83 protein-coding genes and 2 pseudogenes (1 of these 85 running past the window's edge) are annotated in these 115,343 nt (G+C 44.2%); 31 read left to right on the top strand and 54 right to left on the bottom strand.

The genetic code is table 11. The features are described 5' to 3' along the window. Both ACVBDY_RS08275 and ACVBDY_RS08270 read left to right on the top strand, forming a co-directional pair. A protein-coding gene (locus tag ACVBDY_RS08275; protein WP_447174999.1) for a cytochrome P460 family protein crosses the window boundary here: on the top strand, nt 1–513 show its 3' portion. Its footprint begins 459 nt before the window's first position; 513 of the gene's 972 nt are visible here — the last part of the coding sequence; the start codon falls outside the window, past its left edge; the stop codon is at nt 511–513. An 8-nt stretch (nt 514–521) separates the two neighbouring features. Continuing rightward, the gene (locus ACVBDY_RS08270) at nt 522–995 is read left to right on the top strand and encodes a hypothetical protein (RefSeq protein ID WP_447174998.1); all 474 of its coding nucleotides are present in this window, start codon (nt 522–524) and stop codon (nt 993–995) included. A 287-nt stretch (nt 996–1,282) separates the two neighbouring features. Here the strand turns inward: ACVBDY_RS08270 and ACVBDY_RS08265 are convergent, their stop codons facing one another. Further along, nucleotides 1,283–2,194 (bottom strand): NAD(P)/FAD-dependent oxidoreductase, encoded by a 912-nt coding sequence (locus tag ACVBDY_RS08265; protein ID WP_447174997.1) that lies wholly within the window; start codon nt 2,192–2,194, stop codon nt 1,283–1,285. Between the two features lie 400 nt (nt 2,195–2,594). Between ACVBDY_RS08265 and ACVBDY_RS08260 the strand changes: the two genes are divergently transcribed. The 3 genes from ACVBDY_RS08260 (at nt 2,595) to ACVBDY_RS08250 (ending at nt 8,679) form a co-directional block, all read left to right on the top strand. Further along, complete coding sequence (locus ACVBDY_RS08260; protein ID WP_447174996.1) at nt 2,595–3,569, top strand: ribonucleotide-diphosphate reductase subunit beta; 975 nt, start codon at nt 2,595–2,597, stop codon at nt 3,567–3,569. A 19-nt stretch (nt 3,570–3,588) separates the two neighbouring features. Next, nucleotides 3,589–5,283, top strand: coding sequence for a ribonucleoside-diphosphate reductase subunit alpha (locus ACVBDY_RS08255; protein WP_447174995.1), 1,695 nt, complete (start codon nt 3,589–3,591; stop codon nt 5,281–5,283). Nucleotides 5,284–5,604: 321 nt separating this feature from the next. Next, on the top strand, nt 5,605–8,679 hold the full coding sequence (locus tag ACVBDY_RS08250; RefSeq protein ID WP_447174994.1) for a glycoside hydrolase family 92 protein: 3,075 nt from the start codon (nt 5,605–5,607) through the stop codon (nt 8,677–8,679). Nucleotides 8,680–8,682: 3 nt separating this feature from the next. On the opposite strand, the gene ACVBDY_RS08245 is transcribed toward ACVBDY_RS08250, so the two are convergent. From ACVBDY_RS08245 to ACVBDY_RS08155, 19 genes are all read right to left on the bottom strand, one after another. Continuing rightward, nucleotides 8,683–9,813: an MBL fold metallo-hydrolase gene (locus ACVBDY_RS08245; protein WP_447174993.1), complete on the bottom strand. Its 1,131-nt coding sequence runs from the start codon at nt 9,811–9,813 to the stop codon at nt 8,683–8,685. A 31-nt stretch (nt 9,814–9,844) separates the two neighbouring features. Further along, a complete protein-coding gene (locus ACVBDY_RS08240; protein WP_447174992.1) occupies nt 9,845–10,504 on the bottom strand; it encodes an NAD-dependent epimerase/dehydratase family protein in 660 nt (219 codons plus the stop codon). Nucleotides 10,505–10,655: 151 nt separating this feature from the next. Continuing rightward, nucleotides 10,656–11,201, bottom strand: coding sequence for a hypothetical protein (locus ACVBDY_RS08235; protein ID WP_447174991.1), 546 nt, complete (start codon nt 11,199–11,201; stop codon nt 10,656–10,658). Beyond that, nucleotides 11,185–11,877 carry a peptide chain release factor H gene (gene prfH / locus ACVBDY_RS08230; RefSeq protein ID WP_447174990.1) on the bottom strand — a complete coding sequence of 231 codons (693 nt, stop codon included), beginning with the start codon at nt 11,875–11,877 and terminating at the stop codon, nt 11,185–11,187. The genes ACVBDY_RS08235 and prfH overlap by 17 nt, the downstream gene beginning before the upstream one ends. A 539-nt stretch (nt 11,878–12,416) precedes the next feature. Next, on the bottom strand, nt 12,417–13,307 hold the full coding sequence (locus tag ACVBDY_RS08225; RefSeq protein WP_447174989.1) for an endonuclease/exonuclease/phosphatase family protein: 891 nt from the start codon (nt 13,305–13,307) through the stop codon (nt 12,417–12,419). A 277-nt stretch (nt 13,308–13,584) separates the two neighbouring features. Beyond that, nucleotides 13,585–14,457, bottom strand: a complete 873-nt coding sequence (locus ACVBDY_RS08220) for a prolyl oligopeptidase family serine peptidase (RefSeq protein ID WP_447174988.1) — start codon at nt 14,455–14,457, stop codon at nt 13,585–13,587. Nucleotides 14,458–14,479: 22 nt separating this feature from the next. Next, nucleotides 14,480–15,418, bottom strand: a complete 939-nt coding sequence (locus tag ACVBDY_RS08215) for a polysaccharide lyase family 7 protein (RefSeq protein ID WP_447174987.1) — start codon at nt 15,416–15,418, stop codon at nt 14,480–14,482. Nucleotides 15,419–15,652: 234 nt separating this feature from the next. Continuing rightward, nucleotides 15,653–16,318 (bottom strand): beta/alpha barrel domain-containing protein, encoded by a 666-nt coding sequence (locus ACVBDY_RS08210; protein ID WP_447174986.1) that lies wholly within the window; start codon nt 16,316–16,318, stop codon nt 15,653–15,655. Beyond that, entirely contained in the window at nt 16,315–17,328 is a 1,014-nt protein-coding gene (locus tag ACVBDY_RS08205) for a PfkB family carbohydrate kinase (protein ID WP_447174985.1), read from the bottom strand. The genes ACVBDY_RS08210 and ACVBDY_RS08205 overlap by 4 nt, the downstream gene beginning before the upstream one ends. A gap of 7 nt (nt 17,329–17,335) precedes the next feature. After that, entirely contained in the window at nt 17,336–18,088 is a 753-nt protein-coding gene (locus tag ACVBDY_RS08200) for an SDR family NAD(P)-dependent oxidoreductase (RefSeq protein ID WP_447174984.1), read from the bottom strand. A gap of 21 nt (nt 18,089–18,109) precedes the next feature. Further along, a complete protein-coding gene (locus tag ACVBDY_RS08195; RefSeq protein WP_447174983.1) occupies nt 18,110–19,381 on the bottom strand; it encodes an MFS transporter in 1,272 nt (423 codons plus the stop codon). 3 nt (nt 19,382–19,384) lie between these two features. After that, nucleotides 19,385–19,753: a cupin domain-containing protein gene (locus ACVBDY_RS08190; RefSeq protein WP_447174982.1), complete on the bottom strand. Its 369-nt coding sequence runs from the start codon at nt 19,751–19,753 to the stop codon at nt 19,385–19,387. Nucleotides 19,754–19,987: 234 nt separating this feature from the next. Further along, nucleotides 19,988–22,195 (bottom strand): heparinase II/III domain-containing protein, encoded by a 2,208-nt coding sequence (locus ACVBDY_RS08185; protein WP_447174981.1) that lies wholly within the window; start codon nt 22,193–22,195, stop codon nt 19,988–19,990. Nucleotides 22,196–22,223: 28 nt separating this feature from the next. After that, nucleotides 22,224–23,672, bottom strand: coding sequence for an IPT/TIG domain-containing protein (locus ACVBDY_RS08180; protein ID WP_447174980.1), 1,449 nt, complete (start codon nt 23,670–23,672; stop codon nt 22,224–22,226). A 32-nt stretch (nt 23,673–23,704) separates the two neighbouring features. Next, nucleotides 23,705–26,101: a chondroitinase-B domain-containing protein gene (locus ACVBDY_RS08175; RefSeq protein ID WP_447174979.1), complete on the bottom strand. Its 2,397-nt coding sequence runs from the start codon at nt 26,099–26,101 to the stop codon at nt 23,705–23,707. Between the two features lies 1 nt (nt 26,102). Beyond that, the gene (locus tag ACVBDY_RS08170) at nt 26,103–27,599 is read right to left on the bottom strand and encodes a RagB/SusD family nutrient uptake outer membrane protein (RefSeq protein ID WP_447174978.1); all 1,497 of its coding nucleotides are present in this window, start codon (nt 27,597–27,599) and stop codon (nt 26,103–26,105) included. A gap of 11 nt (nt 27,600–27,610) precedes the next feature. Then, entirely contained in the window at nt 27,611–30,745 is a 3,135-nt protein-coding gene (locus ACVBDY_RS08165; RefSeq protein WP_447174977.1) for a SusC/RagA family TonB-linked outer membrane protein, read from the bottom strand. Nucleotides 30,746–30,974: 229 nt separating this feature from the next. Next, a complete protein-coding gene (locus ACVBDY_RS08160; protein WP_447174976.1) occupies nt 30,975–31,688 on the bottom strand; it encodes a FadR/GntR family transcriptional regulator in 714 nt (237 codons plus the stop codon). A gap of 425 nt (nt 31,689–32,113) precedes the next feature. Next, nucleotides 32,114–33,922, bottom strand: a complete 1,809-nt coding sequence (locus ACVBDY_RS08155; RefSeq protein ID WP_447174975.1) for a glycoside hydrolase family 2 protein — start codon at nt 33,920–33,922, stop codon at nt 32,114–32,116. 342 nt (nt 33,923–34,264) lie between these two features. On the opposite strand from ACVBDY_RS08155, the gene ACVBDY_RS08150 reads away from it, so the two are divergent. Next, a complete protein-coding gene (locus ACVBDY_RS08150) occupies nt 34,265–38,200 on the top strand; it encodes a two-component regulator propeller domain-containing protein (protein ID WP_447174974.1) in 3,936 nt (1,311 codons plus the stop codon). A gap of 504 nt (nt 38,201–38,704) precedes the next feature. Further along, nucleotides 38,705–40,177 (top strand): Gfo/Idh/MocA family protein, encoded by a 1,473-nt coding sequence (locus ACVBDY_RS08145; RefSeq protein ID WP_447174973.1) that lies wholly within the window; start codon nt 38,705–38,707, stop codon nt 40,175–40,177. 180 nt (nt 40,178–40,357) lie between these two features. On the opposite strand, the gene ACVBDY_RS08140 is transcribed toward ACVBDY_RS08145, so the two are convergent. The 3 genes from ACVBDY_RS08140 to ACVBDY_RS08130 all read right to left on the bottom strand — a co-directional run bounded on the left by ACVBDY_RS08140 (nt 40,358) and on the right by ACVBDY_RS08130 (nt 44,693). Further along, nucleotides 40,358–41,350: a patatin-like phospholipase family protein gene (locus ACVBDY_RS08140; RefSeq protein WP_447174972.1), complete on the bottom strand. Its 993-nt coding sequence runs from the start codon at nt 41,348–41,350 to the stop codon at nt 40,358–40,360. 228 nt (nt 41,351–41,578) lie between these two features. Next, complete coding sequence (locus tag ACVBDY_RS08135; protein ID WP_447174971.1) at nt 41,579–42,475, bottom strand: patatin-like phospholipase family protein; 897 nt, start codon at nt 42,473–42,475, stop codon at nt 41,579–41,581. A gap of 121 nt (nt 42,476–42,596) precedes the next feature. After that, on the bottom strand, nt 42,597–44,693 hold the full coding sequence (locus ACVBDY_RS08130; RefSeq protein WP_447174970.1) for a M1 family metallopeptidase: 2,097 nt from the start codon (nt 44,691–44,693) through the stop codon (nt 42,597–42,599). A 435-nt stretch (nt 44,694–45,128) separates the two neighbouring features. Between ACVBDY_RS08130 and recG the strand changes: the two genes are divergently transcribed. Then, the gene (gene recG, locus ACVBDY_RS08125) at nt 45,129–47,234 is read left to right on the top strand and encodes an ATP-dependent DNA helicase RecG (protein ID WP_447174969.1); all 2,106 of its coding nucleotides are present in this window, start codon (nt 45,129–45,131) and stop codon (nt 47,232–47,234) included. A gap of 115 nt (nt 47,235–47,349) precedes the next feature. On the opposite strand, the gene ACVBDY_RS08120 is transcribed toward recG, so the two are convergent. Together ACVBDY_RS08120 and ACVBDY_RS08115 are read right to left on the bottom strand one after the other, a co-directional pair. Next, nucleotides 47,350–47,631 (bottom strand): chaperone modulator CbpM, encoded by a 282-nt coding sequence (locus ACVBDY_RS08120; RefSeq protein ID WP_447174968.1) that lies wholly within the window; start codon nt 47,629–47,631, stop codon nt 47,350–47,352. Next, nucleotides 47,628–48,545, bottom strand: a complete 918-nt coding sequence (locus ACVBDY_RS08115) for a DnaJ C-terminal domain-containing protein (protein WP_447174967.1) — start codon at nt 48,543–48,545, stop codon at nt 47,628–47,630. The genes ACVBDY_RS08120 and ACVBDY_RS08115 overlap by 4 nt, the downstream gene beginning before the upstream one ends. A 235-nt stretch (nt 48,546–48,780) precedes the next feature. On the opposite strand from ACVBDY_RS08115, the gene ACVBDY_RS08110 reads away from it, so the two are divergent. Together ACVBDY_RS08110 and ACVBDY_RS08105 are read left to right on the top strand one after the other, a co-directional pair. Next, entirely contained in the window at nt 48,781–50,799 is a 2,019-nt protein-coding gene (locus tag ACVBDY_RS08110) for a S9 family peptidase (RefSeq protein ID WP_447174966.1), read from the top strand. Between the two features lie 329 nt (nt 50,800–51,128). Then, on the top strand, nt 51,129–51,824 hold the full coding sequence (locus ACVBDY_RS08105; protein ID WP_447174965.1) for a DUF4412 domain-containing protein: 696 nt from the start codon (nt 51,129–51,131) through the stop codon (nt 51,822–51,824). Between the two features lie 68 nt (nt 51,825–51,892). On the opposite strand, the gene ACVBDY_RS08100 is transcribed toward ACVBDY_RS08105, so the two are convergent. The 3 genes from ACVBDY_RS08100 to ACVBDY_RS08090 all read right to left on the bottom strand — a co-directional run bounded on the left by ACVBDY_RS08100 (nt 51,893) and on the right by ACVBDY_RS08090 (nt 54,853). After that, the gene (locus ACVBDY_RS08100; protein WP_447174964.1) at nt 51,893–53,668 is read right to left on the bottom strand and encodes a MutS-related protein; all 1,776 of its coding nucleotides are present in this window, start codon (nt 53,666–53,668) and stop codon (nt 51,893–51,895) included. Between the two features lie 234 nt (nt 53,669–53,902). Then, nucleotides 53,903–54,325: a type II toxin-antitoxin system VapC family toxin gene (locus ACVBDY_RS08095; RefSeq protein ID WP_447174963.1), complete on the bottom strand. Its 423-nt coding sequence runs from the start codon at nt 54,323–54,325 to the stop codon at nt 53,903–53,905. 279 nt (nt 54,326–54,604) lie between these two features. Then, nucleotides 54,605–54,853 carry a DUF6364 family protein gene (locus tag ACVBDY_RS08090; protein ID WP_447174962.1) on the bottom strand — a complete coding sequence of 83 codons (249 nt, stop codon included), beginning with the start codon at nt 54,851–54,853 and terminating at the stop codon, nt 54,605–54,607. A gap of 320 nt (nt 54,854–55,173) precedes the next feature. Here ACVBDY_RS08090 and ACVBDY_RS08085 point away from each other — a divergent pair, with 320 nt between their 5' ends. The 3 genes from ACVBDY_RS08085 to katG all read left to right on the top strand — a co-directional run bounded on the left by ACVBDY_RS08085 (nt 55,174) and on the right by katG (nt 61,330). Next, nucleotides 55,174–56,079, top strand: a complete 906-nt coding sequence (locus ACVBDY_RS08085) for an AEC family transporter (RefSeq protein ID WP_447174961.1) — start codon at nt 55,174–55,176, stop codon at nt 56,077–56,079. Between the two features lie 316 nt (nt 56,080–56,395). Next, nucleotides 56,396–58,822 carry a phenylalanine--tRNA ligase subunit beta gene (pheT, locus tag ACVBDY_RS08080; RefSeq protein WP_447174960.1) on the top strand — a complete coding sequence of 809 codons (2,427 nt, stop codon included), beginning with the start codon at nt 56,396–56,398 and terminating at the stop codon, nt 58,820–58,822. A gap of 300 nt (nt 58,823–59,122) precedes the next feature. After that, on the top strand, nt 59,123–61,330 hold the full coding sequence (katG, locus tag ACVBDY_RS08075; protein ID WP_447174959.1) for a catalase/peroxidase HPI: 2,208 nt from the start codon (nt 59,123–59,125) through the stop codon (nt 61,328–61,330). Nucleotides 61,331–61,494: 164 nt separating this feature from the next. Here the strand turns inward: katG and ACVBDY_RS08070 are convergent, their stop codons facing one another. Then, the gene (locus tag ACVBDY_RS08070; RefSeq protein ID WP_447174958.1) at nt 61,495–62,463 is read right to left on the bottom strand and encodes an SRPBCC domain-containing protein; all 969 of its coding nucleotides are present in this window, start codon (nt 62,461–62,463) and stop codon (nt 61,495–61,497) included. Continuing rightward, nucleotides 62,460–62,786 (bottom strand): ArsR/SmtB family transcription factor, encoded by a 327-nt coding sequence (locus ACVBDY_RS08065; RefSeq protein WP_447174957.1) that lies wholly within the window; start codon nt 62,784–62,786, stop codon nt 62,460–62,462. The genes ACVBDY_RS08070 and ACVBDY_RS08065 overlap by 4 nt, the downstream gene beginning before the upstream one ends. Before the next feature lie 296 nt (nt 62,787–63,082). On the opposite strand from ACVBDY_RS08065, the gene ACVBDY_RS08060 reads away from it, so the two are divergent. Continuing rightward, the gene (locus ACVBDY_RS08060) at nt 63,083–63,796 is read left to right on the top strand and encodes a hypothetical protein (protein ID WP_447174956.1); all 714 of its coding nucleotides are present in this window, start codon (nt 63,083–63,085) and stop codon (nt 63,794–63,796) included. A gap of 306 nt (nt 63,797–64,102) precedes the next feature. On the opposite strand, the gene ACVBDY_RS08055 is transcribed toward ACVBDY_RS08060, so the two are convergent. Continuing rightward, nucleotides 64,103–64,927, bottom strand: a complete 825-nt coding sequence (locus tag ACVBDY_RS08055; RefSeq protein ID WP_447174955.1) for an N-acetylmuramic acid 6-phosphate etherase — start codon at nt 64,925–64,927, stop codon at nt 64,103–64,105. Between the two features lie 284 nt (nt 64,928–65,211). Beyond that, nucleotides 65,212–65,961 carry a DeoR/GlpR family DNA-binding transcription regulator gene (locus ACVBDY_RS08050; protein ID WP_447174954.1) on the bottom strand — a complete coding sequence of 250 codons (750 nt, stop codon included), beginning with the start codon at nt 65,959–65,961 and terminating at the stop codon, nt 65,212–65,214. 315 nt (nt 65,962–66,276) lie between these two features. On the opposite strand from ACVBDY_RS08050, the gene ACVBDY_RS08045 reads away from it, so the two are divergent. The 8 genes from ACVBDY_RS08045 to ACVBDY_RS08010 all read left to right on the top strand — a co-directional run bounded on the left by ACVBDY_RS08045 (nt 66,277) and on the right by ACVBDY_RS08010 (nt 79,882). After that, a complete protein-coding gene (locus ACVBDY_RS08045) occupies nt 66,277–69,501 on the top strand; it encodes a SusC/RagA family TonB-linked outer membrane protein (protein WP_447174953.1) in 3,225 nt (1,074 codons plus the stop codon). A gap of 17 nt (nt 69,502–69,518) precedes the next feature. After that, a complete protein-coding gene (locus ACVBDY_RS08040) occupies nt 69,519–71,231 on the top strand; it encodes a RagB/SusD family nutrient uptake outer membrane protein (RefSeq protein WP_447174952.1) in 1,713 nt (570 codons plus the stop codon). 77 nt (nt 71,232–71,308) lie between these two features. Then, complete coding sequence (locus ACVBDY_RS08035; protein WP_447174951.1) at nt 71,309–71,530, top strand: hypothetical protein; 222 nt, start codon at nt 71,309–71,311, stop codon at nt 71,528–71,530. Nucleotides 71,531–71,552: 22 nt separating this feature from the next. After that, nucleotides 71,553–73,091, top strand: coding sequence for a glycoside hydrolase family 10-like protein (locus tag ACVBDY_RS08030; RefSeq protein ID WP_447174950.1), 1,539 nt, complete (start codon nt 71,553–71,555; stop codon nt 73,089–73,091). 1 nt (nt 73,092) lies between these two features. Then, a complete protein-coding gene (locus tag ACVBDY_RS08025; protein ID WP_447174949.1) occupies nt 73,093–74,541 on the top strand; it encodes a sodium:solute symporter in 1,449 nt (482 codons plus the stop codon). Beyond that, complete coding sequence (locus ACVBDY_RS08020) at nt 74,538–75,728, top strand: C40 family peptidase (RefSeq protein ID WP_447174948.1); 1,191 nt, start codon at nt 74,538–74,540, stop codon at nt 75,726–75,728. Before ACVBDY_RS08025 ends, ACVBDY_RS08020 begins: the two co-directional genes overlap by 4 nt. 240 nt (nt 75,729–75,968) lie before the next feature. After that, on the top strand, nt 75,969–76,886 hold the full coding sequence (locus ACVBDY_RS08015) for an N-acetylmuramoyl-L-alanine amidase (RefSeq protein ID WP_447174947.1): 918 nt from the start codon (nt 75,969–75,971) through the stop codon (nt 76,884–76,886). Beyond that, nucleotides 76,883–79,882 (top strand): serine hydrolase domain-containing protein, encoded by a 3,000-nt coding sequence (locus tag ACVBDY_RS08010; protein WP_447174946.1) that lies wholly within the window; start codon nt 76,883–76,885, stop codon nt 79,880–79,882. The genes ACVBDY_RS08015 and ACVBDY_RS08010 overlap by 4 nt, the downstream gene beginning before the upstream one ends. A gap of 1,133 nt (nt 79,883–81,015) precedes the next feature. On the opposite strand, the gene ACVBDY_RS08005 is transcribed toward ACVBDY_RS08010, so the two are convergent. Together ACVBDY_RS08005 and ACVBDY_RS08000 are read right to left on the bottom strand one after the other, a co-directional pair. Further along, nucleotides 81,016–81,525 carry a DinB family protein gene (locus ACVBDY_RS08005; protein ID WP_447174945.1) on the bottom strand — a complete coding sequence of 170 codons (510 nt, stop codon included), beginning with the start codon at nt 81,523–81,525 and terminating at the stop codon, nt 81,016–81,018. A gap of 588 nt (nt 81,526–82,113) precedes the next feature. Continuing rightward, a complete protein-coding gene (locus ACVBDY_RS08000) occupies nt 82,114–82,977 on the bottom strand; it encodes a helix-turn-helix domain-containing protein (RefSeq protein WP_447174944.1) in 864 nt (287 codons plus the stop codon). Nucleotides 82,978–83,089: 112 nt separating this feature from the next. Here ACVBDY_RS08000 and ACVBDY_RS07995 point away from each other — a divergent pair, with 112 nt between their 5' ends. Continuing rightward, a complete protein-coding gene (locus ACVBDY_RS07995) occupies nt 83,090–84,493 on the top strand; it encodes an alpha-L-fucosidase (RefSeq protein WP_447174943.1) in 1,404 nt (467 codons plus the stop codon). Between the two features lie 589 nt (nt 84,494–85,082). On the opposite strand, the gene ACVBDY_RS07990 is transcribed toward ACVBDY_RS07995, so the two are convergent. Both ACVBDY_RS07990 and ACVBDY_RS07985 read right to left on the bottom strand, forming a co-directional pair. Beyond that, nucleotides 85,083–86,180, bottom strand: coding sequence for a hypothetical protein (locus ACVBDY_RS07990; RefSeq protein WP_447174942.1), 1,098 nt, complete (start codon nt 86,178–86,180; stop codon nt 85,083–85,085). Between the two features lies 1 nt (nt 86,181). Further along, nucleotides 86,182–86,967 (bottom strand): RNA polymerase sigma factor, encoded by a 786-nt coding sequence (locus ACVBDY_RS07985; RefSeq protein WP_447174941.1) that lies wholly within the window; start codon nt 86,965–86,967, stop codon nt 86,182–86,184. Nucleotides 86,968–87,348: 381 nt separating this feature from the next. Here ACVBDY_RS07985 and ACVBDY_RS07980 point away from each other — a divergent pair, with 381 nt between their 5' ends. Next, nucleotides 87,349–87,594 (top strand): helix-turn-helix domain-containing protein, encoded by a 246-nt coding sequence (locus ACVBDY_RS07980; RefSeq protein ID WP_447174940.1) that lies wholly within the window; start codon nt 87,349–87,351, stop codon nt 87,592–87,594. Between the two features lie 195 nt (nt 87,595–87,789). Here the strand turns inward: ACVBDY_RS07980 and ACVBDY_RS07975 are convergent, their stop codons facing one another. The 4 genes and pseudogenes from ACVBDY_RS07975 to ACVBDY_RS07960 all read right to left on the bottom strand — a co-directional run bounded on the left by ACVBDY_RS07975 (nt 87,790) and on the right by ACVBDY_RS07960 (nt 91,674). Then, nucleotides 87,790–89,319 (bottom strand): dienelactone hydrolase family protein, encoded by a 1,530-nt coding sequence (locus tag ACVBDY_RS07975; RefSeq protein WP_447174939.1) that lies wholly within the window; start codon nt 89,317–89,319, stop codon nt 87,790–87,792. Between the two features lie 175 nt (nt 89,320–89,494). Then, nucleotides 89,495–90,421, bottom strand: coding sequence for an alpha/beta hydrolase family protein (locus ACVBDY_RS07970; RefSeq protein ID WP_447174938.1), 927 nt, complete (start codon nt 90,419–90,421; stop codon nt 89,495–89,497). A gap of 299 nt (nt 90,422–90,720) precedes the next feature. Continuing rightward, a pseudogene (locus ACVBDY_RS07965) lies at nt 90,721–90,852 on the bottom strand (type II toxin-antitoxin system HigB family toxin); the annotation flags it as partial. Nucleotides 90,853–90,894: 42 nt separating this feature from the next. Continuing rightward, nucleotides 90,895–91,674 (bottom strand): alpha/beta hydrolase, encoded by a 780-nt coding sequence (locus tag ACVBDY_RS07960; protein ID WP_447174937.1) that lies wholly within the window; start codon nt 91,672–91,674, stop codon nt 90,895–90,897. A 93-nt stretch (nt 91,675–91,767) separates the two neighbouring features. Between ACVBDY_RS07960 and ACVBDY_RS07955 the strand changes: the two genes are divergently transcribed. Then, entirely contained in the window at nt 91,768–92,124 is a 357-nt protein-coding gene (locus tag ACVBDY_RS07955) for a winged helix-turn-helix transcriptional regulator (RefSeq protein WP_447174936.1), read from the top strand. 673 nt (nt 92,125–92,797) lie between these two features. Here ACVBDY_RS07955 and ACVBDY_RS07950 read toward each other — a convergent pair. The 3 genes from ACVBDY_RS07950 to ACVBDY_RS07940 form a co-directional block, all read right to left on the bottom strand. Then, nucleotides 92,798–93,706 (bottom strand): helix-turn-helix domain-containing protein, encoded by a 909-nt coding sequence (locus ACVBDY_RS07950; protein WP_447174935.1) that lies wholly within the window; start codon nt 93,704–93,706, stop codon nt 92,798–92,800. A gap of 9 nt (nt 93,707–93,715) precedes the next feature. After that, the gene (locus tag ACVBDY_RS07945; protein WP_447174934.1) at nt 93,716–94,069 is read right to left on the bottom strand and encodes a hypothetical protein; all 354 of its coding nucleotides are present in this window, start codon (nt 94,067–94,069) and stop codon (nt 93,716–93,718) included. A 173-nt stretch (nt 94,070–94,242) separates the two neighbouring features. Beyond that, nucleotides 94,243–95,169, bottom strand: coding sequence for an SDR family oxidoreductase (locus ACVBDY_RS07940; protein ID WP_447174933.1), 927 nt, complete (start codon nt 95,167–95,169; stop codon nt 94,243–94,245). 667 nt (nt 95,170–95,836) lie between these two features. Between ACVBDY_RS07940 and ACVBDY_RS07935 the strand changes: the two genes are divergently transcribed. Further along, nucleotides 95,837–97,816: a glycoside hydrolase family 97 protein gene (locus ACVBDY_RS07935; RefSeq protein WP_447174932.1), complete on the top strand. Its 1,980-nt coding sequence runs from the start codon at nt 95,837–95,839 to the stop codon at nt 97,814–97,816. Between the two features lie 410 nt (nt 97,817–98,226). Here ACVBDY_RS07935 and glyA read toward each other — a convergent pair whose 3' ends face one another. Further along, nucleotides 98,227–99,501, bottom strand: a complete 1,275-nt coding sequence (gene glyA / locus ACVBDY_RS07930; RefSeq protein WP_447174931.1) for a serine hydroxymethyltransferase — start codon at nt 99,499–99,501, stop codon at nt 98,227–98,229. Between the two features lie 179 nt (nt 99,502–99,680). Between glyA and fahA the strand changes: the two genes are divergently transcribed. The 3 genes from fahA (at nt 99,681) to ACVBDY_RS07915 (ending at nt 103,390) form a co-directional block, all read left to right on the top strand. Continuing rightward, complete coding sequence (gene fahA, locus ACVBDY_RS07925) at nt 99,681–100,970, top strand: fumarylacetoacetase (RefSeq protein ID WP_447174930.1); 1,290 nt, start codon at nt 99,681–99,683, stop codon at nt 100,968–100,970. A 96-nt stretch (nt 100,971–101,066) separates the two neighbouring features. Further along, nucleotides 101,067–101,540, top strand: a complete 474-nt coding sequence (locus ACVBDY_RS07920; RefSeq protein ID WP_447174929.1) for a GNAT family N-acetyltransferase — start codon at nt 101,067–101,069, stop codon at nt 101,538–101,540. A 509-nt stretch (nt 101,541–102,049) separates the two neighbouring features. Then, entirely contained in the window at nt 102,050–103,390 is a 1,341-nt protein-coding gene (locus ACVBDY_RS07915; protein WP_447174928.1) for a M28 family peptidase, read from the top strand. Here ACVBDY_RS07915 and ACVBDY_RS07910 read toward each other — a convergent pair. Further along, nucleotides 103,387–105,795: a zinc-dependent metalloprotease gene (locus tag ACVBDY_RS07910; protein ID WP_447174927.1), complete on the bottom strand. Its 2,409-nt coding sequence runs from the start codon at nt 105,793–105,795 to the stop codon at nt 103,387–103,389. The genes ACVBDY_RS07915 and ACVBDY_RS07910 overlap by 4 nt on opposite strands. A 136-nt stretch (nt 105,796–105,931) precedes the next feature. Here ACVBDY_RS07910 and prfB point away from each other — a divergent pair. Together prfB and arsC are read left to right on the top strand one after the other, a co-directional pair. Further along, nucleotides 105,932–107,027 (top strand): peptide chain release factor 2 gene (gene prfB / locus ACVBDY_RS07905; protein WP_447174926.1). Its coding sequence is split into 2 segments (ribosomal slippage): nt 105,932–105,994 and nt 105,996–107,027, totalling 1,095 coding nucleotides; the frame shifts between segments, so codons are not numbered across the junction. A 235-nt stretch (nt 107,028–107,262) separates the two neighbouring features. Continuing rightward, nucleotides 107,263–107,604 carry an arsenate reductase (glutaredoxin) gene (gene arsC / locus ACVBDY_RS07900; protein WP_447174925.1) on the top strand — a complete coding sequence of 114 codons (342 nt, stop codon included), beginning with the start codon at nt 107,263–107,265 and terminating at the stop codon, nt 107,602–107,604. 215 nt (nt 107,605–107,819) lie between these two features. On the opposite strand, the gene ACVBDY_RS07895 is transcribed toward arsC, so the two are convergent. The 9 genes and pseudogenes from ACVBDY_RS07895 to ACVBDY_RS07855 all read right to left on the bottom strand — a co-directional run. Then, entirely contained in the window at nt 107,820–109,142 is a 1,323-nt protein-coding gene (locus tag ACVBDY_RS07895; protein WP_447174924.1) for an acetylxylan esterase, read from the bottom strand. A 270-nt stretch (nt 109,143–109,412) separates the two neighbouring features. After that, on the bottom strand, nt 109,413–109,988 hold the full coding sequence (locus ACVBDY_RS07890; RefSeq protein WP_447174923.1) for a DJ-1/PfpI family protein: 576 nt from the start codon (nt 109,986–109,988) through the stop codon (nt 109,413–109,415). Nucleotides 109,989–110,246: 258 nt separating this feature from the next. Then, nucleotides 110,247–110,786 carry a YceI family protein gene (locus ACVBDY_RS07885; RefSeq protein ID WP_447174922.1) on the bottom strand — a complete coding sequence of 180 codons (540 nt, stop codon included), beginning with the start codon at nt 110,784–110,786 and terminating at the stop codon, nt 110,247–110,249. A gap of 191 nt (nt 110,787–110,977) precedes the next feature. Continuing rightward, nucleotides 110,978–111,850, bottom strand: a complete 873-nt coding sequence (locus ACVBDY_RS07880) for a pirin family protein (protein ID WP_447174921.1) — start codon at nt 111,848–111,850, stop codon at nt 110,978–110,980. A gap of 17 nt (nt 111,851–111,867) precedes the next feature. Next, a complete protein-coding gene (locus ACVBDY_RS07875; protein ID WP_447174920.1) occupies nt 111,868–112,152 on the bottom strand; it encodes a GNAT family N-acetyltransferase in 285 nt (94 codons plus the stop codon). A 281-nt stretch (nt 112,153–112,433) separates the two neighbouring features. Then, nucleotides 112,434–113,147 (bottom strand): pirin family protein, encoded by a 714-nt coding sequence (locus ACVBDY_RS07870; RefSeq protein WP_447174919.1) that lies wholly within the window; start codon nt 113,145–113,147, stop codon nt 112,434–112,436. Between the two features lie 98 nt (nt 113,148–113,245). Further along, nucleotides 113,246–114,106 carry a helix-turn-helix domain-containing protein gene (locus tag ACVBDY_RS07865; protein WP_447174918.1) on the bottom strand — a complete coding sequence of 287 codons (861 nt, stop codon included), beginning with the start codon at nt 114,104–114,106 and terminating at the stop codon, nt 113,246–113,248. A 173-nt stretch (nt 114,107–114,279) separates the two neighbouring features. Next, a pseudogene (locus ACVBDY_RS07860) lies at nt 114,280–115,131 on the bottom strand (IS3 family transposase); the annotation flags it as partial. 29 nt (nt 115,132–115,160) lie between these two features. Then, nucleotides 115,161–115,343, bottom strand: a 183-nt coding sequence (locus ACVBDY_RS07855) for a transposase (protein ID WP_447174366.1), incomplete at its 5' end; no start/stop codon positions are given.

Genomic DNA, 115,343 nt, shown 5'->3' with positions numbered 1-115,343 from the left:
GAAAGGGAAACTAAAACAATGGAAAACAAACCCTCGGAAATGCTTCATCCGGGGAAAAAAGATACGGGTATAGCCCCGTCACCGAATGGTATAAACTATGTTCCGGGGTACAGGGACTGGAAAGTAATCAGTACAACCGATCGTTTTGATAACGGCAGTATGCGCATCATTTACGCTAATGACATAGCTGTAGAAGCCATTCGTTCCGGGCATACCAACCCCTGGCCCGACGGGAGCATTTTTGCCAAAACCGCCTGGAAACAACAACCGGTAAAAGACGGTGTTGTGCACACCGGGGACTTCATCCAGGTGGAGTTTATGATTAAAGACTCCCGGAAATACAAGGATACGAAAGGCTGGGGCTGGGCAAGATGGCGTGGCGATAACCTGGTTCCTTATGGTGAGGACAAAAATCTCGCAGAGGAATGCATTACCTGCCACAGACCGGTAAAAAACAACGACTACGTATTTACCACCCCGCTAAACCCGGCAATCTTCACAAAACCCGAATAAATTTTAGAATGATGAAAACATTAAAATTGATATTCCTGCTAAGCATAACCTGGCTGACCGGGTGCAGCTCCCCACCTTCCAATATCAATCCCCACGCCTCTGTAAGCACAGAAGACCGGCTACCCGAAAATCCGCTGGCGGAAAAAGCCATTACCTCATCCATCAACCCGGCTAAAGGTACCATGTCTACTTTATACGGTAACCAAACCGCATATGTTTACGCCGGGGCAAACAGGGATAAACAATACCCGAAAGGCAGTATTCTTTTCGAAGTCACCTGGAAACAGAAAGCGGACTCACTGTGGTTCGGAGCCAATATTCCCCGGGAAATATTCTCCGTAGAAAGGGTCTTTTTCCCTGAAAAAGGAAAGCCTGTCTACGAGTTGTATATTGGTAATCCCCTGAGAAAAAAGGCAGAACCGGTACAATCCGTAAAAAGACTTGCATTTATACTTTCCGAAAACATGGCCCCATCGCCCTAGTAGCGGTATCCGGAAAGTAAGGCAGCGTCGGGAGCATATTTCTGGCCTGTTTATTGGTCTCTGTTTTAGGTTTAAAACCCTGCCTGCCTTCGGCAGGCCTGCAATTTATTGCAGAGACTTTAGTTTCTATAAAATTTTGGCGGTATCCTGTGGTTATTAGGTTACTGAGTGACTCAGTTATTGCGTATTGACTAAATAACCCAGTAACCTAATAACTATGGCAATTTCCCCGCCGGACGGGCAGGATTGCCGCTTCCTAGCCTCCGGACTTGTAGTCCAGGAATAGTTTATTTATATGCCTCGTCTATAAGTTCCTTATTTATAAAGGCGCCTGCCTTTGTCCCGGCTGCCACAGCCACGGAAACCGCCCGCATGGGAGTGGTGTTATCTCCTGCAGCAAAAACACCGTCTATCGTAGTCTTTCCGAAGAAATCCACTTCGATGTGACCCTGTTCGGTTAATTGGCATCCCAACTGTTCCGGGGCTTTGCAATGCTGTTCGTAATCCGCATGGTGATATAAGGCATCCAACGCAAAATCAGATCCGTCTGTAAAATCAATATGTTTTAACGTACCGTTGTCATGTGTCAACCCGGAGATTTTCTTTTCCACGACCTCGACATCCAGTTTTTTCAACAGTTCTCTTTGTTCCTGTGTCAACCCGGCCTCACCATTGGTAAACAGGGTAAGGTCATCCGTCCAGTGCCGGATCATTTTACTAAAATCAAAAGCCTTTTCTCCATGAGCCAGTATTCCTGTTCTGGCATTCCGTACTTCATAACCGTGACAATAAGGGCAATGGATCACAGTAATGCCCCAGCACTCCTTAAACCCCGGAATGGGAGGCATAATATCGCGGATACCAGTGCTAAAAAGTACTTTTTGGGCAGTGCGGAACTCCCCGTTGTCCAGTTTCACTGTAAATCCGGTGCCCTCCTTTTCTACCTGTGTTACCAGCCCCTTCTCATAAGTAACCGTATCGTATTGCAGAACCTGTTCTTTGGCCTTTTCCGCAATAACCGCAGGAGGCGTTCCGTCCAGGGTTATAAAATTATGTGAATAAGGTGTCTGCCTGTTACACGGTTTACCGCTGTCTATAATAAGGGTTTTGCGCAGTGATCTCCCCAGGGCCATCGCTGCCGACAGACCGGCGTAACTTCCCCCGATAACAATAACTTCAAACTGATTCCTGTTTTTCATAAATTAATTTTTTACTGGAAATGGGATTACCGTTCATTCACCTCGGTATTTATAGCAAAGATAAACGTTTTTTATTAAATGCAACATTATTGCATTTAATAAAAAAAGGGAATAAGTGCCCTCGGATTGTCTGTTGAAAACATGGGATATACGGCTGTTATTCCGCGATTTAAATAAAGAAAAGGGTAAAACAGATAAAGGTATAAAAACTTAAATAACAGAACATTAACTAAGTGTTAATAACCTTTTCAAATCTTTTTCGTACTTTAAGAAAAACCAGCCTGATCTTGACTTAATTTAGTTCTCTCATAGAAAAAGATAAAGGAATTCTCCTTTGTTTTTCCAGGAATCTGATTTCAAACTTATTACTTAAATCTAAGAAATACTAAACACGAGTATTATGGGAATTTTTGACAGAAGAGTGAACTATAAACCGTTTGAATACCCCGATGTGTTAAAATTTACCGAGGCTATTAACAAGTCTTTCTGGGTACATAGTGAAGTAGATTTTACTGCGGACACGCAGGACTTTCATTCGTACCTGAACCAGGCGGAAAGAACCGCAATAAAAAACAGTTTACTGGCCATTGCCCAGATAGAAGTTGCCGTAAAAACGTTTTGGGGAAATATCTACCTGCACTTCCCGAAACCCGAGTTCAACGGACTGGGAAGTACCTTTGCCGAATGCGAATTCCGGCACTCCGAAGCCTATTCCCGCTTGCTGGAAGTACTGGGATATAACAACGAATTCCGGAACCTGCTGGAAGTCCCGGTGATCCGCGACCGTGTGGGATATCTTTCCGGGGCGCTTAAAAATGCCAATTCGCAGGACGATAAACAATATGTAGTATCACTGATCCTGTTTTCTATCCTTATAGAAAACGTATCGCTCTTCAGTCAGTTTGCCATAATCCTCTCCTTTCCCCGTTTTAAGGGACTGATGAAAAACGTCAGCAATATTATTGCCTGGACATCTGTTGACGAGCAGATACATGCTAATGCAGGGATCTATATCGTAAACAAGATCCGGGAAGAATACCCGGATTTCTTTGATGAGGAAACCGTTTCGCATATCAGGGCTACCGTAAAACACTCCCTGGATGTCGAAGGAAAAATACTCGACTGGATCTTTGAGGACGGCGAGTTGGAAACCATCCGTAAAGAAGACCTGATCAACTTTATGAAATTCCGTATCGACGACAGTATGGAAAAGATAGGGTTGGGCAGGATATACAATATCACGGCTGCAGAATATGCTCCCATGCGCTGGTTCGAAGAAGAAGTTTTTGCGAACAGCCTGGACGACTTCTTTGCCAAGAGACCGGTAGATTATACCAAACACGACAAAAGCATTACTGCAGACGATTTATTTTAAACACTAAACGAATGTACGCATGATCACAAAAGAATTACCGCTGACCAGCGAGAACGATATTACGCTGAGAGAAAAGCTTTGGTGGAAAAACGAAGAAAGTGAACAAATACTCAACCGGGGATATTTACTGAAAGGAGAAACGGTTGAAGGCGCTATTGACCGGATCACCACTGCCGCGGCCAAAAGACTGTACAAACCGGAATTAAAGGAATCTTTCCAGGAAATGATAGAACGTGGCTGGATGAGCCTCAGCTCTCCCATATGGGCCAACATGGGTACGGAAAGAGGATTGCCCATTTCATGTTTTAACGTACATATACCCGACCATATAGAAGGAATAACCCATAAACTCGGCGAGGTTATCATGCAAACCAAGATCGGGGGAGGTACTTCCGGTTATTTCGGTTCGCTCCGTGCCCGGGGAAGTGCGGTTACCGACAACGGAAAAAGCAGTGGTGCCGTTAGCTTTATGAAGCTGTTCGATACCGCAATGGATACCATCTCCCAGGGAGGTGTACGCCGCGGTGCCTTTGCCACTTACCTGGATATAGATCATCCGGATGTAGAAGAATTCCTGAAGATCAAAGATATAGGAAACCCCATCCAGAATCTGTTCTTCGGCGTTTGTGTGCCCGATTACTGGATGCAGGAAATGATAGACGGGGACATGGACAAGAGAAAAACCTGGGCCAAAGTACTGGAAAGCAGACAGCAAAAAGGTTTGCCGTATATCTTTTTCAGCGATAACGTAAACCGTAACAAGCCACAGGTATACAAAGACCACGATATGCGGATCAACGCCAGCAACCTCTGCTCGGAGATCATGCTGCCTTCCTCCCAGGACGAATCCTTTATCTGCTGCCTGTCTTCCATGAACCTGGAACTATATGACGAGTGGAAAAATACCGAAGCGGTAAAACTGGCTATATTCTTCCTCGATGCCGTCCTTCAGGAATTCATAGTAAAGACGGAAGGAAATTATTACCTGGCTTCGGCAAACCGTTTTGCAAAACGTCACAGGGCCCTTGGGCTCGGAGTACTCGGCTGGCATTCCTACCTGCAAAAAAGTATGATCCCGTTTGAAGGCATGGAAGCTAAAATGAAGACCACCGAGATCTTTAAACATATCAGGGACAAAGCGGACAAGGCCACCGAAGAATTGGCGAGGATATACGGCGAACCCGAAGTACTGAAAGGATACGGACGAAGGAATACCACAACCCTGGCCATTGCGCCTACAACCTCTTCTTCCGCCATTCTCGGGCAGATTTCACCCGGAATAGAGCCTTTTAGCAGTAACTATTATAAAGCGGGTCTTTCCAAAGGAAATTTTATCCGTAAAAACAAGTACCTGAAAAAACTGTTGCAGGAAAAAGGTCTCGACAACGAGGATACCTGGAGGAACATTATGCTCGACAGCGGAAGCGTTCAGAAATTGGAAGGCCTGGACGAAAGGGAAAAAGCAGTCTTTAAGACATTTAAGGAAATCAGCCAGCTGGAGATCATCCAACAGGCATCTATCCGGCAAAAATATGTAGACCAGTCCCAGAGCCTGAACATAAATATCCCTTCTGCCGTGCCTATCAAGGAAGTTAACAAACTCCTTATCGAAGCGTGGAAACTGGGAGTGAAAACACTGTATTACCAGAGAAGCCAGAGTGTTTCCAAAGAAATGGTAAACAACCTGGTGAATTGCAGTAGCTGCGAATCCTGATCGTTTTTCCAGATATCATCAAAACGCATCCGAATGTTTATAGAAAAACATTCGGATGCGTTTTTTTCATAAAAAACCTATACACAACACATTACATCCCGGCAATGAAAAAAAGAAAAAAACTATTCCGGAAGCAACATTTTTTCTAACTTGCAACATGTTCAAACATATGAACTTTTAAACAAAAAATAGTTCAACAGCAATAACACTTTTAAAATGATAATCCCCGGCCCTGTACCCGCTTTCTCAGTATCTTCATTAAAAAAAATAATTCTTCCTTTTTTAATTCTGAACTCTTTATTGTTATTTGCGCAGCAAAATGTGGTATGGGAAATAGGGCAACCGGACAATTCCGCCCGGGGCTTTGCGCTGTACCCGGACCAGTACCGTAAGTTTGTGGAGCAGGATTTTGGCTTTGAAGACCGTTTTTTTGTCATTGGTCACCATAAACCGGAAGAAGACTGGCCGTTTGTGATCCCCGGACCGGAAAACTCCTGGGGAGGCACGAGTAACACCGCGGGGATACGTTCTCATGTATTGAATGCCGAATTTGAGTTGCAGAAACCAAAAGGCGATACCAACTTTACCTTACATATAGACCTGCTGGATACAGATTCTCTACGAGCTCCCAGGTTGCGAATTATTATCAATGGTAATCCACGATCATATGCCCTTAAAAAAGGAAAGGGAATGGCCCTGACAAAGGAAGAAATGCCCCCTTCCTCCGAACAATCCCTGGATATAGATATTCCCGAAAATATACTACGGGAAGGAAATAATGAAATATCCTTCTCCGTAACCGAAGGTGGCTGGATAGCTTTTGACCAGGTGAAACTCATTGCAACAAAACCCGTGGAATTACAAAAGTCCGGCGCCTTAATAATCAAAAGTGTAAAACCCGCCGCTTATGAACGTTTGAAAAACAGTAAGTCGTATCAACCATTACTGGTCCGCCTCCTCCGCCTGGAAGGAGAACCGGAACTGGAGTTTAAACTGGATGGAAAAACTATTTTTTCCAAGACGATCACCAAAGACACTTACGAACTGGAAATCCCCATGCCTTCCGTGAAAAATACGGTACAAAGCGATTACGAAATATGGTCAGGGAACCGGCTGTTGCAAAAAGGTATTGTTAACCGTAGTCCACAGAAACAGGCCACTCCTGCCGATGCCGTCAATACACTTTTAGGTACGGGGCACTCCCGTTGGATGATCGCTCCCGGCCCTTGGATGCCATTCGGAATGGTAAAGCTAAGCCCGGATAATCAGAATTCCGGTTGGCAGGCAGGATACAATCCCACTTTCGAATCCATCGGCACATTCAGTCATATTCATGAATGGACCATGGCGGGGCTGGGTACCTTCCCTACTACCGGTAGATTACAGACCACCGTCGGGGATGAAAGTAACCCGGAAAGCGGTTACCGCTCCAGGTTTGACCTTACCAGCGAAGAAGCTCCTCTCGGGTACTACAAAGTACATCTCACGGATACCGATATTACAGCAGCCATAACGGCAACCACCAGGGGCAGTTTTCAGCAATACACCTATAACAACAGCCCGGAAGGCAGGATTATGATAGACCTTACTATTCCAGCCGAATACGGTTATGAAGTAGTTAAGGCCGAAATCAAAAAAGTGGATGATTTCAAACTGGAAGGCTACAGCCACCAGGTCTCCCGTGACGTTTGGTCCGGCGGTGTAAACCAGGAATATATTGTTCATTTTGTTATGGAGTTCGACCGGCCAATAGCCAATTACGGTTCCTGGATTAACGATACTACAGCGAAGGATACGGACCTGAAAACGGAAAATCCGCAACAGGCCGGGATGTATGTCGAATTCGATACCCGGACAAAGAAACAGGTACAGTTACGTACCGGTATTTCCTATGTAAGTACAGACAATGCAATCCTGAACCTCCGGACCGAAATAACCACTCCTTTTGACTGGGATTTTAATGCGGTGGTAGAAGCCAACCGGGCCGCATGGAACGAATTGCTGTCGCGAATACAAATTCAAAGTGATGACAAAAGGGAATACGAAAGGTTTTATACCAATATGTACCGAAGCCTCGCCGGAAGGAATATTTACAGTGATGTGGACGGTCGCTGGCGAAATGCCGACGAGGAGATCATACAATTTGACGATCCCAGCCAACTTGCCCTGGGATGTGATGCTTTCTGGAATACCTTCTGGAACCTGAACCAGTTCTGGAACCTGGTGACCCCGGAATGGTCCTCGCAATGGGTAAAATCGCAACTGGCCATGTATGACAACAATGGCTGGCTAGCCAAAGGCCCCGCCGGGATGGAATATATTCCCGTAATGGTGGCGGAACACGAAATACCCCTGATCGTAGGTGCCTATCAAATGGGAATCCGTGATTTTGATTCGGACAAAGCGTTGGAAGCCATGCAAAAAATGCAAACCGCCATGCCAACAAGCGTAGGTGGCGGATATGCCGGTAACCGGGACCTGAAAACCTATCTGGAACATCACTATGTACCTTATGACCAGGGGCGTTTTTCCAATTCCCTGGAATACAGTTTTGATGACTGGACGGTAGGTCAGTTCGCCAAAGCCCTCGGAAAAAAGGATATATACCACACATTTAACGAGCGGGGTACATGGTGGCAAAACGTCATTGATCCGGAAACCGGTTTTGCAAGGCTGAAAGATGCAAAAGGGAACTGGATGCAGGATTTTGATCCTTTCAAAAGCGGGGCCAACAAACATTATGTGGAAGGCAATGCCTGGCAGCTTACCTTCTTTGTTCCCCAGGATATTCCCGGGCTCATCGGTAAGATCGGTAAAGAAAAATTCCTGGATCGACTAGAATGGGGCTTTGAGGAAAGTGATAAATGGAGGTTTAACGGGCCTAACGACCAGTACTGGGATTATCCTGTAGTGCAGGGCAACCAGCAATCCATGCACTTTGCCTTTCTGTTTAACCAGGCCGGAAAACCGTGGCTCACCCAGAAATGGAGCAGACGTATCCTGGAGCGCTATTACGGATATGGCAAGGAAAATGCCTACCTGGGAGACGAAGACCAGGGCCAGATGAGCGCCTGGTTCGTTATGAATGCCATAGGGCTTTTTCAGACGGATGGAGGAAGCAGGGTTGACCCTGTATACGAACTGGGAAGTCCCCTGTTTTCCGAAATCACCATCGATCTCGGTGAACGCTACGGCCGTGGAAAGACATTTGTCATCAGGGCGCAAAATGCCAGTCACAAGAACAAATATATTCAGAAAGCTACACTTAACGGTAAGCCCCTGAACCAGCACTGGTTCCCTGCAAAAGAACTTTTGAAGGGCGGAGAACTCCTCCTGGAAATGGGCCCCGAGCCCAATAGAACATGGGAAACAGAATCTCTGCGGAATAAACCGTAAAAGCTATTTGATCGCTTTCCACCATTCGCGGAATTCCTGGCTGTCGTCATCCAGGTTTACCGCCTCCCCTATCCATGGGGTGACCAGTGGAAAACCATAAGCTTTATTCCCGGCCGCGACCTCATTTAAGGGTTCGTCCCAACGATGCATTCCCAGGGCGAATTTGGAGGAATGCACGGGCATCAGCCTTTTCGCATTCAGGTCTTTTGCCGCCTTGAGAGTTTCCCCGGGAAGGCAGTGAATGGCATGCCAGGCCTCATTGTACTGTCCGTTTTCCAATATAGCAAGGTCTATGGTACCAAACCGCTCTCCTATTTCGGCAAAATGTCCGTCATAACCACTGTCTCCTCCCAGGAATATTTTTCTTTTCGGCGTTTCGAGCAGGTAGGAAAGCCATAATGTATTATTTCTTTTAAAAGTACGTCCCGAAAAATGCCTTGCAGTAAGTGTATGAAGTTTAGCTCCGGATGAAAGTTCCACCGTTTCGTCCCAATCCTTTTCCTCCAGCATTTCAGCCGTATAGCCCCAATGTTCCAGGTGAGAACCTACTCCGAGTCCGCAGACCACCTTTTTCACCTTGTCTTTCAAAGCACTCACCGTTTCGTAATCGAGATGATCGTAGTGATCGTGCGTTATTAAGAGATAGTCTATTTCCGGGAGATCGGAAACCGTATAAACATCAGTCCCCTTAAAGGCCTTGGTCGATCCCGGTACGGGAGAGGCATTCCCGCTGAATACCGGGTCTACCAGTATCTTCAATCCGTCCACCTGCATAAAATACGACGAATGCCCGAACCACACCAGCACATTGTCCTCAGCCGATAATGCTTTCAGATCAGTGCGTACGGAAGGTATCCTGACATCCGGTACCTGGCCCGGTTTTTTCCTGAACAGGAAGTCGAACAATATACCTGCAAACGAGTATCCCTCGGTTAATGAAGGGGTAAAGGTATGATTTACAAAAGATCCGTCCCTGTAATTCGATGATCGCTTTATTCGTTCCAGCCGTTCCCCCGAAGGAGCTTTGCCGAATTTAGGGTGCTGCATATATATAAAGACGGAGACTACAAACAGGACAACAATAGAAATTAATACGAGCATAATACGTCGGAATATCTTGAATAGTCGTTTCACTTTTTCTCAATTATGGATACAATATGTGGTGTTACCCGCGGTTTGCAAGAATTTTAATATCCTTTACCTCCAGGATATGCTTTTCATATCCCGCCTCTGCTGCCCGTATCATCGCTTTTCCTATTTCCTCAAGGCTGCAAGCCGGAAAAAACAGGCTGAGCACGGGATATACCATTTTTACATACCTGTTATATCCCCGGAAGTTTTTCTGCCCTTCCGAAGGTTTCATTAGAGACGGGCGAAAATTGTACTGTTTATCCGGAAATAATTGCTGCAACGCGTTTTCCGTTCTGCCTTTTACCCTGGCCCACATTACCTTTCCCTGTTCCGTACTGTCCGTATTTCCACCGGATACAAAGTTAAACACCATATCGGGATTTAATACTTTCAGTGTTTTTGCAAAATCCAGTGTCGTATGGTATGTAATCCTGGTATACGCTTCCTCCCCCATACCTACGGAACTTATCCCCGCACAATAAAAACAGGCATCATAACCGGAAAGCCGGTATTCCACGCCAGTGGTGTCGGTAAAATCAGGAAGGAGCAGTTCTTTGAGTTTAGGATGGCTCATAGGTATGTGTCTCCGGTTAACCATGAGTATTTCGGAAACATGGGGGTTTCGGAGACATTCCAGTAGCACTCCTTCTCCGACAAAACCTGTTGCACCGGTCAGTATAATTTTTATGGACATTGTTATTTTTTGGCCAAGCAAAGTTCGTTCATATTTAGCTTTTAAACTTTGTTAAAAAGTTCAAATTTACTTTGTTAAAAAGGCCAACATATAAAAACACCGGGAATACCCGAGTCCAGTAATTCCGGTGTTTTTTTAATACCGTATATCCTTATTTCTGCGATGATTTCTTTTTACCTTTTACCTTATCCGACTTTTCCGAATCCTCTTCCCCGTAAACAATCTTTATTTTCTGTTTCAATCTTTTTACAGTTTCACGGATAGTCCCGTTCCAGCCGGAATCAAATGTGTACAGTTTCAATTGTTTTGCCAGGTCAAATGCGGTTTCCAGTTCCATTTTCATTTCATAAAGCAATACTTCCCGCCATTTGATATCTATTTTGCGGATCCCTTTTACAGTAAGTGCAAAAGCTATAAGTCTTTCTGCTTCCTCAAAATCTTCGTTTGACAAAAGGGTTTCGATATAATACGGATAAATCTCCACGGCACTGACATTGATGCTCAACGCTTTCTGAAAACAGATTTTGGCTTCTTCGTACTGCTGCAGTTGTTCGGCATACATACGACCATACAGGCACAATACCATAGTGTTGTTTTCATCGTAAGACAACGCAAAGTCCAGGGACTCCAGGGTGTCTTCCAGATTGTACGGATAATTATCCATGGCCTGGAGCAGATATTTATGAATCGATGTCATTTCTCAGTTTATTTTTTAATTGTTGTCTTTGCTTTTTATAACTCTTATTGGTCTTCTGTTCTTTAAAATCGGAACCGGTAAATACCCGGACAGGAGAACCTCTTTCTATCCGGAACTCTTTGCTTCTTATTTGTGTAAACCGTTTCCGGTACTGTTCTTGTTTTTCTTCTTCCAGTTTGCGGAACAAACGCATACGGGCAAGTTCCTTATTGCGGTGTTGTGAACGGGAGTCCATGGCCTGAACGCTTATCCCGGTAGGAATATGTGTAGCCCTTACGGCAGAACTCACCTTGTTTACATGTTGTCCTCCGGCACCCGAACTCCTGCATGCCTGGTATTTTATATCCTTTTCGGACACTTCTTCAGCATCTGTTTTTTCGATTTCAAAGATACCAATATACCAGTTTTTTCGCTTATGGTGCATCCGGTACTTACTTTTTCCTGTCCACCGCACCGTACCAACCCAGCTTTTGCAAAAATGCCGTATATCTTTACCTTCCAAAAAAAGGAGTACTGAGGCTACAGTGCCATTCTCTTCCCCGTTTTCTTTTTCGATAACGGTTACTTCTATCCCCTCATTTCGCGCTTCGTCCAGGAACTTTTTCAGCACCTGGGCCACCACCTTCGTACATTCCGCCGGTCCGTCGCCGGCGGTGATCTGTATCATTGTTTTCATCACTTATCCATTCTTGCGATCCGGGGCTGAAAACTTCCCAATACCTGTACAAGTTCTCCCTGCTTTAATCATGTCTTTCCCGGATAATTTACTTCCTTATCTCTTCTTTAAAATATTCGATAACAAACCGGCTTTTTCCGTAAACCGGTATCTTGTTTTGCCCGAGGGCAAAACATAATTCTCAAATCGTCGGGAGTCTTAAAGGTTGCGGTAAAATACCGGGAACAAAAAACCCGAGGATTTCTCTTCGGGCTTTTCATATATCTGCTGTATTTCTATATCGGATTAAGACAGATAAAAACCACGAAGAAACACATCCGTGCGTACGGAAGGTTTTGCTGTGAAGTATTTTCGGATCATGAGCATTCTCTTCGTTTTTTATCGGGTTAATAATTCATTTGCGGGCACAAAATTGCATCATTTATTTGAATTGTGCAATACCCCGGTAGAAACAAGTCTGAAAATCAAGGTTTTCAGGGAGGCGGACAGCGTATTATTCCGTATAAAAATAAAATAACGCATTACCTGTTTAAATCCAATCAGTTCGCATTATAATGCAATACTACCAGTACCGGATAATGGTCGGAAGGCAACCTTGTCTGTGTTGCGTACAGGGATATTTCCTTCGGATAATTGCCGGTATTGACAAGTTCCTGTAATTCCTTTTCATCTGTTTTATACGAATCGGTCAGTACGCCATGCTTTTCAACCCGGAAATCATCGGTTATAAAAATGTGGTCTATCCTGCTATCGGAACGCGAATCCGGTTTAAAACCGTTGTAAGTACCTTGCGCACCATAATGTAAAGCAGCCTTTTCGAAGGCATCGGTCAATTTATCCGACTCGTTCAGTACCTTGTAGCTTTCACTGTTTTGGTCTACATTAAAATCGCCTGTAAGGATGGCAGGAACGGTATCGTCAAATTCTTTCATCTTTCGCATGATAAGTTTTGCGCTTTCTTTCCGTGCTTCTGTCCCTACGTGGTCAAAATGTACATTAAAAAAGTAGAATTCAAAACCGGTTTCCTTTACCTTAAATTTCCCCCACGAGCATATACGCGGCAATACGGCATCCCAGCCCTTATTTGGTCTGGTGGTATCTTCGGAAAGCCAGAAATTGCCTTTGTCTTCCAGTTCAAACTTTTCCGTGTTGTAAAATATGGCAGAATGTTCACCGGCTTCTTTTCCGTCATCACGCCCCACCCCGATAAAATCATATCCCGGCAGGTCCTCTTTTAACTGTTCCAGCTGATGCCGCAGGCCTTCCTGCGTTCCGAAAATATCAAAATCGTGAAATTTTATTAAGTTGGTTACGGTTTCTTCCCTGTATTTCCAGTTGTTCAGAGAATCACCCGGGTTATCGTACCTGAGATTATAACTGGCTACTCTTAAACTCTGGGCGGATAATCCCAGACCGGTTAGTAAGAACATAGTAAAAATCAAGCTTTTTCTAAATCCAATCATTTTATACTAAATTTTGTTTTCCCACAAAGATAGGCCTCTGCAGTATTAATATCCATTATCTAACTATAATTTAAGATTTCTTAATTCTCAATGAGATTATAACAACTTTGCTTTTCAGGTAACCCGCCCCAAAAATGGGAAACCCGGTCTATCTCATTCGCTTGAGATAGCCGGGATTTCCGCTATTGAAAAAAGTCCGGTTGGTGGTGATCTTTATTCCACTTTATCCGAAACAGGATATATTTTATTCCACAGGAATGACACTATGGAGGAATGCCCACATTTCATCACTGACCTTTTTCTTTTCTTCTTTGGTAAATTTGCCGTGTTGCCCTCCGGGTATGGTTATAAAACGGGTTTTTACCCTGTTCTCCGTCAGTTTTTTGTACAAAGCGACGGACTGAGCGTATGGCACGATGGGATCGGCATCTCCATGAACAATGAATACGGGCGGGCTGTTCCTGTCTACATAAAACAAAGGAGAAACTGATTTTACGAACTCTTCGTCGTTACGACCTTCTCCCAACCAGTTCCTGGCCGATTTCCACCCGGAAAGCGGCGTAAGGTCCGTGACGCCGTATTTGTCGATGATCGCGGCAACTTTCAGGGATTTATCGTAACTGCAATTCGTATCAAACTTTTTGTCATCTGCCAGCAATCCTGCCATAAGGGCCAGATGACCGCCGGCGGACCCGCCCATCAATACGATGTTGTCCGTGTCGATATGTATTTCTTCCGCATGTTTGTGCAGATATACCAGGGCACAGCGAATATCTTCTATGGCGCCGGGAGCAGTGGCTACGTCTACAAGACGATACTCCACATTGGCAACAGCATAACCATTCTTGAAAAACGAGCCGTAACCGCGTTGGGATTCCTTAACCCCGTGATTCCATCCGCCCCCGTGAATATTGACCACCAGCGGAACAGGGGTCTTAACATCGGTAGGGTAATAAATATCCATTCTGCCTTCCCAGCCGTCAACAACGGTATATACTACATCTATTTTTGCGGTGTAATTTTCCGGGTAATCTACCGGCAGATACTCCGCGTTCTGCCCGGACACATTATAAATCACGGATAGAATGATTGCTAAACAAACAACTAATTTTCTCATTTTCTGCTATTATTGATTTTTATCAGGGATGTGTGACCTCCAGATCGTAATATTTAACTTTTGCAAAACCGGATGTATCGGTAGTTACCAGGTAATTTCCGGCCTTGAAATAGTTTTCGAAAGGCCATTTTGCCATACTTACATCGTCAAAAACATAGGTTTCGTCATCTACGGTTACCGACAGTTCTCCGTATGAAGCTTCTATTTCCACGGTAAAAGTATCGTGCCCCACTTCTCCGAAATCGTGCTTAACGTCTGTCCAGGTCTGGCTGCTGTCGTCATACAGATCAATACCGGAAGTGGATTCGTCCACCAGGGTTTTCTTATAGGCGAACAGGTGCCCGTCTATCCAGGTCATTTTGAGTAAAGGTGGTGCGTGATTACTGCTGAAACCATAAGTGGCCATATCTTCCTGTGAAATGATACCGTGGATCTGCATGACGATAACCCGGTGATAATCGTACTTGGCATTCACAGTATCGGGAGAGATACTGTCTATTTTCAAAGTTCCCCTCATAGTCCCTCCTTCCGTCAGCGACCAGTTGTTATAATTATTTCCCGGGGTCATCTGTTCCCTCAGTTCGGTACGAGGATAGCTGCTGTTTGGCGTTGTGGCCCCCGCCGGATAGGTATAAAATACAATGGAAGTATCCGTAGTATCATCATACATAAAGGGCGCTAATTCCGCAATATCCTGGTAACCGTAGTCTATCAGGTCGGACGGCTGGTATTCATCGGGTTTGCCATTATTATCGAGGTCAACGGGTAAGGTTATTTTCCAGTGGCTGAAATCAATATCAGCATACAGGGCAGTATCTGTTTCTTCCGGAATATAAAGAATGTTCTCTCCGGCAAGTCCTTCCTCTATATCCCCGGAGCATGCCAGGCATAATGAAGCGGCCATCGCCAGAGTTCCTTTTAGCAGGACAGCCGTCTTTAACGTAGGTGTTTTAGTTCTCATAAATCTGCTTTTTAAAGTATTGGATTGGTTTATTGGTTATTTTAAGGTTGATACATATTTCTTTAGTCCATGACAAAATTCAGTTCCGCAAGATTTCCCTCAATTTTTGACCCCGCCCCTAAAGGGAGAAATCGAGGGAAATCGGGTTCCCTTTAGGGCTAGGGTAAAACTGATTTTCCGACAAATAGTGCCAAAATCTAATTTTGTCATGGACTAATATATATTTCTCATTTTTTAAATCTTCACATTCAGCATTTCTTGACATCTTTTGCGGATCACTTCCGACTTCAACACAACAGCTCCGTTACCGGAAAAAAGGGAAGATCCCACACCGACGCAAAAAGCGCCTGCAGCCCTGTATTTTTGATAGGTTCCGGGGTCTGCATCTATCCCGCCGCTGGGCATGACCTTCAGTTCCGGACACGGAGCCAGCACGGCTTTGATATAACCGGCCCCTCCCAGCGCCCGGGCCGGAAAAGCCTTCACGATATCGGCACCGTACTTGTGTGCGTTATACATTTCGGTGAGCGTTCCGCACCCGGGAATCCAGACCACCTCCTGTTGTATGCAATACGCCCCTACTTCCGTATCCAGAACGGGAGCTACCACAAAACCGGCCCCGGCGGCAATGAACTTTTCCGCAGTTTCCCTGTCTTTTATCGTTCCTATCCCCAGGACCAGTCCGGGGCACTCCTCCCAGGACCATGCTACCAACTCCGTAAACACAGCAAGGGCCCGTTCTCCCCTGTTGGTAAACTCTACTGCCCGGACACCCCCGTCATAACAGGCTTTGATCCATTGTTTACAAATCCGGATATCTTCTTCGTAAAAGAGTGGTACCAAAGGGTGTGCTCCGAATGTCTGTAATACCGTCTCCTTTTTAAATTTTGTTTTTGTCATCGTATGATCCTTCCGTTAAACCCGGAGCGGATTACACCTGTTATATCATCTGCCGAAAGCAGACAGGCATCCCCGGGAATAGTATGTTTTAATGCGGATGTAGCATTGGCAAATTGCAGTGCTTCGTCCCAATTATAGTGCAGCATGCCGTAAATAAGCCCGGCTGCAAAGGCATCCCCCGTCCCTATCCGGTCGATTACCGGGGTAATTTCAATGGAATCGGATACATACAACCTTTTTCCATCCCAGCACCTGGAAGCTATTTCGTGACGTGACGCGTTGACAGAACTCCTGGTCTTTTGCACCACATTTCGTATGGCAGGACATTCCGCCATCAAAAATTTTGCAGCATCTTCAAATTCCTTTTCTTCGAAATACGTACCGAACAGCATGTTAATCTCTTCGGGGCCACCCATAAAAACCGCAGACAGGGTAACCATTTCCCGTAACGTCGCGGACGGATCGGCATCGTACTGCCATAAATTACTCCGGTAAACCGGGTCGGTACTTACGGTTATTCCTTTGTTATGCGCTACCTGCAAAGCATCTTTCAAAGCGCGGGAAGCACCGGAAGATATGGCAGGAGTGATCCCCGTCCAGTGAAACCAGGAAGCATCGTCCAAAATCTTTTCCCAATCGAATTCATCCGGGTCCGTTTCGGCAAAAGAGGAATGACTACGGTTATATACAATCCTTCCCGGCCGGTGTACCACACCCTGTTCCAGGAAATATATACCCAGGGGAGCATTGTTGCAGGCTACAAAGGAAGTATCTACCCCGTACCTGTTCAGATGTCCTTTGGCCGAAGCTCCCGTAAAGTCATCGGGAAGGGTTGTCACGTGTGAGGTTTCGCACCCCATGCGGGCAAGGGCAACGGCAACATTGGCCTCTGTACCCCCATAGAAAATATCGGCTTGCTGCGCCTGTACAAAACAGTTGTAATCCTGTGGCGACAGGCGCATCAATATTTCCCCGAAGGTTACGATCTTATGTTTTTTCTCCGGTTTCATATCATCCCTAGCTAAAGGCAAGTCCTCCGTTTATATCTATATTATTCCCGGTCAGGAACGAAGATTCTTCAGACGCCAGGTAGGTAACCAGGTCGGCTACTTCCTCTGCTCTTCCTTCTCTCCGCAATGGTGTTCCCCCGGCAACTTTGGTCCTTACCTCAACATTGGTGAAATCATCGTGAAATTTGGTGGCGATCATTCCGGGGCATAAGGCATTTACCCGGATTCCCTCCGGTCCGAATTCTTTGGCCAGGGCACGGGTATAGGTCATTACCGCTCCTTTGGAAGTAGCGTACATACTGGCACCGGGGCCACCTCCGTCCCTGGCCGCCTGTGAAGAAAAGTTCACGATAGATGCCCCGGTCTCCATCAAGGGTTTGAATGCCTTGGTCACCAGGAATACGGTCTTCAGGTTGACATTCATCAATAAATCATAAAAAGCTTCGTCCATCTCCTCAATGGTCTTACGGGCAAAGAGTCCGCCTGCAACATTGACGAGAATATCCACCTTATTGCCAAAAGCTTCTTTGGTTTTGGCTACCATTTGGTCTACATCCTGTTGTTTGGTCATATCCCCGTATACGGCAATGGCCTCTCCACCAACTTTCCGGACTTCCTCCAGAGTAGCCTCGGCATGCGATTCACTCTCAAAATAATTCACCACTACTTTAGCCCCTTCTTTGGCCAGTTTTACCGAGACTGCTCTTCCTATGTCCCGCGCTCCTCCGGTGACTACCGCAACTTTTCCTTTTAATTTCATTTCGAATTTTGATTTTTTTAATTATTTAATGATGTTTACTGGTTTGATCTTTTTGCAAAAAACGTGTATTGCCAGGATTCCGAGAGGAACAAAAACGGCAATGATCACAAAGGCCGGGATGTAAGATTCCCTTGTAATTACCGGGATCAGAAAATTCATGACGATCACGGACAGCACACCGGACATCCCCCCGAAACCTGCCAGCGTGCCGACGGATTTTCCATCGAACAGGTCACTGGGCAGGGTTTGTATGTTACTGATCCCGAACTGGAACCCGAACAGTACAAAAGCTACTATGATGACGAACTTCATCGGAGTATCGGCCAGAAAAATAGTGGCCAGTAACCCGAGAAACATAATGATCCCGGCAATGTTTATCGTCCGTTTCCTGCCTATATCCACCGATTTTTTCCGGGTCATCAGCCTGCCTGCATACCATCCCCCGGCGATACTTCCTAAAGCTGCGCCTACGTATGGCACCCAGGCAAACAATCCGATCTGTTTGACGTCGAAACCATAGGTGTTTTGCAGGTATATAGGCATCCACCCTACGAACAGCCACCAGATGGGCTCCAGGAAAAAACGCGACACCACCACGCTCCAGGATTCTTTATGGGACAGAATTTCTTTGAGGGACAAAGGCCTGGAAGCCTGTTTATTGGTATCCTCCATATTTCTACCCTCTGTGATATAGGCGCGTTCTTCTTCGGTTATCCACGGGTGTTTTTCCGGCAGTTTTTTATTGACGATCAGCCAGGGAATTATCCATAACAATCCCATTGCTCCGATCAGGATAAAAGTAACTTTCCATCCGTACCCCACATAAAGCAGGGCAATAAGCGGTGGCGCCACGACTGATCCGAGAGAGGCCCCGGCATTGAAAATTCCCTGGGCAACGGCACGTTCCTTCACCGGGAACCATTCCGCATTGCTCTTCACAGCCCCGGGCCAGTTTCCCGCTTCGGAAATACCCAGCAGCATCCGGACAAAACCGAGGGAATAAATTCCTCTTACCGCGAAGTGAAACAGGGAAGACAACGACCACACGGCTATGACAATAACATAACTCATCCGGGTGCCCAGCTTGTCAAACATCTTTCCCGATACGGATTGTCCTATGGCGTAAGCTATCATAAAAAGGTTGAGTATGAGTGCGTAGTCCGCATCATCCATCCCCAGGTCTTTTCCCATAGCAGGCCACATAATGGACAGGGCGGAACGGTCTATATAATTGATAATGGTAGCCAGGCCGATAAGGGCAATGATCCACCATCGTAGTCCTTTGATCTTCAAAATCTATTTCTTTAAAAAGTTAATATCGAGGAAGTCCTCCCGTACGGGACTGAATACATCGATAAGCATCCCGGCTTCCAGGCATACGGCACCGTGCAGTGCATTAGGCGGAATATAAAAGCCATCTCCTTCGGATAATACCCTTTCTTCCCCGTCAATGGTCACCCGGAACCTTCCGGAAGCCACATAAGTGGTCTGGGCGTGAAAATGCTGATGCTCATAGCCTACGGCACCGGTTTCGAATTTTACTTTTACCATCATTATCTGCGTGTCGTATCCGACGAACTGGCGGGAGACCCCCTGGTCTACATTTTCCCATTCTTTACCGTCGGTCTGAAAAAAAACATCACTGATGATCTTTTGGTTTTTCATGAAGCTTGTTTTTATTATCAAATTAAAGGTTCAAACCCTGCTCCCGATCCTGATAATTATCGGGACTATCGGGACTATTGCAGCTATTTTAGTTTCTATAAACTTTTACTTTGTTCAGTTATTAAGTTAATAGGTTATTGAGTTATTTAGGCAACACTCAATAACTATGGCAATTTCCCCGCCGGACGGCAGGATTGCCGCTTTCTAACCTCCGGACTTGCAGTCCGGAGAGGTTTAGTTGGTTATGGTATATTTGCCTTTCCAGCGTATGGTTTTGTTGCCGATTGTCAATTGATGTTCCGAATTGTCCTCTGTTTTTTCCCGGCACAGGACCAGGGTATATTCCTCCTGCTTCTTAAACCGGAATGTTACGGCTAGATATTTTTTGTCCTTGTATGCCAGTTCCAGCTTTTCAATACCCGAATCGGGATTCTGTACGGTCTCCAGTTGCGGATCGAAATTTCCGTGGGGCTCTATGATACTTACAAATACGTGTTCCTCCGCACCAGGCTGACGAACGAGGTAACCTTTTTCACTTCTCAGGTTGAAATCGGGGTCGTCAGCCCCGGTCTGCGTGAAAAACACCTCTGTATCGGTATCTGTAAGGGTCGTGATGGAATAGAACTTTTTGTCCTTGAGCCAGGTAAATACGGCCCGGCCTTTTCCCGGTTTTCCCTGTCCCGTTTTGTACAGGTGTTGGTAACCGTTTTTGGCGCCTAAAGCAGTAAGGCTATTGTCCCTGGTATAATCAAAGCTTGTACGCATTAACTGCCCCGAATACTGAAAATTGAGATCGTACTGATGCGGGGTATCCGATATGGCCTGAAAAACATCTATGATAAAAGGGTGTTCCGGTGCTTCGTTTGTAGTAAGCATGGCAATGGTACGTACCAGTTTTATATCCTTATAGGCATGATCTTCTCTTGCGGAAACAATATGTATATCCTTTTGAAGATCGTAAAACAACAATTCCGGGACGTTTTTGGAACCTTCGCTTACTTTTGCCTGGTAATGCGATGTTTCGTCAACTGTGAGCGTATTGTGCGCAATGCTTTGTCTGGCGTAGGTTTTATTCTCTTTGAGATACCTTCCGCCATCTTTGGCTTCTACATTCAGAAACCGGGCCGCACCGTAATCCTGTAAGACCTCATTCGGCCCGTCGTAAAGCAGCAATCCCAGCCTGTCGAAATGACCGTGCCCCATACCCTGCGAAGCGAACTTAAAAACAGCGTCCAGTTGTGTACCGGATGTATTAGGCATACGAAGCAGGGCTACACCTCCTTCATCCCCTTCCGGGCCGTCCTTTATAAGCCGGGAGGATCTCTCATACGGGATATTCTCCACCCCGGAAGCAGCCTTTGCGGTGATTAACCCCGCATTGGAAAGACTTACTTTTCCGTACTGAAGGATTACGGGCAGCAGGCTTTTATCCCTATATCTTTCATAGGCTATATTGGTAGCGAAAACAAGTTCTTCGCTGAAATAGGTCTTGTCCTTTATGGCGTCGTTGATGGGATAGAATTCATTCTTCTGATTGGTCAACTGCAATAATGTAGCCACCGCTTTATGCAATACGCCGTCCCTGTATCCGAATATTTTCAGTTCGGGCTGGTTTTCTTCTATGGCTTCGGCAAAGACCATAAACGGCAGTATGGCATAACGCTGGTAGTACGGGCCTTCGGAATAGTATCCGTCAGGAGAAAATAATTCGTCCAGTTGCTTCAGGAAACCTGTTTTACCGTCTTTGTTACTCCCTTTTACTGCTCTTTCAGTCATATCCCTGTCTCCCAGCACATATCCTGTCATTCCTACCGATGCTACCGCCCAGGTGCCGTGGTTGTGTATTTTATTAAAAGTGTCATAAGAATCCACACTGATAAAGTGCGCTATATTCCGGAAAAGTTCCTTTTCTATTATTTCCCGGTCTTTTGTCTTTATTTCGGTCTTTACAAGATCGTAGGCCTGGATGCTGTAAAACAACCATACCGCTTCGTTGAGTCCCTGCCAGAACAATTTCCCTGCCGGGTGGTTTTCCTTCCGTTTGGGATGTAATGGCAATCTAGGATAGAGTTCGGCATACCGCAACAGCATATTTTTGACGAACTCCGCATATTCCGGCTTTTTGGTTATAGCAAAAACCAGGGCGGCATTGTACATGTCCGCGTAATTCTTTTTATGCTTTTCATGGGTATACCCACCTCCGGGATCTGCCGGGACAGGGACCTCAACCGGATGCCGGAGCGCCGCATCCGCTTTTTGTTCCGCATACCGGAATGATCTTTCCAGCAGGGGATTGTTATCTGTTTCCCTGCCGATCGCCCCCGCAGTGTCCCCGGACAATAGAAGCCGGGGATTGTTTTTGTTGTCAGACTGGGCACGGAGGGCAAGGGCGAATAACATCATCCCCAATAATCCTATACATTGAATAACTGTATTTTTCAAATCGCGATTTTTATTTGGTTTTGCATCATTATCCTGCGGGTTTGAACAGGTCGGTCACATCTTCCGCTCCGAATTCCGTGAGAACCTGGTCGGTGACTATAATCCAGTCGAGATTGACAATTACCGGGAAGGTAGTTGCTCCGGAACCGGTGTTCAGGCGAAATTCGAAAGCTGAACCTACGGAAGTCAGGTCCGGGATAAAGTCCTTAAGCCTGACGGCAAACAGCTTCCATGCTCCGACCGTATTGGTATTATCGCCGGAAAGCTCCCTCCGGTTTGCATTGGAGGTCCCGCCGATATAAAGTTTCAGTATGGGAGATGTTCCTTCGGTATTTATCCAGAAGTGCAATACGGGATTATCTCCGAAATTCCCTGAATCCAGTATATTCTGCCAGGTATCGTTTGCCGTTTCGTTGTGTAGTCGCATCCTGGCGATGGTACTTCCCGTACCGGTATTCATCTGAAGATTATAGTAGGATTCCCCGGGGAAAGGTGGTTGTTCCACATTTCCGTTAAGCTGTTGAACAGCCAGGGGGTCCTTGCTCAGGTCAATGACGAAAACACTTTCAGGATCAGAATCGAATTCTATATAGTTTTCGTACTGCCCGTTGATATATGGCACTGCTTCACGTACCACCTGTTTGTCCGTACCGTAGTTAACTTCTATATCCCTGTACCCGGTCTGGACGCCTTCCGGTACATTAAAACTCAGTGCAGTGGGGGAAGAAGTATTTATTACGGCTTCTTCGCCGCCTATGTTAACCGAAGTGACCAGGTTCAGATCTTCCCCGGTGATAAAGACTTCATTGTCCCGGCTCATCAGTTGTGGCCAGTTGTTGATTACCGGGGTGGGGATTGTAATTTTAAAATCATTGCTCAGGACTGCCGACATTTCTCCTGAAGAGGTGTTGTAATACATCTTCACTTCCTGTCCTTCCCCCTCGTTATTGGGAATGGAAACCACCAGGGCCTGGGCTTCTTTAAACTGAATGATAGCTTCGGTCCCTCCAAAAGTAATCCTGGTTACGGTCTGAAGATTTGTCCCTTCAACGACAATATTTTCATTGACCATTCCCCCTTCCGGAAATTCCGAAGTAACTCCAGGCTGCGGATAGGTTACGGATAGTTGTTCCGAAGAAGAGGCTTCTTTTTCGGCAGAGGTGGTAATCCTCAGAATACCACTCTTCGCCTCCGGGGCTACTTCTATTTCCAGGGTTTCCCCGTTAATTCTCTGGGTGATCTTACATTCGGTATCTCCGATATAAGCCTTATTGGCAAAATTCAGATAGGTCCCTTTAATAATCACCCTGGACTGAATATCCGCGGAAGCGGGACTGAACGAGGCTATGGTAGGTTGCGCGGAAAGTATTTCTTCCACCGTCTGGTCCACCTCCGTATCGGCATCGCATCCGGCAACACAGATCATAACGGCAAGCGCATAAACTGCTGCGATAAAGGTTGCTGATTTTATTTTCATAACTATCGGTGTTTTAGTTAGTTTTATCGGTTTTAGTTCATTTGAAGTAATCCAATATCTCTTTTATCCGTCGCCGCATTTTTAAGCGGAGACTTTTCCTCCGGCTTAAAGGCCCTGGTGTCGGTCCACATGGGATTGGTCCTGAGAATATTGGCGGAAATGGCTCCCCCGGAAAGTTTAAGCTCCCCGGAATTGTAAATAACCGTATTAACCATACTGTTTTTACTTCCCTGTAAAACCACGGCCTGTTTTGCTTCCGGGCTTCCGGCAAATACGGAATTGGATATGGTTACATACACGATGCCCCTGGTTCGCAGTATCCTTCCTTTTTCATTATTATCCACATTATAGAACACGGAATGATCTATGAGCAACTGGCCTCCTATGGTAGATTCGTCATTTCCGCCCCGGTAATAATAGAGTGCAAACTGTCCCAGGTCTTTAAACAGGGTATTTTGTATATCGATAACTTCGGCATTGTACTTTCCTTTATCCTCTTTTTCATAACTCAGGTTCAGGCCCCTGTGGCTGTCCTCTATCCGGCTGTTCGTGATACGTATGGTATCGGCAAAAGTGCCTTTATATGCCTTGAATACCGCCCCGGTTTCCTGTGTAAAACCGTGAAGGTAAACATCGTTAAGTTTCAGCCGGTATGCTTCGGAGCTGGGTTCCACAGGTGAAATGATCCCGTATTTCACGGGGTTCTCCCTGCCTGCGTCTATCTCCACACCATCCAGGGTCAGGGATTTTCCTTGTTGTACCCGGAAGAAGTAATTGGGGACATCCCCGTCTTTGCTGATCCGGATCGCGGTTTTGGCACTTCCTTTTCCCCTTATTACAAGTTTACTCGTAACAGGCATGCCTTTGTCTATTTCGTAGATACCTTCGGACAGTTGCAATACCGTGTGATCCGTAGCCTTTTTTACCGCTTTCTCCAGGGTATTCCTTCCCGGGGCAACTTCAATAACTTTATATTCCCCGGGCACTTCGGATGCTGTTTTTACAGAAGGTTTTTCCACGGGCCAATCCACTCCCGGTTTTATGCGCAATGCCACCGGAACTCTCTCGTTCCCCGGAATTACGGCTCCTGCCCTTACCCTGGTTCGTACGGTTCCGGTAAGGTCGGTTCGTACGGGTCTTACGGAAGGTGTTGTTGTCAGAAGGGAATCACTTATCGGAATGGGGTATATCTCCAGGTTTTTCCACTGCAATTCTACACGGTCTACCCCTTTTGTCTTAGTGGTCCCCGGTCCCTGAACTTTGTTCCCGGAAAATGCGATGCCGGATATGTCATCCAGAACCCGAAATATATCACCTTGCTTTTCCGTGTAGAAAAGGTTATTGGCAAAAATGGTATTTACCGGCGTCAGTGTACGTTCTTCATCACTCCCAGCACATAGTTCAAGCGGTGCACAGTTGATAAAAGTATTGTTCTGTATTACGGCATCCTTTACCTGGTTATAGCGGTTCAGCGGGCCATCGGGTACGCCGTTCATGATCACCAGGGGCGAACGAAAGCCGTCTCCGGTCAGTCCCATCATCAGGTTGTTCTGTACAATATGTCCTTCGTTGATAACACGGACACCACCGGTATGGGGTTTGTTGTTTCCGAAAAAGATATTTCCTTCCACAAGACAACGGTTGCCATGCCGCAGGACAAGCCCGCCTTCACTTTCTATAAAAAGGTTATTCCGGTAAATATTATCGCAGGACTTACTGGAAATGATCTCCACTTCCCCGTTGCAACGTTCAAAGAGGTTTTCTTCCACTACGGTCCCGGAAGATTCCAGGGAGGTATGGCTGGTCCCTATCCTGATGGTTTCCCCGCCGTTAGATCCCAGGGGCGGGCGATGGCCGAAGAGGTTATGATCTATCCGGTGGTGGTTTTCCAGGTTGATCCTGTTATCCTTCAATCCCACGATAAGTACCGGGCCCTGGTTTGTTTTTCCCTGAAACGTACAATGGTCCACCCGGTTATGCTGCCCCCAGAGCTCCACCCATTGATATTGCAACGAACGATCGTCGGGGTTATAGCCGGTCACCGCACAATTGGTTACCCTGGAATAAAAAGCGACCTCTTCTTTGTTCTTCCGGAACGATATGACCGGTTTTCCCATAGTATTTCCGTCCCGGAACCACAATCCGTTTACCACGAGGTATTTTCCGGCTATCATAAGCCTCGACATCCCGCTCAGGATGACTTCCCCCGGGGTTTCCGCTTTCAGTACGATCTGTTTTCCGGGTTCCCCCTCGGCGAAAAAACGGATCTCGGTATTGGTCCACGTTTTGTTCGCCATCACAATGGTATCTCCGGGAACGGCTTGTTTTATTGCCTTATTCAGTTCTTCTTCCGTACTGACTTTGATGCCGGTGGCGTGCAGACACTGAAAAATCAGTATACAGAACAAGCATGTATAGATATTCTTCATCTCAGTATCCGATATTTTGGGCTATGCCCGGGTTCAGGTCTATTTCGTATTGCGGTATGGGAAGCAGCAACTGGTATTCTTCTATGGGATTGGTGTTGAACTGCGGCCTGTCCGGATCGTTGTACTGGTCTTCCGTGGCAAAATGGGTGTTCATTACGGTAATGGCCCTTCCCGTACGTACAAGGTCAAACCATCTTTGGTTTTCGAAGGCGAATTCCAGTTTCCTTTCTTTTTCGAGAGCGAGTTTGAAATCAAAATAGCTTCCTACTTCCGAATTGTCGTAAGCCGTCAGTCCGGCACGTTCATGTACCTTGTTGAGCAGGTCGATGGCTTCGGAGGTAGGCCCGTTTACCTCGTTTATGGCTTCGGCAAGCAGAAGCATGGCATCTGTAAAGCGAATTACCGGCCAGTCGTTCCCGGCATCGTCTACCGTAGCGAAATCGGAATTGTATTTGATGATGTGTTTGCTCTCGTTTACTATGCCGTTATAACCTATCCACGTATCGGCCATAGAGACCGCTTTTCGCTCATCGCCGGCTTCATAGGTCTGCGACAGGCTGGTGGAAGGTACATTGAGTTCATCACCGTTTCCTCTTACCACAAAGTCATCGCTTTGCATGGGGGCAAAATAATTGGCAAAGGGCGCGCCCAGGCCAACACTCCCGGTCTGGTATCTTACGGCATAGAGGATTTCACTGTTGTATTCGTTGGATATGTCAAAAACACCGGCGTAATCGTCGAGATAGGCAAAGGGACTGTTATATACCACGTCGGACAACGCTGTCGCCGCCCTGTTTATATTTTCCGTACCTCCGCGGGTGAGCAGGGCTTTACCGAGTTCGGTTTTCGCTGCCCAACTGGTCAGCCTTCCCAGCTCGGAACCATTGGCGGTACCGGGCAGGTTTTCGGCGGCAAATTCCAGGTCTTTCAAAAGGAAATCATAAATTTCCTCCGTGGTACTCCTATCCATCGTTTTGGCTTCCGCCCCGGAAATGGGCCGGTCTACAAGAAAAACCCCTCCCCAGAGACGAACGAGTTTAAAATACATGTGTGCCCGGAAAAAGCGGGCTTCTCCTTCATACCGGTCGGCGAGTTCGGGATCTTCTACCACATCGATCTGGTTAATGACATTGTTTGCCAGTGAAATAACCCGGTAGCAGGCTCTCCAGTAATCTTCCACGTGAATATTCTGGGAGGTCAGTACAAAACGATCCACCTGGCGAAAGGGTACATTGGCAGTCTCACTGTTGCGTGGGCTCATATAGGTATTGTCCGAACGGAGTTCCGTGAGTATCCACTCTTTGTCCAGAACATCGTGCATTCCACTGTATATTCCCACGATAGCCAGGTTGATATCTTCCGCATTATTGTAAAATTCGTCGGCACTTATTTCGGAGATCGGTTGCAGGTTCAGTTCTTTATCACAGGAAACAAACCAGAAAGTCAGGGTCAGGCTTATCAGGCTCAGTCCTTTTGTATATATGCTGTATCTTTTCATGTCCCTATATTTTAAAAATTAATATCCAGTCCCAGGGTTATTTGTCTCTGTATGGGATATGCTCCGCGCTGATACCCTGAAATAAGTGGAGAATTGTAGACGCCGCCGGTGGAAATGGCTTCCGGGTTAATCCCGAAGAAATCATCGGCCATGAGGTACATCAAATTTTGCCCGGAGACAAAAAACCTTACTTTATCCAGCCGGATCTTGTTTACTACCGATTGTGGTAAAGAGTATCCCAGTATCACCTCCCGGAGCGATATGTATGAGGCATCCTGGATGAGATAATCGGTGAGTATCCAATCCCTACCGAGTTTTTCTCTGGGTTTGGTCGCCGCGAAATTTTCGTTAAACCATCGCCCTTCCACAAAATTTTTGTGCAGGTACCTGGGCTCGGTATAATACCCGTCACCATAGAAGACTTCGGCTCCGTGCGACCCCTGCAAAAGAAAATACAGGTCAAATCCTTTGAATGTAAAGGTGTTGCTAAAACCCCAGGTGAAATCCGGAAAGGGACTTCCGAGTGTTGTCCTGTCATCTGCCGTGATCACTCCGTCCCCGTTTATATCCGCCACCCGGATACCTCCCACGGCATCTTCGGACGAACTGGGCAGCGAATTCAGTTCTTCGGCATTCTGCCATATACCTACCATCTTGTACCCGTAGAACTGTATGGCCTCTTCTCCTACGCGGGAAATGTACTGCTCATTCCGTTCTCCCTGGTTGATGAACTGTTCTTCTCCCCCGAGGGAGATCAGCTTGTTCTTATTCGTGGAAAAATTAATGTTACCGTTCCAGGAAAAATTATCGGACGACAGGTTGGCGGATAAAGCGAATTCCAGCCCCTGGTTCTGTATTTTCCCCACATTGTTCCAGTAATTGTCACGTCCCGTTGTAAAGGAAACATTTTGTTGCAGCAAAAGTTTGTCTGTTATGGAATAATAATAATCTCCGGTAAGGGACAATTTATTCTTGAAAAAACTGATATCCAGCCCGGTATCGTACTGATAGGTCTGTTCCCAGCTTATGGCACGGTTCCCTAGTGTAGGATAGGTTTCTCCCAGGCCGGAGGTTACCGATCCGCTACCTGTTCCGAAAGAGTAATTGGCGGGATACAGAAGATTGGCGAAAGCGTAATTTTCTATATTGTTATTTCCGGTCATACCAAAACTGGACCTTATCTTGAATTCGTTAATAAAACCGATCTTCTCTTTCCAGAAATTTTCCTTGTGTATGTTCCATCCTACGGAAGCGGAGGGGAAAAATCCGTATTTGTTTTCCGGCCCGAAGAGTGACGAACCGTCGTAACGCGCGGCAACGGAAGCCAGGTATTTTCCTTTGTACTCGTAGTTGATCCTGGCCAGGAAAGATACCAGGGAAATCTCTTCCTTACTGGTATACGTGTCATTGGCATCGATGACGGTAGCAGCGTTGATGGTTTCTATAAGGTCGGTGGGAAATTGTGTACCGCTTATCCCGCTTCTTTTAATTCCCGTGTATTCATAGGTTGTTCCCACTAGCCCGTCCAATCTGTGATTTCCAAGTTTTTTCCTGTAGTTCAGGGTATGTTCGGTGATTACCCGATTGCGCATATAGGTGGTGTTGATCCCGAGGGACTGTCCTGTCCTGTCCGCTATGGATTTCCGAAACCTTTCGTAATCACGGTACTGAAAATACATACCTACGGAGCCGCGGTACCTGAAATCGTCGGTAATATTCCAATTTGTAAAACCATCGGCAACCATACGGTAATCATATTGTGTCCGTTCTTCGTTTTCCATACGGGCAATGGGATTATTATTGCTGGAACCCCAGAGCGACGGAACGGTAAATGTCCTTTCGTCCCCATTCTCATCGGTATAGGTGTAGGTGGTATTGTTAAAGTGGCGGGGATGTGCATAGGACCCTAGTCGCTGCCCGGTGAGTTGGGAAGTATATTCGTTGTGTTTTACGGGCCCCCACTGCAATGCCCGGGAAAAATCCGAAAAAGGAACGGTAGATCGTCTCGTCCTGGAATACGAAGGACGGAAATTAAAGCCTATTTCCAGGTCTTCCGAGAGTTTGGTACTCAATCTCCCCTGCAGGTTCAGCCTGTTGTTAAAATTATCCTTTAGAAGTCCTTCGTCTTCGATCCACTGGGAAGAGATATAATACCGCGTATTGCTGTTTCCGCCAGATACATCAAACTGGTAGTTCTTTATATGGGCCACTCCCCTTTGGGATTCATCCGCCCAGTCCGTCCCCCCGGTCTTGTCTGTAATGATCCGCTGTGCCATTTCCCGGTCGGAATGTCTCAGTACCGTTGGAGTTGTACCATTTTGCATCGCCGTATAATCTTCGATCATCTGCCGTTCCCTGAGCAACATATCCGTATACTCATAAGCATCGAGCACGTCTATCTGCTCATAGGCTTTTTTAAACCCGGTAAAGGTTTTGAAAACATATTTTGGCTGTAAACTCCCGTTTTTGGTGGTGATAAGAATGACTCCGTTTGCTCCCCTGGAACCGTACAAAGCCGTAGAACTGGCGTCTTTTAATACTTCTATGGATTTAATGCTGCTCGGGTTTATAAACTCCAGGGCATCCGCAATGGGAAAACCATCCACGACAATCAACGGAGAGGTGTTGGCACTGATGGAGCTGAGACCCCGGATATTGATCTGTGGCGCGGTACCTACTTCGGACGACACATTCTGTATCTGCACCCCCGCAATTTTTCCCTGCAATGCCTGGTCTACCCTGCTGTAAGGCAGTTCGTCTAGGTTTTTGTTTTCCAGGCTGGCCACGGACCCTGTCAAACTCGATTTCTTTTGCGTTCCGTAGGCGATCACCACCACCTCATCCAATTGCTCCGTGTCCTCTTCGAGACTTACGGTAATATTGTTCTGGTTGGTAATTATTACACTTTCGGTAACATATCCTATATAGGAAACGCTAACTACATCGTTTTCGGAAACTGGGATAGAAAAATTACCGTCAAAATCGGAAGTAGTCCCTCTTGACGCATTGACCACAATAATATTGGCCCCGATAACAGGCAACTGGTCTGCTGCGGAGATGACTTTCCCGGTAAGCGTAAAGGAATCCTGGGCATGCACGGAAACGATACTCAGAAAAAAGAAGAGTACATAAAATCTGGTTTTCATAATTTGGTTAGTTTTGAATAGTTTCGGTTTGCCGCATATCGAACACCCCCACTACCGCAAAACATATAATTATGAAACAGATATTTTTGTTAAAATAATCTTTTCCTTAATTTTGCAAATAGTAGTAGTACTTAATATCAGCACTATTATTATTCTTCTTACACAAGAAGTTTTATCTAAAAAGGGTGAGTAGGCGGCTCATCCTTTTTAATTTCGCACTTTATATTACTTAGCTATAGCAATAGTTTTTCAGATCGGCGAAGTGCATATCAATGGCTTTCTCCGCTTTTTCAGGATCCTTTTCTTTGATGGCGTTAAAAATATCCTGGTGTTCTTTTATCAGTTTTTTCGCTTCTACATGACTACATATTTTGTTACTCATAAAATAGGTGATTATCTCCGGGACGATGATCAGTACCAGGGAGTGCATCACGCTGTTATTACTGGCTTCCACGAGTTTCAGGTGAAACATCATATCTTCTTCCACAGCGCTTTCCCCGGTGAGGAGTTTGTTCTCAAAGGCCTTTAACGCCTCTTCCATATGTTGCAGATCTTCTTCGCTTCTGCGTTGTGCTGCCAACCATACCGCGTTTTTTTCGAGCATTATCCTCGTTTCCACCAACGACTTAAAATCGGGCCGCTGCAGTTTAAGAATATCCCGCATCATTCCGTTTAATGCCGTAACTCCCAGGTTGGATACCACGGTCCCGCTTTTGGGCAGGGTTTTCAGCAACCCGTAAAATTCCAGCTTCTGTATGGCCGATCTTACCTGGCCACGGCTCACATTAAACTTTTCCGACAATTTACGCTCCGAAGGCAAACGCTCCCCGGACTCCAGTTGCCGGGAGGTGATGAGATCTTTTATCTTATTGATAATAAGTTCTTCATCCGTTTGAAACTCCTCCTGCGCTTCTATTAAATTTTCCTTTTTTAAATCCAGCATATTCGATTAAGTAATGTGGTTGACCAGATTGGTTAACCAGATTGGTTGACCAAATGTAATCATATTTTTTAAATGTGCAAGAATAAAAAATTAAAATTTTACATATTTCACAATTATCATGTTACATAACTACGGAATAAGCATTTATAGGAACTCATTATTATTGCCTATTGAACAAAGACAAATATATGGTTAGCTTCTACTGCGGGTTTTTTGTGGAAAAACAGTGTGTAGTGATAAAAATGGAAAAACGGAAGGCTTATAATTTAATCTCTCTTAGTTTCTGTAACTATAAAATGGGTTCAATACTAAAAGGAGGGAGAAAAACAGAACACTTCCGTTTTTCTCCCTCCTTTTACTGTTGTTATACTTAAAGACCTGTAAAAACAGCTCTAAAATCTAAAATCTCACATCTGATATCTAAATCATTTCAACATATTAATGACTTCCTGGTTTGCCTTTCGTATCCTTTTAACATCCATTTTATCTTCTTTCCGGTCATAGGTCATCAATCCGTTCACTTCTCCTTCAACGTCGGTTGTCTGGGTATATACTGCCCCGGAAAATCCGGAAGGAACAAGCTTTTTAAGTTTTTCAGCATATTTTACGTATTCGTCCGTAACCTCTTTGGAATTCTTGAACTGTACATATCCCCAGTTGTTGTCGGTGTCCCACAGGTGCCCTTTCATCGGCAATCCGATACCCCCGTATTCTCCCAGTACGGTTACCCTGTTGGCGTCGTAAAGGAACAGGTCCGGTTGCGGGTAGTTGTGCAGGTCGAGGATATCCCCTGTCCGGAAGTGATTCCCACCACTTGCGGAATTCACTAATCTGTTTGGGTCGTAGCTTTTGGTCCACTCCGTAATTTCTTCGGTCTTAAACTGTCCCCATGCCTCGTTGAACGGCACCCACACTACGATACTCGGGTAAGAATAGAGATAGTCCATAATTCCCTTCCATTCTTTCCGGTATATCTCTTCGGACTTCGCTGTTCTCCGGTATTCATTGCCTTCGTAATAGCTTCGCATTTGCCAGTCTTTCTGCCTGTCGCCGTTAGGCATATCCTGCCATACGAGTATTCCCAGCTCATCGCAATGTGTATACCAACGGGCGGGCTCTACTTTTACGTGCTTGCGGATCATGTTATACCCCATTTCCTTTGTCTTGACAATATCGTATTTCAGGGCCTCATCAGTAGGTGCGGTATACAGTCCGTCAGGCCACCATCCCTGGTCCAGCGGGCCGAAATGGAAGTAATCCTTATTGTTCAACTGCATGCGGACCACCCCGTTCTCATCCCGCTTCGTAGAGATCTTACGCATGGCAAAATAACTTTTGAACTCATCGGTCAATCCTTTATTCTTACCGATCAGTTTTACCGTTGTCTTGTATAAAAACGGGGATTCCGGCGACCATAATTTGGGATTATCCATAACAATTTCAAATGCTTCATTGGCCGAGGCCTTTACTTTGGCCACTTCCGTAGTCCCGTCCGATACGGTTACTTCCACAAGATCTCCGTATTCGGGATTGGAAATATCCGCAGTGAATTTCACGACATTTCGGTCTATATCAGGAACTACCCTCAGGTCCTTTATATGCTTTTCCGCAACGGGTTCCAACCATACGGTCTGCCAGATACCGGTTACCGGGGTGTACCAGATTCCTTCCGGCTTTTTCACCTGTTTTCCCCTGGGCTGCGTTCCTTCATCCGAAGGGTCCCATACACGAACCGTCAGTTCCTGCTCACCGCTTTCTTCCAGGAAAGGCGTTATATCTACCGAAAAAGGCTCAAACCCCCCGGTATGCGAAGCGATCTTAATATCATTCAGCCATATATCCGCCTGCCAGTCTACCGCCCCGAAATTCAGTTTAATGTTCTTCCCCTTCCATCCGGCCGGCACGCTGAAACTCCTGTTATACCACAGCACATGAGATGCTCCTACCTCCTTCATTACCCCGGACAGGCTGGATTCAACAGCAAAAGGGACAAGAATTTTCCCCTGGTCCTTTTCAGGACGTGTTTTTTCCCGCGGGGTTACACTGTAATTCCACAGGCCGTTGAGATTTTGCCATTCGCTGCGTTCCATTATGGGTCTCGGGTACTCGCCGAGCACATTTTCCGGATCTACTTTTGCCGCCCACTCTGTTTTTATCTTGTTTCCGGCAGGCTTCCATTGTGCATACGATAAATGACATACTGTTAATAAAGACAGTAACAGTACATTTCGCATACTTCTTTTGTTTTGCATGGTATAATTGTATTTAGCGTTAAATGATTTTAATTTTGGTTTAAAAATAAAAAATATGACTTTGATGAAATCCGGCCCCATAATTATCGATACGTTAATATTATTACCTATAACATAAAAAATCAAAGGATTTAGCCTTTAATTTTTACCGAAATCTAAAGTATATGAACTCTCCTGTAACAAAGCTGCTCTTTATCTCATCTTTTCCTCTAAATGATTCAACTTTACGTTTTCACCCTAAATCGAGACGATTTGCACAGATCTTGACACGATCGGGACAAATCAATTCCGTACATTTTGGTCGCAAATTTCTGCCCTGTTAATATGAAACAATTTTACATCTTTTTTATTCTTATCGGTATTGTAAACGGATTATACGGACAGGATTATTATTTCAGAAATTACCAGGTTGAAGACGGGCTCTCGCACAATACCATAACCGCTTCCCTGCAGGATCATAAAGGTTTTGTGTGGTTCGGGACCAAAGACGGTTTAAACCGTTTTAACGGCTATGATTTTAAGGTTTTTCGGCATGACCCGAAAGACAGTACAAGCCTCGGTAACAGTTTTATAAGCGTACTTCACGAATATGAAAAAAACATCTGGATAGGTACTAATGACGGACTCTACCTGTACAGTGAGGAAAAAGAGGATTTCCTGCAGGTGGAAGGTACTACGGGAAAAGCCATACATGACATCACGAATGACGAGCATGGTAATATATGGTATATCGCCTCCGGAAAGCTTTGCCGTATCAATGGCATTACCCTGCAGCATCCCGATATATATGACCTGGCAGACTGCGTAAATGTCATTAAAAGTCCGGACGGGAGTATCTGGATCTCCACCTCGAAACAGTTATTCCGTTATATCCCCTCCAACGATTCTTTCGAAAAGGCAAATACCGGCGATATTACCAAAGACCCCGGGTTTCGTATTCTGAAGCTTTACGCCCCGGATGCTTCTTCCGTACTGATAGGCACCATAAGGCACGGGGCATTCCGTTACGACCTTCAAACCGGAGAGATGCACAATTATTTCCGGGACATGCAAAAACCCCAGTTCATCCGGGATATTCTGAGTACGGGTACGGAAATATGGTTTGCCACCGAATCGGGTATTTATATATACGACAAGCAAAACGGGAGGTTTACCAATTTACGGAAAAATTACAGCGACTTCTATTCGTTATCCGATAATGCCGTGTACTGTTTTACGCGCGACAGCGAAGGCGGAATATGGGCCGGGACTTATTTTGGCGGCATTAATTACCGCCCGAGGGAATTCTCCCCGTTCAAAAAGTATTTTCCTAAAAAAGGGGAAAACTCCATCAACGGAAACGCTATCCGTGAGATCCATCAGGATAAAAACGGGGTGTTATGGATAGGTACGGAAGATGCCGGGATAAATAAACTGGACCTCTCCACAGGGGTATTCGAAAGTTTTCTGAATAAAAACCCCGACGGAAAACCCTTTAACATTCATGGCATACTTCCGCTGGACAACGAGATCTGGGTAGGTACGTTTCAAAACGGTATCCAGGTACTGGATATCCGTAACGGTGACATCCTACGGCAATACAGGGAAGGAGAACTGATATCCGATTTTGTCCGGGGGATTTTTCAGGCAAAAAACGGGGATATCTTTATTCTTACCCCCGAGGGCATACAAATATATGTCCCCGGGGAAAAGAAATTCAAAACCCCCGATTATTTCCCGGAAGGGATCCATTACACCAGTATCGCCGAGGCCCCGGACGGCACGCTATGGGCAGGGACCATTATGAAAGGAGTGTTCTTCTACGATCCGGGAACCGGAGAAAAAGGTATCCTCCGGCATGTAAAGGATAATCCCTCAAGCATCAGCAGTAATTTTATAAACGGCATTTTTCGCGATAATGATGGCAATATCTGGATCACTACGGAAAACGGTCTGAACCTGCTGAACCGGGAAGACCATTCCGTAAAGCGGTATACAAAAGAAGACGGTTTGCCCGGTAATATCACCTATACGGTACTGGAAGACAGGGAACACCGATTATGGATAAGCACCTCGAACGGGCTTGCGGAATTCGACCGGGAAAAAAACAGCTTTAAGATATACACCAGGAACAACGGTTTGCTCCATGACCAGTTCAATTACGCATCCGGATATGTTGCCAGTGACGGCGGAACCCTGTATTTCGGCAGTGTTTTCGGCATGGTCAGCTTCAAACCCGGTGAATTTACGGAGAATACGTTTCGTGCCCCCATCCTTTTTACCGACCTGAAAATAAACAATGAGACCGTAAAGATCAACGGCAAAGGCTCTCCCCTGAAAAAATCCGTCACTTTTTCCGAAAATATCCGGTTGACACACGACCAGAAGACTTTCAGCCTCAATTTTGCCAATCTCAGTTTTACCGCCCCGAAGACCACCGAATACTTCTATAAAATGGAGGGGCTGGATGAAGACTGGTATGCCCTGGGAAAAAATCATGCCATAACCTTTACACAATTACCTGCCGGGAAGTATACCCTGAAAATACGATCGGAGAACAGTGACGGGCTGCAAAGCGAAACCGCATCGCTACACATTAAAATACTCCCGCCACCGTGGTTCAGCTGGTGGGCATATCTCATTTATACCCTCACCATATTACTGGCTACCCTTTGGATTGTAAGGCAATATCATCACTATTCCAGAAGCAAATCCGCTCGGGAACTCGCCGTAATGGAAAGCAGAAAGGAAAAAGAGGTCTTTAAGTCCAAAATCGATTTCTTTACAAATGTTGCCCATGAGATCCGCACCCCGCTTTCCCTGATCCGGGCCCCGCTCGAGAAATTATCAAAAAGCGAGCAATTAAATGAAAAGGCCTCCTATTACCTGGATATAATGAACAAAAATACAACCAGGCTGCTCGACCTGGTAAACGAATTACTGGATTTCAGAAAAGCGGAGACCGAGAACCTGAAACTGTCATTTACCCATGTTAATATTTCGAGGACCGTCCGGGAAATCAGGCTACAATTCGACACAGCAATACGGGATAAAGACATACAACTCCTTATCCGCGAACCTCAGCAGGATATCCATGCCTCCGTAGATGTAAAGGCTTTCCACAAGATCGTAAACAACCTGTTTAACAATGCTGTCAAGTACTCGGATAACAAAATTGTCCTGATACTTTCTCAAGAAGGTGAAAGCCTGGAAATCCGCTTAAAAAACGATGGCCCGACCATTCCCGGATCACATGCAGAAAGAATATTTGAGCCTTTCTTCCGTATAAGTGAGGACGGAGAACAGCCCGGTACGGGGATCGGGCTCTCCCTTGCGCACTCCCTTGCGGAACTTCACGGTGGTTCACTCGTGTACGGAAAGGATGAAGACGGACTCAACCAGTTTCTCCTGCGCTTACCGATAATCCGTAAAGGCGAAAAAATCACTGTTACGGAAGAGCGCGGGCCGGGGAATACGGAAGAAGATACCGGGCCATCCGCACCAGAGCCTGCCGGAACACATTTGCTTATTGCTGAAGACAATACGGAACTGTTAAACTTTATCGCTGCCGAATTCAGGGACGACTACCAGGTTCACAAGACAAAGGACGGCAGATCAGCCCTGGAAATTATCCGCGACCAGGACATCCAGGCTGTTATAAGTGACATTATGATGCCCGGACTCAACGGACTGGAATTGTGCAAGGCCATAAAAACATCGGTAGAAACCAGTCACATTCCGGTCGTTTTACTTACGGCGAAAGGCGCCCTGAATGCCAAAATAGAAGGACTGGAAAACGGGGCCGATGCCTATATAACCAAACCCTTCTCTATGGAACACCTGAAAGTACAGGTAAATACCCTCCTGGAAAACCGGAAACATATTATGCAGGCGTATTCCAGCAAACCCCTGGCCTATCTGAAAAACGTAGCTCCTTCCAAAACCGAAAGCGACTTTATAAACCGTCTTGACGAGGTGATCATAACCCACATTTCGGACCCCGATTTCAATATCGAAACCATTGCGGACCAATTGAATATGAGCAGGGCGACATTATACAGAAAGATCAAGGCCATTTCCGACCTTACCCCGAATGAACTCATCAATATCACCCGTTTGAAAAAAGCGGCAGAATTGCTCGTTACAGATAATTACAAAGTCTTTGAAGTAGCTTATATGGTGGGATACAGGAGCCAAAGCAGTTTCGGACGTAATTTCCAGAAACAATTTAACATGCCCCCTACCGAATATGTACAACAGGTTAAAGAAAATGGAAAATAGAAATGACCCGAAGCACAAAACAATGAGACTGAAGTCCATACATTTCGAGCAGATTGAAAATCTGTCGGCTGTAGCCTCTCCCCCATCCTATGGGCGGCAGACACACAAATTATGGTAACGTAATAATTATTATATATCCGTGTATTCGTGGCTAAAACATACAAAAACCAAAACCAATCAATAATAATAGGAGCCTATAATTACGATTTTTCTAATTTGCAGACATTCATTCTTTAATATTTATTTTTTCTAAAAATTAATAATAAATTTGAAACTATTCGTAATTTAAGCCGATTATTAGAATCATTTCAATAACACACATCTTAATAAGATTAATCGTACCCAGGCTGCTGAAAACACAGGAAAAAATGGGTTCGATGACAATGTAAAAAGATATGACCCGGGATTTATGGAATTTGCCAGGCAGAATGAAAGTTGCATTCATGGTCATTAAAAAAACAACAGTAAAAAATTTTAACCCAAATAACAAAAACAGTTTTAATTATGGAAGACAAGAATGGCAAGGGCCAATCAAAACCTTCAAATTCCAGAAGAAATTTTATTAAAAGTGCTTCTGTTGCCGCTGCCGGTTTTTACATTGTACCCCGGCACGTTTTAGGCGGTCCCGGTTTTATTGCCCCCAGCGACAAATTGTTAATTGCCGGTATAGGTGCCGGTGGTAAAGGCGGTGACGACATCCGAAAATTTGCGGAAGCCGGCAATGCGGAAATAGCATTCCTGTGCGACGTAGATGACCGTCAGGCCAAGAAAAACAGAGAATTATTTCCAAAAGCCAAGTATTATAAAGACTGGAGGGAACTCTACGATAAAGAAAGTAAACATTTTGACGCCGTTTCGGTGGGGACACCGGACCATACCCATGCTATCATTGCGTTTCACGCTATGAAAATGGGAAAACACGTTTACGTGCAAAAACCTCTGACCCACGATATACACGAAGCTTACATGATGGGTGAGGCTGCAAAAAAATACAAGGTGGTTACCCAGATGGGAGACCAGGGTTCTTCCAATGATGGTATCCGTATCATGAAAGAATGGTATGAAGCCGGACTTATAGGAGATGTACACACCATCAACTGCTGGACCAACCGTCCCGTATGGCCGCAAGGCATAAAGTGGCCGGACCAGAAACCTCCCGTACCTGCCGGACTGGACTGGAATCTATGGCTTGGGACCGCCCCCTACAGAGATTATCAGGATATGGTAGTACCCTTCAACTGGCGTGGCTGGTGGGATTACGGTACAGGGGCACTCGGAGATATGGCATGCCATATCGTAGGGCCCGTTTTCAAAGTACTGGAACTAGGCTTCCCAACAGAAGTTAACTGTAGTGTAAGCACCCCTTATGTAGACAACTTCAAAGCCGGATACTTCCCGGATAGTGCCCCGCTTTCTTCTTCGGTTCACTTTAAATACGAAGGTAAAAAAGGTGAAGATATCAAACTGAACTGGATGGACGGAGGTATTCAGCCCGAACGTCCGGAAGAGTTAGGCCCTAATGAAATAATGGGGGGCCACAACGACCTGGGTAACGGGGTTATTTTTGAGGGGACCAAAGGAAAAATGATGTGTGGTGTTTACGGGGACGATGCACAATTGTTGCCAACAAGCCGCAACCAGGAGATCAACGTTCCTCAAAAATACAAACGTATTCCCGGACAAGCCAACGGTCATTACAAACAGTGGGTAGATGCCTGTATTGCCGGCTACGGAAAACAGGAAGTAGACTCTCCTTTTGTAGGATATGCCGTACCACTCACACAAAGTATTTTAATGGGTAACCTGGCCATCCGAAGCTTTAACTACAGGAAAGAAGTGGAAGGAAAGATCACTTACCCGGGAAGGGGCATAACCCTGAAATGGGACGGTGCCAACCGAAGAGTGACCAATTTTGAAGCCGCCAACCAATATGTTAAACGTGATTACCGTGAAGGCTGGCCGGAACTGGAGCTTTAAAAGTTAATAAATACGGTTAAAAAAACGGAATCGGAGAAGACCTTAAAGTCATTTTCCGGTTCTTTTTTTTAAGCATTTTGGAAAATACGTAGGAATTGATGTCATTTATGCTCCAGGCAAACACGGTATTTTTATTATTTGGCAACAGGCACACCGATTCCGGATCACATGTTTTTTTGCTTATTTTTTATCAAATCGCCTTTCTTCCGTTGTCGTTGAAGATATTTTTGCAACGGATTTGGAGACCCCGTTTACAGGCTCTTTTTCCCTTTCCTCCATTTGCTCTTCCAGTTTTTCCTGTTTCTCTTTAGCATAAACAAGTCCCTGGTCCCACCAGGAAGCCATGAGTTTTTTGTTGAATACCAGGGAATTTTCGGTCAGCCTGGTCGGAGTGTAATAGAGGTTCAATTTTACGTTTTTATTGATCGCGGATAATTTTCCTTCCACAATATCGTGAAACTCCACCTGGTCGAGCAGAAAACCAAAAAGGTTGACCATCAGTGAAAAGGGATTTTTTCCAAGGACCTTGTTGTACTCCATATTCTCAGCTTCCAGGATAATGGCATCTACTTCCGTAGCTCCTCTTTTAATGGCCTCCCTTATGGGCACCACACACCCCAGTCCGCCGTCGGCATACTCAAAACCATCCTTCTTGGCCAGGGACATAAAGGGAACGTAATTGCAGGATATCCATATCCAATCACAAAAGTCGGCATAGTTAAAATCGTGGATCGACTTGTACTCTACCCTGTTTTTGGAAAGGTTGGATACGGTAATAATAACCTCTTTCCCTTGTTCCTTTACCCTGTGAAACTCTTCTTCCGTGAAGTCCTTTTTAATATTGCGCCTCAGGTTCTTACTCTCACCGAAGGTCCGTTTTCCCTTTATAAGCTGCCACATTACATTAAAGTAATTGATGGACACATATTCACGGTCGCCCTTTTTACGAACGACAAAGGGATTGTTACTGAATATCTTCCGTTGATTGACGGAAGTGTAAATATCGTATATCTTGGAAATATTGTTATCAGCGAGATGAGGAATCAATAAGCTCCCGGTTGATGTCCCCACAAACATATCGTATTGCTTTTTCCGGTGTTCTATAAGATATTGTGCTACACCCCCCGCAAAAGCCCCCTTGCTTCCACCTCCGGATATCACTAAAGCTTTCATCTGTTAATATTTATTTTTTCAATGGTCAGATGTAATGCCCGGATCATCATATTGGTTGGTGTCCGAAAAATCGGTTGCAGGCATTTCATCATCTGTTTTTACTGTTTGTTGCTCAATCTTTCCTCCCTAAAATCACAAATAACTTTTAAGGGCCCTGTTAAATAACGTAAAACATTCCTGTTTATGCTTCTTTTTCCATTCTTTCTATGCACCGCCCCCCGGCCCGAATCAGATCTCCGAAGTTTCCTGGTTTTTCATCCTGGCATAATCATATCCGTTTTGCCACCATTTTGTCATTTTTTCTTCGTTAAAGATAAGAGAATTTGTGGTTAAAACGGTCGGGGTATAATAAAAATTGATTATTGCCCCCTGGTGCGAAGCTACAAATTTTCCTATTCTTATATTCTGATGTTCTATCCTGTCCAGCATAAAGCTGAACATGGTAGTCAGCAGGTCAAAAGCATTACGCGAGGGCATCCGGTTCATATAATTGATTTCCGTTTGCAGGATAATGGCATCAATCTCTTTCGCTCCCCTCCTTATCGCTTCCTCTATGGGCACCATCGTTGCCAGCCCGCCATCGGCGTATTCGCACCCGTTTTTTCTGACGAGGCTCATAAACGGGGTGTAATTACACGATATCCATATCCATTCGCAAAACTCATCGTAGTCCACATCGTTAATGGATTTGTATTCTACCTGGTTAAGGGAAAGATTGGATACGGTAACAACAATGTCTTTCCGTTGCTCTTTAAGTCTGTCAAACTCTTCATGGGTGAGGGTATTATTGATAAGGTCACGAAGGTTATAGCTTTCCCCGAAGGTCTTACTTCCCCTCATAAAATTGCGAAGTACACCAAAATGGTTTATGGCAATTTGCTGGGTCCCGTATTTTTGTTTGATGGTAAAAGGACAATGACTGAAAATCCTCTCCTGGTTTACCGAGGTATATACCTTCTTTATTTTTTCTACTTCCCGAAGGGCAAGGTGCGATACCAGAAGGCTTCCCGTTGAAGTTCCGAGATATAACTGGTAATCTTTCTCCAGACCTTCAATAAGGAACTGGGCCACTCCTCCTGCAAAAGCGCCTTTGCTTCCCCCGCCGGATATGACTAATGCTCTCATGGGACCGGGGTTGTCGTTTTGATTTTAAACATGAACTGGTTGTTACAAGCGGATTTACATCCTGGGGTTATTATGTATAACTATTGGTTATCGATTCGTTAAAAACTTCCTTTTTCAAACATCATTGTTCCGGTACCAGCCCTTCCAGAAACTTCTTTTCTTTCCCACCCAATTTAGGAATTAATTTCCGGACCTCCTGTACATAAGTTTCATTTTCCAGAAGGTTCTTCAGTAGCTCTCTTGAGCTTTGAGCAAAATTCCAGGTACGGTGTACGCAGGCTTTGACCAGGTTTTCCAGCACCTCTTCTTCCCCAAGCAGCCCTATCTGATGCAGGATGGCAAAGGCATTTTGCCTTGTTTCATAGGAATAGCACGGCGAGGTATACCCGGCTAACTCCGCTTTCCACGCCATTTTCTGACGAATGACATCCGCTTCGCTTCCGGCGGGATAGGAAGGAAGGGATAAAGCAAGTGCCAGCCATAAAATACGGATGTTCTTTCCCGAAAAGCCTTCCGTATTGGCCGTTTTATCCAGGTAAACGGGAGCATCTTCATGGAAATTCATCCACAATTTTACCAGGGCATTTTCTACCGTAACATAACTGGGATCGGATAAAAGAGATTCGTATTCCGTTTTCAGCGATACCGGAATGGAGTCCAGGCTCAGCGCCAGGGCCTGCCTTACATGCAGATCTCCCGTGCGGAATAACTCTCTGTTCCGGTCCTCCGCTACCGAATCCCGGTTCCTTTGAAAAATTATCTCTTCTTTTACGGGATAATAGATATCGGAAGCCAGCAGCTCTTCCTGTTTTTCTTTATCTGTTTTTCCTTCTTTCAGGTCAATGTACACCCGGATAAAGGCGTTTTTCCGCAACGAGGTCATGGCTTCCTCCCGGGGGAATACACTGTCCCGAAGCCACCGGTCCGTAAAATGGGAAAGATTTTTACCGGATATTTCCTCTACTTCATTCATAAAGTCAGAAGTAACGACGTTGCCATATTTATGCTTTTCCAGGTATTGCCGTATTCCCCGGCGGAATGCCTCGTCTCCTACTGTTTCTCTCAAGCAATGCAATACGAAAGCCCCTTTTTCGTAAAAAGTAAGGCTGCTCGCCCCGGCATTCAGCACAGCTTCTCCTTTCCCGTTTTCCGATTGCTCCGCAAGGGTCTCGGCCGATTTGTACAGTATCCAATAGTAATAATCTTCCCCGAAAACCTCCCGTTCCGCCAGGAGAGCATAGTAAGTAGCAAAACCTTCCTGTAACCAGTGGTGCTCATTGCTCCGGGCCGTCACCATATCCCCGAACCACTGGTGAGCCAATTCATGGGCATTCACATTGAGATAATTCCGGTCGTTATACGCTATGGAATCTACTACAAACGTATCGGCAAACAGGGTGAGCGTAGTGTTCTCCATACCGGCATGCAAAAAATCACGTACGGGTACCTGTTTGTACGTTTGCCACGGATAGGCCACACCTATTTCCGCTTCCAGAAAGTCAAATATTTTTTTGGTATCCCGGTAGGTAGGTTCCGCCTTATTTTTATCTTCCGGGTAATAATACATTTCCATGGGTACACCGCCCCGGGAAATATCCCGTATCATATCGTACTTCCCTATGGCAACGGCAAGGAGATAACTGCTCATCGGGTGCTGCATATCGTATTTCCAGATAGTTAAACTATCTGCTCTTTTAATGTCTTTCAACAGACCATTAGCCAAAACTTTATACTCTTTATCAAAAATAACGGACAAATCAAATTCCACCTTTTCGTTGACATCATCAAACGACGGGAACCAGTTGCTTGTATATCTCCCCTGGCCTTGTGTCCATACCTGCTTAATAGTCCCTTCGGTATCCCACCCGGTAAAATACATGGCCTTTTCCGGAACCGCCTTGTAGGAGAAACTCAATCTGTTTTGCCTTGAGGTATCCTGTAAGGAAAGGATCCACAATCTGGAATCATCATTGCGAAACTTCACTTCTTTTCCATTGAGTTTTACCTTATCGAACATCATTTTCCGGGCGTCGATGTAGAAAGAATCCACCGGGTGCAATACATTGAAAAAATAGGTTATGTTACCCGTAACTTCTCTTTTGTACGGATCGATAGTAATATCCCCTCCTGCACGGATGAAATCGATATTTTCGGTCTGTTGCGCAAGAATGCACAAACCATTGAGGAACAACATGAAACACAACAGGCACTTCTTCATATACGGAATTTCGTAAGCTGTGCCCTAAATTACATATTCGGCGCCAATCCGAAAATATTTCAGGCGGAATTAACAGGGGGAAATTGCAGGTTCCAGGTTACAAGTTACAGGTTATGTTGATGCCGAAGAGCAGATTTAGGCACAAAGCGAGGTGGCTGAGTGTCCCGAACTATGTTCGGATGTACCGAAGCCACCCGGGGTTACAGATTCCTTAACAAAGCCGAAGAACAGGTATTAGCAATACAAAGCTTCACAGAGCGGCCACAAAGTACAATTGCTCCGTGCACCTCTGTGTTTTCTTTGCGCATCTCCGTGTAATATTTTTTTTATTCACTATAATCAGGAACTACCAACTAAAAAAACGCCACAACTTTTATACCTGATCCGTCCCATCCCGGTATATACATTTAAGGTTTATTAATTATCTTCGTCCTTATGAATCCTAACCTGTTGCAAACTCCTATCGATTACCTGAAAGGTGTCGGGCCCAACCGTGCCGACCTGCTCCGTGGCGAACTGGGTATTCATACCTACCAGGACCTGATTAACCTGTTCCCTAACCGGTATATAGACCGCACCCGGTATTACAAGATACGCGAACTACAGGAAAACACATCGGAAGTGCAGGTTATAGGCAAAATTGTTCACCTCAAAACAGTAGAACAGAAACGTGGAAAACGACTTGTGGCTACATTTGTGGACGACACGGGAGAAATGGAACTGGTATGGTTTCGCGGACATAAATGGATACGCGAAAGTATACGTATCAATACACCTTATGTGATTTTTGGCCGTTGCAACCGCATAGGGCATCTCTTTTCCATGCCTCATCCGGAGATGGAACTGCTTACGGAACACGAAAGCAGCCTTCGCACCGCCATGCAGCCCGTCTATCCGTCAACCGAAAAGCTGGCGAACAAAGGGATTACCAACCGGGTCATCAACAAGCTGATGCAACAGTTATTTACAGAAACGGGTGGCAGGTTCGCCGAAACCTTATCCCCTTCCCTTCTGGGGGAATTAAACCTCGTATCCAAACAGTCTGCCCTCTTTAATATTCACTTCCCGAAAAGCCAGGAACTCCTGGCCAAAGCACAGTACCGGTTAAAGTTTGAAGAACTGTTTTACATTCAACTGCAACTCCTGATAAAAAACCTGATACGGAAACAAAAGATCAAGGGTTATGTTTTTGACCGCGTAGGCGAGCATTTTCACAGCTTTTATGACGATCACCTGCCTTTCTCCCTCACCGGGGCACAGAAAAGGGTTATCCGGGAGATCCGGCACGACCTGGGCACCGGGGCACAGATGAACCGACTGCTTCAGGGTGATGTAGGTTCGGGAAAGACCATTGTTGCCCTTATGGCTATGCTGCTTGCCCTGGACAATGGTTTCCAGGCTTGTATCATGGCACCGACAGAGATACTCGCAACACAACACTTCAACGGTATTGAAGAATTGGTTAAGGACCTGGGGATAAATATAAAAATACTCACAGGTTCAACAAAAACTTCAGTCCGAACGGAAATACACGAGCAACTCCGCAGCGGAGAATTACATATTCTTGTGGGCACACATGCCCTGCTGGAAGACAAAGTGAAATTCCACAACCTGGGACTGGCCGTTATTGATGAACAGCACCGTTTTGGTGTGGCCCAGCGGGCCAAGTTATGGCATAAAAACACCATTCCGCCGCATATCCTGGTGATGACCGCCACACCCATTCCCCGCACATTGGCCATGAGCCTTTACGGCGACCTCGACATTTCGGTGATCGACGAACTCCCCCCGGGGCGAAAACCAGTGAAAACCGTCCATCGTTTTGACAGTAACCGGTTGAAAGTATTTCGTTTCCTTAAAGAAGAGATTGCAAAAGGCCGGCAGGTTTATGTGGTATATCCGCTGATCCAGGAATCCGAAAAAATGGACTATAAGGACCTGATGGACGGCTATGCCAGTATAGAACGGGAATTTCCCAAACCGGAATACCAGATATCCATAGTACACGGACAGATGAAACCTGCCGATAAGGATTATGAAATGGACCGTTTTGTACGGGGGGAAACGCAGATCATGGTGGCCACTACGGTGATCGAAGTAGGTGTGAACGTCCCGAATGCCTCCGTAATGATTATAGAAAGTGCCGAACGTTTCGGTTTATCCCAGTTGCACCAGCTTCGCGGAAGGGTGGGCCGCGGAGCAGAGCAGAGTTATTGTATATTGATGACGGGGCACAAACTCTCCAACGATTCCAAAACCCGCCTGGAAACCATGACCCGGACCAACGACGGTTTTGAAATAGCGGAGGTCGACCTTAAACTCCGCGGCCCCGGAGATATTATGGGAACCCAGCAAAGCGGGGTGCTGCATCTCAAAATAGCCGATATCGTAAAAGACAACCAGATACTCAAAGCCGCACGCTACTATGCACTGCAATTGCTAAAACGTGACCCTTCCCTGGCCGCGGAAGAAAATAAGATCATACGGTATACTTACGGGCAACTGAGCAAACATAAAAATATCTGGAATTACATAAGTTAATCCTTTGCCTTGTTTATTGTAGAAAGGGATAGGAGGACAATGGATGCCCGTTGCAAACGAACAAACCTTAGCCCGTTTCAATGCAGAACATCGGGGAATTAGCCCCATAATGAGATTAAAAACTCCTGTTCCTGAGGCGTCTTACTTCGTTTTGCAGTTCATCTATGCGCTGTAACAGGTGGTGCACGGCATTTAATCCTTCTAAATTGATCTCCAGGTCGTAATGTAACCGTATCAGTTTTTCCACAGTGGGCAGATGGCCGCTGTACAAAAATTCTTCTTTGTCCCGGTTTACGATCTCCACAAGATCATAAGCCGCCAGTTGACGAATAAAGGTTACCTCTATTTTATGAGACGTACAAAAAGTGGTGATCGATATTAATTCTTCCTGGTTCATGATCTCTGTTTTTGAAGTTCCTCAAATAATTTTTTCTCTTCCGCCGTAAGCTGTTTCGGGATCCTGATGTTATACGTAAGGAACAGATCGCCAAAGTTTCCTTCTTTTTTATAAACCGGGAAACCTTTCCCCTTTAACTTTATCTTCGTTCCGTTTTCGGTCTCCGGTTTTACTTTTAGTTTCACTTTGCCCTCAAAGGTAGACACGGTTATTTCGCCCCCCAGCATTGCGGTATAAAGATCCAGGTCTGTATCAGAATAGAGATCGTTCCCTTCCCTTCGGAACCCCGTATTGTTATTGATTACAAAAGTGATGTAAAGGTCTCCCTTCGGTCCGCCGTTAATCCCCTCTCCCCCGTGACCGGCAATTTTAATAGTTTGCCCGTTCTCTACTCCCGCAGGTATGGTAAGTCGTATGTTTTTACCGTTCACCGTCAGTGTACGTTTATGGGTGGTATATACTTCGCGGAGGTCCAGGTGGAGTTCCGCATTGAAATCCTGTCCGCGGAAACCGGCCGTCCTGCGGCTTCCCCTTCCGGCTGTCCCTCCGAACATGGATTCGAAAAAATCGGAAAAGTCTTCGGCGTCTCCGCCGGTGTAAGTATACTGCCTCTGCCCTGCACCGGGTCTGGAACCACCAGCCTGGCCGGATTGTTGTTGCCTCCGCTTAGCCTCTTCAAAAGCCTCCGCATGTTCCCAGTCTTTACCGTACTGGTCGTATTTTTTGCGTTTCTCGGGGTCTCCCAGAACTTCATTAGCTTCATTAATGCGCTGAAATTTTTGTTGTGCCTCCTTATCATTCGGGTTCAGGTCCGGGTGATATTTACGCGCCAGTTTGCGATAGGCCTTTTTTATATCCTCCCGGGTAGCATTCTTGTCAAGCCCGAGTTCTTTATAGTAATCTATATATTCCATATCAAAAAGAGCTATTAATAGCTTAAAGATACGGACAATTTAAGAGTTTTACGCAGGGTAAAAAAATTAAATATCCCCGGAAATACGGAATATATCGCAATATAATATGCATTTTACCGGGAGATAAAAAGTGATTTTTTCAATTTTCCTGTTACTTCTCTTTTTAGGTGGCTCTATCACGTGTAAAATTTGTATTTTGGTAAAACTAACTTCAAATTCATTAACTGTCCATACTATGAAAATAAAATTCCTGCTACCCCTGCTTTTAGGATGCCATACGATCTTCGCCCAAGTATCCGACAAACTGGAGCTCATTGATGTCTTTAACCTGGAATACATTTCCAGTCCCGCCATATCCCCGGACGGGAAGAAAATCGTTTACGTACGGCACTTTTCCGATATTATGACGGACAAAAACCTGTCCAATCTCTGGATAATGAATGCGGACGGGAGCCATAACAGGCCGTTAACCACAGGCAACTATAGCGATACACAACCGGTATGGTCGCACAACAGCAAAATAGTGGTTTATAAATCCAACAAGGATGGTAAAACACAGCTGTATCTGCACCGGCCGGATAACGGGGAAGAAATAAAGCTGACCAATGGTACAACCACTCCCGGAAACGTTAGTTTTTCCCGGGACGACAGCTACCTGGCCTTTAGCATGTTCATACCTTCCCGCAAAAAACAAACGGCCATTAAACTCCCCGAAAAACCGGAAGGCGCCAAATGGAACGACCCGCCCAAATATATCGATGACCTGAAATATCGCGCTGACGGCTCCGGGTATCTCAAAGAAGGATATTCCCATATTTTCACATTACCTGTCACCGGCGGGACACCGCGGCAACTGACTTCGGGGGATTTGAATTACGGTTCTCCCGTTTGGGACAAAGACGGTAAGCACCTGCTCTTTGCCGCTAACCTGCACAACGACCGGGAATACGAACCCAATAACAGCGAAATTTATCGTATTTCCATAAATGCCGGGACCATAGATACCCTGACCGCAAGGAAAGGGCCGGACAGGAATCCTGTGATCTCTCCCGACGGAAAAACCATCGCTTACCTGGGGAATGACGAACGTTATATGGGCTACCAGATGACCAGGTTATACACCATGAACAGTGACGGTTCTTCACCAAAACTCATTTCCGGCGATTTTGACCGGGATGTGCGAAATATTTACTGGGCTAAGGACGGTAAATCCCTCTATTTCCAGTACGATGAAAAAGGCGATACCAAAATAGGCAGCATAGATTTGAACGGCAAAGTAAAAACCCTGGTGGAAGGCGCAGGCGGACTCACATTGGGACGCCCGTATAATGCAGCCGATTTTTCTGTTTCCTCCAACGGGACCATCGCGTATACGCTGGGCGGAACACAGCACCCGGCCGACCTGGCTGTCTTCAACGAAAAAAAATCGTCCCGGTTGACGGAGGTGAATAAAGATGTTTTCGATTATAAAAAACTGGGGGACGTAAAAGAAATATGGTATAAATCTTCTTTTGACGGGAAGGACATACAGGGATGGATTGTTACCCCGCCGGATTTTGATCCGAACAAAAAATACCCCCTGATCCTCGAAATCCACGGCGGGCCTTTTACCAGCTATGGTTCCGTTTTTTCCGCCGAGATACAAATGTATGCCGCACAGGGTTATGTGGTGTTATATACCAACCCGAGGGGAAGTACCAGTTACGGCGAGGAATTCGGTAACCTCATACACCACGATTACCCGAACCACGACTATGACGACCTGATGAGCGGTGTGGACGAAGTGATCAAAAAAGGATATATAGATACGGACAACCTGTTTGTCACCGGCGGAAGTGGCGGCGGGGTGCTTACGGCATGGATCGTAGGGCACACCGATCGTTTTACTGCGGCCGTGGTGGCCAAACCGGTGATCAACTGGTACAGCTTTGTATTATACGCCGATAATCCCGCATACTTTGCCAAATACTGGTTCGGGGAATTTCCATGGGATAACCCGGAGCCGTACCTCAAACGATCTCCACTTTCCTATGTTGGCAATGTAACCACTCCAACCATGTTACTCACAGGAGAATCGGATTTCCGCACACCTATACCCGAATCCGAACAGTTCTATACGGCCCTTAAACTCCGTAAGGTAGACGCTGCCATGGTCCGTATACCCGGGGCTTCACACGGTATCACATCCAGACCGAGTAACCTGGTAAGCAAAGTTGCCGCCGTATTGTCCTGGTTTGACAAGCACAAAAAATAACGATACCGGAAGATGTCTGAAAACCAGTCAAAACTGTTATTTTGATCAAAGCCGGGAAATATATCGGACTGAAAGTCTGTCTCGCCACGGATATATGAATAATTACCTTAAAATTATCCGTGTATCCGTGGCTAATATGTATAGAAAGTAAATAACTGCTACAGACTTCTTTTCCTTTTCCCTGAAAGAAACGATGTCAGAAAATCAGGAATATTCTTTCCCTGAATCCGGATTATGTAAATCCGTATTGTATATTTACATTCTGAACTTATTTAAACTTTTTCGCTTCAATCAAAAAGGTTTAAACGAGTTCTTTATAACCATTCGACATGAACAACAGACTGAAACACCTATTCTTTATTGCGGCATTTGTCTTGGGACTGACCGCAGTATGTGCCCAAAAAGCTTTTGACAACGGGGTTATTACCTATAAAATGACCACCAAGGCACAGGACCCGCAAGCCGGGGAAATCACCATGGATGCCGACCTGGTATTTCATATCTCCGGCAAGGAAGCCAAAACCGCCATGGTCATGAACGCTATGGGAATGAACATGAACATGGAAAGCCTTATCAATTCGGAAAACCGCACCGGCCTGGTCCTGATGGAGTTCTTCGGGCAGAAAATGGCCGCCAAGGTTACCCCGGACGATTATGATGACCTGATCAAAAAGAACAAAGAATTTGAAGTAGAGAAAGTAGAACTGACCGATGGGACTAAAGACATCCTGGGATATTCCTGTAAAAAAGCGATCGCTACGACAAAAGAAGGGATGGAACTGGAAGTGTATTATACGGAAGCTATAAAACCCGTATCTATCGACGGCCTGGGGAACATCAACATGAAAGGTATCAATGGGTTGCCATTGGCCTATACCATGCAGACCCCGGATGCCCATCTCACTTTCGAAGCTACAGAGATCAAAGAAGGCGGTGTGAATGCATCTGGTTTTGATTACAGTATTCCCGAAGGATATAAAGAAATCAGCTATTCCGAAATAAGCCAGATGAGCGGTGGTATGTAACTGAGAAGCACAAACTGAAGCCTGATTTTAAATTGTAACCGAAATATAATATGACTTAAGACAGTCTCTTAATCATCCACAATCTCCATTTTCCGGAGCAGGAAAGACGCGTTCATATTCCGGCAGATACCTTCTTTGAATTTATAATCGAAATACAATTCGTCACTGACGATTTCGGCATCGAAATAGTAATTTTTCACCTGCGGGATGTTGTCCGCCACTTCACAAAGGCTCAGATCATGAGTTGCAATAATACCCGTCGCATGAGAAGCTACCAGTTTTTCGACAAACTTCCGGGAACCAATAGCTTTATCCGTGCTGTTGGTTCCTTTTAATATTTCGTCCAGCACAATAAAATAGTCCTCTTTCTTAATAGCATCCACTATAAATTTCAACCGGCTCAGTTCCGCGTAGAAATACGAGGCTTCGTCTGCCAGGGAATCTACCGTACGCATGCTGGTGATGAGCTTTACGGGCGTGTATTCACAGGCATCCGCACAAACCGGAAGCCCGGCATTGGCCATGACGATCTGTAGGGAAACCGTTCGTAAAAACGTACTTTTTCCTGCCATATTCGCCCCGGTAATAATAAAAAATTCTTCTTTTCTGATAATGTAATCGTTTTTCACGGCTTCGGCAGGATCAATCAGGGGATGCACGGCCCTGGTAGCCTTCAAAATATGATCTCCGGAAGTAGTATCGGGGAAAACGTAATCCGGATGATTAAAAGCAAAATTCCCAAGGGAATTAAAGGCATCCGTAAAATGAATAACTTCAAACCAGTCACTCACTTTATCCCGGTAAGCGGTTATCCATTTTTCCAGCTTATAGCACTGGTTCAGGTCCCACAACAGAAAACCGTTGCCTAAAGCCCCAAAAATTAAGTTGTTCCGCTGGTCCAGGGCATCTATGGTTTTTGCAAACTGTCTCAAAACAGCCGAAGCTTCCCTGGACGATTCTTTAATCTGCTCCTGCCGCCCCCGAAGCAGCTCCGATGAAAATTCCTCTTTTTCGATAACTGCAAGCAACTGATGATACTGATGAAAAGTATCCTGTACTTCAGTGACATGCACAGAAAGTTCATTGATCTTTTTCAGTCTGGTGGTGGTAATTGCCAACCCGAGGAGAAAAAATATAAAAATGGGATATCCCGAAACAAAGTCCAGGAAATACAGGGCAACCAGGCAGGCGGATATTACGGAAAAGACCATTGGCAACCATCGCATTAACGAAGGAACAAAGGTCCGGTAATTTTTCAGCCAGTCCGTAATAACCCGGGAGGACGTCTCTGTTTTTATGATCCGTGAAATAGCGGTAAATTCCTGGCGGAATTTTATCTTTCCCGCCAGTTCCCGGATAGCTTCCTGTTTTTGAGGGATTCCATGTATATTATTAGATGTCAGGAATGCTGCCAGTTTGTGCTTGCCAGATACCAGTGCCGTACGGTTCAGGTATTGAAAAAACGAACGGTTGCCAAAAAGATCGATATCCTGGCTGAACGCATGTGCGGCATCTTTAAATTCCCTGCCGTCCGGCAGGTGATCGAAACGGCGATGCAATACTTCTATCTCCGTTTCATTAAGTGCCATAAGTTCCTGCAATTTCTGTTTTCTTTGTTGCAGGTTGGTATGCCGGGATACCAGGAAGAGAAAAATGGCAATTCCCGCAAGGATACACCCCATCATAAGCCTGGTATTGCCAAAGAAACTGTACATAAGGAATACAAAAAGCAAAAACACCGCCAGTCGGAACATACTGGAGACCAGTAACTGTTTTTTTACCTTGTTTAAGGTTTCTTTATATTGACTGATATTATTTTGATAGACCGATAAAGGTGAACTCATGGAAAAGGAATTGCTTTGGATTGGTGGCTAAAATACACAAAGCTGCCCTTTTTTGCTAAAAAAGAACAAATGGGGTGGTAAATATTTGATTCCAGGTTTCAGGTTCCAGGTCCCTGGCAAAGCCGAAGGGCAGATTTTAGCGGTAATATAAAGTAAATACAAAAAACTACAAAAGATAACTCGCGTAATAAGCGGGAATCTGTCTTTATAAGGCTTTTTTTCTTTTTCTGTCGATTATTTTTTCCGAATACTGCTCAAATATTCTCCTGCTGTCATTACCGGAATTAAAGATTCTTTAAAGTCTTTTCCGTTTCTTGTAATAATAATTTCACAATCAGCATCAATAGCACAAAAGTATTGAAGAGCATCTTCAAAATCTTTAAAAGAAGAGTTCAGTCCTTTTTCTATGGTGTGCTCATCTAACCTGCAGATATCGCTGATAATTTTAAACTTTCTAAGTTTCTCTTTGGCAATTTCCGGTGTTTCAAACTTGGCAAGAAAATAATTTACCGTAGCAAATGAAATCGGAGAAACCACTATTTTTAATTTTCCTTTATCAGCAAGTGTTGCCAACCTGGCAGCATTTTCGTAAAACGGTTGCCTCTCCCCAAGAAAATCGAGCATTACATTCGTATCGATAAAAATCCTCTTTTTCATGTGTGTTTTTATTGCTTTTTTAGAGACTGTCTAAATTTTGTTTTTGGAATATTTTATAGTGTATTTTTTCGTCAGGCGAAGGTATTTTGAGGCACATAGCCATAGCTACGCGATGAAAAATAGCTGAAGTATGGCGGAAAAAGACGCGTAAAAGAGCCAAAGGATAAAACTTAGACAGTCTCTTAACGGTCACTGCCTGTCCCTAAACATTGAGGATGGAACCTCCACTGGTTTGACGATTAAAACAATCAGCATGTTTGTGTTTTAATCATGTCGGTTTCATTTATATTTTTTTAGCAGATAATCCGAATATTCCTTTTTATAATCCAGGTTTTCCGGAATGCTCGTGCCCGTGGAAATACTTTTTACAAAAGGAGAAATTTCAATATCATCATTTTTATTTTCGGAGGTAAGAGATTGCAAATAAAATTCTACAATCCGCGAAAGACTGAGTTTTTTATCCGCAGCGTATTTTTTCGCCCTTTCAATAACTTCCTGATTAAGCTTTAATGTCAATTTAGTATCCATCTCATCCCACTTTTACTTATACGTACAAATTTAAAAAAATAATCCGTACATATAGAAACTATCGTCTGAATTTACCGATATTTCCTGATCTATTTCATCATACCTCCTATCTTTGCCCTTCAACTAAACCGCTATCGGACTTGAGGTCCATCGGTTTGTCGCAGACTGAAAGTCTGTTTGGCCACGGATACACGAATAATTGTAAAAAACCATGAATATATCCGTGCATTCGTGGCTGAAATGTATAGAAACTAAAGTCGCTGTAATAAATTGCATCGTTAAACCACAAACTGAGACCAATAAACACAACTAACCGGCACATGACCAATTTTATTCTTATTGCCGTATGTATCCTCTCCGGCATCCTTGTAAAACGTTATAAAGCACTGCCCCCGGACAGTTTTAAATCGGTCAATGCCTGGCTGATCAATATTGCCCTGCCCGCCGTGGCGCTGAAGTACCTGCCGCAAATGGAGTGGACGGAAGAATTGTTACTTCCGCTGCTTATGCCTGTAGTCGTATGGACGGGGGCATATCTTTGTATCCGGGTATTGAACCGGGTTCATACTCTGGACAAGGAAACCAAAGCCGTTTTGTTACTGACTGCCGGACTCGGAAATTCTTCGTTCATCGGGTTTCCGCTTACACAGGCTTATTTCGGAGACAAAGGGCTTCCCATAGCTGTGTTTTACGACCAGGTAACTTTTATCATCATCTCCACCCTGGCCATTTTCACCGCCATAAAAGCATCCAATGGCGGCAGTTTTCACCCGCGTGCCACTATAACGAAAATATTCTCCTTCCCTCCTTTCGTAGCTTTTATCCTGGCTTTTATACTACCGCGGTTCTTCTCTTTCGACCCCATACTACCGGTATTGGATGCGCTGGCCGTTACCCTGGTACCACTCGCCCTTTTTTCCGTTGGTATGCAACTTCCCCTGAAAGACTGGAAGACCGACCGTGGGCTTATCACTTTTGCCTTATCCTATAAACTCGTTCTTGCTCCCCTGTTCCTTTTCGCCATATGCCTGCTCTTTTCCTTCAAAGGACTTACCGCCCAGGTCAGCGTTTTCGAAGCTTCTATGGCGCCAATGGTCACCGGGGCTATCATCGCTATCGACCACAACCTCAATCCTCCCCTGGCCAATAAAATCCTGGGAATCGGGATACTGGTATCGTTTTTCACCACGTTCTTATGGTCGCTCGTACTTCCGGCTATTGGTTAACTTAGGGGAGGTTGTAGGTTACAGGTTCCTGATTGCAGGTTGCAAAACCAGAAACAGAGGTGGCTGAGTGACAGCCGCAGGCTGTTGTACCGAAGCCACCGGCTTACAGGTTTAACACATTGACATCCGCAGCCAATAAACTCCCTGCTAAAAAACTCCCAACTCCCCAACGAACCAACGCTCCGACATTATTCAGCAAAGATCACTTTTATAGGAATTTCATAACTATTATCTTTGCGCTTCGGTAGAAGAAGAAAATAGGGATAAGACTTCATTCACCTACCGGTTAACCTGTAAGCTACAAATTTCAAAATAGATGAAAATATCCTACAACTGGCTTAAGCAGTTCATTAAACTGGACTGGGAAGCGGAGAAAACCGCGGAACTCCTTACGGATCTCGGCCTGGAGATAGAAGGTATCGTACCTTTTCAATCGGTAAAAGGCGGACTGAGAGGTGTTGTGGTAGGCCATGTGTTATCCTGCGAAAAACACCCCAATGCAGACAGGCTTAAAGTAACCAAAGTAGATTTGGGTAATGGCGAACCGGTACAGATCGTATGTGGGGCTCCCAATGTAGCAGAAGGACAGAAAGTCCCCGTAGCTACCATAGGGACCACACTCTACGATGACAAAGGAGAACCCTGGAAGATCAAAAAAGGGAAGATCCGGGGAGAAGAATCCCACGGGATGATCTGTGCGGAAGATGAGCTCGGCCTGGGGAAAAGTCACGATGGCATTATGGTACTGGATGAAAGCCTGGTACCCGGAACACTGTGCAGTGAGCTATTTAAGGTCGAAGACGATATTGTTTTTGAAATAGGCCTTACTCCCAACCGGGCTGATGCTATGAGCCACTTCGGTGTGGCAAGGGACCTGCGTGCGGGACTGATACAACAGGACATTCATCTGGAAATGATAACGCCTTCGGTCAGTAGCTTCCGGGTAGATAACAGGACGTTGCGGATAGATGTAGAGGTCATGGATAAGAAACTTACGCCGCGCTACGCGGGAGTTACCATATCCGGTCTCAAAGTTATGCCATCCCCGCAATGGCTTCAGAACCGGTTGAAAGCTATCGGTATCACCCCTAAAAACAACATTGTGGATGCCACCAATTACGTACTCCATGAACTGGGACAACCGCTCCATGCCTTTGATGCGGCAAAAATAGCCGGAAACAAGATCATCGTTAAAACAGCAGAACCGGGTACGAAATTCACTACCCTTGATGATGTGGAACGAGAACTCAGCCCGGAAGACCTGATGATCTGCGATGCGGAAAAACCGATGTGTATAGCCGGGGTTTTCGGAGGGGTTCATTCCGGGGTTAACGAGAATACCACGAGTATTTTCCTGGAAAGCGCCTACTTTAACCCGGTTTCTATCCGTAAGTCGGCAAAACGACACGGACTCAGCACCGATGCATCGTTCCGTTTCGAAAGAGGTATTGACATCAATACCGTAGAATATGCCCTTCGCAGGGCTGCACTGCTCATCCAGGAAGTAGCCGGGGGAGAGATCACCAGTGATGTGGTAGATCTTTACCCTAAAAAGTTTGAAGATTTCCAGGTATTCCTTCACTATGAAAAGATCAATCGTCTTATCGGCCAGAACCTGCCCGAGGAAGTGATAAAATCTATTCTCAGTTCGCTGGAGATCAAAGTAAACAATATTACAGAAGCCGGTATGGGCCTTACCATCCCCTCCTACCGTGTAGACGTACAACGGGAAGCCGATGTCATAGAAGAGATATTAAGGGTATACGGATATAACAATATAAAATTCGGGGAAAAACTGAATGCTTCCGTATCCAATTCTTCCAGGTTCGAGGATTACAAAATACAGAATAAAATAGCAGACCTGCTTGTAGCCAGGGGCTTTTTTGAGATCATGGCCAACTCCCTGACCTCCCCCGGATATAATGCGCTGTCCGACAAAATAAAAGAAGAAAACAACGTCACGATGCTCAACCCGCTGAGTAATGACTTGTCTATCATGCGAAGGACATTGCTCTTCTCCGGACTGGAAGCAATTGCTTATAACATAAACCGCAAACGAGGTGATTTAAAACTGTTTGAATTCGGAAAATCTTATCACCGGTTTGGCGAAGAACGCGTTGAAAACAAACACCTCGCCCTGTTCTTTACCGGAAACAAGAGCGAAGAAAGCTGGAATACGACAGCCGATAAAACCGGTTTCTTCCACGCAAAAGGCATTGTAACCGCCATATTGGAACGTCTTGGTTTCGGAGAAATGAAATTTACCCCCGTAAAGAACGATATCTTTTCCGAAGGGATCACCTTTAATACGGATAAAATAAAGCTCGTGGATATTGGAGTGGTTCGGACAGATATCCTGAAAGCATTCGACATTAAGCAAGAAGTGTTTTATGCCGATTTTTACTGGGACAACATCCTGGAACACCTGCAAACTTCCGGCGTAAAATACACCGAAATTCCGAAATTCCCGGAAGTACGGAGAGATTTTGCCCTTTTGCTGGATACTTCGGTAAAATTCAGTGATATCTATACCACCGCAAGACAAACCGAAAACAGTCTGCTTAAAAATGTCAACCTGTTTGACGTTTACGAAGGAGATAAACTTCCGGAAGGCAAAAAATCCTATGCCGTGAGCTTTGTTTTCCGGGACGAAAACAAAACCCTTACGGATAAACAGGTAGATAAGATCATGGAGAAATTCCGCGAGGCTTTTGAAAAACAATTACAGGCGGAATTGCGTTAACCGGATTATCCCCCGAATAAGATAAAGGGCAAAACAAGTGAAGTTAACACTGTTTTGTCCTTTTTTTATACTTCTCCTTCTAAATAATTTCCCATCCCTATTACTTTCACTTCAAAGGGCAAAACTGATAGTTTCCTTATTCTGCGTGAAGTGCATAGTTATTTACAATAACAAAACCGTTAACTATAATTAAAATCGATTTTATTATTGTAATATTTTATTCCAGGAATTGAGTTAGGGCAGTTTTTTTAGTAATTTTAAGCAAATTAACTTACGTATAATGCAACAAAAACAATAAAAATGGAAAACAACTCAAACGACATGAGTAAGTGCCCGTTTATGGGGGGTGCTCCAAAACAAGCAGCAGGTGGCGGTACCAGTAACCGGGACTGGTGGCCAAATCAGTTAAAAGTAAATATCCTTCGTCAGAATTCTTCGCTTTCCGATCCCATGGACAAAGATTTTAATTATGCCGAAGCATTCAAAAGTCTGGACCTGGCCGCAGTAAAAAACGATCTGCACCAGCTAATGACCGATTCGCAGGATTGGTGGCCGGCAGATTTCGGTCATTACGGAGGTTTGTTTATCCGTATGGCCTGGCACAGTGCAGGTACATATCGTATAGGAGATGGCCGTGGCGGCGCCGGCGGGGGACAGCAACGTTTTGCCCCCCTGAACAGCTGGCCGGACAATGCCAGTCTTGATAAAGCACGCAGGTTACTATGGCCTATCAAACAGAAATACGGTAAAAAGATCTCATGGGCCGACCTGATCGTACTTACCGGTAACGTAGCCCTGGAATCGATGGGATTTAAGACTTTTGGTTTTGCCGGGGGACGCGAAGATGTATGGGAACCGGAAATGGATGTTTATTGGGGCTCCGAAACTACCTGGCTGGATGACAAGCGCTATTCCGGAAAACGGGACCTGGAAGATCCGCTGGCCGCGGTAGTAATGGGACTGATTTATGTAGACCCCGAAGGGCCCAACGGAAACGGTGATCCCCTATCGGCAGCTGTGGATATCCGCGAAACCTTTAAACGGATGGCCATGAACGACGAGGAAACCGTAGCACTGATCGCTGGCGGACACAGTTTCGGAAAAACACACGGTGCAGCCAATCCCGGCGAATATGTAGGTCCGGAACCGGAAGCCGCACCGATAGAAGAACAAGGATTCGGATGGAAAAACAGTTTCGGTACCGGTAAAGGCCCGGATGCCATTACCGGCGGACCGGAAGTAACCTGGACACAAACTCCCACACAATGGAGCAATCTTTTCTTTGATAATCTTTTCAAATTTGAATGGGAGCTGGAAAGAAGTCCCGCAGGTGCCAAACAATGGGTCGCCAAAAATGCGGAAGCTACCATACCCGATGCTTTCGATCCGACCAAAAAACACCGTCCCACTATGTTAACGACGGATTTGTCCCTGCGTGTTGATCCGGAATATGAAAAAATTTCAAGACGTTTCTACGAAAACCCGGATGAATTCGCAGATGCTTTCGCACGTGCGTGGTACAAACTTACACATCGCGATATGGGGCCAAAAGAACGTTACCTGGGGCCCGAAGTTCCCGAAGAAGAACTGATATGGCAGGACCCCATTCCGGATGTAGATCACGAACTGATCGACGAACAGGACATCGCAGCCCTGAAATCGAAAATACTTGATGCCGGACTGTCCGTATCCCAACTGGTATCTACCGCCTGGGCTTCGGCTTCCACCTTCCGCGGTTCCGACAAAAGAGGAGGCGCCAACGGGGCCCGTATCCGTCTTGCGCCGCAAAAGGACTGGGAAGTAAACAACCCGGCACGACTGTCCATCATACTGAATATACTCGAAGGTATACAGAACGATTTCAACAGCGCCCAATCCGGCAATAAAAAAGTCTCCCTCGCCGACCTCATCGTACTTGCAGGTTGTACAGGCGTGGAAAAAGCGGCTAAAGATGCCGGCTATACGTTAACAGTTCCTTTCACTCCCGGCCGTATGGATGCCTCCGCAGAGCAGACCGATGTGGAAGCGTTCGAATACCTGGAACCGGCGGCAGATGGTTTCCGGAATTACAGGAAGACAAAATTTGCCGTATCTACGGAAGAATTGCTGATAGATAAAGCACAATTGTTAACGCTTACTGCCCCGGAACTGACCGTTCTCATCGGCGGATTGCGTGTGCTCAATACCAATTACGACCACTCCAAGTACGGTGTTTTCACAAACAACCCGGAAACGCTCACCAACGATTTCTTTACAAACCTGCTGGACATGAGTACGGAATGGAAACCGGTTTCACCGGACAATACGGAAGTATTCGAAGGCAGGGACCGTAAAACAGGAGAACTGAAATGGACAGGAACACGGGCCGATCTTATTTTCGGTTCCAATTCCGAATTAAGGGCCGTAGCCGAAGTTTACGGTTGTGCCGATGCCAAAGACAAGTTTGTCAAGGACTTTATAGCAGCCTGGGACAAAGTGATGAACCTGGACCGTTTTGACCTGGCTTAATTCCGGCATACTCTCCGAAAATCATTAGATTGAAGATCGGTATTTTTACCGTTGATATATAAAAGGTGGTCCTGAACAGGCCACCTTTTTTAATACGGAACTCGTTTAATTTTTTTGATTGCTTTTGGCTTTTCTCATTTTGAACTCGTCTTAAGTTGTTTGTTTTATTCTTTGTTTTGAAAATTTATCATCCAGTTAATTCCGTATTTATCGGAAAACTCTCCGAAGTACGCGCCGAAAAACATATCTGCCATTGGCATTGTAACATTACCGCCTGCCGAAAGTTCATTAAACAATCTGTCTGCCTCTTCTCTTGTTTCCGGTTCGATGCAGATATGCATATTGTTTCCTTTGGTTAGTGTAAAGCCCATTTCTTTTGGTGCGTCTGTCCCCATTAAAACATGGGTTCCTGTGATCGGCAACTCAACGTGTATTACCATTTTCTTTATTTCTTCGGCCACAGGCGGATGCCCTGCACTTGCCGGAATGTCTCCAAAACGTTCTATACCTTTTCCCAGAAACTCTGTTTTGAAAACGCTCTTGTAAAACAAAAATGCCTCTTCTGTTTTTCCGTCAAAATTCAAATAAGTGCAAACTCTTGCTTTGTTGCTTGTCTTGTTTTGTCTGCGAAGCTTGAATTTTGTTTCAATGTATTGGTCAAGATTTTGCATAGCCATAGTAAAGCCCTCTTTAAATCCGACTTCAATTACTCTTTCAAGCGCTTCCAGACTTTCGTATTGAATGGTAATGTTTAAACTTGTTATTTCCGCGTTTTCGCTAAAAACATTTGTCCAGAATGAATTAGGAAATTTTTCACTCACATTTCCGTTCTCATCACAAAAATTGTCCGTGTATGAATAACTTTTTTGATGTTCAATTTTTTCGTAATCTGCCCTACACCAATGCATTTCGTCTTTCGGACTTACCATTGCATAAAGCCACATTCCACCCTCGCGAAAATCCATGGACCTGGTTTTGGTTTTATATGGCTTCGGTGCCCACCATTGGTCAAGAATTTCAGGGTTTGTCCATGCTTCCCAAACCAATTCAAGGCCTGCGTTAAATTCACGTTTTACATTTACGGTGTTGTTTTCTTTGTTGACCGTAAAATCAAATTTTAAGTTGCTGTTCATTTTTTCTTGTTTTTAATCGTTGATAATACTTCGTCAAGTTGATTGAAACGGGTTTCCCAGATCTTCCTGAATTGGTTTAGCCATTTGTCAATTTCTTTCATTTTGTCTACTTCAAGTTGGTAGTAGATTTCTCTACCTTGTTGTTTTTGTATTACCAATTCGCACTCCGTTAAAATTTGTAAGTGCTTGGACACCGCTTGCCGGGTAGTGTCAAAGTGTTTAGCAATGGCGTTTGGTGTCATTGCCTGTAAAGCGATAAGCGCAATAATCGCCCGCCTTGTCGGGTCGGCTATTGCCTGAAAAATATCTCGTCTTGTCTTCATTATGAAACCATTTGATTGCAAATATATGCGCAATTATTTAGTTGCGCAAATTTTTGGACGGTATTATTTATAATAACATATAATACGTAATAAGCCAACTACCTGATAACCAAAGTGCAGAGCAAAAAAAATTACAGAAACTAAAGTCGCCGAAATTATCCCGATAATCTTGATAATTATCGGGATCGGGAGCAGGGATTAAACCACAAATTGAGACCAATAAATCCGTACCCATTTCATTTGACGGTTCTTATCATTTTCCTTACTTTTGAAATAACATTCATTTCTTCAAAAAAATGCTGTTACCCAGGGTCAACATAAAAGATAAATTAAAGAGATGCCGTGACCGGTCGCCCCGGGTTCCCGATATGCTGCAACAAGTGGCGAGAATCCTGGAAGAGGACAACCTAAGGGATATCCGTATAGCCGGAATTTTAAATGAAGGTACTCCGGGGATCAACCACTGGCAAATTTCGCAAGTGGATACGGAGCGGATATATCATATTTCTCATATCAAAAAGATCTGTACCGATTACAGGCTTCGTTTCCTGGATACGAAATATTTCAAGGGTGAGTTTCCCCGGGAAGCTTTATCAGAGATCAAACGATTGGAAAAACAGCATCAGACCGAATTCCGCAGTTTTAAGATCGTCGCCCCTGCAGGTTTGTTCCGCCTGGAGAATGCAGACGATCCCCTGCTCTTTGCCCCTCTCGGTAACGACTATTTTTACCTGGTACACCAATGGGGCAATGACCTCCACCCGTTACGAAAATGGTTGATGCTTCCGTTTAAAAACCTGCTCAACCTCTTTTTGCTTATTGCCGTTATAAGCCTCGCAGTAACCGCCATGATCCCCTTAAAGTTGTTTACTCCGCACCCGGATGCTTCCCATTTCTGGATGCTGTATTTCTTTGTCCTGAAATCCATTTGCGGCATTACCTTGTTTTACGCTTTTGCCCTCGGCAAGAACTTTAACGGAATGGTCTGGAATAGTAAGTATTATAATTAGATACGCCTATCGGCCGGCACGTTTGTGCAACAGCTGTTTCACAGAGACTCACAGAGATTTCGCAGAGTTTCACAAAACTAAACCACTCTGGACTTCAAGTCCAGAGGTTAGATAGTGGCAATCCTGCCTGTCCAGCCCGGGAAATTTCCATAGTTATTGGGTTACTCGGTCATTTAGTCAACACTCAATTACCCAACAACTTAATAACCCAATAACCTATTAACTTAATAACTGAACAAAGTATAAGTTTATAGAAACTAAAGTAGCTGTAATAGAATTACAGGGTTTAAACCTTCAACTTAACAATCAACCCTTCTTATTTCCGTAGGCATCCATGGCTTTTTTAACCGAGCCATATTTTTTCAGTAATGCTTCGGCCTGTTTGTATTCCAGTTTCAGTTCTTCTGCTAAAAAGCGCACGCCACGATCTACCAGCTTTACATTATTGAGCTGCATATTCACCATCTTATTGCCCTTTACCCTTCCGATCCTTATCATTAAAGCCGTACTGATCATATTTAATACCAGTTTCTGGGAGGTCCCGCTTTTCATTCGCGTACTTCCGGTTACGAATTCAGGGCCAACATTCACTTCGATCGGGATATCCGCAGCGGCGGACAAAGGAGAACCGGGATTATTCGTTACACCGGCGGTTAAAATGCCGTTTGCCCTGGCGTCTCTGATACCCCCCAATACATAAGGTGTTGTCCCCGAAGCGGCAATGCCCACTACGGTATCCTTTTCGTTTATGTCATATTCTTTAAGGTCTTTCCATGCCTGTGCCATATCATCTTCGGCATATTCCACCGCTTTCCGGATAGCTTTATCCCCACCAGCAATAATCCCTATCACCCTGTCATGCGGTATGCCGTAGGTAGGCGGAATTTCAGAAGCATCCAGGACCCCTAACCTGCCACTGGTCCCGGCACCAATATAAAACAAACGTCCGCCATCCATAAACCTCAGGGCCAGTTCATCAACTAATTTTGTAACCTGTGGGATGACCGCGCGAACGGATTTCGCCACTTTCTCATCTTCTTTGTTTATGTTCTCCAGGATAGAAGCTGTTTCCATCTGTTCCAACTCCGTATAAGGAGAGGGCTTTTCCGTAATTTTTGTGTATTTGGACATAGGTATTGAGCAATTAAAGCGTATTGTTAATCATTAAATAAGAAACGAGGGGGCCGTTATTTAGCTGGCGGACATGAAAGTTGAAGAGGACTCCGTTATTTTCATGTACCCGTTAAAATTCCTTTTCTTCCGGAAAAAACCAATATCCGGGGACTTATACATGACAAAAATTGAATTTAGATAATTCCTCTCCCGAAAGTCCCGATAATTATCAGGAGGGGTTAAACTGATTTTCCGATCAAATTGTGCAAAACCGATCTTTGTCATGTACTAAAATCCGGGGATCAAAGCACTACTATATTTTTATCGCGGAAACTTTCCAGTGTCCTGTCTTCGGGGTCCAGTTCGGTTATAAGGACATCCACTTCTTCTATATTGCATATTTTATACCGCTGTACCGTATTTAATTTCTCGGAAATCACCGGGGCCACAATTTTTTTGGACGCCTTGATCATAGCCTTCTTCATCTGTACAATCTCCCAGTCAAATTCCGTAAGTCCCTGTCCCGAATCAATGGAATTGGTCCCCAGGAAACAGACATCCACTTTTATTTCCGAAAGCATATTTATCGCGGTACCCCCTACGGTAATCTGCGAATCTTTGGATAATTTTCCGCCTATAAAAATCACTTCCACGTTTTGTTTTGCCAGTAATTGATTTGCTACCCCAAGACTTGGTGTAAAACAGGTTATGGCAAGTCCGGGTGGCAAAACCCGGGCCAGTTCCATATTGGTCGTTCCGCCGCTTAGCAAAACTACCTGTCCGCTTTTCAATAGTCCCGCGGCCTTCCTGGCTATTTGCAATTTCTTTTCGATGGAATACACATTTTTATCCTGTACGTTATGGTTGTAAAAACCTAAAGAGATTGCTCCTCCGTGAACCTTTTTAAGTTTTTTCTCATCGTGTAATTCCTTTATATCTCTCCTTGCCGTATCTATGGAAACCTTTACAAGTTCGGCTATATCGGTAAGCAGCACCCTGTTGTGCACCATGACCTCATTGAGGATGATCTGCTTCCTCTCTTCTTTTAACATTTCTCCTATGCTCTTTAAAAGATTAAAACACCACTAATTCCAGCAAATATAAGAAAGAAAAAACCAAGATAATTAAAAATATTGCATATAACAGCAAAACATTGCAATTAATTTCAAATAATTGCATACATTTGGAAATAGAAAAAACTTAATATAATAGACAAAACAACTAAATATAACCTGTTATACTGTTAAAATAGCAAATATAACACATACAACAAGGGCTCACTCACCAAGAGCATGCACTTTATATTGCAGTAATTTGCAGCAATAATTGACATTAAACTAAATAACTAACTTTTAAACAATCAAATTATGAAGCATTTCAAAAGGATATTTTTATTCCTGTTTTGCTTGTTCTCCGCATCTTTACATGCCCAAAACAAAACGATTTCGGGTGATGTAAAGGATGAAGAAGGAACGCCTTTACCGGGAGCAAGTATTGTGGTAAAGGGTACTTCAACGGGTACGGTAAGCGATTTCGACGGGCTGTTCACCTTAGATATTCCACAGAAAGAGCATACAATCCTGGTTATTTCCTCCCTGGGTTTTATCACACAGGAGGTGGAAGTCGGAGATAAAACATCATTTTCCATAGCGCTCCGGACAGATATAGAAAGTCTTGATGAAGTAGTCGTGGTCGGTTACGGTACTCAGAAAAAGAAAAACTTAACCGGGGCCGTAGCTACCATAGACTCAAAAGTACTGGAATCCAGGCCTATTACGGATGTGGGAAGAGGACTTCAGGGGGTTTCTCCCGGTTTAACCATAACCTCGTCCAGCGGACAAATAGGCCAGGATCCGAAAATAACGTTAAGAGGTTCCACAGGCACCCTGGGAACACCAGGTGGTGCCCAACCGCTTATATTGGTGGATAATGTGGAGATTCCCAGCCTTCAAACCATCAATCCCGAAGACATCGAAGATATCTCCATACTTAAAGACGCGGCTTCAACCTCTATTTACGGGGCCCGTGGAGCCTGGGGGGTTATTCTCATCACCACCAAGAAAGGTAAGCGCAATTCGGCCCCGACAGTCTCCTATTCCAACAACTTTTCCTGGGCCACCCCTACCAATACCCCTAAAATAGCCCCGGCAGCAGAAGGGGCCGAAATGGCCTTTGCAGCCGTACAAAGAAGAATTCCTTCTTTAGACGCATTTGGTATTGTAGGAATGTACATAGACCAGGTGGCCATAGATAAGATGAGGGAATGGGACGAACTGTATTCCGGCCAGGACCTCGGTATGGAAATGGTTGAAGGCAGGGATTATGAAATACGCGACGGGAGACTTTTCTTTTACCGGTCGTGGGACCCCAGAAAATTATTCGTGGACAAATGGGCACTACAGCAAAAACACGATATCTCCGTTGCAGGTGGTAGCGAACGCACCAATTATTACCTGGGACTGGGATATTTAAATCAAGGGGGCGTATACAAAACCAATCCCGATAAATATGAAAGGTACAATGTAAACCTGAGTTTAAATACCACCGTTACCGACTGGGCCGATGTCCGGGCCAAGATCTTACACACCAATTCCAAAACTACAGAACCTTTCAAATTCGGTTCCAATACCTATGACGCCTGGTATTATACTACCCGGTGGCCTGCCTTTTATCCGTACGGAACCGTGGACGGCAAGCCGTTCCGCAACCATATATCGGAAGTGGAACAGGCCAATATGAATGAAAATAATTATTCCTTATCCCGATTAAATCTCGGTACAACCCTTACCCCTATCGACAACCTGTCCTTGAATTTCGATTTCACCCATGACCGTGTCGAAGAGCACGAGCACCAGGTCGGGGGAACACTCTACGCTTATAATTTCTGGGCTCAGGGCGCCGATTTTTCATATGTCCCTTACAGCAGTCCTTCCTATGACCGGGTACAATATAACTCGGAATGGAGCCGCAGAAATACTGCAAAAGCATTCGGGACCTACGACATTGACCTGGATGATCACCAGTTCAAAATAACCGCAGGAGGAGATATGGAGGAATACGAATACTGGTTCCATTACTCGCAACGAAGAAATCTCCTGAATCCGGAACAGGGAGAACTGGACCTGGCTACCGGGGATCAGTTTGTTGACGGTGAGCGGGACAAATGGTCGACTCTCGGATTTTTCGGACGGGTGAACTATTCGTATAAAAATAAATTCCTGGTGGAGCTAAATTCGAGATACGACGGTTCTTCCAGGTTATCTTCGGATGAAAAATGGGCTTTTTTCCCTTCTGCTTCCCTGGGCTATGTACTTTCCGAAGAAAATTTCATGCAACCGGTTAAAAGCACGTTGTCCTTTTTTAAACTGAGAGGATCTTATGGTTCTATCGGAAATCAGAATACGTATTTGTACAACATTTACCGGGTTATGTCTCCTTCCAATTCCGGCTGGTTGATAGATTCGAACAACCAGGCCACGGTAGGTACCCCCGGCGCACTCCCTTCATCACTCACCTGGGAAACCATAACCACGCTCGATTTTGGTTTGGATGCCAGGTTTTTCGACAATAAACTCGGATTGGTTTTTGACTGGTACCGGCGTACGGTAAGCGATATGCACAGTCCCGGTGTTACCCTGCCCTCGACTTTTGGTACGGCTTCCCCGGTAAGAAATTACGGAGAGCTGCAAACCGACGGATGGGAAATTACCCTGGATTTCAGGCACCAGTTTAAAAATGATCTGAATATCAATGCTACGGTTGCCCTTACCGATTACAAAGAAAAGGTCACCAAATACGCCAATACGATCCGGGGAATAAACTCGAACTACGAAGGCAAATACCTCGGGGAGATATGGGGATATGAAACAGATGGCTTCTTTACCGAAGCCGATTTTAATGCGGACGGAAGTTATGCGGAAGGTGTAGCGGATCAAAGTCTTCTCGAAGGGAATTACGGTTGGTTCAAATACGGTCCCGGAGATGTTAAGTTCAAAGATCTTAACGGCGACGGCGTTATTGATTTCGGATCCGAAACAGTTGGGGACTCCGGCGATATGAAAGTAATAGGGAACTCCACTCCCCGCTATCAGTACAGTATTCAACTGGGAGCGGACTGGAAAGGTTTTGACCTGAATATTTTCATGCAGGGCGTAGGCAAAAGAGATTTCTGGGCCAACGGTCCTGTCTTCATTCCGGGATTCCGCTACGGCGAAGGCTGGTATGACCATCAACTGGATTACTGGACACCCGAAAACCCGGATGCATATTACCCGAGGCCCAATGACCAGTCACAATCCAACAAAGCGATGAATTTTCATCCGCAGACCAGGTACTTGCTGAATATGGCCTATCTGAGAATGAAGAACATCACCTTCGGATATACATTGCCCGAATCCGTAACAAGCAAGCTGAAGATCTCCAGGTGCAGGCTTTATTTCAGCGGGGAAAACCTGTTTGAATTCACCCCGGTACAGATCCCTGTAGACCCCGAAGTGGATTATACAACGGCAGGCTTAGATGACACCTCCACATTCGGAAGGGTTTATCCTTACCGAAGGTCTTTCTCTTTCGGACTCCAAGTTTCCCTGTAACCGCAAAAACGAAAACAATGAAAAAGGTATATTATATTTTAACGGTAACGTTGTGTTCCCTCCTGTTAACAGGTTGTGACAAAGATTTTTTAGAAGTGCCCCCGAAAGATCAGCTGGTAGACGAAACCTACTGGACGAATGAGGGAAATGTCAGGACATTTGCATTTGGTTTCTATACGGCATATTTTACCGGGTACGGGTCCGGTTATACCTGGGGAAAATATTTTTCGGGCCAGGCCCTGAACGATGATTTTGGTCCCTCCAATCCTTCCCTGTTTCCCCAGCAGGTTCCTACTTCCGACGACGACTGGAGTTTCGAATGGGTACGAAAAGCCAATATATTTATAGACCGGGTACAAACCGTCCCTATGGAAGAAGAAGCTATTAATCACTGGACCGGGATCGGTCGCTTTTTCCGCGCCCTGGAATATCACGACCTGGTTAAAGCTTTCGGGGACGTTCCGTATTTCGATGCGGAATTAACCGAAGATGATAACGACATGCTCTACAAGCCCAGAGACAGTCGTGTTGTTGTTATGGACCATGTACTCGAAGACTTTAACTTCGCTGCGGAAAATGTAAGGGCCTCGGTAGATAACGAAGGCCTGGAAGTGAACAGGGATGTTGTCCTGGCCTTTATGTCGAGGGTGTTCCTTTTTGAAGGCACATGGCAAAAATACCATGAAAACAATAGTGAAAAAGCAGCTGAATACCTGGAAGCCGCCAAATGGGCAGCCGAACAGGTAATAAACTCGGGGAATTACACTTTGGGAAATTACAGGGAGGTTTTTAACTCCCTCAGCCTGTCATCCAATCCCGAGGTTATCTTATACCGGGAGTACGAGGAAGGTATGCTTACACATGCTCTCAATAGTTATAACAATAAAGAGCCCCAGAGCGGGATTTCCAAAAACGCGGTGGATACTTACCTGTGCAGCGACGGGCTTCCCATCTCCGTATCCCCGCTTTACCAGGGAGATCAGGGTATTGAAAATGTAATGACGGACAGGGACGGGCGTATCTATGAGACACTGGTTTCTACCGAACTTCGTCTGAACGGCATTGCTTTCAATCATTCCACAACAGGTATAGCCACTCATAAATTCCTAAATGAAGAGATCAAAGATGATCCAGTGGGGAGTTCCAATTTAAATCCGACCGACGCACCCGTGATCCGGTTCGGTGAGGTACTTATGAATTACGCGGAAGCCGCTGCCGAATTAGCTTCCGTGGGAGGTGGTAGCCTGAGCCAGGCCGATATTGACAAATCGATAAACGTTTTACGTGACAGGCCCGGAACAGACATGCCCCATTTACAACTTAACGGCGATCAACCGTCCGCCAATGGCGTAACCTATGACGACCCCGACAGGGATACTGACGTATCTCCGATACTTTGGGAAATAAGACGGGAGCGCCGTATAGAACTCATGATGGAAGGATTCCGGCTGGACGATCTTAAACGATGGAAAAAACTGGAATACGCGGATATGACAGACAATTCTGAGATCAACAGGGGCGCGTGGATAAGAAAGAGTGATTATCCCGATGCCAACCTGGACAATATGGTACTTACGGAAGGTACCGAAGGTTATATCATACCGGCCCCTGCTTCCGAATCCCAGAGAATATTTGACGACCCGAGAGTGTACCTGGACCCTATTCCGTTGGATCAGATCAATCTGTACCAGGAACAGGGATATCAGTTGACACAAAACCCGGGTTGGTGATTTTAGTTAGTTGTTGTTTGAGATTCTTTGAGAATGCTCTCAAAGAATCTCTTTCTTTACCTTTGAAATCTTAGTATATGACAAAATTAGATTCTGGCACTATTTGTCGGAAAATCAGTTTTACCCCAGCCCTAAAGCCTGCCTGCCGGCAGGCAGGGGAACCCGATTTTCCTCGATTTCTCCTTTTAGGCGGTGCATTGATCCCGATAAATATCGGGACAGTCGAAATGGCCGGGGTCAAAAATCGAGCAAAATCCTGCGGAATTGAATTTTGTCATGTGCTAAACTTTGAAATTTAATCGTTATCCCATCATTTAAAAAATGGCAAAAAGAAAATCCGTACGGATATACTTCATAGCACTGCTTGGCATCCTCATCACCGGGTGTCATTCCGGTTTAACATCCATATATACCAATAAAGCCGGTAAGGCAAAATGGGACCCGGAAACCCCATATAATACAGAAGAGTTCCGGGCCGCCTGGATCGCTACCGTGGCCAATATAAACTGGCCCGGTGAACCCGGACTGCCTGTAGATATCCAAAAACAGGAAGCCATAAAACTCCTGGACTTCCTGGAACAACATCATTTTAATGCCGTTATTTTCCAGGTACGCCCACAGGCCGACGCTTTGTATAACAGCTCCCTGGAGCCCTGGTCTTACTACCTGACAGGCAAGCAAGGCGAAGCCCCCTACCCATTTTACGATCCGCTTGAATTCTGGATAAAGGAAGCCCATAAAAGAGGGTTAGAGTTACACGCCTGGTTAAATCCGTACAGGGCTCATCATACCCAGGGTGACGTTATCAGCGATAAATCTATCATTCGTACCGATAAAGAACTCGTCGTGGAGCTCGACAACGGCATGTGGTGGATGGACCCCGGGTTAAAAGGGACCCAGGAGCACTCCCTGGCCGTGGTTATGGATATCGTTAAAAGATATGATGTAGACGGTATTCATTTTGACGATTATTTCTACCCTTACGACTCTTACCATAACGGAAAAGATTTTCCGGATGATGTAAGCTGGCGGCAATACCGGGAATCCGGTGGCAAATTATCCCGTAATGACTGGAGGAGGGAAAATGTCAACCGGTTCATAAAAAGGGTATACGGTGCGATCAAACAAGAAAAACCATTTGTCAAATTCGGTTTAAGCCCCTTCGGAATATGGAGACCCGGACACCCGGAGTCCGTATCCGGTTACGATCAGTTCGACAAGCTGTTCGCCGATGCCAGGCTGTGGCTCAACAAGGGATGGATCGATTATTTTTCGCCCCAGTTGTACTGGAGCATAAACAAAGCAGGACAAAGTTTCCCGGAACTCCTGGGATGGTGGCAGGGAGAGAACACCTATAACAAACACCTGTGGCCGGGCATAAAAGACGACCTCGGCGGAGGTATTGCCAATGCGGATGAAGTGGTAAACCAGGTCATGATCACCAGGGGTATGGTACCGCAAAGTAAAGGTGTCATACACTGGAACGTAGCCCCGCTTATGAAATACGACACCGTAACCGAAGCCCTTATGAACGGTCCCTATAAAAACAAGGCCCTGGTCCCGGCCAGTCCCTGGCTGGACAATACGCCGCCGGGCCAACCCGTTATTGATTTATCGGATAAAGGAGATACTATTTCCGCATCCTGGACACATTCCGATGAAAATGATATCTTTAAATGGGTAGTATACTATCAGTATCAAAATGAAAACTGGCAACATTCGATCTTAACCGGGCCCGACAGAAGACATGCTTTAAAAAAATTATCGGAGCATGGGAACAAGTTGCACAAGATAGGAATAACCGCCGTGGACAGATCGGGAAATCAAAGCAAATTCTTTACTAAAACAGTACATAACTAATATGGGACCGGCAGTAGTTTTTGGTGTTATTGCTATTTATTTTATCCTCCTGATGGTCATCGGTCACCTGACATCCGGAACAGCGGACAACCGGGCTTTTTTTACCGCCAACAAGCAATCTCCGTGGTACCTGGTCGCTTATGGTATGGTAGGGGCTTCCTTGTCCGGAGTTACCTTTATATCCGTTCCCGGGGAAGTAGGTAACAGCGGCTGGACCTACCTGCAATTCGTCATGGGGAACATGGTGGGATATGCCATTATAGCATATATCCTCATTCCCCTCTTTTATAAAATGAACCTCACTTCCATCTACGAATATCTCCAAACCAGGTTCGGTCACAAATCGTATTATACCGGGGCCTCCTTCTTTTTGGTTTCCCAGACCATAGGAGCTTCCTTCCGCCTGTTCCTGGCCGCACTGGTATTACAACTGGCCTTCTTTAACGCTTTTGGCATTCCCTTCTGGGTAACGGTTTTTGTAACCATTGCTTTAATATGGCTATACACCAGGAAAGGCGGCATCAAAACCATCGTATGGACCGATACCCTGCAAACCACATTTTTACTGCTCGCCGTCACGATCAGCATTTATGTAATTATTCGTCACCTGGATATCAATACCACCCTCCTTATCGATAAAGTAAAAAACACGCCTATGTCCAGGATATTTGACTGGGAGTGGTCCTCCGGCACCTATTTTTTTAAAAATTTCCTCGCCGGTATTTTTATAACTATAGCCATGAACGGCCTGGACCAGAATGTAATGCAGAAAAACCTGACTTGTAAAAACGAAAAAGAGGCCAGGAAGAATATTTTCTGGTTTGCCCTTACGTTCTTCCTGGCTACCTTGCTCTTCCTGGTCCTGGGGGTCCTGCTGTACGAATATGCGGATGCACATCACATTGCCATCCCCGGCAGGACCGACGATCTTTACCCGATGCTGGCCCTCAATCATTTCGGAACCGTGGCGGCAATCGTCTTTTTGATCGGTATTGTAGCCGCGGCGTTTTCCAGCGCCGATTCCGCGCTGACGGCTTTGACCACATCTTTCTGTATTGATATTCTCGACATCAACAACAAAAGAAAAAACCCGGAAAAAACCCGGCTGTTCGTACATATCCTGTTTACCGTGTTGATGTTTTGTGTAATTCTTATCTTTAACAGTTTTAATGACAGCAGTGTAGTTAACGCCGTTTTTAAAGTTGCCGGATTTACCTATGGCCCCCTGCTGGGGCTGTTTGTTTACGGTATTTTTTCCAAACATCAGGTCCGTGATAAATTTGTTCCCTGGGTTTGCATAGCATCTCCTGTTATTGCCGTCATCCTGGATATAAATGCCGGAAAATGGTTCGGAGGATATAAATTCGGATTTGAAATACTACTTGTGAATGCCCTGATAACCATTGCCGGGCTACGTTTGCTGTCTTTTAATTTTAACCGGACAAGATGAAAAATATAGTTGCCGTATTAGCCTTATGTGTACTTTTCACGACTTCCTGCACGGAGAATTCCCGATCTGGGGAAACCGAATTTGTAGAAAAGAGCATACTGGATACCAAAAACGAATTTGCTCCCGACAAGAGAGTCGCCCTATTTGATATTACTGCAAAAAAAGAGGCGGATATGTACGTACTGAAAGGCGAAACCAACCTTCCCGATGCCCTGAAGGCGTTAAAGGCCGGATTGGAACAAAATAATATAACCTATACGGACAGTATAACCCTATTGCCCGCACCCTCTGCAAACAGCAAAGGTATCATCAGAATATCCGTGGCTAATCTCCGGGCAAAGCCTTCACACGCTGCCGAAATGGTTACCCAGGCCACATTGGGAACCCCGGTTACTATTCTTAAAGAAAGAAACGATTGGTATTATATACAAACCCCGGACAAGTACCTGGCATGGGTAGATAAAGGAGGCCTGGAACCAAAAAACAATGCTGCTTTCACCGCGTGGGACAATTCGTCAAAAATTATCTACCGGGGCGTATACGGAACATCGTATACCGGACCGGAAACCACGGCAACTCCCGTTTCCGATCTCGTTGCCGGAAGTATACTGGAATACCTGGACGAAACACCGGAGTATTACAAAGTACAATATCCCGACCGGAAAACAGCATATCTCAAAAAGGCCGATGCCGTACCGTATACGGATTGGCTGCAATCGCTTCATGCCGACAGTACCAACCTGGTTAAAACAGCAAAACGTTTGATGGGACTCCCCTATTTGTGGGGCGGAACTTCAACAAAGGGAGTGGATTGCAGCGGATTTACCAAAACCATATATTACCTCAACGGGATGATACTTCCACGCGATGCCTCCCAACAGGTACACACCGGTGTTCCCATAGATGACTCCGGGGATTTTGAAAAACTGCTACCGGGCGACCTGCTGTTTTTCGGTGTCCCGGCAAAAGATGGCAAGCCCGAGCGGATCATACACGTGGGCATGTGGATAGGCAACAATAAATTCATCCATTCCATGGGGGATGTTCGTATCAGTTCGGTGGATAAAAGTTCTCCGGAGTTTGACGAGTACAATTACAATCGTTATCTCCGTACGAAGCGCATCATCGGCAAAGAAGGACTGAATTTCAAAGATAAAGAGAAGCACATGCTTATAACCTCAAAGTAGAACAATAGCTATAGAATTAAAATTTAATACATGACAAAATTTGTTTTATGCGGATTTATCGGGATCAGTGCAGGGCGCCTAAAGGACAATGTTGTTCAGTTAAACAGATTTTTCATTTTTTGTCCTTTTTCAGGGCTCCTCCCTTCATCACGATAATTATCGTGATCGGGATTATCGGGAGAGGGAAATCCACCCGGGTCGAATTTTATCATGTGCTAAATAATTAAAAAACAAAACCTTATGTCAGCCCATCCGATTAAACCCCTGATCATACTACTGCTTATCCTCGGCGGTGTAATTTCCTGTAGTCCCAACCCTTATGCCGCTACCGACCGTTTTTACAAAAAGCAGGCCCGAAGGTATGCGAAAACACTTCTGCAATCCCCTTCCGGGAAACAGAAAACCCAGCCGCAATTACACTGGGTAGGCACTACCAATTACAACATGCGAAAACCCAATTACGTCGTTATTCACCACACGGCACAGGATTCCGTAGAACAGACCCTTCGCACTTTTACCCTTCCCCGGACCTCGGTCAGCTCCCATTATGTCATTGCCAAAAACGGTACGGTTTACCAGATGCTCAACGATTATTTCCGCGGATGGCATGCCGGCGCCGGGAAATGGGGAAGCAACAGTGATATCAATTCGGGTTCGCTGGGTATAGAACTCGACAACAATGGTTTGGAACCCTTTCCGCAAGCACAGATAGACAGTCTTATTTCCCTCCTGAAAGTCCTCAAAGAGAAATACAACATTCCTTCGGAGAACTTCCTGGGGCATGCGGACATTGCCCCTGCCCGTAAGAACGACCCCAGTATATTCTTTCCCTGGAAAGAACTTGCGGACAACGGGTTCGGTATCTGGTACGACGACACCCTGGATATCCGGAACACGATAACCAAGGAGCTTATCGTTGAAAAAGATACGATCCGGCTAAAGGAAACCGCGCCGCCCGTTACGACCCCACAGGACAATCCGCTTCCGGTTTTTAATGAACAGGAAGCCCTGAAGATCATAGGCTATGACATCTCAGATCCGAAGTCCGCCCGCAAAGCCTTTAAGATCCATTATATACAACAAAATGTAAACGATTCTTTAAACGGGCCAGAAAAAGCCATACTCTATAATATTTATAAAAAATTCCTGCATTTATGATCCCTTTCCCCCCTACAGAAGACCTGAATACGACAATAGCACACAAGACGATGAAAATAAAATACATGCTCCCGCTTATCCTGCTGCTCCTTACGGGAGCACGGTCAAATGCCCAGAAAGTTCCTGTTCAAAAACCGGAATTCCTTGAATATACACACAGTAAATGGGTGGATTCGATCATGAACACCCTGGACTTAGACGAAAAAATAGGACAATTATTAATGGTACGGGCCTATTCCAACAAAGAGGAAAAACACAAACAGGACATACTGGCCCTCATTAAAAAACACCAAATAGGCGGAGTGGTCTTTTTCCAGGGCAACCCGGAAAAACAGGTGCAACTGATGAACGAATTTCAACATGCTTCCGAAATACCGCTATTGGGCGCTATTGACGCGGAATGGGGCCTGGGCATGCGCCTGGACAGTACCGTCAGTTACCCGTTCCAGATGGCTTTGGGGGCCATACAGGACAATGAACTGATATATGAGATGGGAAAGGAAATCGCCGGGCAGATAAAACGCTCCGGGCTGCATATCAACTTTGCACCGGTTGCGGATATTAATAACAATCCCGATAATCCCGTTATAAATGCCAGGTCCTTCGGGGAAGATAAAAAGAACGTCACCGCCAAGGTCATTGCCTATATGAAGGGAATGCAGGACAGCGGACTGCTCACCACTGCCAAACACTTTCCGGGACACGGGGATACCAATGTAGATTCCCATCACGATCTGCCGGTCCTGAATCACTCCAGGACCCGTATGGATACCCTGGAGATCTATCCCTTTAAAGAACTCATAAAGGCAGGCATTAACGGGGTCATGGTTGCCCACCTCAATATCCCTGTCCTGGATACCACCGGAAAACCCGCTACCCTGTCCCGTAAAATCGCCACTTCCCTGTTACAGGGGGAACTCGGCTTCGAAGGGCTCATCATTACCGATGCCATGGGGATGAAAGGAGTGACCAAAGGAAATGCTCCCGGAATCGTAGACCGGGATGCCCTGATGGCCGGGAACGATATCCTGGAATTATCGGAAGATGTGGAAAAGGCCATTTTCGAGATCCGGAAGGCCGTACAAAAAGGAATGATCCGTATGGAGGATATCAATGCCAAAGTCCGCAAGGTCCTCGCTGCCAAACAGTGGGCAAAACTGTCGGACTACCGGCCCATGGAAAGTAAAAATATCGTACAGGACCTCAACACCCCCCATGCCCGGTTACTCAACCGGAAACTGGTGGAGGCCTCACTTACCGTACTTAAAAACGACGAGAATATCCTCCCGGTATCCGAACTGGAAAAACTCAAAATAGCTTCGGTGTCCATAGGCGCTTCCGAAGAAACCGTATTTCAGAAAACCCTCGCACTGTATACCGCGGTCGATCACTTCCGCCTTCCCCGTGATGCGTCTTCCGCAGCCATTGAAAAACTCAAAGAACAACTCGACGATTACAATTTAATTATTATAGGTATTCACGACCAGGGAAGGCTTCCGAAAAACCAGGTCGGTTTCCCGGAAGCTGTGCTAGCGTTCCTGGAAGGTATCAGTAGTAAAAACAGCATTATCGCCTCCTTTAAAAACCCGTATGTCCTGGACAAAATAGCGGGAATTGAACATGCCGGCGGACTTATCGTAGCTTACCAGGACAGTAAACTCACGGAAGAGCTCAGCGCGCAACTTATTTTCGGGGCTTTTGGCGCCGGCGGTAAACTTCCCGTACGTATCGGCAACAAGTTTCCCATCGGCTTCGGTATGGAGACCAAGGGGGGTATCCGGTTCAAATATACCCTTCCGGAAGAGGTGGGAATGGATTCGGAATTCCTCAACGAAAAAGTCGATTCTCTCATGCAGGAGGCCATGGACAATAAGGCTATCCCGGGCGGGCAGGTTTTCATTGCCAAAGACGGTAAAGTAGTACTGTATAAGGCTTATGGTTTTCAGGATTACAGGGATACTCTTGCCGTCCGGAAAACGGATTTGTACGACCTTGCTTCCGTAACAAAGATATCCTCTTCCCTGCCTGCACTCATGCAATTTTACGACCAGGGAAAATTTGATGTCGACAAAAGCCTGGGGGATTATCTCCCCTATTTCAAAAATTCCGACAAAGGGGACCTTTCGTTCCGGGAGATCCTTACACACCAGGCCGGGCTTACCCCCTGGATCGCCTACTGGAAAAATACGCTGCGGAAAAACGGGAGCTATAAATGGCGTACGATAAAAAAAGATTCTTCTTCCCGGTTTCCTGTCAGGATCACAGATCATATGTGGCTGCACCGCAACTACAGGACAAAAATATACAAGGCCATCAAAAAATCACCGCTTACCGGGAAAAAAGAGTACCTGTACTCCGGACTGGTGTTCTATCTCATGCCGGAGATGGTGAAAAACATGAGTAAAACACCCTTCCTCACCTATCTGGACAGGGAGTTATACCAAAAACTCGGGGCAACCACCCTGACCTATAATCCGCTTTCCAAATTCCCGGAAGAACGCATTGTTCCCACGGAACACGATTACGAATTCCGTCACCTGCCCATACACGGTACGGTACACGATGAAGGAGCGGCGATGATGGGAGGTGTTTCCTCGAATGCCGGGCTCTTTGCCAATGCCAACGACCTGGCCAAACTCATGCAGATGTACCTGAATATGGGTACCTACGGAGGTGACCGTTATATTGAGGAAAGCACGTTCCGTGAATTTACCAGGGCCCAGTTCCCGGAAAATAAGAACCACAGGGGACTCGGCTTTGACAAGCCGTATCTCGAAAGCAAGGGCGCAGACGGGAATACCGCTGCAGATGCCGGCAAAAGCAGCTTCGGACATACCGGGTTTACCGGGACCATGGTGTGGATGGACCCGGAAAAAGGAATTCTTTATGTATTCCTGTCCAACCGGGTATTGCCTACCAGGGAAAACACCAGGCTCTACAAACTCAACACCCGTACCAATATACAACAGGTTATTTACGATGCCCTGAAGGAATAGCAATTGGGGAAAAGGTTGGGTTATTAGGTTACCGGGTTATTGAGTTAATAAGTTATTCAGGCTATGTCTATAAACTCATTAACTTAACGTGAGTTCAGTATAAGCTAAAAACGTCATTGCGAACCCTGGTATAAGCTGGGTTCGCAATCTCATGGAGGCCAAGCAGTAATCTCCAATGGCAAGCGCAAACCCGCCAGGCGACTGCCGCTCCCGATATCCATCGAAATCACAGTGACGCATTGATTTTGATTTGTGATCTTTTGCCAAACCTCTATAAACAAGTGTCTCCCAATAACCATCAGGGTCGGGAGGGGCGCCTGGTTTTGGCGTAGGTATTTCTCATTACAAGCTCAAAAAAACAGCCATTAAAGCAATCCCTTTGACACCGGAAGTAGTTGGTTTAGCAGCTAAACCATTTCCTTTAGCCGCTAAACGGGTTAAGTTGACCGCTTAACCAAATATGTTTGCCGCATACACAGTTGTGTTAACCGCATAAGTAGTTGGTTTAGCAGCTAAACCATTCCCTTTAGCCGCTAAACGGGTTGCTTTGACGGCTAAACCAGTTAGGTTGACCGCTTAATCAAATACGTTTGCCGCATAAGTAGTTCGGTTGACCGCTAAACGGGTTGCTTTGACGGCTAAACCGGTTAGGTTGACCGCTTAACCAAATACGTTGGCCGCATAAGTAGTTCGGTTGACCGCTAAACGGGTTGCTTTGACGGCTAAACCGGTTAGGTTGACCGCTTAAGCAAATACGTTTGCCGCACAAGTAGTTCGGTTGACCGCTAAAGGGGTTAAGTTGACCGCTTAACCAAATACGTTTGCCGCATAAGTAGTTCGGTTGACCGCTAAAGGGAACGGGTTAGCGGCTAACACAAACCGGTTCGGTGTAAACGTAATCCCTTAAACGGCAAAAACAGGCCTCAGGTTATCCGGCCGGGAATCCGATATACCGGTCCGGTGACAAAGGGAGGCGTATCTTTACAGGGAGGCCACAAATTGGGGAAGGCTACATACTATTTTGAGGACTACTGAATTCAAAGCTGTCATCACGAAGCCTTTCCAAAGTTCCCTTATCACTTGTTTCATGACAAGAAAAATATTCTTGAATGATGTGCATAGTTTTCATTCGGTTAGGTCGTTCTAATGTTATTTGAAGCCATCATATTTTCTAATTGGTGAATATGTCTTTGCGTATGGTAGATATTGAACCATATCCATTCCAATCTTGTGAATTCGCCATACTCTGGAATTGAAAAATCAATACATATTAAAGCCAAATCTTTTGTTTTTATGACCTTTTTTATCTGCTCAATCCTATCTTCTAAATCTTTAATTAGCTCCTTTTTGATTACTTTTTTCTTAGATGGTAAAATTGCCTTTGGCGCATCCATTTTAATCGATGTATCAGAAAACAGAGTTTTGATCGGTTTCAATTTTTGGTCAATTGGTCGTTCTGTTTTTCTTGTTTTTCCGTTCAATGTCTTGACAAAAGCATACGATTTCAATAAATGCTCTCCAAATTGTCCGGCCGACCATCCTGCTTTTGGTTGAAAATTCAATTGTTCTTCCGATAAAGAAAGTAGCAGTTTTAATAAACTTAATGTTGTTTTATGAAATTCCTCAAATGTATTTTCTTTCATATCTATCACTTTTCAGTATTATTTCTTTAAATGCAACACAACGAGTTTTAAGATCTTTATTTTGATCAGAGATCCTGCAAAACCACAATTGCCTCTTTTCTCAGTTATATGATATGTTATTCGCGCCTCAAAAATATTTTCTGAATATTCACCTGGCAAATTGTCGGTGGTAAAAAATTTATTACTCTCCGCTTTTATAATATATAAACAATTATCAATTTCCGATTCATCGACTGTAACAATTTACAAACACAAATATGAGAAGGTCTAATAGACTGCGTTTTTTCATATTTCAAGAATTAATATGGTTTGCAACAGACGGCTAAATGTACTTTTGTATATTTTCTTAATTTACCGAATTTGAAACTTCCCATTATGATAAAATTGACTTTTCAAAATATAGAATTTTGAAATCATTAATACTTCAGGGAAAGTGTTTCTAGTTTTTAATGACCTTATATTGGATGCACAATATTTTTCAAGGTCGGCGTAAATGTGTAGTGTCGGTAATTATTTTTATTGATCTAATTCCAAATTATAATGCCAACGGGGTATATTCGAATAAATAAAAGGCTTACCTCTGAAAAACTAATACAATTTTCTCTTTTTCCGGTAAGCTGTTGGAGTGATTCTGTTGTATTTTTTGAATATTCTAGAGAAATACGCAGGTGTTTTAAAATTGGTATTTTCAATAATTTCAATTATGGGCATATCTGTAGTAAGTAATAATAGCTGAGCTTTTTCAAGACGTTGCCTTATCAGATATTCCTTTGGACCAATTCCTATAACTTGTCTAAATACTTTTGAGAAATGATCCGTAGAAAGATGTGCCATATTTGCCAGTTGTTTTACAGAAATGTCTGTATTCAAATTAAATTTAATAAAATAAAAGATACTCTCTATATTATATCTTAATAAATTTTGCAACGATCTTTGCCTTTCTTTTTTTATAAATTTTGAAAAAAATTGCTGCATAATCCCTGTTGACCCCCATAATATCTGAAGTTCTTTTTGATATTCATTTTTAGTGTTCCACATCGTTTTTTGGTATATATGAGGGTCATAATCGGGCAATCTCTTATTGGGATTTAACTCAAATAATTCTTTAAATAAAAGTTTATCTAGTAAAGTAGCTTTAATTTCCTGTTGTATTTCAAAATAAATAAAAGGGTTTAATCCGTTGGATAAAGAAAAAACACAATGACTAAAATAATGATCCATTCCCTTCTCGAATAAATAAGTACACATAGTAAAAGCAGGAATAATATATAAAAATTGTTCTTTTAAAATTACGGGTTTTTCATTTATGTATACTTCTGCCCTTCCTTTATGTATATAATAAAGCCTGGTAAATGGACTAATTATATTTTCATATTTTAAATCATTTTCGAATCTTATATGATCTACATGGATTATTTGAATATCTAATTGAGAAAGTATACTATTTTCCATAGTCAATTTAAAATCTCGGAAAAGTACAAATTAAAGACCAAAAACCACAAAAGGTAAATAGTTTTATTTTAGATATTTGCATTACAAAAAAAGCCATTATACTCTTCATGTCATGAAAAAAAAGACAATTTATATTTTAACTCTTTTATGTTTATTCTTTTCAGTATCTGGCGCTTTAGCACAAAAAGCTCCTGATCAATTAGTAAAACTACAACAAGACTTTATTGATTTACGCTTCGGAATGTTTATACACTATAATATTCCTACATATATGGAGGACGACTGGGCAGATCCGGACGCCAGTCCTAAAATATTTAATCCAGACAGTTTGGATTGCGAGCAATGGGCAAAGGCTGCTAAGTCTGCTGATATGACGTATGGTTGTTTAACTACAAAACATCATAGTGGATTTTGCATTTGGGATACGAAAACTACAAATTATAGTGTAATGAGCAGTCCTTTACATAAAGATGTTGTGAAAGCATATGCCGATGCATTTAGAAAAGAAGGGTTGAAAGTGATGTTGTATTTTTCTATTTTAGATATTCACCATAAAATCCGTCCCGGATTAATTACTCCTGAAAAAGTGCAAATGATTAAAAATCAGTTAACAGAATTACTTACCAATTATGGTGAAATTGATGCTTTAATTATTGACGGGTGGGATGCTCCCTGGTCTCGTATTTCTTATGACGATGTTCCTTTTGAAGAACTTTATCGATTAGTTAAATCAATTCAACCTGACTGTTTAGTCATGGACTTAAATGCAGCAAAATATCCTAAAGATGCCCTGTTTTATACAGATATAAAGTCTTATGAACAAAATGCGGGACAACATATTGAGAAAAATGAAAATATTTTACCAGCATTATCCTGTTACCCAATACAACAAAACTGGTTTTGGAAACCTTGGTTCCCGAAACAAGCCGTTAAAGATCCTGAAAAACTGGTAAAAGAAAATTTAATTCCACTTAATGAAGCCCATTGTAATTTTATTTTAAACGTAGCACCGAATCGTCATGGAAAAATAGATGACAATGCTTTAGCAGCACTTAAACAAATTGGGCACTTGTGGAAGAATGAAGGGCCAATGACTAAATTAGAGGGGAATTATGATGCTCCTATTATTTCGCACAATTTGGCAAAATTTAAACCCTCTTACAGTAGCTGGAGTAATGATATGAATATTATGGATTTTGCTAATGATGATGATTTTGGTTCTTCATGGCAATCACATCGGGATGTTAAAAATCCGTGGTGGGAAGTTGATTTAAGAAAAGAAGAAGGTTTTAATATGATCTCTATAACAGAAAATAGTGCCAACATTACGTCATACACTATCAAATATTTCTCAAATAACAAATGGCATAAATTACTGGATGGCAATAATTCCGGAAAAGTTAAAATTCATCATTTTAAACGTGTGTATGGAAATAAAATTAAAATAACCATTACTAACTCTATTAACAAGCAACCGTCAATTGCAGAATTTGGTGTATATAATGAAAAAAATTAAACCGAATAACACCTCCGATAAATACAATAATATTCCCAGTAGAATGGGAATTATGAGAAAAAATAAGCACGCTACGCTATATACGGTGTAGCCATTAGTTATTTATTCCGAGTTTTTTTAATATTTCAGTTTTATCAAATCCGGTACAGGCTCTTGTAGCCTACCCTGGAGATGTTTTTTGCGGTAAATTTCCTTACGAATATTGATGTTTTTAACTCAATTTTCATCTAAAAAACCGATAATATGTTTTAAATCTTCAATTTTGTAATTTTCCAATGTCAAATTGTCCGTTGAAAATTTTATGCCTAAAAATTCTTTTTTTTTGGTGGCCGTTCATATATAGCGTTTATCATTTCTTTTTCATTTTCAAGGTGTTTAAGAATATTTTGTTTTGTTTGAAAACTTTCAAAATATCGAATTCCAAAAATTCTTTGAGAAAATTTTTAGCGAATAAATCTATTATCAGCTACATTTAAAGAAGGCTTAAAAAAAAGGGGAAGCAGGAAAAACTTGGTTGTATATGCTATATGCATTTAGTGAGTGTCCTTAACCTCACCTTACGGGTGTACAAGCACCCTCGATAAACCTCTTAATCTGTAATAAGTTCAATACCTGCTTTCTCGGCTTTGTACTTTATTTTGGTCATAAGTTCATAATAACTCCAGTTCCGTAGTACGAATTCTTCCTCTTTGGCAATCCCGATCTTGTCTTCCTGGTTTACTAAAATGAGTGTTCCTGCCTGATGTTTGATACAGAAATCAATGAGTTTTCTACTGTATAGATGTATACGATGACGTACATAATTGCTTTCCTCATTGCGGAACTTATCCACCGCTTTAAGTTTTCGTTTACGTCCTTTTCCCGATTTGCAGTAGGTAGCCCCTGCCTGGGCCCTCTTCCGGGCGGCCTGTATGGCCAGCCTTCGGTATAAAAACTCTTCCTGGGTACCAATAGTGAGCCTGGCTTTGCCGATTTTCACTATAATGGGATATTCAAGAGAGAGCGATGCTTCTGCTATGATCTCCGGTTTCAGACCGTGTTTTTCCTTTTCAATTTCAAATGTCGCCAGCCAAAATATTTTTCTGCCTTTTAGTTGAATATGAGAGGTACAGAGCTTGACGTTTCCTTCTACTACACGTTCCAGGAGTCTTCGTTTGTCGGTAAAATCCTTTCCTAAATACGTCTTAAATGGTATTGAAAATAACCGGAAGCAAAACGCCTTTTTATCGGTAATATGGGATAACCGCCATATACAATCCGGAGCAAATGGAAATGCCATGTCTTTTTTAAAATTATCAAGTGAACGCAGACCTTTCCAATATTCTGATTTGTTTTTATTAAAAATAGAGCGTAAAGTATTGTTTAGACTTGACAGGATAGCGGTAGGGATTTCACCTTTAAAGCGATCAGATACTACTCGATAGGTCGTATTGATCCGGGAACATTTCAAGATGCCATTTTCATCTTTTTTTTCATCGGCCAGTTTATATTTGATCCCTTCTGACAGGTAAAGGAAATCTTTGATCATTTCCTGTATATATAAATGGGAAACAATAAGGTTCGCCGCTCTAAAACACTGGTTCTGCCACTGGTAAAGTTTACCCAACGCCTCCTTTCTTTCTTCTTTGGTAGGCAGGTCCACCAATAACTGAATCTTTCGTGTAAGTTTTAATGGTGATTTTTCCATACTAAGCAGATTCCATTTGTAGATTATGTTTCTGCTGCATGAGTCTATACGCGGTTACAAATTCTTTATGGACTTCCTTTTGGGACAGGTTCAGTGCTTCGGCAATTGAAGCAAAGGAGTACTTCTTGTCGCACCTGAGCTCCAGTACCCTTTCCTGCTCTTCGGTCATCACACCCGGGGCCTTCCTTTCAACAGCAGGCTTTTGTTCCGTTTTAATCTTCCCCCCTTGATGGACGATGGTTTTAATATCCCGGATAGCGCGTTTTACCTCGTTGCTGGTTTCGGTGATGCCCTTTCCCATCACTTCGGCAATGGCTTTATATTGAAAACCGTATTTTAAGCAGAGTTCAATCAAATGTCTTCTTTCCGCATTGAGCAGGGGCAATATGCTTTTGACCCTGTCGAAGGCCTTTTGCTCCGACTCCTGGTCTTCCAGGTTTTCAGACACACTTGCCGGGTCGTACCCCGCCAGATAGTCCTGGTAATTGTCGTAGTCCTCCAACGAATTGACTTTCCTGAAAAACTTATTCCTGGGTTTGGTGTAGTATGAAATACATTCCCTTTTCATCACAAACTTTAAGAAATAGAGCATATGCTCAGGCGTTTCTATCCTGTCCCTAAGCACCCATAACTTTAAAAAAGTATCCTGGACCAGGGATTCTACTACAAAATGATCTTTTAGAATTCGATTACCGATCCAAAAAATGATTCTGCGATATTGCACATAAATTTGTTCTAAAGCGGCAGGGTCGCCGTTTTTTAATAATTCGTAATTACGGTGTGACATAACAGACCTCGTTTAAATAGCTGATGCGAGTTCTTACGCTTTATAAAGAGAAGATAACTTTGAAAATGGTTGAGAAGAAGGCCCTGTATCTGAAAATAAAAGGCGTGGAGCTCAACTTATCACATTGAGGTACTGGTATACCGTGCAACAATAAGAGAGCCCACGCCCCGGGTCGTGAGCAATCTGCTTATCATCTCGTTGCTAAAAATTACCAGTTTTCAATGTGAGATTCAAAGCGAATGCTTCTAATATTTTTTACTTAAGAAGTTCGCAAATATATTAATTGTGGATCAAATATATAAAAAATATTCAATTGTAGCTTGTTTTACCTACATTTTTTGTGTTGAAATTTATGAGATTGCTTCTTATAAGAACTCATAGATGAATCGAGACCAGGTTTACATTCAAAAATTCGGGGAAAATGTTTTCAAACGAAGAAATGAGCTAAAGCTAAGTTATAGGCAGTTAGCGCAGAAATGTGATGTAGATTTCAGCGCTATTTCAAAAATTGAAAAGGGCCAGAAAAGTTTGGAATTCCGGACCATTATTGAACTTGCAAAAGGTTTGGAAATCCATCCCCAAGCATTATTTGATTTTAGTTTTCCAATGAAAGAAGCAGAAAAATAATTTCTCCTTGTGGCTTTTTGGGAGTTGGGTTCCTTAAAATTTACTTTTTTTGGAAAACGAAAAAAACCCGTTGCGTATGGAGGCTACTTTCTTTTATACTTATGTACTGAAAATAAACATGATATGATGTTTATATATAGGTTGGCTGCAATTCTACAAAAGCATCCCGGATTCAAGAACCTTTAGCGATTGGCTTTACTCCCTTAATTGTTTTAACCTATCCACAGCATTTTGATTTTGGGAATTTAACTCCAATGATTTTTCATAGTTTTCAATCGCCTTGACTTTACTGCCAACAAATAGATATCCCTCTGCTAAGCTATCGTAAAGATTTGCAGAATTAGGATACAGTTTTGTTGCCAATAAAAATACATTTATTCCTTGATCTGAAGTATCCGGGTTGAAAACAAGTTGTAGTCCAAGGTAATTTAAATGGCCTTCCGGAATTTTAAACGAAGGATGTATTTTCGCTATGGAGTCATAGCGTTGTAATAAGTTTTCATAGTTTCGGTCTGATGCCAGGTCATTAAAATCCCGGAATGTGTACTCTTCTTTTTCCGGTTGTTTAATTTTCAGAGTTACCAGGCTATTTGTAACCCCGTTATCACGCGGATTGTTTTCGATGAACTTTAATGCGTTTTTATCCTTATTTAATGCGGCATCCAAAAAATTCAATGTGTACATCGCAACCCATTTGTAGGATTCCATTATTTCAGCATCGCTTTTGTCTTGTCTTTTATCCCTATTTTCAAAGAGAACGCCCAAAGTACTGAAATAGCTATGTGTAAGGTTGTGAAACTTTAACCGATATGCCTTACTCTTCGATAAACTGTCGAATAACTGAAATTTTGTGTTAAGTTCGGCATTAATATTATCTTCTTTCAAGACTATTCCGGGAATGTCTTTCTGTGCCATATGCATGTAGGGCACATCTATTTTTTGAGCAGCGAAAAACGGTGATTGTTTTAGTAGCGCATATTGGTATCTTTCTGTGCCGTCAAGGCTGACAATAGCCTTTACATTGTCATTGCGATTTTGCACGATGATATTTGATAAACCGCCAAAGCTAAAACCCATTATTGCAATTTTGTCATAATCCGCAATTGGAAATTTACTTACTTCTTTCATCAAAAACGCTACATCCCTGCCCTGGGTTTCCATTTCCTTTGCATTGTTATTGCCGAACCAACGGGTTTCGGTTCCCCGACTAGGGCTTGATATAACAATATATCCATGACTTGCCAAATATTCACAAAGCGCAAAGTTCTCGATGGATGATGCCTGGTAACTTGGAGCATAGACAATTACCGGGAATTTTCCTTTTCCGAATGCTGCTTTGGCGTATGCTGTCGTTTGTTCTATAAGGTGTTTTTGATTTGCAGGGGTGTTGGGATAATTGAACCAGTTTAATATTTGTTCATTGGGCAAATGCTCCCATTCCTCTTCTTCTTTCAGGATTTCAAGGTAATCTAAAACCGCCAACGGCTCTCCGTTGACCACATTTTGTTCAGAAGGATACCATATACTTACGGGAATTGGTCTTGCTACCTTTTTATTGGTGTAGTCAAAGATCCGGCTGTAAGTTCTTGTACTGTCAGCAGTGGTGTAATGTTGAAATCCTACTTTGTATTTTCCGTTGTTCAGGTCAATTTCATTTAATGAGGTTTGTCCGAACACCAGGCTTACCTGAAAGATTATTAATATTGCCAGTATTTGTCGTTTCATAATTTGGTTTTGTGTTAAATATAAAAATGTAAACCTTTCTTTAATTGTTACAGATGTCTTTTTAGCTTATCACTAACGTGTTGCAACTATGAAAAGTAACATACAAGTAAACACAAACCTTGCCGAATGGCCCTATTATTGGTTTGAAAAATACAAAAACTTCGGGTTAAGCCTGTTATTTTTTAATAGCCACGTTGGGTGTAGTTTTTAACTTTTCATTAAACCAATCGATAACCAATTCGTTCAATTCGGTTTTTTTATCTGAAAAGAAATGGTCTGTTTTAATTTTTTTTAATTCAAAGTCGTAATTTATTTCTTTTAAGCTCGTTGCGATTTCATCTGCCTGTTTTGGGTTTACTCTTTTGTCATTAGTTCCACACAATATTAGCAGACTGCTGTTCTTGTCTAATTCGTCAGCCCAATAAATTACAGAACGTTTTTTCAATTCAGAATTTTTGTTTTTCCAATAGTCCGGAACGCATTCAGCTATTACTTTTGTTTCCATTTCCGGTCGGTCTGCAATTGTTCCAAAAAGGTCTGTTGGTCCATTCCCAATGATCGCGGTTTTAATTTTGTCCGATTTTTGAAGCGCTAAATAAGTCATCATTCCACCTCTTGACCAACCGAACATTCCAATACAATTCGGGTCAGCTTTTTCAATTTCTCTCACACTCTCCGTTAAGTTTAAAACATCATTAATTTCCGCACCTCCAAATTCATCTTTTTGGCGGTAGTTACTACCAATTACCACATAACCTTGTTCTGCTAATTTTGAAGTATATATAATCATTGTAGCGACTGTCAATTGGGCAAAATCCCTGTTTCCACCGCGATTAAAAATCACAACCGGATATTTTCCGTCTTTTTTAGGCTCAACTAAAAGTCCGTTTACTTTTAAACTATCGCTTTGGTAGGTGATGAAATAGAAATCCAACTTTTTTAAGTGGTTGAAATCGGATGTCAGAGAATCATTTTCAGATATTTTATTCCAAATCGGGGTTTGTGAAAGATTAACCAATCTTTTCGATAGAATTTTACCGTTTTGAGTAAATACAAAATTTGATGAAAAGACCAATAATAGGATTGGCAAATATTTGTTCATTTATTTGTTTTCAAATTACCGCCAAGGTGTTTGTATAACTTTCAGTTGGTGTTGGTTTGAAACTAAGATAGCTAAAATTTCCGAATCTTACATTTGCATGGTTGTTCCCACGGCATACAAAGACGCAATTGAAGTTATATGGTGTTAGCCACAGTGTTTTATCAATAATCTTCGATTAAAATTGATAATATTTTGAGTTCATCGCCTTCTGGCATTCCCAATTTCGCACCAAAAATTTCCTCAAATCTGTTAGGTGCATTGATAATTCTTTTCGTTTTTTATCGTTTTAATTTTCATATCTAAATTTCGTTAGCGTCTATTATATCAAATTTCGCGTGAGTTCCAATAAACCTTATCTCCCATATTTGATAGTAAAAATTAAATTTTATTATTAAACAATAATTATTTCCATTAATGCCAAAAACAATCCTATTATCTGCAAATTGGAATCACTGTCCATTAATACTTATATTCTATTCAGTCAACTCCATAAGCATTAAGGACAGTTCATTTGGCATGGTAATCATTGCGTCATGTCCTGTATTTAATGTCAAATAGTTCCACGCTGGGTCATTCTTAAGTTTGTCACTTCTATCTTTTAAAACCGAAAGTTGAGGGTTGGTACATGCGATATAAATCATGGGGACACCATTGCCGAAATTATGCTTTAGTTTTAAAGGTTGTCCAAAAGTCATATAGGGTTGAGGGGTTAATCGTTTATTAACCCATACTATCTGAGTAGTATCAGAAATGCCGAAATATGTGGATGATATAGGTTGGAAATGTACCTTTTTCTTAAAAATCTTTCTCTTTTTAAGTTGCTCTGATTCAGGTTCTGAAGTTATTGGGCTCTCTCCATCATGTACAAGCATTGCGTCGAGATAAATCAATTTGTTCAATCGTTCCGGAATACTATCTGCTACACCGGTAATTACAGAACCCGCATAACTATGCCCAACTAAAATCACATTTTCTAAATCTTCCATTAGTATTAAATTAATAATATCCAGAATATGCGTTTTAAGGCTTATACTATCATTCAGATTATGTTTATGTTCTCCCATACCACTTAAGCTCGGGGTATATGTAGCATAATCTTTGTCGACGAGGTTTTTCTTAACATTTTTCCAGCACCACCCGCCGTGCCACGCTCCATGTACTAAAACAAATGTGGGTTTATCGTTTTTTAATTGTGCAAACAAAGTTTGCATACTAAAAATCAGAATTAAAATTAAAAATGTTTTATTTTTCATGATATTAATTTTTGACAAAACTATTTATAATTAATACAGAGGTCAATATCTCACCCGAAAGTGAGTTAGACAGGTATAGAAATAAGAAATACTATGGCAAGTGAAATAAAAGTTCAGTCAACCAATTATGAAAATTTACGCATTCTAGCTGACTATTGTAATATTAATGGAATTCTAAAAAGAATAGGGCTACGCTGGAAAATGCAACTTTTGTATTGCATTTCTGAAGATGTTTATCAATTTAGTAAATTAAAGAAAATTTTCCCTACGATCTCTGATCAAGTGCTGGCTAAGCGAGTTACTGAGTTGCTTAAGGAAGAATTGATTTATAAGAGTGAAATACCTAATACTGTCCCTCAACAACTAAAATATTCTGTCACCGATAAAGGTGAGGAATTAATCAAAATAATACTCGATTTGCATAAATGGGGTGAAAAATGGGAGAAATAAGGTACTGTTTTTTATATTGTGGCTGACGGTTACGGCATGATCAGTTGGGGTTTTTGATACCCCAAACTATTCAGTTTAGCATTGACCTTTGATGTATGTTTTGTCTTTTCGTTTTATCACTTATACTCCTATTGCTTATAGCCGATGTGCCTGTTGCACAAGTTAGCAAAAAATTGATATAGTGTTGATACAAGTCCCAGTGTATCGACAAGAGTCCTGAAAAAATTAGCATCACTGCCTACCGCAAAGAGTACGAACGCAATATAACACGAGTGAACAGCTCACTGGGGCGTTATATGAAAGCCAAACGGCAAAGTGGTTTTTGGTGCCGTTACCCAATTTATGGACCTTGAAAAGTAAACACCATAGGCAGGCATAAGGCAGACCGACAAAGGCATGCGTCAGCCATAGTATATAACCTGAAAAAGTACCTGAGATTCATTCAAAAACAGGTAAAAATGGAGCGGAGATAGTATGTCGCTATTTTACATTAAAAACCGGCCTCTTTGCGCTCAAAAAATGGTTTTCAACCCCTGTAAAAAGCGCTCTTTATCCAGTTGGCTAAAAAAACAAAACCGCCTTAAAAAGTGGTTATGAAAGTTCCATGCTTTAAAATTTATGAGCTTGTGCAACGATTATCATTGTTTTGCTCTGGCTTTTTTCTCTTTTGTGTTCAATTAAATGATTGTCTAAACTCTAAAGGTGATTGTTTGGTCTTTGTCTTAAATAATTTACTAAATGATTGTAGGTGTTCAAAGCCTAATTCGTAGGCAATTTCACTTACTGATAAGTCCGTTGTAGATAGTTTTTCTTTGGCTTTTTCTATCAATTTGTTGTGTATGTGTTGCTGTGTGCTTTGTCCTGTCAATGTTTTAAGCAAACTACGCAAGTAAGTTGGCGATACGTTTAAGTTGTCTGAAATGTATTGAACTGTCGGCAAGCCTTTGGTTACCAAATCATCGCTGTTAAAATAATCAGAAAGTAATTTTTCCAATCGGTCAAGGATTTGATGATTGGTTATTTTTCGGGTAATGAATTGTCGTTGATAGAAGCGTTCTGCATAGTTCAGCAATGTTTCAAGATGCGAAATGATAATATCCTGACTGAACTTGTCAATATTTGCGTGGTATTCGTTTTTGATATTTTCTGCAATGCCGTTGATGAGCGATTCTTCCTTATCAGAAAGAAATAGTGCTTCGTTTACGGAATAATCAAAGAACTTGTATTTCTTTATTTTGTTTGCCAGCGATGTTCCCCATAAAAAATCGGGGTGCATAAATAGCATCCAACCTTCAAGGTTTGGTGGCACTCCGCCTGCTTCACCGTGTAAAATCTGTCCGGGCGACAGAAAAGCCATTAAGCCTTCGTCAAAATCATATTTTTGTTGGCCGTAAAGCAGATTGTTACAGCCTCTTTTCAGCGAAATGACATACAAATCAAACAGTACGGTATTTATATTAGAATTATTTTTCATTCCCGCCACATCAATGATGCCAATTAGTGGATGATGTGGCTTTGGAAGCCCCATTAAACGGTGTATTTCTGTTATGGATTGTATTCTGTATGGTTTTGTATTTGTCATTCTACAAAGTTAATTTTTAAACGGATATTTTAACCAAATCAATAGCAGCGGTAAAGCAAGAAAAGGGATTTCTATCAATGCCATCTTATAATTTCCTGCGTTGAGCGCCAAAGCTATAATAATAACAATGCTTATTGCATTAAGTATATTGCCTGGTAAAAAAGTTTTTGGAAATAAAATCAAAGCTCCGATAGAAATTATTGCAATGCCCATTGCAGGAAGATACAATTCTTTGATACCTAATTCTGTCATCAATCTTACAGATTCGGGATTTTTACTGACATTAAGGGCTCCCCAACCATTTCTGAAACTTAGAAAGGCTGAAAGTATAAGTAATACCAATGAAATCAGATGCTTTGCCATATTAATTGAAAATGTATGTTTGTAATAGATAATCACCTATCAAACCAATTGGTAGTTTATCATTAATTTTTATTTGCCTATTCATTTTGTTTTATCTTTTTAGAATTCAAATATTGAAATCGCCAATTTTAAGATGTGCTTATACTTTGGATAAGAGCCTGAAAAAGTACAGACTAAAATTCAACTTTTGCTAACTTTTGCGATATCTCCCATAATTTTAAAGAAACATTTATATCCTCTGCCCGGGCAGGTATTTTTGCGATAGAAGGAAATCCCCGGGTTTCATTCATTTTATTTGGCCCATAATAGAAACCTCCTTTAGCCTCCGGAGAAGTGGCTGCATATAATGTCGGCAATGCTCCTTGTGCAGATGGTTGGAACAAAAACGGAAGAAAAGTTCTCGCCATTCCTGCTGCACTCCATCGCCCAGCACCATTAATAAGTAGATTTGTTCGGGAAACACCCGGATGGGCAGCCATACTCTTTATGCCCCAACCGTGCTTTTCACTTTGTCGCTGAAGTTCTAAAGCAAACATCAGATTTGCAAGTTTTGCTTGGCCGTATGCTTTCATCGGAGAATACGAAGATTCTGACTGAAGGTCATCAAAATTGATTTCACCTTCACGATTCGCTACACTTGAAACGGTAACAACACGAGCATCAATTGATTTACGCAATAAGGGAAGTAGACGGGCGGTCAATGCAAAGTGACCAATATGGTTTGTACCAAACTGTAACTCAAAGCCATCAGCAGTTTCGAGTCGTTTTGGCGGTGTCATTACGCCCGCGTTATTTATGAGAAGATTGATGGCTTGCCCTTTCGAGGTCATTCTCAAAGCAAAAGCTTTGATTGAAGATAGATCTGCAAGGTCTATTTTTTCAAAACTCACTTTGGCTTTCGGGTTAATCTGATGTATCTTAGTCATAGACTCGGCTCCCTTTTGAGCGTTACGCCCCATTATTATCACATTCCATCCTGCTGATGATAACGCTAGCGCATCTTCATACCCAACACCTTCTGTACTACCGGTAATTACAGCTAAACCCCCGTTTTTTTGAGGAATATTAGATGTTGTCCAATTTTTCATTTCGTTTTGCATTTTATTGACTTTTGTTGATGCAAAGTTGCGACGGTTGCAAAAAACAGATTTAGCCTAAACGACTTTTGGTTTAGTCAAAAGTGATTTATCAATGAATACAGTCAAATTGTTTGGGCGGTAGGTGGGCTTTGATCAAATTCTTCCCGTATGGTGATTTTTTCTGTGTTGCCCAGTCAGGTATCTGCCTATCGATCGGGGTCGTCCTGTGCTTGTGTATGACTCATAAATATAAGTAATTCTAACCTATTCCTTATTCTCTCAAAACTTATATTTACCCCAATACACCTTTAAAATACAAACAAACGAAAGTCGAAATATCATCTTTCAGCCTGGTGAACACCCCATTAAAAAATGAGCATAAATAGCATTTTGCCACAACCGGGCCTATAGGGAATACCCCTTGTAATTTCATTTCAGAGTCTTTTAGAAACACAAAATGTTCACGAACTCCTGTAAAAAACAATGAGACTATACTGGGAGTAATTGTATTTTTACCTGGGGGTTCACAGGCAGAATTATTATCTTTCAAATGGATTTTCCGTTGTGAAAACATTCAAGGCGGGGCAACTTGCCTTTTTTATTTCCGTTTACTCTCCCGTATCCGGACCTTTTATTTTGCACTATTTCAAAAAAATAAATGTATATTGTACATATAAATTATATTCACATGTATTATCCGATCAAAACACTACTTTTCCGAAGTTTTGCACTCCTGATGCTTGCCTTAATACCGGCTTGCTCCGGGGAAAAAGAAACTTCCGCCTTTTTTACGGCTCCCTCCGAACATATACGGGTTGAGTTCGGACTTTCGGAAAACCGGGCCCCTTTTTACCTGGTAACCTACCGGGATTCCGTAGTTCTGGATACTTCCCGTCTCGGTGTAGTCCGGGAAGACGGGGATTTTTACAGCGGTCTCTCCCTGCTTTCCGTAACCGACGAAGGACAGGTGGAGGATCATTATCAATTGTTATACGGTAAGGAAAAAGATATATCCTACAAAGCGCATCGCTATGTTGCACACCTGGAGAATAAAGACGGGAAACCTATGGATATCGAATTCCAGTTGTCCGATGACGGGGTGGCTTTCCGGTATTATTTCCCGCATGCCTCGACTCCGCTCGACAACCAGGGTGAGGATAGTACCACTGTAATAATCCGGGAGGAAATGACTTCCTACAACTTCCCGGCAGATACACGAGCGTGGTTGCAACCTATGGCCAGGGCGAAAACCGGGTGGGAACGCTCCAATCCGTCTTATGAAGAAAATTACCTGGCGGAAGTCAGCCCGGACACCCCTTCCCCTATCGGTGAAGGCTGGGTTTATCCGGCGCTTTTCCGGAACGGGGATACCTGGGCATTGGTATCGGAAACCGCACCGGAACGCAATTTCTGCGCTACCCGGTTACGGTACCACGAGGAAGAAAAGGCTTACCAGGTAACTTTTCCGCAGGAGGAAGAAGTTTTTCCCGGCGGAGGGCTGTTACCGGAATCGCGCTTACCGTGGTATTCCCCCTGGCGCATCATCGCTATCGGCGACCTGAAGACCATAGCGGAATCTACGCTTGGCACCGACCTGGCGAAACCCGCACCGGAGGATATGGACATTTCCTTTATAAAACCCGGGGCGGCTTCCTGGAGCTGGGCGCTACTGAAAGACGAATCCATCACTTATGATATTCAAAAGGAATTTATAGATTATGCTTCGGAAATGCAATGGCCCTATTGCCTGGTAGATGTGAACTGGGACACGACCATCGGGTATGACAAAATAGCGGAGCTGGCCGGTTACGCACAACAAAAAAACGTAAAACTCATCCTGTGGTACAATTCGGCGGGAAGCTGGAACACCACACCCTATCATCCCCGGAACCAACTACTGACCGCGGAAAGCCGGCAGGAGGAATTCCGAAAACTCCGGGACATGGGAATTGCCGGGATCAAGGTGGATTTTTTTGGCGGTGACGGACAATCCATGATCGCCTATTACCACGACATTTTTAAGGATGCCGCCGAATACCGGCTGATGGTCAATTGTCACGGTACCACCCTTCCCAGGGGCTGGCAACGGACGTATCCGCACCTGGTTACAATGGAATCGGTAAAAGGCTTTGAATTTATCACCTTCGACCAGGCCAATGCCGACCAGGCCCCGGAACATTGTGCGATACTGCCTTTTACCCGCAATGTCTTCGACCCGATGGACTTTACTCCCATGTCGCTGACGGAAATCCCGAATATAGACCGGAAAACCACCAAAGGCTTTGAACTGGCGCTTCCCGTACTTTTCCTTTCCGGTGTGCAGCATATAGCAGAAACCGCAGAGGGCATGTCGCAGGTGCCGGATTATGTAAAAGAATATCTCAAAGCCCTGCCGACGGATTGGGAAACGTCCCGGTTTATTGACGGTTACCCCGGGAAATACGCGGTATTTGCCAGGAAAAAAGGGAAACACTGGTACGTATGCGGCATCAACGGGGAAGATTCGGAAAAAGAACTCGATCTCGATCTCTCTTTTATAAATGCTGATGTCGGGTATATGATAACGGATGATAAAGAGGCGCAAAGCTTTACCAAAAGCGACCTTTTCCCCGATGAAAAAATTTCGGTAATCATGCAGCCTTACGGCGGATTTGTGATGAAGTTCTGATACGTTAAAATATACTTTTATCCACTTCCGGACTGTTGAAGAACATTCGGATAAAATGTAGAAATCGGGTAGTTTTTTAGTTCGGATTCGTTTCTATGGAATTCTTATATTTTCTATTAGAAGTGATACACTCTTTAATAAACTTGTTTTAATAGTTAAAGAGTTTAGAAACACGGGGAAACAAAATTTAAACAGTTTCTTAACTTTTTACACGTTTACTTTTTAGCTGTCTTTACACCAGTATTCCCCTTCCCGTACCTTGCGATATATCGAATTTCAGCTTCTGTGTATCCTCCATAACTCAGAACTAAAAAACCCAAAAATCATTAAATTTATCCCGGGTATTCCCTAATAAAAAAAGAAGCCCCGAAAGGCTTCTTTAATTTTATGTCCCGGTACGGGAATTCTGCTTACCACTGGAATAGCGGTCTTGTCTTCATCAGGCTATTGACTTTTTCCCTTACCTCATCAATAACGGCATCATCGGCGTGGTTCATAATAACCTCATCAATGAGTTCCACTACGGTCTCCACATCAGCTTCTTTTAAACCCCTTGTGGTAATAGCGGAGGCACCGATACGGATTCCGGAAGTAACGAAAGGTGATTTATCGTCAAACGGCACCATGTTCTTGTTCACGGTGATATCCGCTTTAACCAGGGCTTCTTCGGCTTCTTTACCCGAAATATCCTTGTTTCTGAGATCTATAAGCATCATATGGTTATCCGTACCGCCACTGATCACTTTATAACCTTTTTCTACAAACAGTTTGGCCATGGTCTGCGCATTTTTCCTTACCTGGAGTGCATAATGCAGGAATTCATCGGTAAGTGCCTCTCCGTAAGCAATTGCTTTGGCAGCGATAATATGCTCCAGCGGACCACCCTGGTTACCCGGGAATACGGCACTGTCCAGCAACGAAGACATCATGCGCGGTTTTCCGTTTTTAAGGGTTATGCCGAAAGGATTTTCAAAATCTTTCCCCATCATTATCATACCACCTCTGGGACCGCGCAGGGTTTTATGGGTAGTAGTAGTTACAATGTGGCAATGCGGAATCGGGTCGTTGAGTATGCCTTTGGCGATCAGCCCGGCAGGATGCGAAATATCGGCAAACAATATGGCGCCAATACTATCGGCTATTTCCCGGAAACGTTTGAAGTCTATATCCCTGGAATATGCGGAAGCTCCGGCAATAATAAGCTTGGGCTGCTCTTTTTTAGCTATTTCTTCAATTTTATCGTAATTGAGCGTACCGGTCTCTTCATCCACTCCGTAGAAAACAGGATTATAGAGTTTACCGGAAAAATTCACAGGCGAACCGTGTGTAAGGTGTCCCCCGTGGGACAGGTCAAAACCGAGGATCTTATCGCCCGGGTTCAGGCAGGCGTGATATACCGCCGTATTGGCCTGGGATCCGCTATGCGGCTGTACGTTGACCCATTCGGCACCAAACAGGGCTTTGGCTCTTTCAATAGCTATATTCTCCACTTCATCCACTACTTCACACCCTCCGTAATAGCGTTTTCCGGGATACCCTTCGGCGTATTTATTGGTCAGTACCGAACCGGCCGCTTCCATGACCTGCCCGCTTACGAAATTCTCCGATGCTATCAGTTCCAGTCCGTGTAACTGGCGTTCCTTTTCGGCTTCAATCAGTTCAAAAATCTGTTCGTCTCGTTGCATTATTTTTAAGTTCAAAGTTCAATAATCAGTGTCCGGTTGTCCGTCGTTTTCAAGAACATGAGGAGTATTCGAAACAACTTTCTCAAAGAAATGCCAAAAATAACAAATACATTCGGTAAATTGGTCGAAAATAATATCTTTGAATACAATTTTATCAAACATAAATTAACAATTTTATTATGCCTATCACCGCGAACGACCCGCAGAGAAAGTCCTGGATACAGGTAGACAAGGATTCTGATTTCCCCATCCAGAATATCCCTTTCGGTGTTTTTCTCACCAGGGACGATGTGATAACCATCGGTACCAGGATTGGGAATACGGCTATAGACCTCGGCGCCCTGCACCAGCTCGGATACTTTGAAGGTATTCCGCTTACGGATGATATTTTTTTGCAGGACAGCCTTAACGATTTTATTTCCGACGGAAAAAAAACCTGGCGACTGGTACGTAACCGCATCGCCGAACTATTCGATATAAATAATCCTGCCTTACAGGAAAATCAGGGACACAGACATATTGTACTCTTTACCCTGGACGAAATAGAAATGCAACTCCCGGTACAGATCGGGGATTATACGGATTTTTACAGCAGCAAGGAACACGCCACCAATGTAGGCAAGATGTTCCGCGATCCGGACAATGCCCTGCTGCCCAACTGGCTCCACATTCCGGTAGGTTATCACGGCAGGAGCTCGTCTATTGTCCCTTCCGGTATTCCGGTACGCCGTCCTATGGGGCAAACCATGCCTCCCGGGGAAACGACCCCGGTTTTCGGTCCGTCGAAACGGGTGGATTTTGAATTGGAAATGGCCTTTATCACCACAGATGCCAACCAGCTTGGCGAACCTATTCCGGTAAAAGAAGCGGAAGATTACATCTTCGGTATGGTCCTCTTTAACGACTGGAGTGCACGGGACATCCAGAAATGGGAATACGTACCGCTGGGGCCTTTCCTGGCCAAGAATTTCGCGTCTTCCATTTCTCCCTGGATCGTTACCCTCGATGCCCTGGAACCTTTCCGTGTAGCCGGGCCAAAACAGGAACCCGTCCCCCTTCCCTACCTGCAATACGAAGGAAAAAAGAGTTTTGACATTGAGCTGGAAGTGATTCTTACCCCGGAAAACAGCGAACCGGTAACTGTGTCCAGGAGTAATTTCAAATACATGTACTGGACGATGGCGCAACAGTTAGCCCACCATACCGTCAACGGGTGTAATGTGATATCCGGGGACCTGATGGGAAGCGGTACCATATCCGGCCCTACGCCGGACAGCTACGGCTCCATGCTGGAACTTAGCTGGAGCGGAAAAAAACCTTTGAAGATGAAAGACGGCTCCGAGAGGAGTTTTATCGAGGATGGAGATACCGTTACCATGAAGGGTTTCTGTAAAAACGAACATGTGCGTATCGGTTTCGGGGAAATTTCTACGAAATTGCTGCCTGCTCCCGGGGAAAAACGAAAATAACGACAACCGGTATAAACAGATATATGCCCGGACGCTTTACCTGTATGCTATTACAGACCGTGTCCGGGCATTTTTTATTTCTTGGAAAACATACTCATGCCCGACGAAATAGCCATAAGACCAGGAAAACCGGAAGATATTCCGGAATTGCAACAACTGTTCTCCAATACTATACTTTCCGTTTGTCGCACAGATTATACGGCCGAACAAACACAGGCATGGGCTTCAGGCATTGAAAATAAAAGCCGGTGGCAAAAAGTACTTGCCGAACAGTTTGTACTGGTCGCTGAAGACCAGGAAAACATTACCGGTTTCTGCACTCTCCGGAATTATAATTACATAGATTTCCTGTTTGTACATCACAGATATCAACGAAAGGGAATAGCACAAAAATTGTACGGTGAAATAGAAAAAGAAGCCCTGCGGAACAGACAGACAAAACTAATAGCAGATGTCAGCAAAACGGCAAAACCTTTCTTTGAAAAATGCGGGTTCGGAATTGTGAAGGAACAGGTGGTCACTATAAAAGGGACGGAACTCACCAATTATTTTATGACAAAGACTTTATAATTTCACATCCTCCCTACAGATTCTCTACTTCGGATACTTTTTATAATCGTAGTTAGCTTTCCGAAAGAAGTTTTTATATATTTAAAACCGGAATACTCCCGTAAAACCGGGCTTTTCGGAGATTTGTATTCTGACTGACTGATTTTTCTTAGTATATGACAAAATTCAATACCGCAGGATTTTCCTCTGCCGGACAGGCTGAGACGGGTGGATCGCTTTGTGAAACGGGGAGTTTTGACCAGCCCGAACTTTGGCGTATTTGCCTTTACGTTTAAGGCTATTCCTATGGTTGGGGATTTCAAACCCTCCCCCCGTTGCTACACTCGGGTACCTCCCTTCTCCCGATAATCATCGGGATGAAGGGAGGAGCTTTTTTGGTTTTTAATAAGATATAGAACATAAGTCTTTTCAGACTATTATAGCAATAACTAAATGACATTGCCCTTTAGAGGTAGAGTAAAACTGATTTTGTCGAATACTAAACCAATTTTTATAAAAAACTAACTACCATGAAAATTCGATTATCCTTAATTCTTGTCTTTTGTTCCGTTCTTTGTGTTGCACAGACCGATTCCCGTATTTATGATATTGTGAACGCAGTTTCGGCCGAAAGGATCGAAAAGGACATTCGCACGCTGGCCGGTTTCGGTACCCGGAACACTTTTAGCGACACGGTTTCCGAAACCCGGGGTATAGGCGCTGCACGACGGTGGATCAAAGCGGAGTTTGACAAGATCTCCAAAGACTGCGACAATTGCCTGGAGGTATTTTACCAGAAAGACCTCGTTACTCCGAAAGACGGCAGTCGTATTCCTCATGATGCCTGGGTGGTCAACGTGGTAGCTATACAGAAAGGCACCAAATATCCCGATCGCTATATCATAATGAGCGGGGACATAGATTCCCGCGCATCCGATGCAACAGATTATGAAACGGACGCCCCGGGCGCCAATGACAATGCCAGCGGTATGGCCGGCGCCATAGAGGCAGCAAGGGTATTGTCCGGATATAAATTTGAGAGCAGCGTGGTCTACGTAGGCTTGTCCGGTGAAGAGCAGGGACTTTTTGGCGGTAAAGGATTAGCCGGATACGCCAAAAAGAACAACTGGGAGATCATTGGTATATTCAATAACGACATGATAGGTAATATCGAAGGCGTGGACGGTGTCACAGACAACCGCACCTTCCGTATTTTCTCCGAGCCTGTTCCTCCCACGGAAACCGAAGAACAGCGAAAAATGCGACGGTTCTACGGCGGGGAAGTCGATGGTATTTCCCGGCAACTTGCCCGGTATATCCATAAAACGGTACGGACCTATATGCCGGAAATGAATCCTATGATGGTTTATCGCCTGGACCGTTTTGGCCGGGGCGGGCATCACCGTCCCTTCAACGACCTGGGTTATGCCGGAGTGCGTATTATGGAGGCCCATGAAAATTACAACAGGCAGCACCAGGATATCCGTACGGAGAATGGCATTGCATACGGGGATGTCATAGAAGGTGTAAATTTCGACTATGCCAAAAAACTCACTGCTGTCAATGCCATTAATCTTGCCGCACTGGCCTGGGCTCCTCCCGCTCCTTCTGAAGTCGCCATAGGGGGTATTGTAGAAGCTTCCACCAAATTAAAGTGGAACAAGGTCAGCGATCCCAATGTGAAGGGATATAAAATATACTGGCGCTATACGACCTCCCCACAATGGGAGTTCAGCCGTTTCGTAGGCGATACCGATCACTTTACCCTCGAAGGCATTGTCATTGACAATTTCTATTTCGGCGTGGCGACCGTCGGTAAGGACGGGCATGAAAGCGTTGTCGTATTTCCTTCGGAAACCTTCCGGGATTAATCCGCACAATCCATTCCTATCGGGGAACCGTCGGGTATTTTAGACACCGGCAGTTCCTCAAATTCTTCCGGCCGTTCCATAAAGCGCTCTATACGGTCTATACATTCCGCAGCATAGGGACCGTCCGCTCCATCCTGGATATTGCCGGACAACCATTCGCTGATCTCCATCAGTTTATCCCTGGCTATGGCATTTACCTGCGGATAAGCTTTATCCTGCTTTACCAGGTTCATCAGATAGTAAAGTACCCGGAAGTTTACCATGTGCTGCACTTCTTTCCTGTAGGTGTCCTTATAATTCTTTTTGAATGTAGCCGCAATCAGTTCGTCCAGGACCTCTTCCAGTCCGGGAAGTCTCTTATCAAGTGCTTTTTGTTGTACCAGGCGCGATGCCCTTTCGGGATGCAATAAAAAGGACAAAGTAAAGTCTCCCGCGGTTTCAGCCGCTCCGAGGGCGTCGAAGGCTACACCGGTTTTACCGGAAAACGATTCTCTTGTTCGCGGATATCCCTTTGCCCGTGGCGGGAACAACTCCAGTTTATCTTCCGGAATAGCCAGTATCCCGGCGGAAAGGGTTTTCAGTACGGATTTGAGCGCTTTTTGCTGCATCCCCTTATCCAGCATTTTTGTGACCAGTTGACCATCCCCTTTTACGGCATAGTTGTAGTCCAGTCCGCCGATAACTTTGGTCGCCGCCTCAGCCTGGTAACGGTGGAAGAAATACAACGGAACGAAAACGTCTTCCAGTACGGAATACGCTTCCCCGCTTGGTATATTATCTACCGAAAAATTCCGGATGGCTGTTTCTCTCAATTCCAACACACGATCCAGTTCCGTCGCCGGGTCCTCACCGCTGTCCCACAAATGCGCATAGGCATGGGCTCCTCCGTGGGCACGGGCATCCGCATCGGATATATATCTCAATCCGCGGGACTGTGCTTCTTTCAATATTTTTTCCAGCGCTGTCCTTTCGTCCGTTCCTTTGACAAAATCGGAATAGGCATAGGCTACGGTTACTTTATCCCAATCACCAATCCCCTTATCATAGGCATCGGAAAGGTCGGGTTCCCCGTTTTTAAGGGTAACCAGGGGATGCGGATAATCCATTACCGATGCCCTGTCGCTGATACTTGCGGAAAAATTATGCGCAAATCCGAGCGTGTGCCCTATTTCGTGCGCCGACAATTGCCGTATCCGGGCCAGGGCCATATCGAGCATGGCCTGGTGATTATCGTCCCTTTCCGCGAAGGGTTTGTTCATAAGCGCCTGTGCTATGAGAAAATCCTGCCGTATACGAAGACTTCCCAGGCTTACATGTCCTTTGATGATTTCCCCGGTCCGCGGGTCTCTTACGCTGGCGCCATAGCTCCATCCGCGGGTAGAACGATGCACCCATTGTACCACGTTGTACCGGACATCCATAGGATCGGCATCTTCGGGCAGCACTTTCATCTGAAAGGCGTTTTTATACCCTATACTTTCAAAAGCCTGGTTCCACCACTTCCCGCCTTCGAGAAGCGCTGACCTCACCGGTTCCGGCGTTCCGGGATCAAGATAATATACTATAGGCTCTACCGCTTCACTTACGGCTGCTTCGGGATCTTTCTTTTTCAGCCGGTGCCGGGCAATATACATCTTAAGCATGGGTTCGTAGACCGGGGTAGCGTAATCGTAATAGGAGACAAAATTCAACCCGCTTCCGGGTATGAACCTCCGCGGTGTATAACCGTCACCGGGAAGTTCCACAAAAGAATGATGTTGTACGACAGATACCAGCCTGGCATCCGGCGCAACGGAACGTATTTCTTTCCCCTTGGGCTCTCCCTCAAAGGTAAGCAGGGCTTCGAATTCGGAATTTTCGGGAAAAGCCCTGATCCGTTCCAGGGCAAGAGCGCTTTTGCTCTTATCCAGTTTATAGGTCCCCTGTTTCTTCTCCTTTAACCGGGTGGCCACCCCATGCGCGTCCCGCAACAGGAAATCCGTAAAATCGATAATATAGCTGCCGTTGCGTTTTTCCTTGATCTCAAAACCGAATATGACCGACCTGGCAAAGGCCTGCTCGACCGAACGGCGCTCTGTTTCATTTTCGGTAATGGCCCGGTATTTCATGTTGGGCTGGATGAGAAGCAGCTTATTGCCTTCTTTTTTAAAGTATACCACCTGTTCATTGCCCAACTGTCCGCGGTCCAGCCCTATATCGTTACTCCCCACCCCGTTACTCAGGGAATAAACATACAGGAATTCGGTTTCGGGTTTGTCTACTTCCAGGTAGATCTTTCCTTCTTCATCGTCGTAATAAAAATCAAAATAACCGGTGAATTTTTTAAGGTCTTTCTTTTTGTCCAGGAACTGTGCCTGTAGCACTCCTGCCGAAAGCAGCAGGGTGAAGAGAATAATCTTTTTCATGCAATATGTCAGTTAGTCAGTTAGGACCATAAATTTATGATAAATAATTTTTACTGCACCGCGTAAATGTTATTTTTGCCGGGGAATACCCATTGACGGAAGACGTCAGTGGCAAAAAAGAACTCAAAAAACAGATATGGTTACAACAGAACAGGTGAAAAGCCTTATGGAACGCCTTGGCGCGTTAAGGAGGTATCTTTGACATTGATGCCAAGCTTATTGAAATACAAAACGAAGAAGAAAAAACTTTTGCTCCCGATTTCTGGGACAACCCCAAAGAAGCGGAGGCGCTGATGCAGTCGCTCCGCAGTAAAAAGAAATGGGTAGAAGGCTACGAAGAAGCCAAAGCTCTTGTGGGTGACCTGGAAGTACTGTACGATTTTTACAAGGAAGGAGAAACCGAAGCAGAAGAGGTAAAATTACAGTATACAAACACGGTAGACCATATAGAGCACCTGGAATTTAAAAACATGCTTTCGGAAGAAGGTGATGTCATGAGTGCCGTATTACAGATCACCGCCGGTGCCGGGGGTACGGAAAGCTGTGACTGGGCCGCGATGCTCATGCGTATGTACCTCATGTGGGCGGAATCCCAGAAATACAAGATAAAGGAACTCAATTACCAGGGAGGTGATGTTGCCGGGATAAAAACGGTGACCCTGGAAATCGAAGGAGAATATGCTTTTGGCTGGCTAAAAGGAGAGAACGGGGTACACCGGCTGGTACGTATATCACCTTTTGACAGCAATGCCAAACGCCACACTTCTTTTGCTTCGGTTTATGTATATCCCCTTGCAGACGACAGCATAGAAATAGATATCAACCCTGCGGACATTACCTTTGAGACCATGCGTTCCAGCGGTGCGGGAGGACAAAATGTAAACAAGGTGGAAACCGCCGTACGTCTGCGCCACCACCCCACGGGAATTGTCATTGAAAATTCCGAAACCCGGTCGCAACTGGACAACAAGACCAAAGCCATGCAACTCCTGAAGTCACAGCTCTACGAAATAGAACTGAAAAAACGACAGGAAAAGAGGGCCGAGATCGAGGCCGGGAAAATGAAGATCGAATGGGGTTCCCAGATAAGAAACTACGTCATGCACCCATACAAACTGGTTAAGGATGTAAGAACATCCAAAGAATCTACCGATGTAGACGGGGTGATGAACGGAGAAATAGATCCTTTCCTCAAAGCCTACCTTATGATGATGGGCCAGAAGGAAGAGTAAGTTTCGAGTTACAGGTTATCAGGTTACAGGTTTACAAGTTACAAGTTTACAGTTCAGGTTTCAGATTTGCAGTTCCGGGTTGCAGTTTGGGCAAAGAACAAAGCGAGGTGGCAGCTTGTCCCGAACATAGTTCGGGACAAGCTGCCAGTTCAGCAGTGTAAACTTGTAATCTATAATCAAAATCAGGTTTTGTCCGCTCTCTAAAATCTTAAATCTAATATCTAAAATAGGGATCATGTTAAAAATATATCACAATCCGCGTTGCAGCAAATCCCGGCAGGGACTTGCCCTACTGGAAGCATCCGGTAAAGAATTTGAAGTTGTTAAATACCTGGAAGACGTCCCTTCGGAGAAAGAACTCCGTGAGATCATAAACCTCCTGGGGATTTCCCCTATAGACCTCGTTCGGAAGAACGAAAGCATCTGGAAAGACAATTACAAAGGGAAGGACCTCTCTGATGCCGAGATTATCAAAGCCATGACAGATCATCCGAAACTGATAGAAAGACCTGTTGTGATATCCGGGAAAAAGGCGGTAATAGGCCGGCCACCGGAAAATATCAAATCCGTCCTGTAAAGGAAATGTCATTTAGGCTACTACGGAGGCAGGGAAATTGTGCCTTAGTTATTAGGTTATTAAGTTAATGAGTTATTTAGACAACACCTATAAACTGAATAACCTAATAACTCAATAACCCAACTATAATTTTTCCCACTACTAAAGTGTGATATACAGACTTTACCGAAGGGCTGCAATAATTCCGAAGCAAGGTTTTAGCCCCTCAACCGGGACTAATAAAGTGTTTTCAAATCGTGTTCTTCCAGGATATCGTTATATTCCGGCAGTATCCGCAGCAGGGCAATATCTTCTATACTATTTAGTTTACCCACATCTTTGAAGCCCTGGTTCAAAAGCTGTTCCAGATAGAAGAGCGCCATTCCGTATTCGCTTTTCTTCACACTGTAACGCAATACTTCGAGATAAGCATCTTGCTGTTTGGGATCGAGCAGGACCATAAAAGCATTGGCGAATAACAACCGGTCCGTCTTGGTACTATCCAATGCAGGTATGGTTTCCTTCATAACTGCTTTCAGCATATTCTTTAAGCGCTTAGCCATCTTCGCCCTGGCCGCGTTATCTTCTTTTTCCATTTTCTCCAGGGAAAGCATTTCTTCTTCCCAGGAAGGAAGTTGCCCGACGTTCCCGTTGGAAAGGTCATCGGACAGGAAAGTCAGGTAATCGGTCATATAGTAGCTTTCTTCTTCGGTAATACCGTAATTGTCGTTACGTTGTTTCCTGAACTGCCTGTTCTTACGAATTTCTTTTTTTCGCTCGCGGAATACATCTTTCTCCACATAATTGCTGTAATTACTCATCAACTGGTCCACATCCTCAAAAGCATATAGGGCCTGCCCTATACGTTCGGTCTTCCTGTTGAAATCCAGATCGGCTCTAAACAACGAATCCACCATTTTTTCACCGCCGGGAACCGCTCCCTTTGCAATAGCTTTTATCGTCAATGTACGTATAGCCTTGTCCATATAATCCGCAGGCGGGTAATAGGAAGAACCATCGTATACCAACAAATCCGCCTGAAATTTTTTCCTGTTCAGTATACTTACGGTACTTTGCATCTCCCGGAAATTTCCATCCTCGTCTCCCACAAGACCTATAAACAGAAAATTGTTTTTTTGAGGTTCGTAATTTTTATTTCCAGGTAAGGCCGCCCCACAGGCTATCACACCATCCACATCTCCGGATATGGCCGCAATTGCGGTAGCCAATCTGCCACCACCGCCATAACCGGAAGTATAAATCCGTTTGCTGTCTACAGGAAAGGTTTTCAGTACCACCTCAAAAAGCCTTTTAGCGATATAAAAATTCTCTTCGTAAGACGTATTCTGCACGTTATTTGCCCCGACAAGAATGAAGTTTTTCCCCGCGGGAGCAGCAGTAAAGGTTTCCAGTCCTTTTTTCCCTTTTCCCTCGATATCAAAAACAAAAATGACCGGCCATTTCTTCTCCGTCGTATAGTTTTCGGGGAGGTAGATGGCATAATTTATAAGTTCGGAACCGGGTACAGGAACAGCATCGGTAATAACACCTTTTGACAAGTGTAAATCCTGGGCTCTTCCGGAAAAAAAACAAAGGAAAAGTAAAAAAAGTAAAATAAGAAGTCCGTTTTTTATCGGTAAGTCACGCATACTTTCATCTTGAATAAGTAAGTACAAGATAATTCAAAAAAGAAGATTAAAAAAATAAATCACGCCGGATAGACAGGAAACTTTCTTTTGATTTCATCCTAAAACCATGCTGTAAAAGCCTGGAAAAGAGCGACAGGAAAGCCTCTCTTCCGGGCCTTAATACTATTTAGAAGATCCGGACTACAATGAAATTTTAGTTCCCAGTAAATCCAGGAACGCTTTGATAAAGGTTGGATGGCCGGGCCATGCCGGTGAAGTTACGAGGTTTCCGTCCACTACCGATTCGGTGGGCGGCACCTCTTTGTAGGTACCCCCGGCAAGGGTTACTTCCGGTCCCACTGCCGGGTAAGCTGTGAGCGTTCTTCCGGAAACCACCCCGGCAGTGGTGAGAATCTGGATACCATGGCATATGGCTGCTACGGGAAGGTCTTTATCAAAAAAGTATTTTACAATATCCAGTACTTTCGAATTTAGTCGCAAGTATTCCGGGGCACGTCCTCCTACCACGACCAGGCCATCATAATTTTCAGGCTTTATTTCATCGAAAGTATAACTGAGCTGGAAATTATGACCTGGTTTTTCCGAATATGTCTGGTCTCCTTCAAAATCGTGAATTGCCGTTTTTACCGAATCTCCTTTCTTTTTACCGGGACACACGGCATGTACTTCATGACCTACCATCAAAAGCATCTGGTAGGGTACCATAGTTTCGTAATCTTCTGCGAAATCACCGGTTATTAACAATATTTTTTTCATCTGTTATTTTTTATTTGTTTTTAATAGGTCATCCCGATGGTTATCGGGAGGTTTGAAAATTTTGTTAATAGGTATTTCATAAGAATGTTTAGTATTAATATTTACAATGTCCGGGATAAGAAGGAGGTCCCGGTCCGGGCCATAAAAAACCCTTAGCTTTCATTTTCTCCGGCACTGTTTTCCCGTACCTTCGGAACTACCTAAATATACTAAAAAAAACAGGGGTAACAGATACCCCCGGAAGATTTTAACCTTTATTTAATTTTTGACATACTGCAGGTTGAGCAGCAGCTTTACCTCATCACCTACTACAATGCCCCCGGTTTCGGTAACCCCGTTCCATTCCAGTCCGAATTCTTTCCGGTTCAGTTTTCCCGTCACTTCAAATCCGGCTTTGGTGTTGCCGTAAGGATCTACCATCGTCCCTCCGTACTCGGCTTTCAACACTATGGGCTTTGTATTCCCGCGAATGGTGATATCTCCTGTAATTTCATAGGTGTCTTCCCCTGTTTTTTTAAACCCGTTAGACACAAAAGTGAGTTGGGGGTGGGTATCCGCATCAAAAAAATCTCCGGATTTCAAGTGAGTATCCCTATCCTTATTATTCGTGGAAATACTGTCCGCATCAGCTTCAAAAACCGCCTTCGTATTTTCAAACCCCTCCCCATCCGTTTCCAGTCCTCCCGAAAAAGAGGTAAATTGTCCGGTTACGGTAGAGATTACCAGGTGTTTCACTTTAAATTGTACTTCGGAATGCGCGGGGTCTATACTCCACGTTGTTTTTTTTGTTGTTTCCATTTTTCTGCTTTTTATAATTCAACCAATTTTTTTTTTAGTTCGCAACAAAATTTGTTTTATGCAGGTTTATCGGTAAATCAGGTTCCCTTTAGATGGGGTAAAATCCCGATCCCGATATGTATCGGGGCTTTCGGGAGAGGAAATCCACCCAGATCGAATTTTGTCAGGTACTAAACATTTTTTTCTTAATCCTATTCGGGCAAAGGCACATATGTGTTATCTCCCGAAACTTCCGGGAATCGTTTTTCTTTCCAGTCTTCTTTGGCTCTTTCTATGGTTTCCCTGTCGGAAGAAACAAAATTCCAGTAAATATGCCTTTCTTCATCCAGGGGCTGACCGCCGAATAACAGAAGATGTGTACCTTTTTTCACCTGTAATGCACATTGATTATCCAGTTTGGATACGAGCATATTCCCTGCCCCCACTTCCTGATCACAGGCGTTGACCTGTCCTTCTACAATGCAAATACCTATTTCCCCTTTCAGGTTACCGGCGATATCGAGAGCAAAATCCTCTTCTGCCTTTACGGAAACCATAAACAGGTCGGAATAGGTGGGGACGGGCGACTTTTTGCCGAACCCTTCTCCCGCTACCAGAGTAAAAAAGGCTCCATCCTCACTCCATGCCGGTAGTTCTTCCTTGGAGACATGGTAAAACTCAGGCTCCATGTTCTCTAGTTTTTCAGGAAGCGCTATCCATATCTGGTAGCCATGCATGGTAAATTCGTGACCTTGTCTCATATCAACCGGGGTCCTTTCGGTATGTGTCACTCCTTTCCCGGCCACCATGAGGTTTACCGATCCGGGACGGATGCGTTGCTCCGTACCTATACTGTCCCTGTGCATAATCTCTCCTTCCAGGAGATACGTAAGTGTAGCCAGGCCAATGTGCGGATGCTGGTCTACATCCATATATTTTTTGGGGCCCAGCTTTTCAGGTCCCATATGGTCTATAAATATAAACGGGCCCACCATTCGCTTTTTGCGGAACGGGATCAGGCGGCCCACCAGGAAATCTCCTATATCCCGGCTTCTTTCTTCGATGATAAGATCGGTATTGGACATCTGTTAATTTTATTTTTTCAGGCAAGAACATCCTGCCATTCGGTTACTTTTTTGAATGTTGCATTGGCAAACGGGCACAAAGGTACTACCTTGATGCTATTTTCCCTGACATAACCCACCAGTGCTTCCAGTAGCTTTTTGCCTATACCCTGTCCTTTCAGGGACTCATCTACCCCGGTGTGATCTATGATCATTTTTTTATCGCCGGCCATGACATAAGTCATTTCCGCCAGGCGCTTTTTGTCTACTTTATAAACAAAAGCGCCTTTGGTATCATTGTGAAGATGTTTTATCTCTCCCATTTTGTGTACATATAAGATGGTTTCTATAAATATACTAAACTTCCTGCTCTTTTCCAGACGAAAAGCCGGTTATATCAGGGCAGACACATTATAAGATTATTTTGCCCAGATTTCAGAAATTCCGCATTCTTTTCAGAGGAATAACGGGATTTCGGCATTTGCCGGGCGGATTTTTCTTTGTCCCAGCTAAAGGGAGGAAAAATCCTTGATTATGAAAAAGCTTTACCTCTATTATACCAGGATGGAGCAGGACATGATTTTGGATGTACTGGTCCTGGTAATTATATGGCCATCGGTACTTCCATCAGGAGGAATTGCGTATCGCTTTCGGCTTCAATGGTTATTTTTTCGGTATCCCATACGCCGTAAGCGTCTCTTTTCCCCAGGGATTGTCCGTTGACATTAACCGCTCCTTCAATAACAAAGAGATATATGCCGTTCCCTTCTTTTTTCAGGTTGTAGTCCCTTGCCGTCCCTTTGTCAAAGTCTCCCAGGTGAAACCAGGCATCCTGGTGTATCCATGTTCCCTGGTCATCCGCATCAGGGGACACCACCTGGTACAGCTCGTTCTTTTCCCGATAATCTTCTATAGATATCTGGTCGTACCGCGGTTCTGCATTCCTCTTGTTGGGGATCAACCATATCTGTAACAGGTTGGTTTCTTCATCTTTATTCGGGTTATACTCGCTGTGAAAAACACCCGTCCCGGCGCTCATTACCTGTATTTCCCCGTTTTTGATGCGGCCTGTGTTTCCCATGCTATCCTTGTGTTCCAGGTCTCCGCGCAAAGGAATGGTTATGATCTCCATATTATCGTGCGGGTGCATCCCGAACCCCATGCCTCCGCTTACAATATCGTCGTTAAGTACCCGCAGGGAACCGAAGTTCATCCTGTCGGGGTTGTAGTAGTTGGCAAAACTAAAACTGTGATGGGCGTTCAGCCAGCCGTGATCGGCATGACCTCTTGTATCTGCCCGGTGCAATGTTGTTTTCATGATTATATTCCTTTTTTTGTTCTGTACAAAGTTGCGAACAATAAAGGCACGGGGAAATACAAGAATACGGGAAAGGCTTATAAAAACACGATCCGGAACTATTTCCTGAAGTCCGAAGGGGACATTCCCGTACATTTTTTAAAGAAGCTGCTAAAATGGGCAGGTTCGGAAAAACCCAGTGCATAGGCTATTTCTTTTTGCGGTTGCCCGGAAAAGTAAAGCATGCGGCGGGCGGCAATTGTGATGCGGGACTGTAAATATTCTTTAGCCGTCTTGCCTATGAGGGACTTTACGGTGCGGTTGAGATGATCGGGGGTAACATGAAGGGCATCTGCATATTGAGAAACCAGGTGCCATTCCGTGAAGTGTACCTCCACCAATTGCTTGTAATCTCTGAACAGGATTCCGCCGGCATGAAGTTGTTGCGGATTTTCACCGTGCAGGGAGCACAGGTTATTACAGGATATAAGAAAAAGCCGTAGCAGAGAGCCTATCCCCTGGGAACGGAACTTCATGTTCCTGTTGCTCCATTCCATCATTTGTTCGCAATAAGCACTCAACTGTTGTAGTTGCTGTTCTGCCAATAGTAAAGGCGGCGCTTCCCCGTAATCCTTAAACAAATTGATATCGTCTATAAAACAGGAGTCTATCTGGTTTTCTGTCATAAAACGGGTAGAGAAGGTTATCACATAGCCATTGGATTTCTCCTTCTCCACTATCTGATGTACCTGCCCGGGACTTATAAAATATACCTGTTTGTCCGAAAGCGGGTATTCTGTAAAATCTATGCTGTGCTTCCCGTTACCTTTCTTCACCAGTACAATGATATAATAATCGTGCCGGTGGGGTTCGTCCGCTTTCCCGAAGTTCTCTTCATAGATATCTTCCATCGTACGGATACGAAAGATCATCCGGCTGTCTGCCGGATCTACATCGTTATATGTTTTAATGAGGCTCACCCTGTTTTTTTACCTCGTCTAAGATACTTCTTTTGGCAATTACGCAGGGCAAACGCATTAAAAAAACTATAATGGTAACGTTTACCAGTTATAGGTTACAGGTTGCAGGTTGCAGGTTGCAGGTTGCAGGTTGCAGGTATGGGCATGCCTGAATATGGTTGCCTTTTTTCAGGTTAATAATTAATCTTAAATCTCGGTTTTTGTTCAGGGGTTAACCCCTGAACAAAGGTTTCAAATTCTACAGGTTTCATATTTTTTAGTGAACCATGTGGACGTTGATAATTGTACTTTTCTACGATTTTTTTTATCAATATTCTCCCTTGTTTTAAACTGATATGGGAGTGGTCAAAATCGATATATTCATTTTTTAATATGCCGTTTAAAGATTCTGCATGAGCATTCTCCCAGGCTTTACCGCCCATGCTGGGCTGTACCTGATTTTCTGTATGTAACTCAGCTAATCGCTTATAAACGTATTGGCTGCCTTTATCCGAATGAAAGATGAGTTGTTTCCGTTCGGCTTTAGCAGTCGTGGCCAGAGCTTGCCTATAAGCTACAACTATAGTATCCTCCGCGGTCAGGGTGGCTGACAAACTCCAGCCTTTGATTTTCCTACTGTACACATCCAGGATCAAGGTCAGGTAATAAGGCTTCTTAGCTGATACAGCGATATAGGTAATATCACTCACCCAAAGCTGGTTGATCCCGGTTAGTTGTAAATCAGTGATCCGATTAGGATACCAATGCTTCCCCCCATAAGTGGTACGGTAACGGTTGCGCTTGCGCTTTAACCTAAAGCCATGACTCAGCAATAAGGCCTCGGTCTTGTCCCGACCCATCCCGGTAGGCTTGAGCTCCGCATAGAGCTTCCTACAACCCAGCCGAGGATGGCCCTTACGAAGCTCCCTTGCGGCTTCCAGAACACTATTCCTAACCCGGAGTTGTTCCTGGTGGTCACGCACTTGCTTATAATGCCCCTGTTTGCTTATACCTACCATCTCATATAAAGATTGCATCTTATACCGATGAGCCGACCGATGACAACGAAACCATTCTAAGACAGCCCTTTGTTCTTTTTTTCAATATCCTCCCCCATCCGATCTGAGGCCAACGCCATCAACTTCTCTAAATAATCAATGCGCATTTGCTTTTGACCCAAAGCCCGTTCCAGCTCCTTAATGCGCTCTGCCTGCTCTTTGTGCTTCTTTGATAAACTTTTACTTTCCACTATCATTCG

The organism is Sinomicrobium halophytocola (assembly GCF_052983395.1).
Note: the sequence above shows the minus strand (reverse complement) of the source record. Positions and strands in the feature narration are given on the sequence as shown.

What these genes read in the sequence shown, in the direction of transcription:
- ACVBDY_RS08220 (WP_447174988.1), bottom strand. Translation starts at nt 14,457, where the DNA reads ATGAGAAAATTAGTTGTTTGTTTAGCAATCATTCTATCCGTGATTTAT.
- ACVBDY_RS08020 (WP_447174948.1), top strand. Translation starts at nt 74,538, where the DNA reads ATGAAAAATATAGTTGCCGTATTAGCCTTATGTGTACTTTTCACGACT.
- ACVBDY_RS08190 (WP_447174982.1), bottom strand. Translation starts at nt 19,753, where the DNA reads ATGAAAAACCAAAAGATCATCAGTGATGTTTTTTTTCAGACCGACGGT.
- ACVBDY_RS08085 (WP_447174961.1), top strand. Translation starts at nt 55,174, where the DNA reads ATGACCAATTTTATTCTTATTGCCGTATGTATCCTCTCCGGCATCCTT.
- ACVBDY_RS08140 (WP_447174972.1), bottom strand. Translation starts at nt 41,350, where the DNA reads ATGAAAGCTTTAGTGATATCCGGAGGTGGAAGCAAGGGGGCTTTTGCG.
- glyA (WP_447174931.1), bottom strand. Translation starts at nt 99,501, where the DNA reads ATGCAACGAGACGAACAGATTTTTGAACTGATTGAAGCCGAAAAGGAA.
- ACVBDY_RS08045 (WP_447174953.1), top strand. Translation starts at nt 66,277, where the DNA reads ATGAAGCATTTCAAAAGGATATTTTTATTCCTGTTTTGCTTGTTCTCC.
- ACVBDY_RS08135 (WP_447174971.1), bottom strand. Translation starts at nt 42,475, where the DNA reads ATGAGAGCATTAGTCATATCCGGCGGGGGAAGCAAAGGCGCTTTTGCA.
- ACVBDY_RS07875 (WP_447174920.1), bottom strand. Translation starts at nt 112,152, where the DNA reads ATGGGAGAGATAAAACATCTTCACAATGATACCAAAGGCGCTTTTGTT.
- ACVBDY_RS07980 (WP_447174940.1), top strand. Translation starts at nt 87,349, where the DNA reads ATGAATCGAGACCAGGTTTACATTCAAAAATTCGGGGAAAATGTTTTC.
- ACVBDY_RS07945 (WP_447174934.1), bottom strand. Translation starts at nt 94,069, where the DNA reads ATGGCAAAGCATCTGATTTCATTGGTATTACTTATACTTTCAGCCTTT.
- ACVBDY_RS08050 (WP_447174954.1), bottom strand. Translation starts at nt 65,961, where the DNA reads ATGTTAAAAGAAGAGAGGAAGCAGATCATCCTCAATGAGGTCATGGTG.
- ACVBDY_RS08260 (WP_447174996.1), top strand. Translation starts at nt 2,595, where the DNA reads ATGGGAATTTTTGACAGAAGAGTGAACTATAAACCGTTTGAATACCCC.
- ACVBDY_RS08170 (WP_447174978.1), bottom strand. Translation starts at nt 27,599, where the DNA reads ATGAAAAGATACAGCATATATACAAAAGGACTGAGCCTGATAAGCCTG.
- ACVBDY_RS08210 (WP_447174986.1), bottom strand. Translation starts at nt 16,318, where the DNA reads ATGACAAAAACAAAATTTAAAAAGGAGACGGTATTACAGACATTCGGA.
- ACVBDY_RS07880 (WP_447174921.1), bottom strand. Translation starts at nt 111,850, where the DNA reads ATGTCCAATACCGATCTTATCATCGAAGAAAGAAGCCGGGATATAGGA.
- ACVBDY_RS07915 (WP_447174928.1), top strand. Translation starts at nt 102,050, where the DNA reads ATGAAAATTCGATTATCCTTAATTCTTGTCTTTTGTTCCGTTCTTTGT.
- ACVBDY_RS07910 (WP_447174927.1), bottom strand. Translation starts at nt 105,795, where the DNA reads ATGAAAAAGATTATTCTCTTCACCCTGCTGCTTTCGGCAGGAGTGCTA.
- ACVBDY_RS08150 (WP_447174974.1), top strand. Translation starts at nt 34,265, where the DNA reads ATGAAACAATTTTACATCTTTTTTATTCTTATCGGTATTGTAAACGGA.
- ACVBDY_RS08095 (WP_447174963.1), bottom strand. Translation starts at nt 54,325, where the DNA reads ATGAAAAAGAGGATTTTTATCGATACGAATGTAATGCTCGATTTTCTT.
- ACVBDY_RS07920 (WP_447174929.1), top strand. Translation starts at nt 101,067, where the DNA reads ATGCCCGACGAAATAGCCATAAGACCAGGAAAACCGGAAGATATTCCG.
- ACVBDY_RS08200 (WP_447174984.1), bottom strand. Translation starts at nt 18,088, where the DNA reads ATGAAATTAAAAGGAAAAGTTGCGGTAGTCACCGGAGGAGCGCGGGAC.
- ACVBDY_RS08105 (WP_447174965.1), top strand. Translation starts at nt 51,129, where the DNA reads ATGAACAACAGACTGAAACACCTATTCTTTATTGCGGCATTTGTCTTG.
- ACVBDY_RS08165 (WP_447174977.1), bottom strand. Translation starts at nt 30,745, where the DNA reads ATGAAAACCAGATTTTATGTACTCTTCTTTTTTCTGAGTATCGTTTCC.
- ACVBDY_RS07935 (WP_447174932.1), top strand. Translation starts at nt 95,837, where the DNA reads ATGTATTATCCGATCAAAACACTACTTTTCCGAAGTTTTGCACTCCTG.
- ACVBDY_RS08265 (WP_447174997.1), bottom strand. Translation starts at nt 2,194, where the DNA reads ATGAAAAACAGGAATCAGTTTGAAGTTATTGTTATCGGGGGAAGTTAC.
- ACVBDY_RS08175 (WP_447174979.1), bottom strand. Translation starts at nt 26,101, where the DNA reads ATGAAGAATATCTATACATGCTTGTTCTGTATACTGATTTTTCAGTGT.
- ACVBDY_RS08000 (WP_447174944.1), bottom strand. Translation starts at nt 82,977, where the DNA reads ATGGAAAATAGTATACTTTCTCAATTAGATATTCAAATAATCCATGTA.
- ACVBDY_RS08205 (WP_447174985.1), bottom strand. Translation starts at nt 17,328, where the DNA reads ATGAAACCGGAGAAAAAACATAAGATCGTAACCTTCGGGGAAATATTG.
- ACVBDY_RS08235 (WP_447174991.1), bottom strand. Translation starts at nt 11,201, where the DNA reads ATGACATCGATTCATAAATATCTGCTCCAGGCCATGGATAATTATCCG.
- ACVBDY_RS07870 (WP_447174919.1), bottom strand. Translation starts at nt 113,147, where the DNA reads ATGAAAACAACATTGCACCGGGCAGATACAAGAGGTCATGCCGATCAC.
- ACVBDY_RS07955 (WP_447174936.1), top strand. Translation starts at nt 91,768, where the DNA reads ATGGCAAGTGAAATAAAAGTTCAGTCAACCAATTATGAAAATTTACGC.
- ACVBDY_RS08070 (WP_447174958.1), bottom strand. Translation starts at nt 62,463, where the DNA reads ATGAACAGCAACTTAAAATTTGATTTTACGGTCAACAAAGAAAACAAC.
- arsC (WP_447174925.1), top strand. Translation starts at nt 107,263, where the DNA reads ATGTTAAAAATATATCACAATCCGCGTTGCAGCAAATCCCGGCAGGGA.
- ACVBDY_RS08145 (WP_447174973.1), top strand. Translation starts at nt 38,705, where the DNA reads ATGGAAGACAAGAATGGCAAGGGCCAATCAAAACCTTCAAATTCCAGA.
- ACVBDY_RS08130 (WP_447174970.1), bottom strand. Translation starts at nt 44,693, where the DNA reads ATGAAGAAGTGCCTGTTGTGTTTCATGTTGTTCCTCAATGGTTTGTGC.
- ACVBDY_RS07890 (WP_447174923.1), bottom strand. Translation starts at nt 109,988, where the DNA reads ATGAAAAAAATATTGTTAATAACCGGTGATTTCGCAGAAGATTACGAA.
- ACVBDY_RS08215 (WP_447174987.1), bottom strand. Translation starts at nt 15,418, where the DNA reads ATGAGAACTAAAACACCTACGTTAAAGACGGCTGTCCTGCTAAAAGGA.
- prfH (WP_447174990.1), bottom strand. Translation starts at nt 11,877, where the DNA reads ATGAAAACAATGATACAGATCACCGCCGGCGACGGACCGGCGGAATGT.
- pheT (WP_447174960.1), top strand. Translation starts at nt 56,396, where the DNA reads ATGAAAATATCCTACAACTGGCTTAAGCAGTTCATTAAACTGGACTGG.
- ACVBDY_RS08025 (WP_447174949.1), top strand. Translation starts at nt 73,093, where the DNA reads ATGGGACCGGCAGTAGTTTTTGGTGTTATTGCTATTTATTTTATCCTC.
- ACVBDY_RS08005 (WP_447174945.1), bottom strand. Translation starts at nt 81,525, where the DNA reads ATGAAAGAAAATACATTTGAGGAATTTCATAAAACAACATTAAGTTTA.
- ACVBDY_RS08110 (WP_447174966.1), top strand. Translation starts at nt 48,781, where the DNA reads ATGAAAATAAAATTCCTGCTACCCCTGCTTTTAGGATGCCATACGATC.
- ACVBDY_RS08180 (WP_447174980.1), bottom strand. Translation starts at nt 23,672, where the DNA reads ATGAAAATAAAATCAGCAACCTTTATCGCAGCAGTTTATGCGCTTGCC.
- ACVBDY_RS08255 (WP_447174995.1), top strand. Translation starts at nt 3,589, where the DNA reads ATGATCACAAAAGAATTACCGCTGACCAGCGAGAACGATATTACGCTG.
- ACVBDY_RS08030 (WP_447174950.1), top strand. Translation starts at nt 71,553, where the DNA reads ATGGCAAAAAGAAAATCCGTACGGATATACTTCATAGCACTGCTTGGC.
- ACVBDY_RS08055 (WP_447174955.1), bottom strand. Translation starts at nt 64,927, where the DNA reads ATGTCCAAATACACAAAAATTACGGAAAAGCCCTCTCCTTATACGGAG.
- katG (WP_447174959.1), top strand. Translation starts at nt 59,123, where the DNA reads ATGGAAAACAACTCAAACGACATGAGTAAGTGCCCGTTTATGGGGGGT.
- ACVBDY_RS08060 (WP_447174956.1), top strand. Translation starts at nt 63,083, where the DNA reads ATGCTGTTACCCAGGGTCAACATAAAAGATAAATTAAAGAGATGCCGT.
- fahA (WP_447174930.1), top strand. Translation starts at nt 99,681, where the DNA reads ATGCCTATCACCGCGAACGACCCGCAGAGAAAGTCCTGGATACAGGTA.
- ACVBDY_RS07995 (WP_447174943.1), top strand. Translation starts at nt 83,090, where the DNA reads ATGAAAAAAAAGACAATTTATATTTTAACTCTTTTATGTTTATTCTTT.
- ACVBDY_RS08270 (WP_447174998.1), top strand. Translation starts at nt 522, where the DNA reads ATGATGAAAACATTAAAATTGATATTCCTGCTAAGCATAACCTGGCTG.
- ACVBDY_RS07990 (WP_447174942.1), bottom strand. Translation starts at nt 86,180, where the DNA reads ATGGAAAAATCACCATTAAAACTTACACGAAAGATTCAGTTATTGGTG.
- ACVBDY_RS08040 (WP_447174952.1), top strand. Translation starts at nt 69,519, where the DNA reads ATGAAAAAGGTATATTATATTTTAACGGTAACGTTGTGTTCCCTCCTG.
- ACVBDY_RS07975 (WP_447174939.1), bottom strand. Translation starts at nt 89,319, where the DNA reads ATGAAACGACAAATACTGGCAATATTAATAATCTTTCAGGTAAGCCTG.
- ACVBDY_RS08100 (WP_447174964.1), bottom strand. Translation starts at nt 53,668, where the DNA reads ATGAGTTCACCTTTATCGGTCTATCAAAATAATATCAGTCAATATAAA.
- ACVBDY_RS08115 (WP_447174967.1), bottom strand. Translation starts at nt 48,545, where the DNA reads ATGGAATATATAGATTACTATAAAGAACTCGGGCTTGACAAGAATGCT.
- ACVBDY_RS08010 (WP_447174946.1), top strand. Translation starts at nt 76,883, where the DNA reads ATGATCCCTTTCCCCCCTACAGAAGACCTGAATACGACAATAGCACAC.
- ACVBDY_RS08155 (WP_447174975.1), bottom strand. Translation starts at nt 33,922, where the DNA reads ATGCGAAATGTACTGTTACTGTCTTTATTAACAGTATGTCATTTATCG.
- ACVBDY_RS07940 (WP_447174933.1), bottom strand. Translation starts at nt 95,169, where the DNA reads ATGCAAAACGAAATGAAAAATTGGACAACATCTAATATTCCTCAAAAA.
- ACVBDY_RS07950 (WP_447174935.1), bottom strand. Translation starts at nt 93,706, where the DNA reads ATGACAAATACAAAACCATACAGAATACAATCCATAACAGAAATACAC.
- ACVBDY_RS07960 (WP_447174937.1), bottom strand. Translation starts at nt 91,674, where the DNA reads ATGAAAAATAAAACATTTTTAATTTTAATTCTGATTTTTAGTATGCAA.
- ACVBDY_RS07985 (WP_447174941.1), bottom strand. Translation starts at nt 86,967, where the DNA reads ATGTCACACCGTAATTACGAATTATTAAAAAACGGCGACCCTGCCGCT.
- ACVBDY_RS08090 (WP_447174962.1), bottom strand. Translation starts at nt 54,853, where the DNA reads ATGGATACTAAATTGACATTAAAGCTTAATCAGGAAGTTATTGAAAGG.
- ACVBDY_RS08160 (WP_447174976.1), bottom strand. Translation starts at nt 31,688, where the DNA reads ATGCTGGATTTAAAAAAGGAAAATTTAATAGAAGCGCAGGAGGAGTTT.
- ACVBDY_RS08120 (WP_447174968.1), bottom strand. Translation starts at nt 47,631, where the DNA reads ATGAACCAGGAAGAATTAATATCGATCACCACTTTTTGTACGTCTCAT.
- recG (WP_447174969.1), top strand. Translation starts at nt 45,129, where the DNA reads ATGAATCCTAACCTGTTGCAAACTCCTATCGATTACCTGAAAGGTGTC.
- ACVBDY_RS08240 (WP_447174992.1), bottom strand. Translation starts at nt 10,504, where the DNA reads ATGTCCATAAAAATTATACTGACCGGTGCAACAGGTTTTGTCGGAGAA.
- ACVBDY_RS08015 (WP_447174947.1), top strand. Translation starts at nt 75,969, where the DNA reads ATGTCAGCCCATCCGATTAAACCCCTGATCATACTACTGCTTATCCTC.
- ACVBDY_RS08225 (WP_447174989.1), bottom strand. Translation starts at nt 13,307, where the DNA reads ATGTTCTTACTAACCGGTCTGGGATTATCCGCCCAGAGTTTAAGAGTA.
- ACVBDY_RS07970 (WP_447174938.1), bottom strand. Translation starts at nt 90,421, where the DNA reads ATGAACAAATATTTGCCAATCCTATTATTGGTCTTTTCATCAAATTTT.
- ACVBDY_RS08035 (WP_447174951.1), top strand. Translation starts at nt 71,309, where the DNA reads ATGACAAAATTAGATTCTGGCACTATTTGTCGGAAAATCAGTTTTACC.
- ACVBDY_RS07885 (WP_447174922.1), bottom strand. Translation starts at nt 110,786, where the DNA reads ATGGAAACAACAAAAAAAACAACGTGGAGTATAGACCCCGCGCATTCC.
- ACVBDY_RS08065 (WP_447174957.1), bottom strand. Translation starts at nt 62,786, where the DNA reads ATGAAGACAAGACGAGATATTTTTCAGGCAATAGCCGACCCGACAAGG.